Annotated in this window: 92 protein-coding genes, 1 tRNA gene, 2 pseudogenes and 1 other annotated feature; of the genes and pseudogenes, 83 read left to right on the top strand and 12 right to left on the bottom strand. The window is 37.1% G+C overall.

Translation table 11 applies throughout. The features are described 5' to 3' along the window. Positions 1 to 127 precede the first annotated feature (127 nt). From FYJ25_RS05890 to clpB, 4 genes and pseudogenes are all read left to right on the top strand, one after another. A pseudogene (locus FYJ25_RS05890) lies at positions 128 to 613 on the top strand (RNA-guided endonuclease TnpB family protein); the annotation flags it as partial. Between the two features lie 137 nt (positions 614 to 750). Beyond that, positions 751 to 1,392 (top strand): annotated as a pseudogene (locus FYJ25_RS05885) (ATP-binding protein); the annotation flags it as partial. A gap of 296 nt (positions 1,393 to 1,688) precedes the next feature. Beyond that, positions 1,689 to 2,738 (top strand): PDDEXK nuclease domain-containing protein, encoded by a 1,050-nt coding sequence (locus FYJ25_RS05880; RefSeq protein WP_096240336.1) that lies wholly within the window; start codon positions 1,689 to 1,691, stop codon positions 2,736 to 2,738. A 470-nt stretch (positions 2,739 to 3,208) separates the two neighbouring features. Beyond that, a complete protein-coding gene (clpB, locus tag FYJ25_RS05870; protein ID WP_096240334.1) occupies positions 3,209 to 5,806 on the top strand; it encodes an ATP-dependent chaperone ClpB in 2,598 nt (865 codons plus the stop codon). A gap of 191 nt (positions 5,807 to 5,997) precedes the next feature. Here the strand turns inward: clpB and FYJ25_RS05865 are convergent, their stop codons facing one another. Further along, the gene (locus FYJ25_RS05865; protein ID WP_021907457.1) at positions 5,998 to 6,483 is read right to left on the bottom strand and encodes a sporulation initiation factor Spo0A C-terminal domain-containing protein; all 486 of its coding nucleotides are present in this window, start codon (positions 6,481 to 6,483) and stop codon (positions 5,998 to 6,000) included. Between the two features lie 133 nt (positions 6,484 to 6,616). On the opposite strand from FYJ25_RS05865, the gene FYJ25_RS05860 reads away from it, so the two are divergent. Then, positions 6,617 to 7,318: a helix-turn-helix domain-containing protein gene (locus tag FYJ25_RS05860; protein WP_147608742.1), complete on the top strand. Its 702-nt coding sequence runs from the start codon at positions 6,617 to 6,619 to the stop codon at positions 7,316 to 7,318. 64 nt (positions 7,319 to 7,382) lie between these two features. Here the strand turns inward: FYJ25_RS05860 and FYJ25_RS05855 are convergent, their stop codons facing one another. After that, a complete protein-coding gene (locus FYJ25_RS05855; RefSeq protein WP_147608743.1) occupies positions 7,383 to 9,065 on the bottom strand; it encodes a 2-isopropylmalate synthase in 1,683 nt (560 codons plus the stop codon). A 106-nt stretch (positions 9,066 to 9,171) separates the two neighbouring features. Further along, positions 9,172 to 9,436, bottom strand: a binding site (T-box leader). A gap of 113 nt (positions 9,437 to 9,549) precedes the next feature. Here FYJ25_RS05855 and FYJ25_RS05850 point away from each other — a divergent pair. From FYJ25_RS05850 to rsfS, 17 genes are all read left to right on the top strand, one after another. Further along, complete coding sequence (locus FYJ25_RS05850; RefSeq protein WP_154580775.1) at positions 9,550 to 10,842, top strand: chloride channel protein; 1,293 nt, start codon at positions 9,550 to 9,552, stop codon at positions 10,840 to 10,842. Between the two features lie 41 nt (positions 10,843 to 10,883). Then, the gene (locus tag FYJ25_RS05845) at positions 10,884 to 12,656 is read left to right on the top strand and encodes an ASKHA domain-containing protein (protein ID WP_154580774.1); all 1,773 of its coding nucleotides are present in this window, start codon (positions 10,884 to 10,886) and stop codon (positions 12,654 to 12,656) included. Positions 12,657 to 12,791: 135 nt separating this feature from the next. Next, positions 12,792 to 14,183 (top strand): MATE family efflux transporter, encoded by a 1,392-nt coding sequence (locus FYJ25_RS05840; RefSeq protein ID WP_096240324.1) that lies wholly within the window; start codon positions 12,792 to 12,794, stop codon positions 14,181 to 14,183. A gap of 15 nt (positions 14,184 to 14,198) precedes the next feature. Continuing rightward, positions 14,199 to 15,191 carry a GTP 3',8-cyclase MoaA gene (gene moaA, locus FYJ25_RS05835; protein ID WP_154580773.1) on the top strand — a complete coding sequence of 331 codons (993 nt, stop codon included), beginning with the start codon at positions 14,199 to 14,201 and terminating at the stop codon, positions 15,189 to 15,191. 14 nt (positions 15,192 to 15,205) lie between these two features. Beyond that, complete coding sequence (locus FYJ25_RS05830; protein WP_096241599.1) at positions 15,206 to 16,141, top strand: MOSC domain-containing protein; 936 nt, start codon at positions 15,206 to 15,208, stop codon at positions 16,139 to 16,141. Between the two features lie 262 nt (positions 16,142 to 16,403). Next, the gene (locus FYJ25_RS05825) at positions 16,404 to 18,275 is read left to right on the top strand and encodes a TIGR03960 family B12-binding radical SAM protein (protein ID WP_154580772.1); all 1,872 of its coding nucleotides are present in this window, start codon (positions 16,404 to 16,406) and stop codon (positions 18,273 to 18,275) included. Then, entirely contained in the window at positions 18,250 to 18,999 is a 750-nt protein-coding gene (locus FYJ25_RS05820) for a TIGR03936 family radical SAM-associated protein (protein WP_021907469.1), read from the top strand. The genes FYJ25_RS05825 and FYJ25_RS05820 overlap by 26 nt, the downstream gene beginning before the upstream one ends. Positions 19,000 to 19,116: 117 nt before the next feature. Further along, positions 19,117 to 19,773: a 3D domain-containing protein gene (locus FYJ25_RS05815; RefSeq protein ID WP_096240320.1), complete on the top strand. Its 657-nt coding sequence runs from the start codon at positions 19,117 to 19,119 to the stop codon at positions 19,771 to 19,773. A 77-nt stretch (positions 19,774 to 19,850) separates the two neighbouring features. After that, positions 19,851 to 21,062 carry a ribonuclease E/G gene (locus FYJ25_RS05810; protein WP_154580771.1) on the top strand — a complete coding sequence of 404 codons (1,212 nt, stop codon included), beginning with the start codon at positions 19,851 to 19,853 and terminating at the stop codon, positions 21,060 to 21,062. A gap of 152 nt (positions 21,063 to 21,214) precedes the next feature. Then, positions 21,215 to 21,523 carry a 50S ribosomal protein L21 gene (rplU, locus tag FYJ25_RS05805; RefSeq protein ID WP_005343669.1) on the top strand — a complete coding sequence of 103 codons (309 nt, stop codon included), beginning with the start codon at positions 21,215 to 21,217 and terminating at the stop codon, positions 21,521 to 21,523. A gap of 59 nt (positions 21,524 to 21,582) precedes the next feature. Next, positions 21,583 to 21,909 (top strand): ribosomal-processing cysteine protease Prp, encoded by a 327-nt coding sequence (locus tag FYJ25_RS05800; RefSeq protein WP_021907472.1) that lies wholly within the window; start codon positions 21,583 to 21,585, stop codon positions 21,907 to 21,909. Between the two features lie 5 nt (positions 21,910 to 21,914). Beyond that, positions 21,915 to 22,196, top strand: coding sequence for a 50S ribosomal protein L27 (gene rpmA, locus FYJ25_RS05795; RefSeq protein ID WP_005343674.1), 282 nt, complete (start codon positions 21,915 to 21,917; stop codon positions 22,194 to 22,196). Positions 22,197 to 22,492: 296 nt separating this feature from the next. Continuing rightward, positions 22,493 to 23,782: a GTPase ObgE gene (obgE, locus tag FYJ25_RS05790; RefSeq protein ID WP_147608750.1), complete on the top strand. Its 1,290-nt coding sequence runs from the start codon at positions 22,493 to 22,495 to the stop codon at positions 23,780 to 23,782. A gap of 76 nt (positions 23,783 to 23,858) precedes the next feature. Continuing rightward, the gene (gene yhbY / locus FYJ25_RS05785) at positions 23,859 to 24,146 is read left to right on the top strand and encodes a ribosome assembly RNA-binding protein YhbY (RefSeq protein WP_154580770.1); all 288 of its coding nucleotides are present in this window, start codon (positions 23,859 to 23,861) and stop codon (positions 24,144 to 24,146) included. 18 nt (positions 24,147 to 24,164) lie between these two features. Beyond that, on the top strand, positions 24,165 to 24,806 hold the full coding sequence (gene nadD, locus FYJ25_RS05780; protein WP_021907475.1) for a nicotinate-nucleotide adenylyltransferase: 642 nt from the start codon (positions 24,165 to 24,167) through the stop codon (positions 24,804 to 24,806). Between the two features lie 4 nt (positions 24,807 to 24,810). After that, positions 24,811 to 25,380 (top strand): bis(5'-nucleosyl)-tetraphosphatase (symmetrical) YqeK, encoded by a 570-nt coding sequence (gene yqeK, locus FYJ25_RS05775; RefSeq protein ID WP_021907476.1) that lies wholly within the window; start codon positions 24,811 to 24,813, stop codon positions 25,378 to 25,380. Positions 25,381 to 25,382: 2 nt separating this feature from the next. Continuing rightward, a complete protein-coding gene (rsfS, locus tag FYJ25_RS05770) occupies positions 25,383 to 25,736 on the top strand; it encodes a ribosome silencing factor (RefSeq protein ID WP_096240312.1) in 354 nt (117 codons plus the stop codon). A 119-nt stretch (positions 25,737 to 25,855) separates the two neighbouring features. On the opposite strand, the gene lexA is transcribed toward rsfS, so the two are convergent. From lexA to FYJ25_RS05755, 3 genes are all read right to left on the bottom strand, one after another. Next, on the bottom strand, positions 25,856 to 26,482 hold the full coding sequence (gene lexA, locus FYJ25_RS05765; protein WP_021907478.1) for a transcriptional repressor LexA: 627 nt from the start codon (positions 26,480 to 26,482) through the stop codon (positions 25,856 to 25,858). Positions 26,483 to 26,580: 98 nt separating this feature from the next. After that, entirely contained in the window at positions 26,581 to 27,729 is a 1,149-nt protein-coding gene (locus FYJ25_RS05760) for a sensor histidine kinase (RefSeq protein WP_096240310.1), read from the bottom strand. Next, positions 27,726 to 28,409: a response regulator transcription factor gene (locus FYJ25_RS05755; RefSeq protein ID WP_096240308.1), complete on the bottom strand. Its 684-nt coding sequence runs from the start codon at positions 28,407 to 28,409 to the stop codon at positions 27,726 to 27,728. The genes FYJ25_RS05760 and FYJ25_RS05755 overlap by 4 nt, the downstream gene beginning before the upstream one ends. Before the next feature lie 110 nt (positions 28,410 to 28,519). Between FYJ25_RS05755 and FYJ25_RS05750 the strand changes: the two genes are divergently transcribed. The 16 genes from FYJ25_RS05750 (at position 28,520) to cysK (ending at position 44,260) form a co-directional block, all read left to right on the top strand. Continuing rightward, positions 28,520 to 28,663: a CD1871A family CXXC motif-containing protein gene (locus FYJ25_RS05750; protein WP_096240306.1), complete on the top strand. Its 144-nt coding sequence runs from the start codon at positions 28,520 to 28,522 to the stop codon at positions 28,661 to 28,663. Further along, positions 28,656 to 29,528: a 4Fe-4S binding protein gene (locus tag FYJ25_RS05745; protein WP_096240304.1), complete on the top strand. Its 873-nt coding sequence runs from the start codon at positions 28,656 to 28,658 to the stop codon at positions 29,526 to 29,528. The genes FYJ25_RS05750 and FYJ25_RS05745 overlap by 8 nt, the downstream gene beginning before the upstream one ends. Positions 29,529 to 29,545: 17 nt before the next feature. Next, the gene (locus FYJ25_RS05740) at positions 29,546 to 30,439 is read left to right on the top strand and encodes a TlpA disulfide reductase family protein (RefSeq protein WP_096240302.1); all 894 of its coding nucleotides are present in this window, start codon (positions 29,546 to 29,548) and stop codon (positions 30,437 to 30,439) included. Between the two features lie 145 nt (positions 30,440 to 30,584). Beyond that, the gene (locus FYJ25_RS05735; protein ID WP_021907483.1) at positions 30,585 to 30,809 is read left to right on the top strand and encodes a Lar family restriction alleviation protein; all 225 of its coding nucleotides are present in this window, start codon (positions 30,585 to 30,587) and stop codon (positions 30,807 to 30,809) included. Between the two features lie 293 nt (positions 30,810 to 31,102). Beyond that, the gene (locus tag FYJ25_RS05730; protein ID WP_096240298.1) at positions 31,103 to 33,559 is read left to right on the top strand and encodes an ATP-binding protein; all 2,457 of its coding nucleotides are present in this window, start codon (positions 31,103 to 31,105) and stop codon (positions 33,557 to 33,559) included. Further along, complete coding sequence (locus FYJ25_RS05725; protein WP_096240297.1) at positions 33,552 to 34,166, top strand: response regulator transcription factor; 615 nt, start codon at positions 33,552 to 33,554, stop codon at positions 34,164 to 34,166. The genes FYJ25_RS05730 and FYJ25_RS05725 overlap by 8 nt, the downstream gene beginning before the upstream one ends. Positions 34,167 to 34,249: 83 nt before the next feature. Further along, positions 34,250 to 35,041 (top strand): Cof-type HAD-IIB family hydrolase, encoded by a 792-nt coding sequence (locus FYJ25_RS05720; protein WP_096240295.1) that lies wholly within the window; start codon positions 34,250 to 34,252, stop codon positions 35,039 to 35,041. Between the two features lie 10 nt (positions 35,042 to 35,051). Further along, positions 35,052 to 35,834 (top strand): HAD family hydrolase, encoded by a 783-nt coding sequence (locus FYJ25_RS05715; RefSeq protein ID WP_096240293.1) that lies wholly within the window; start codon positions 35,052 to 35,054, stop codon positions 35,832 to 35,834. A 538-nt stretch (positions 35,835 to 36,372) separates the two neighbouring features. Beyond that, the gene (locus FYJ25_RS05710) at positions 36,373 to 37,071 is read left to right on the top strand and encodes an ABC transporter ATP-binding protein (RefSeq protein WP_096240291.1); all 699 of its coding nucleotides are present in this window, start codon (positions 36,373 to 36,375) and stop codon (positions 37,069 to 37,071) included. A gap of 10 nt (positions 37,072 to 37,081) precedes the next feature. After that, on the top strand, positions 37,082 to 37,777 hold the full coding sequence (locus FYJ25_RS05705) for a hypothetical protein (protein WP_330578275.1): 696 nt from the start codon (positions 37,082 to 37,084) through the stop codon (positions 37,775 to 37,777). Next, entirely contained in the window at positions 37,764 to 38,720 is a 957-nt protein-coding gene (locus FYJ25_RS05700) for a hypothetical protein (RefSeq protein ID WP_154580768.1), read from the top strand. Before FYJ25_RS05705 ends, FYJ25_RS05700 begins: the two co-directional genes overlap by 14 nt. Positions 38,721 to 38,733: 13 nt before the next feature. Further along, positions 38,734 to 39,288, top strand: coding sequence for an RNA polymerase sigma factor (locus tag FYJ25_RS05695; protein WP_154580767.1), 555 nt, complete (start codon positions 38,734 to 38,736; stop codon positions 39,286 to 39,288). Next, the gene (locus tag FYJ25_RS05690) at positions 39,288 to 40,640 is read left to right on the top strand and encodes a hypothetical protein (protein ID WP_154580766.1); all 1,353 of its coding nucleotides are present in this window, start codon (positions 39,288 to 39,290) and stop codon (positions 40,638 to 40,640) included. Before FYJ25_RS05695 ends, FYJ25_RS05690 begins: the two co-directional genes overlap by 1 nt. 87 nt (positions 40,641 to 40,727) lie before the next feature. Further along, positions 40,728 to 41,702 carry a YitT family protein gene (locus tag FYJ25_RS05685; RefSeq protein ID WP_243145689.1) on the top strand — a complete coding sequence of 325 codons (975 nt, stop codon included), beginning with the start codon at positions 40,728 to 40,730 and terminating at the stop codon, positions 41,700 to 41,702. Positions 41,703 to 42,004: 302 nt separating this feature from the next. Further along, the gene (locus FYJ25_RS05680; protein ID WP_021907012.1) at positions 42,005 to 43,315 is read left to right on the top strand and encodes an O-acetylhomoserine aminocarboxypropyltransferase/cysteine synthase family protein; all 1,311 of its coding nucleotides are present in this window, start codon (positions 42,005 to 42,007) and stop codon (positions 43,313 to 43,315) included. A 15-nt stretch (positions 43,316 to 43,330) separates the two neighbouring features. Continuing rightward, positions 43,331 to 44,260, top strand: a complete 930-nt coding sequence (cysK, locus tag FYJ25_RS05675; RefSeq protein WP_096240281.1) for a cysteine synthase A — start codon at positions 43,331 to 43,333, stop codon at positions 44,258 to 44,260. A gap of 651 nt (positions 44,261 to 44,911) precedes the next feature. Here the strand turns inward: cysK and FYJ25_RS05670 are convergent. From FYJ25_RS05670 to FYJ25_RS05660, 3 genes are all read right to left on the bottom strand, one after another. Continuing rightward, positions 44,912 to 45,703 (bottom strand): 4Fe-4S binding protein, encoded by a 792-nt coding sequence (locus FYJ25_RS05670; protein ID WP_154580765.1) that lies wholly within the window; start codon positions 45,701 to 45,703, stop codon positions 44,912 to 44,914. A gap of 578 nt (positions 45,704 to 46,281) precedes the next feature. Then, entirely contained in the window at positions 46,282 to 46,476 is a 195-nt protein-coding gene (locus FYJ25_RS05665) for a hypothetical protein (protein ID WP_021907530.1), read from the bottom strand. Between the two features lie 139 nt (positions 46,477 to 46,615). Beyond that, positions 46,616 to 47,095, bottom strand: coding sequence for an S-ribosylhomocysteine lyase (locus tag FYJ25_RS05660; RefSeq protein WP_154580764.1), 480 nt, complete (start codon positions 47,093 to 47,095; stop codon positions 46,616 to 46,618). Positions 47,096 to 47,237: 142 nt separating this feature from the next. Between FYJ25_RS05660 and FYJ25_RS05655 the strand changes: the two genes are divergently transcribed. The 14 genes from FYJ25_RS05655 (at position 47,238) to FYJ25_RS05590 (ending at position 65,418) form a co-directional block, all read left to right on the top strand. Continuing rightward, entirely contained in the window at positions 47,238 to 48,191 is a 954-nt protein-coding gene (locus FYJ25_RS05655) for a M14 family metallopeptidase (protein WP_096240273.1), read from the top strand. A 20-nt stretch (positions 48,192 to 48,211) separates the two neighbouring features. Next, positions 48,212 to 49,156: a M14 family metallopeptidase gene (locus tag FYJ25_RS05650; protein WP_021907533.1), complete on the top strand. Its 945-nt coding sequence runs from the start codon at positions 48,212 to 48,214 to the stop codon at positions 49,154 to 49,156. Positions 49,157 to 49,336: 180 nt separating this feature from the next. Further along, positions 49,337 to 53,095 (top strand): phosphoribosylformylglycinamidine synthase, encoded by a 3,759-nt coding sequence (locus FYJ25_RS05645; protein WP_154580763.1) that lies wholly within the window; start codon positions 49,337 to 49,339, stop codon positions 53,093 to 53,095. A gap of 541 nt (positions 53,096 to 53,636) precedes the next feature. Continuing rightward, a tRNA-Leu gene (locus FYJ25_RS05640) sits at positions 53,637 to 53,721 on the top strand. A 78-nt stretch (positions 53,722 to 53,799) separates the two neighbouring features. After that, the gene (locus FYJ25_RS05635; RefSeq protein WP_154580762.1) at positions 53,800 to 55,647 is read left to right on the top strand and encodes an ABC-F family ATP-binding cassette domain-containing protein; all 1,848 of its coding nucleotides are present in this window, start codon (positions 53,800 to 53,802) and stop codon (positions 55,645 to 55,647) included. Positions 55,648 to 55,661: 14 nt separating this feature from the next. Then, positions 55,662 to 56,927 carry a DUF1015 domain-containing protein gene (locus FYJ25_RS05630; protein ID WP_154580761.1) on the top strand — a complete coding sequence of 422 codons (1,266 nt, stop codon included), beginning with the start codon at positions 55,662 to 55,664 and terminating at the stop codon, positions 56,925 to 56,927. 16 nt (positions 56,928 to 56,943) lie between these two features. Further along, positions 56,944 to 57,744, top strand: coding sequence for a zinc dependent phospholipase C family protein (locus FYJ25_RS05625; protein WP_154580760.1), 801 nt, complete (start codon positions 56,944 to 56,946; stop codon positions 57,742 to 57,744). Between the two features lie 106 nt (positions 57,745 to 57,850). After that, positions 57,851 to 59,392, top strand: coding sequence for a D-alanyl-D-alanine carboxypeptidase family protein (locus FYJ25_RS05620; protein ID WP_154580759.1), 1,542 nt, complete (start codon positions 57,851 to 57,853; stop codon positions 59,390 to 59,392). Between the two features lie 49 nt (positions 59,393 to 59,441). Continuing rightward, a complete protein-coding gene (locus FYJ25_RS05615; protein WP_021907539.1) occupies positions 59,442 to 59,636 on the top strand; it encodes a PspC domain-containing protein in 195 nt (64 codons plus the stop codon). 16 nt (positions 59,637 to 59,652) lie between these two features. Further along, positions 59,653 to 60,690 (top strand): [FeFe] hydrogenase H-cluster radical SAM maturase HydE, encoded by a 1,038-nt coding sequence (hydE, locus tag FYJ25_RS05610; RefSeq protein ID WP_154580758.1) that lies wholly within the window; start codon positions 59,653 to 59,655, stop codon positions 60,688 to 60,690. A gap of 214 nt (positions 60,691 to 60,904) precedes the next feature. After that, on the top strand, positions 60,905 to 61,834 hold the full coding sequence (locus tag FYJ25_RS05605) for an ROK family glucokinase (RefSeq protein ID WP_096241597.1): 930 nt from the start codon (positions 60,905 to 60,907) through the stop codon (positions 61,832 to 61,834). A gap of 429 nt (positions 61,835 to 62,263) precedes the next feature. After that, complete coding sequence (gene garR, locus FYJ25_RS05600) at positions 62,264 to 63,154, top strand: 2-hydroxy-3-oxopropionate reductase (RefSeq protein ID WP_096240258.1); 891 nt, start codon at positions 62,264 to 62,266, stop codon at positions 63,152 to 63,154. Positions 63,155 to 63,220: 66 nt separating this feature from the next. After that, positions 63,221 to 64,648: a four-carbon acid sugar kinase family protein gene (locus FYJ25_RS05595; protein WP_096240257.1), complete on the top strand. Its 1,428-nt coding sequence runs from the start codon at positions 63,221 to 63,223 to the stop codon at positions 64,646 to 64,648. Positions 64,649 to 64,731: 83 nt separating this feature from the next. Next, positions 64,732 to 65,418: a cyclase family protein gene (locus tag FYJ25_RS05590; RefSeq protein WP_096240255.1), complete on the top strand. Its 687-nt coding sequence runs from the start codon at positions 64,732 to 64,734 to the stop codon at positions 65,416 to 65,418. Positions 65,419 to 65,648: 230 nt separating this feature from the next. On the opposite strand, the gene FYJ25_RS05585 is transcribed toward FYJ25_RS05590, so the two are convergent. Further along, positions 65,649 to 66,302 (bottom strand): GntR family transcriptional regulator, encoded by a 654-nt coding sequence (locus tag FYJ25_RS05585; RefSeq protein WP_096240253.1) that lies wholly within the window; start codon positions 66,300 to 66,302, stop codon positions 65,649 to 65,651. A gap of 429 nt (positions 66,303 to 66,731) precedes the next feature. Between FYJ25_RS05585 and FYJ25_RS05580 the strand changes: the two genes are divergently transcribed. The 20 genes from FYJ25_RS05580 to FYJ25_RS05485 all read left to right on the top strand — a co-directional run bounded on the left by FYJ25_RS05580 (position 66,732) and on the right by FYJ25_RS05485 (position 89,733). Next, complete coding sequence (locus FYJ25_RS05580) at positions 66,732 to 66,881, top strand: hypothetical protein (RefSeq protein ID WP_021906471.1); 150 nt, start codon at positions 66,732 to 66,734, stop codon at positions 66,879 to 66,881. Further along, the gene (locus FYJ25_RS05575; protein ID WP_055297745.1) at positions 66,860 to 67,084 is read left to right on the top strand and encodes a hypothetical protein; all 225 of its coding nucleotides are present in this window, start codon (positions 66,860 to 66,862) and stop codon (positions 67,082 to 67,084) included. The genes FYJ25_RS05580 and FYJ25_RS05575 overlap by 22 nt, the downstream gene beginning before the upstream one ends. 20 nt (positions 67,085 to 67,104) lie before the next feature. Then, a complete protein-coding gene (locus FYJ25_RS05570) occupies positions 67,105 to 67,299 on the top strand; it encodes a hypothetical protein (protein ID WP_096240251.1) in 195 nt (64 codons plus the stop codon). Between the two features lie 316 nt (positions 67,300 to 67,615). Continuing rightward, the gene (locus FYJ25_RS14835; RefSeq protein WP_330399957.1) at positions 67,616 to 67,921 is read left to right on the top strand and encodes a restriction endonuclease; all 306 of its coding nucleotides are present in this window, start codon (positions 67,616 to 67,618) and stop codon (positions 67,919 to 67,921) included. A gap of 583 nt (positions 67,922 to 68,504) precedes the next feature. Continuing rightward, entirely contained in the window at positions 68,505 to 70,595 is a 2,091-nt protein-coding gene (locus FYJ25_RS05560; protein WP_096240249.1) for a polyribonucleotide nucleotidyltransferase, read from the top strand. A 27-nt stretch (positions 70,596 to 70,622) separates the two neighbouring features. Continuing rightward, entirely contained in the window at positions 70,623 to 71,216 is a 594-nt protein-coding gene (locus FYJ25_RS05555) for a restriction endonuclease subunit S domain-containing protein (RefSeq protein WP_021907732.1), read from the top strand. A 13-nt stretch (positions 71,217 to 71,229) separates the two neighbouring features. Next, positions 71,230 to 72,603, top strand: a complete 1,374-nt coding sequence (locus FYJ25_RS05550; protein ID WP_096240247.1) for an N-6 DNA methylase — start codon at positions 71,230 to 71,232, stop codon at positions 72,601 to 72,603. Positions 72,604 to 72,682: 79 nt separating this feature from the next. Further along, a complete protein-coding gene (locus FYJ25_RS05545; RefSeq protein WP_154580757.1) occupies positions 72,683 to 73,360 on the top strand; it encodes a substrate-binding periplasmic protein in 678 nt (225 codons plus the stop codon). A 92-nt stretch (positions 73,361 to 73,452) separates the two neighbouring features. Further along, positions 73,453 to 74,133 carry a ClpP family protease gene (locus FYJ25_RS05540; protein WP_096240243.1) on the top strand — a complete coding sequence of 227 codons (681 nt, stop codon included), beginning with the start codon at positions 73,453 to 73,455 and terminating at the stop codon, positions 74,131 to 74,133. Positions 74,134 to 74,238: 105 nt separating this feature from the next. Continuing rightward, positions 74,239 to 77,355: an FtsK/SpoIIIE family DNA translocase gene (locus FYJ25_RS05535; protein WP_243145688.1), complete on the top strand. Its 3,117-nt coding sequence runs from the start codon at positions 74,239 to 74,241 to the stop codon at positions 77,353 to 77,355. Between the two features lie 145 nt (positions 77,356 to 77,500). After that, positions 77,501 to 78,352 (top strand): bifunctional methylenetetrahydrofolate dehydrogenase/methenyltetrahydrofolate cyclohydrolase FolD, encoded by an 852-nt coding sequence (folD, locus tag FYJ25_RS05530; RefSeq protein ID WP_154580756.1) that lies wholly within the window; start codon positions 77,501 to 77,503, stop codon positions 78,350 to 78,352. Continuing rightward, on the top strand, positions 78,349 to 79,749 hold the full coding sequence (rimO, locus tag FYJ25_RS05525) for a 30S ribosomal protein S12 methylthiotransferase RimO (protein WP_154580755.1): 1,401 nt from the start codon (positions 78,349 to 78,351) through the stop codon (positions 79,747 to 79,749). The genes folD and rimO overlap by 4 nt, the downstream gene beginning before the upstream one ends. After that, positions 79,733 to 80,299 (top strand): CDP-diacylglycerol--glycerol-3-phosphate 3-phosphatidyltransferase, encoded by a 567-nt coding sequence (pgsA, locus tag FYJ25_RS05520; RefSeq protein ID WP_096241595.1) that lies wholly within the window; start codon positions 79,733 to 79,735, stop codon positions 80,297 to 80,299. The genes rimO and pgsA overlap by 17 nt, the downstream gene beginning before the upstream one ends. Continuing rightward, positions 80,299 to 80,805: a CinA family protein gene (locus FYJ25_RS05515; protein ID WP_021907740.1), complete on the top strand. Its 507-nt coding sequence runs from the start codon at positions 80,299 to 80,301 to the stop codon at positions 80,803 to 80,805. Before pgsA ends, FYJ25_RS05515 begins: the two co-directional genes overlap by 1 nt. Positions 80,806 to 80,946: 141 nt before the next feature. Then, positions 80,947 to 81,336, top strand: a complete 390-nt coding sequence (locus FYJ25_RS05510) for a GntR family transcriptional regulator (RefSeq protein ID WP_021907741.1) — start codon at positions 80,947 to 80,949, stop codon at positions 81,334 to 81,336. A gap of 14 nt (positions 81,337 to 81,350) precedes the next feature. Continuing rightward, the gene (locus FYJ25_RS05505; RefSeq protein WP_096240237.1) at positions 81,351 to 83,819 is read left to right on the top strand and encodes an ATP-dependent Clp protease ATP-binding subunit; all 2,469 of its coding nucleotides are present in this window, start codon (positions 81,351 to 81,353) and stop codon (positions 83,817 to 83,819) included. Between the two features lie 97 nt (positions 83,820 to 83,916). Beyond that, a complete protein-coding gene (locus FYJ25_RS05500; RefSeq protein WP_021907743.1) occupies positions 83,917 to 84,330 on the top strand; it encodes a hypothetical protein in 414 nt (137 codons plus the stop codon). Between the two features lie 248 nt (positions 84,331 to 84,578). Then, positions 84,579 to 85,952, top strand: coding sequence for a DNA repair protein RadA (gene radA, locus FYJ25_RS05495; protein WP_096240235.1), 1,374 nt, complete (start codon positions 84,579 to 84,581; stop codon positions 85,950 to 85,952). 102 nt (positions 85,953 to 86,054) lie between these two features. After that, the gene (glyA, locus tag FYJ25_RS05490; protein ID WP_021907745.1) at positions 86,055 to 87,302 is read left to right on the top strand and encodes a serine hydroxymethyltransferase; all 1,248 of its coding nucleotides are present in this window, start codon (positions 86,055 to 86,057) and stop codon (positions 87,300 to 87,302) included. Between the two features lie 625 nt (positions 87,303 to 87,927). Then, positions 87,928 to 89,733 carry an ATP-binding protein gene (locus FYJ25_RS05485; protein WP_154580754.1) on the top strand — a complete coding sequence of 602 codons (1,806 nt, stop codon included), beginning with the start codon at positions 87,928 to 87,930 and terminating at the stop codon, positions 89,731 to 89,733. Here FYJ25_RS05485 and FYJ25_RS05480 read toward each other — a convergent pair. Continuing rightward, the gene (locus FYJ25_RS05480) at positions 89,730 to 90,371 is read right to left on the bottom strand and encodes a lactate utilization protein (protein ID WP_173854278.1); all 642 of its coding nucleotides are present in this window, start codon (positions 90,369 to 90,371) and stop codon (positions 89,730 to 89,732) included. The genes FYJ25_RS05485 and FYJ25_RS05480 overlap by 4 nt on opposite strands. Positions 90,372 to 90,539: 168 nt before the next feature. Between FYJ25_RS05480 and FYJ25_RS05475 the strand changes: the two genes are divergently transcribed. From FYJ25_RS05475 to FYJ25_RS05455, 5 genes are all read left to right on the top strand, one after another. Continuing rightward, positions 90,540 to 92,708 carry a type IA DNA topoisomerase gene (locus FYJ25_RS05475; RefSeq protein WP_154580753.1) on the top strand — a complete coding sequence of 723 codons (2,169 nt, stop codon included), beginning with the start codon at positions 90,540 to 90,542 and terminating at the stop codon, positions 92,706 to 92,708. Positions 92,709 to 92,842: 134 nt separating this feature from the next. Next, positions 92,843 to 93,517, top strand: a complete 675-nt coding sequence (locus FYJ25_RS05470) for an acyltransferase (RefSeq protein WP_154580752.1) — start codon at positions 92,843 to 92,845, stop codon at positions 93,515 to 93,517. A 5-nt stretch (positions 93,518 to 93,522) separates the two neighbouring features. Next, entirely contained in the window at positions 93,523 to 94,572 is a 1,050-nt protein-coding gene (locus FYJ25_RS05465; protein ID WP_096240226.1) for a hypothetical protein, read from the top strand. Between the two features lie 491 nt (positions 94,573 to 95,063). Beyond that, complete coding sequence (locus FYJ25_RS05460) at positions 95,064 to 95,768, top strand: iron-sulfur cluster assembly scaffold protein (RefSeq protein WP_021907751.1); 705 nt, start codon at positions 95,064 to 95,066, stop codon at positions 95,766 to 95,768. Between the two features lie 17 nt (positions 95,769 to 95,785). After that, complete coding sequence (locus tag FYJ25_RS05455; RefSeq protein ID WP_096240224.1) at positions 95,786 to 96,796, top strand: GGGtGRT protein; 1,011 nt, start codon at positions 95,786 to 95,788, stop codon at positions 96,794 to 96,796. A gap of 135 nt (positions 96,797 to 96,931) precedes the next feature. Here FYJ25_RS05455 and FYJ25_RS15135 read toward each other — a convergent pair whose 3' ends face one another. Beyond that, positions 96,932 to 97,147 carry an Arm DNA-binding domain-containing protein gene (locus FYJ25_RS15135; RefSeq protein ID WP_408608959.1) on the bottom strand — a complete coding sequence of 72 codons (216 nt, stop codon included), beginning with the start codon at positions 97,145 to 97,147 and terminating at the stop codon, positions 96,932 to 96,934. A 914-nt stretch (positions 97,148 to 98,061) separates the two neighbouring features. Continuing rightward, entirely contained in the window at positions 98,062 to 98,778 is a 717-nt protein-coding gene (locus FYJ25_RS05450) for a DUF3800 domain-containing protein (RefSeq protein WP_154580751.1), read from the bottom strand. Between the two features lie 381 nt (positions 98,779 to 99,159). Here FYJ25_RS05450 and FYJ25_RS05445 point away from each other — a divergent pair, with 381 nt between their 5' ends. From FYJ25_RS05445 to FYJ25_RS05425, 6 genes are read left to right on the top strand one after another with little or no spacing between them, the layout of a single operon-like run. Continuing rightward, positions 99,160 to 100,056, top strand: coding sequence for an AAA family ATPase (locus FYJ25_RS05445; RefSeq protein ID WP_167513777.1), 897 nt, complete (start codon positions 99,160 to 99,162; stop codon positions 100,054 to 100,056). A 42-nt stretch (positions 100,057 to 100,098) separates the two neighbouring features. Then, complete coding sequence (locus FYJ25_RS05440) at positions 100,099 to 101,712, top strand: VWA domain-containing protein (protein ID WP_096240216.1); 1,614 nt, start codon at positions 100,099 to 100,101, stop codon at positions 101,710 to 101,712. Positions 101,713 to 101,723: 11 nt separating this feature from the next. After that, a complete protein-coding gene (locus FYJ25_RS05435; RefSeq protein ID WP_096240214.1) occupies positions 101,724 to 103,568 on the top strand; it encodes a hypothetical protein in 1,845 nt (614 codons plus the stop codon). A gap of 37 nt (positions 103,569 to 103,605) precedes the next feature. After that, the gene (locus tag FYJ25_RS14745) at positions 103,606 to 103,737 is read left to right on the top strand and encodes a hypothetical protein (protein ID WP_278277451.1); all 132 of its coding nucleotides are present in this window, start codon (positions 103,606 to 103,608) and stop codon (positions 103,735 to 103,737) included. Positions 103,738 to 103,767: 30 nt separating this feature from the next. Further along, the gene (locus FYJ25_RS05430; protein WP_096240212.1) at positions 103,768 to 104,871 is read left to right on the top strand and encodes a CRISPR-associated endonuclease Cas3''; all 1,104 of its coding nucleotides are present in this window, start codon (positions 103,768 to 103,770) and stop codon (positions 104,869 to 104,871) included. A 3-nt stretch (positions 104,872 to 104,874) separates the two neighbouring features. Continuing rightward, positions 104,875 to 105,942 carry a CRISPR-associated helicase/endonuclease Cas3 gene (locus FYJ25_RS05425; protein WP_154580749.1) on the top strand — a complete coding sequence of 356 codons (1,068 nt, stop codon included), beginning with the start codon at positions 104,875 to 104,877 and terminating at the stop codon, positions 105,940 to 105,942. The last annotated feature ends 121 nt before the right edge of the window (positions 105,943 to 106,063 follow it).

The raw sequence follows: 106,063 nt of genomic DNA, 5'->3' as shown, positions 1-106,063 counted from the left end.
TTTTTGAGTATGAAGACCAAGTACAGGAAAAGGAACTGCAAAAGTTTTTAGGCTTAGATTTTTCCATGCATGAATTATATCGTGACAGCAACGGTAAGGAGCCTGCCTATCCAAGGTATTACAGGAATGCGGAGAAAAATTAGCGAGAGAACAACGTAAGCTTTCCAAAATGCAGAAAGGTTCAAACAATCGCAATAAGCAGAGGCTTAAGGTGGCAAAACTTCACGAAAAGGTTTCCAATCAACGAAAAGACTTTCTGCATAAGCGGTCAAGGCAGATAACCAATGCTTATGATGGCGTATGTATAGAAGATTTAGATATGAAAGCGATGTCGCGGTCGCTAAATTTGGGGAAATCTGTTTCGGATAACGGCTGGGGAATGTTCACAATATTTTTGAAATACAAACTGGAGGAGCAGGGTAAGAAGCTTATGAAGGTGGGTAGATTTTTTGTAAGCAGCCAGACCTGTTCTGTTTGTGGTTACAAGAATGTTAAAACGAAAAATCTTGCGTTAAGAGAGTGGGATTGTCCGCAGTGCGGGAACCATCACGACAGAGATGTAAATGCGGCGATAAATATCAGAAATGGAGGAATGCGGCTGGTAAATGCATGACCGCAACATAATAACCTAATACAAACCGTGGGACACACGGGGATAGCTCGCATATGCTTAGCACGGTAGTGCTATCGAACGAGAACCAAACTTGCCGAGGATGGGAAGCTCCCACCTCTACAGGTTGGGGAGGATGTCACGAGATTCCACCGGATGCCATTCGTGAGTTGATCATCAATGCCATGGTGCATCGTAGTTATCTGGATCATGGTACAATACAGGTTGCGGTATATGACAACCGTTTGGAAATCACTTCTCCCGGAAAGCTGCCAATGGGACAAACGATGGAGCGTATGAAAGAAGGTTATTCCAAAATTAGAAATGAAGCCCTTGCCCATGCGTTTGCCTATATGAACCTGATTGAGCATTGGGGAAGCGGCATTCCGAGAATTATTGATAAAGTAAAAGCTGTCGGATTGCGAGAGCCGGAGTTTATTGGTGGCGAAGTGGATTTACGTATCAATATTTATCGAGGTCAGGTTGATACCAATAACGCCATAATTAACGCCAATGGCACTAAAAATGACGCTAATGGCGTTAAATGTGGCGCCGATGATGGCACTAATGGCACTGAAGTGCCGCTTAATAAGGAACAGACGCAGATAGAAAAATTGTTGCAGATTATAGAGAAGAATCCGTCTGCAACACAGGCCTATTATGCAGAAAAAATGGGTATATCGAAAAGAACGATTTCTCGAATGTTCGCTTCTTTACAGGAAAAAGGTAGATTGGTACAGGGCGGAACAAAACGAAAAGCAAATTGGAAAATTATAAGGTAGGAGGACAGCATGGATACAGATAAAATAATACAAGATTTAAATCGCAGGTTTGCTGCACCTCTGCCTGAGTTTTATCAGCGTCGTATCATTTTTCTGGTACAATGAAGATAAGGAATTTGAGGATAAACTGGATGAAGTGGTTTTGGAAAATGCAAAGGTGATTGCGGTCTCATTATTATATGTGAACATGAAATAGCAGTAGGCATAATGAGAAAAATAGGGTAATATAACAGTAAGCAGTTGGGACAGTTTTGAAATGCCAATTTGGCATTTCAAGTTATAGAAGGGAATCGATAATGAAAAAAGAGATATTAATAGCAGATAATATTGATAATATTTATGATGAAATAAATGCGTTAATCAGGGAAAAGAAAACTAATGTAAAAAAAGTTGTGAATGATGCTATTATTTCTCTTAATTGGGGAATTGGAAAAAGACTTAGTGTGGAGTTAACTGGAAATAATAAGCCTGAGTATGGAAAAAAGGTTGTTGCAGAAGTCAGTAAACGGCTGGAACAGGAGTATGGTTCGGGATTTGATAAAACATCAATTTCAAGAATGATTAAGTTTTATCAGGAATTTCCTGACTTCGAAAAAGTTGCGACATTGTCGCAACAATTGACCTGGTCGCATTTTGTAGAGATTCTGCCAATACAAGATGAGTTAAAAAGAGATTTTTATGCTGCAATGTGTATGCAGGAAAGCTGGTCAATGCGAACACTGCGTGAAAGAAAAAAATCCATGCTTTATGAACGAACTGCAATATCGAAGAAACCAGAAGAAACGATTAAAAATGAAATTGCGGAATTACGAGATGATGGAAAAATGAGTCTGGATCTTTTTTACAGAGATCCATATATGCTTGATTTTCTCGGTTTACGTGATACTTATAGTGAAAAAGATTTAGAAAATGCTATTCTTGCAGAATTAGAAAAATTTATTCTGGAAATGGAATCGGATTTTGCATTTTTAGCAAGACAGAAACATTTTGTACTGGATGGCAAGGACTACTATATGGATTTATTATTCTATCATAGAGGCTTGAGAAGGTTGGTTCTTGTCGAACTAAAGCTTGGGGAATTTGAACCGCAGGATAAAGGACAAGTCGAGCTGTATTTGCGATGGCTGGAAAAGAATGAAAGAGTGGAAGGTGAAGAAAGTCCGGTTGCACTTATATTATGTGCAGAAAAATCACAGGAAACTATAGAATTAATGCAATTGGATCATGGAAATATTCATGTGGGACAGTATATGACCAAAATGCCTCCAAAAGAACTTTTAGAACAGAAGCTATCCCTTGCTATTGCAAATGCGAGAGAATTGTTAGAACAAAGGAAAGAAGAATAGAAATTTTCAATTTAATAATGAAGTGCAGAGAAAGGCGTGAGTCATAGAAATGTGGCTTGCGTCTTTTTCTGTCTGGAAAGGAAGTGAGATAGAATGGCACAGGTCTTTCGTGTAGAACGAAACAAGAATTTTACGGTAATGAGCAACCATCATTTCAAGAACAAAGATTTGTTGTAAAAATGTGGTAAAATCAAGAAAACTGAGTGCGAAAGAGAATATTACGCCATGCACAGCTCGGGAAAGAATTCCCTCGCTGTAGGGCTGTCGCCCTATATATTTCCATGAAAGAAACCTCCTTTTCATGCAAGCTTGAAGGAGTTTTTTTCATGGAAATATGCATGGCTTGTAGTGTTCACAAAATTTTCACAAATAATTAGCACTCGACCCTTGACGTGGCTAATAGAAGGTGCTATATATATGTTATACGAAGTGTAGAACAAATAAGCATCTTCGGGTTAGGAGGAACTTATATGAATATAAATAAATTTACGCAAAAGTCATTAGAGGCTGTGAACAGTTGTGAGAAACTGGCTTATCAGTATGGCAGTCCGGAGATTGATCAGGAGCATTTTTTATACAGCTTACTTACCATTGAGGATAGTCTGATTTTAAAGCTGATTGAGAAGATGGAAGTGAATAAAGAAGCATTTCTGTCACAGGTACAGCAGGCAGTTGAGAAGAAGCCAAAAGTTTCCGGTGGACAGACTTATATTAGTAAGTCTTTGAATCAGGTACTTGTGAGTGCGGAGGATGAAGCGAAGGCAATGGGAGATGAGTATGTTTCTGTAGAACATCTTTTCCTTTCTTTAATGAAGTATCCGAATACAGAGATTAAGAAACTGTTTCAGGCATATGGAATTACAAGAGAGCGCTTTCTTCAGGCATTATCTACGGTAAGAGGTAACCAGAAGGTTGTCAGTGATAACCCAGAAGCCACTTATGAGACACTTGAAAAATATGGTTATGATCTTGTAGAACGAGCAAAACAACAGAAGCTTGATCCGGTGATTGGTCGTGACAGCGAGATTCGTAACGTGGTTCGTATCCTTTCAAGAAAGACAAAGAATAATCCGGTATTGATTGGTGAACCTGGTGTTGGTAAAACAGCCGTTGTTGAAGGCCTTGCACAGCGAATCGTGAAAGGTGATGTGCCAGATTCTTTAAAGGATAAGAAGTTATTTGCCCTTGATATGGGTTCATTAGTTGCCGGAGCAAAGTATCGTGGTGAATTTGAGGAACGTTTAAAAGCGGTTCTTGAAGAAATCAAAGCGAGTGATGGACAGATTCTGTTGTTTATTGATGAGCTGCATACAATTGTTGGTGCCGGTAAGACAGACGGTGCGATGGATGCAGGTAACTTATTAAAGCCTATGCTTGCCAGAGGTGAACTTCACTGTATCGGTGCTACAACACTGAATGAGTACCGTCAGTATATTGAAAAAGATGCCGCATTAGAGCGTCGTTTCCAGCCGGTTATGGTTGATGAACCAACTGTGGAAGATACGATTTCTATCTTAAGAGGTTTAAAAGACCGTTATGAAGTATATCATGGTGTAAAGATTGCAGACAGTGCGTTAGTTAGTGCTGCTGTGTTATCCAACCGTTATATTACAGATCGTTTCCTTCCAGATAAGGCAATTGACCTTGTGGATGAAGCTTGTGCGATGATTAAGACCGAACTGGATTCGCTTCCAGCAGATCTTGATGAAGTACAGAGAAAGATTATGCAGTTAGAGATTGAGGAAGCAGCTTTGAAGAAAGAAACGGATCGGCTTAGTGTAGAACGTCTGGAGAATCTTCAGAAAGAATTAGCAGAGCTGCGTGAGGACTTTAAGTCAAGAAAGGCATCCTGGGATCAGGAGAAATCCGCAGTGGAGCGTGTTTCAAAGTTAAAAGAAGAAATTGAGAGTTTAAATAATGAGATTCAGATCGCACAGCGTAACTATGATTTAAATAAAGCAGCAGAACTTCAATATGGTAAACTTCCGGAACTTCAAAAACAATTAGAAGAAGCAGAAGAAAGTGCAAAGAAGAGAGAGTCTTCTATGGTACATGAATCTGTTACGGATGATGAAATAGCAACGATCATCAGCCGCTGGACAGGTATTCCAGTAGCAAAACTTACGGAAAGTGAAAGAAATAAAACATTAAATCTTGATAAAGAACTTCATAAGAGAGTAGTCGGTCAGGATGAGGGTGTGGAAAAGGTTACCGAAGCGATCATTCGTTCTAAAGCAGGAATTAAAGATCCAAATAAGCCAATCGGTTCCTTTATGTTCCTTGGACCTACTGGTGTAGGTAAGACGGAACTTGCAAAGGCACTTGCTGCAAGCCTGTTTGACAATGAACAGAACATGGTTCGTATTGATATGAGTGAGTATATGGAGAAATATTCCGTATCTCGTCTGATTGGAGCGCCTCCAGGATACGTAGGATATGAAGAGGGCGGTCAGCTTACCGAAGCCGTCAGAAGAAAACCATACTCGGTTGTTCTTTTTGATGAGATAGAAAAGGCACATCCTGATGTATTTAATGTGCTGTTACAGGTACTTGATGACGGACACATCACCGATTCCCAGGGCAGAACGGTAGACTTTAAGAACACGATATTAATTATGACCTCCAATATCGGTTCCCAGTATCTGCTCGAGGGAATTGATGAGGAAGGCAATATTAAGACCGATGCAGAAAACATGGTTATGAATGACCTTCGTGCACATTTCCGTCCGGAATTCCTGAACCGTCTGGATGAGATTATTATGTTTAAACCTCTTACGAAGAGTAATATTGGCGGAATTATTGAATTACTTCTTGCTGATGTTAATAAACGTCTTGAGGATAAAGAACTGGTAATCCGCTTGACAGATGCTGCAAAGAATTATGTAATTGATCATGGATATGAACCGGCATATGGTGCCCGTCCATTAAAGAGATACCTTACAAAACATGTTGATACGCTTGCGGCAAGGATGATTCTTTCAGGAGAAGTGTATCCACAAGATACGATTATCATTGACGAACAGGGAGGAACGCTTACTGCTTCTGTCAAACATAATTCCGTTCAGTAGTAATTCAAGCCGAGCTGTCACTCACCACCTGAAAGAGGTGGGAGTCTTCTCGACTGAGATAAAATAATAAATAAAAACCCGGAAGTATATTATGGGAATATCACTGGAAACAACAGAGATTAATTGTAAATGTTGTAAGTGATAAAAAGTTTCACATAATATACTTCCGGGTTTTGTTTTTTTGACTACATCTATAATTCATTATTCACCATATAATAATAGATCGCGGCTAAAAAGTTAGAATTAGTCGGTGCTCCTTTATCTGAGTAGTTAGAAGAGGTAAAGATCTTTTTAATCATCTCTAAATTCCCTTTTAAAAATCCAATTTCAATTGCATGCCGGATATTACGTTCTACACGAACGGGTGTACTTGAACACTTTTCGGAAACATCAGCATATAATCCTTTTGTAATATTGTTTAAATATTCGGGGTTAAGAGCAATCAATTCTAATGCGGTCACTATGTAAGAAAAACCTAGCAGGTTGGCAGGAATTCCAATCTGCATTAGAAGTTTTTGAATTCCGGAAGTTTCAATACGAAAAATACTTTTAATGTTGTTTTCACCATTAATTGTAAAAACAAGTACCTTTTGATGATCTTCCATTGTGTTAATAAATCGCCAAAGGTCATCTTTAACATGAAAAATTCCTGCATAAGTAATAGAAACGTCAGACATATAATAAATCTCCTCTCTGAATTATTTATGTTACATTTTAATATGGATATTGACATAATAAAATATTAGGAATAACATAATATTCATAAATGTTTAAAAAAATTCATGTCAGTAATGACCCGTAGGAGATAGTATGTTTAGTAAGAAGATTCGTGACTTAATGATAGAACAAGATATATCTTTGCAGAAATTAGCAGATACCTCCGGTGTTCCTTTTGAAACATTACGTAACATCTATTATCAAAAAGTAAAGGACCCAAAGGTGTCTACTGCCTTTCAGCTTGCACAGGCACTGGGTGTTACAGTTGAATATTTATTAGGTGAAAATAAATATTTAGAATGTGAACAGGAAGAGGAGGAACTAATTAAAAATTATAGAGAATGTGGAAATCATGGCCGGGCAGTTATTCGTATTGTGGCGCGTTTTGAAAGTAAAGCAGCACAGAATGAACGAATGAATATACATAAAATGAAACATAGAATACCATGTCTTGTTCCTGTTGGTAAGGTGTCAGATGGTATTTATTATAATAGCTGTAATGTGGAGAATGAATATACGATGATTAAAAAAGTATATCTGGCAATAGAAATCACAAGTAATAATTTTGCACCGGCATATTGTAAGGGGGATAGGATATTACTTGAAAATCGCTTTCCAGAACTAGGGGAGAGAGCTGTCTTTACAGATGGATTGAAAGCGTATTTTCGATACTTTAAGATGAAAGGAAACGATTATTGCTTAGAATGTCTGAATGGAAGGGGAAAAGATATTATTTTACATCGTATGGATGAAATGGATTGTATGGGAACATGTATCAGCGTAATAAGAAGATAAACATTATATGAGTAAAAGAGACGAAGCAAAAGTGATTGCTTCGTCTCTTTTGGCAAGTCAGGATTTAGTTTTCTTTTCCATCTTCACATTTTTCGTAGCGGTTTACAGCGCTGATTAACGCCTTTACGGATGCATTGATAATATCGTCATCAATTCCTACGCCCCAGTATGTATTTCCATCGTTTCCGTAGATGGCAACGTACGCACATGCCTGGGAGTTTGATCCCATTTTCAGGGCGTGTTCTTCGTAAGTGGAGATCGTGTAGTCTAAGTTAGAGTGGCGTTTTAATGCGTTACTTACAGCATCAAGACGACCATTTCCTTTTCCATGATATACTTTATGTACACCATATTTGTTCAGGATAATTTCTGTTGAAATTCCACCATGCTCCTGTTTGAAGTGTACTTCGAGTAATTCGATTGGATCACAAATATTAACATATTTTTCGTTGAATACTTTTAATACTTCTTTTGGCTGTAATTCTTTATGTGTGTGGTCGGAAACATCTTTTACAGAATAACCAACTTCTTCACGCATTTTAGTTGGAATACGAATACCATATGTTTTTTCCAGAAGGAATCCGATACCGCCTTTTCCAGACTGGCTATTGATACGGATAACATCTGCTTCGTATTCTCTTCCAAGATCTTTTGGATCAATTGGCAGATATGGTACAGTCCATTTATCGCAGTCATGTGTTTCACGCCACAGCATACCTTTTGCGATAGCATCCTGATGAGAACCGGAGAAGGCAGCAAATACAAGCTTTCCTGCATATGGCTGTCTTTCATATACATGCATTCTTGTTACTTTTTCATATACTTTTACGATATGTGGCAAGTCTGTAAAGTCTAAGTTTGGCTCTACACCATGCGCATACATATTTAAAGCTAATGTAATGATATCTACATTACCTGTACGTTCTCCATTACCAAATAATGTTCCTTCCACACGATCAGCTCCTGCAAGAACAGCTAATTCTGTATCGGCAACACCTGTTCCACGATCGTTATGAGGATGAACAGATAATACAACATTATCTCTGTATTTTAAGTTCTCGCTCATAAATTCAATCTGGCTTGCGTAAACATGAGGCAGAGAGTGGGAAACAGTAGCAGGAAGATTGATGATAGCAGGTAACTCTTTCTTTGGTTTCCATACATCTAATACAGCATTACAGATTTCTAATGCAAAATCCATCTCTGTTCCTGTAAAACTTTCAGGAGAGTATTCAAAACGATATTTTCCTCCATTTTCTTCCATCAGTTTCTGTAATAATTCAGCACCTTCTACAGCAATCTGAATAATATGTTCTTTATCTTTTTTAAATACCTGCTCACGCTGTGCAACAGAAGTAGAGTTGTACAGATGAACGATTACGTTTTTAGCACCCTCAATGGCTTCAAATGTCTTTTTAATGATATGTTCTCTTGCCTGAGTCAGAACCTGAATCGTTACATCATCCGGAATCAGATTTCGTTCGATCAATGTACGGCAGAATTCATATTCTGTCTCAGAAGCAGCTGGGAAACCAACCTCGATTTCTTTAAAACCAACATCAACTAACAATTTAAAGAATTCGATTTTTTCTTCTAAACTCATAGGGATGATCAGAGCCTGATTACCATCACGTAAGTCAACAGAACACCAGACAGGTGGCTGTTCGATATGGTCTTTCTCCATCCATTTATTATATCCGGCTGGAGCTGGAAAATACATTGGTTTATACTTATCTGCATACTTCATAATAGAAAATCCTCCTTAAGTTAAAAACAACATATTACAGGAAAATATATCCTGTAGAATAAAAAACTCCGTCTCTTTAATGGCAAATACCAAAAGGCAGATGCTGAAAAGAGACGGAGAAAATAATTCCGCGGTACCACTCTTATTCACACGATACTTAAAAAGTAAGGTATGCACTCATTATAGATACGGACTCAAAAGTCTTATATCCTCCTGTTATAACGGTCAGGTTTCCGGCGCTGCCTACTGCAATCATGCGGTTCAACAGGCTGCTCAGAGGCGAGTTCAAATCATGTCTACTACTGCTTCGCACCAACCAGCAGCTCTCTGGATGCTTTCATCATTCTACTATTCCTCTTCATCGCATTTACAGGATTTAATTTATCACGAAATAAAAAGGATGTCAATTCTTTTTTCGCCAGAACTTGACAATATAAATTCAAATAGAGTACACTTTCTTAAAAGAAAGAGGAAGGAATAAAATATGCGAGAAATAGGTGAGAGGTATTTAAGAAAGATTTATTATAATTTAAAGACCTGTGCATTATGGTTGTTTATGGCAGGTCTGACGGGAGTTGGTGTTGGGGCATTTAGCAGTGCATTTTCTTTTTGTCTGAAAAAAGTAACCATGCTTCGGGGAGAATATCCATTTTTATTATATTTTTTACCCGCTGGCGGAATTGTAATCGTATTGTTGTATCACCTTTGTGGAGTGAGACAGGATAAGGGAACGAATATTATTATGACAGCGGTACATGGGAAAGACCAGGATGTACCAGCCTACATGGCTCCCCTTATTTTTGCGGCTACGATTATCACACATTTATTTGGTGGGTCTGCCGGGCGTGAAGGGGCAGCCCTTCAGATGGGAGCAAGTATCGGTAACACGATTGGCAGACTTTTTAAATTTGAAGAGGGAGACAGAAAGCTTTTGGTGATGAGTGGAATGAGTGCAGCCTTTTCTGTTGTATTTGGAACACCTCTTGCGGCAGCGATTTTTCCTATGGAAATGATCAGTGTTGGGATTATGCATTATGCAGCATTAGTTCCATGTGTTTTTTCCTCAATCGTGGCCAATCGTTTTGCAGTAAATATGGGAATCAACCCAGAAGCATTCATGATTCATGGCATACCAGAACTTACTTTTTTAAACAGCGCTAAAATTGTATTACTGGGCATTTTTTGTGCAGGATTAAGTGTTGTATTTTGCCTGTTTTTAAAAGGAGCAGGATTATTTTACAGTAAGTTTTTTAAAAATGCATATATAAGAGCTATGGCAGGTGGATTCCTTGTCATTGGAATGACATTATTGATAGGTACATATGATTATAATGGAGCAGGAACAGAAATGATTGCCAAAGCGATTGAAGGAAGTGTTCCCGCCTATGCTTTTCTTTTAAAAATGTTATTAACTGCCCTGACCCTTGCAGCAGGATATAAAGGCGGCGAGATCGTACCAGCCTTTTTTACAGGAGCGACATTTGGATGCCTGTTTGGACATGTTTTTGGGATTTCTCCGTCTCTTTGTGCGGCAACAGGAATGCTTGCCCTGTTCTGTGGCGTAACAAACTGTCCAATCGCTTCTATGCTCATAGGATTTGAGCTATTTGGTTTTGAAGGAGTTCCTTATATTTTAATTGCAATATCCATAAGCTATATGCTTTCCGGATATCATGGACTTTATAAAGAGCAGATTATCGTCTATTCCAAGTATCATCCAAAGTTCATTAACCGCCAGTCAGGAGATGAAAGCTTCGATGGACAGGATTATGAGTAAAGAGTTTCTTATATAAAAATATAACGAAAGGCATTGTATAAATGAGTTATCAAATTTATTTTATAAATCAGAACAAAAAGATTGCTGTGGATGGAGGGAAATTATTTGCTGCTTGTGAATTAGCAGGTTTTCCACTAAATCTTGTCTGTGGGGGGAACGGCACATGTGGAAAATGCAGGGTGCGTATCAAAGGGAAAACGGATGAGAACTTTAAAGAAGTTCTTGCCTGCCAGACAGAGATTACAGAGGATATGGAGATTTGCTTAAAGGAGTCAGATTATAGGCAGGAGACAGTCGTATTAACAAAGGCAGCTCCTTTAAATATAGAATTGCATCCTTCTGTTTCTAAAAAATATGTGACCAAAGATGAAATTATCGAAAAGATGCGAGAAAAGAATACGTTTTTCTCGCAGACTGAAAAAGTACCTCTTTCTGTTATGCAAAAGTTTTCGATGATGAATGTTTCGCTTGATTTTACTGGCTGTACCTTTGTGTATTTTAATGATGAGATTACTGCAGTGGAAGAAGGAGATACTACTCCGTATTGTTATGGTGTGGCGGCAGATATCGGAACGACAACGGCTGCAGTATATATTTATAATCTGAATACAGGAGAATTAATTGCGACAAAGTCTGCTTTAAATAAACAGACAGCTTATGGAGCGGATGTGATTACGCGGAATTCCTGTGTAAGAGATAATCCCGAAATGCTGCAAAGATTAAGGGATTGTGTCATAGATACATTGAATGAACTGCTTGAAGAGGCAAGAAGTGAGTATCAAGATTTGAAAGAGAATATTTATCATGTCGTTCTTTGTGGAAACAGTACGATGCAGCACTTGTTTTATGGGATGAATCCATATTTCCTTGGAGTGAATCCTTTTGCCAATATTATAAAAGAAGAAGTAGTTGTAACAGGAAGAGAGACGGGATTATGCTGTAATCCAAATGCAGTAGTAGAGTTTTTACCGTTATTGGGTGGATTTGTTGGTGCAGATACAACATCCGTACTTCTTACGTTAACGAAGAAGGATAAAATATATTTAATGGTTGATCTTGGCACGAATGGGGAACTTGCGGTAGGGACATTTCCAAAGTTTCTGGCAGCATCTACGGCTTGTGGTCCGGCGTTAGAAGGTGGAAATATTGCCTGTGGCATGCGTGGAACAAATGGGGCAATCGAGAAAGTTTCCTTCAAAAATAATCAGCTTACTTACAAAGTGATCGGAGAAGGAACGCCACAGGGATTATGTGGTTCAGCAATTATTGATGCCGTAGCAGAACTTAGAAAAGCTGGTTTAATTGATGAAACGGGAACCTTGCTTGACCCGGATGAATGCAGAAGAATGAATCCATATAGTCCATGGATAAGATATTTGCATGAAGCAGAAGAATATAATATGGCATTTTATTTTACAGAAGGAGAGCATCCAGTTTATATTTCTCAAAAAGATATCCGTCAGATTCAGATGGCAAAAAGCTCGATTTGTTCCGGTTGTCTGGCTTTATTAGAAGAGGCAGGTCTCACACTGGAAAGTATAGATTATCTTGTATTAGCAGGAGCATTTGGCAATTATATTGATATAGATAATGCGTTATCGATTGGACTTTTGCCACCGGTATCCAGGGAGAAGATCATTTCAATAGGAAATGGAGCAGGTCAGGGGGTACAGTCCTTTTTGTTGGATCAATCTTATCGTGTCCGGGCTAAAAATATTGCAAATAATTGTATACATGTATCTTTGGCAGAAAATAAAAAGTTTATGGAAAGTTATATCAAAAATATGAATTTTTCAGTGGAGGAATCGCTGTGAGAGATTAAAAGAAATAATTTCTGAGAATCTAAATATTTGTTTGTTTATTTTGTAAAATTGATGCTATAATAAAAGTGGCTGTCTGTTTAGATAAGACAGCCGCATTTTATGCAGTACGAAAAGAGGAGAGGAAATATGAGTGAAGAACAAAAAGAGAATATACAGGCGGGAAACCCATTGGGGGAGGCTTCTGTCGCTTCTTTAATGGTTAAGTTTGCTGTTCCAAGTATTATTGCGATGATTGTCAGTGCTTTATATAATATTGTTGATCAGTTATTTATCGGACAGGCAGTCGGTACGCTTGGCAATGCGGCGACGAACGTTGCGTTTCCGTTAACAACATCTTGCATTGCGCTTGCCTTAATGTTTGGTATCGGTGGTGCGTCCTGTTTTAATTTAAATATGGGAAGGGGAAGCAGTGAAAGAGCAGTATATTTTGTTGGAAATGCTATTGTATGTCTGATCGGCAGCGGTGTAATCTTGTTTGGAATTGCAGAGATATTTTTAACGCCGCTTTTAAAAGGATTTGGTGCTCCGGGTGACGTACTTCCCTATGCACAGACGTATGTACGTATTACGGCAATCGGTTTTCCATTTATGATTTTAACAGCCGGAGGATGTCATCTGATTCGTGCGGATGGAAGTCCACAGATGGCGATGATTTGTAATCTGGTCGGTGCGATTGTTAATACAATATTAGATGCGGTATTTGTTATGGTCTTTCGATGGGGAATGGCTGGAGCAGCCTGGGCGACGATTATCGGACAGATTATTTCTGCGATTATTGTTATTCATTATCTGCTTCATTTTAAAACGATTCCGTTAAAAAAAGAGCATTTTTATCCACAGATAAAATATATTGGAAGAACTGCACAGATAGGTATGGCTTCTTTTTTTAATCAGATTGCTATGATGCTCGTGCAGATCGTAATGAATAATTCATTGACTTTTTATGGGGCATCTTCCATTTATGGAGAAGCGATTCCTCTGGCATGTGCGGGAATCGTAATTAAAGTAAATCAGATATTTTTCTCTATTGTAATCGGACTTTCTCAGGGAAGTCAGCCGGTGGAGAGTTTTAATTACGGCGCTAAAAAGTATGATCGTGTACGTAAAGCATATAGACTTGCAGCATTAACAGGAGTAATAATTTCTATTTTTTCTTTTGTACTGTTTCAGATTTTCCCGAGACAGATTCTTGGACTTTTTGGAACAGGAGAGCCAGAATATTTTACATTTGGAGTACGCTTCTTCCGTATCTTCTTATTCTTTATCTGGTTAGATGCCTTGCAGCCAATTACATCCACGTTCTTTACATCCATCGGAAAGCCGGCAAAGGGTATTTTCCTGTCTCTTACAAGACAGATTATTTTCTTCATACCATTGCTTTTGATTCTGCCACGATTTATGGGAATTGAAGGCTGTATTTATTGTGGACCGATTGCCGACTTTTTATCAGCAGTTGTCACTATTATCATGGCATTTCTTGAGTTTAAAAATATGCCAAAGCAAGATAAAAATAGATAAAAAGGTATTTTTATAATGATAAAAACAGGGATAAGAGATAGTTACGGCAGAGAGATAAATTATATGCGGATTTCTATTACTGACCGTTGTAATCTTCGCTGCTGCTACTGCATGCCGGACGGGGCTGACTGGATTCCAATGAAGGATATTCTTACGTATGAAGAGATTACGGCAGTCTGTCAGGAGGCAGTAAAGCTAGGGATTACCCGTTTTAAAATTACGGGAGGGGAACCGCTTGTAAGAAGAGAATGTTCTAAATTAATTCGTATGATAAAAGAGATTCCGGGGACAGAAGTTGTCACATTAACAACAAATGGTCTGTTGCTGGGAGAACAATTAGAAAGTTTGATGCAGGCAGGTCTTGATGCAGTAAATATCAGCTTAGATACATTAGACAAAGAAAAATATAAACAGGTTACAGGATTTGATAAATTATCAGTTGTTCTTGCATCCATTACAAAGGCGGTAGAGTCTGGTATTCCGGTAAAAATCAACGCTGTTTTACAAAAAGGAATGAATGAGGAAGAGTGGCTGCCACTTACCCAGCTTGCGAAAAATCTGCCATTAAGTGTACGTTTTATTGAAATGATGCCGATTGGTTATGGAAATATACCACAAAGTATTTCTAACGAAGAGCTAAAAGAGAAAATCATGAGGTATTACGGCAATTTAACAGAAGATTTTCGGATATATGGAAATGGACCGGCTGTTTATTATTCCATCGAAAGATTCAAGGGAAATATCGGTTTTATCAGTGCGATACATGGAAAGTTCTGTAATTTATGCAACCGTATCCGAATGACTTCGACAGGAGATATAAAGCCATGCCTCTGCTACGAGCAGCGGTGGGCATTAAAGCCTGCATTGCGGATGGAACATAAAGAAAAACGGCAGGAAAGTATTCAAAAAATATTAATAGAAAGCATAAAAAACAAACCACAGATGCACTGTTTTGAAGATGTAAAAAGCGTGTCGGAAAAACATTTTATGGGGCAGATTGGTGGATGAGAGGAGAAGATATTATGGGAAAAATCACTGGGATTTGTATCAGTGAGAAAAGAGGGGTACAAAAACATTTCATCGAAGAAGCAAATATTATAGCAGACTGGGGAATAGAAGGTGATGCCCATGGCGGCAAATGGCATCGTCAGATCAGTCTTCTTTCCCAAGAAAAAGTTGATGCATTTAAGGCAAAAGGAGCAGATATCCATCCAGGATCTTTTGGCGAAAACTTAATTGTTGAGGGCTTTGATTTTAGTGCGATGCCGGTCGGCACCCGTTTTGTTATCGGCGATGTTGTTTTAGAAATGACACAGATTGGAAAAGAATGTCATAATCATTGCGTAATCTATAAAAAAATGGGTGACTGCATTATGCCAAGAGAAGGCGTGTTTGCAGAAGTAGTAGAGGGAGGACACATTAAAGTCGGTCAGGAAGTTACCTGTATTTTACCTAAAGCAGACAGACCGTATACAGCAGCAGTGATTACTTTAAGTGATAAAGGAGCAGCAGGAGAAAGGGAGGATAAAAGCGGGCCAGCTATTGTAGAAATGCTAAAATCTGCAGGATATGATATAAAAGAAACGCTTCTTCTTGCTGATGAACAACTCCTTTTAGAAAAAGAACTCATGCGTTTAAGTGACCAGCGTCAGGTGAACGTTATTTTTACAACGGGTGGAACAGGTTTTTCTGAACGCGACAGAACACCGGAAGCAACGATTGCCGTTTGCAATCGTATGGCAAATGGAATTGCTGAAGCAATTCGTAATTATTCTATGACGATTACCCCTCGTGCCATGTTTAGTCGTGCTGTATCAGGAATCCGCAAAAGAACATTGATTATTAACCTTCCGGGCAGTCCGAAAGCAGTGAAGGAATCTTTAGAGTTTCTGCTTCCAAATCTAGAACATGGACTGGGAATCCTGCGGGGAAGTGAAGGAGAATGTGCTCGGAAGTAAGGCAGGGTAGTTTGATCAGATATCTTTGGAGCAAAAGAAAAAAGAGAAAATAAAAAATAACTATTCTTGTTCGTTTATCCAGTTGATCTTTTTAGTCCACATACTTTTAAAGAGTCTGGAATTTGCAAAAAGTGAATTTTTTTGATATTATAGAAAAACTGATGCATAAATTTGTTTGAATTCACATTAAAAATCACTTAAATATTAAAATTTAAGCAAATATATGTTTTGTGAAAAATAAACAACAATGAAAGGGAATTTTATGAATAATTTAGCATTAACCGATGAAATATTGCTAAAAATAGAGAAACCAGTACGCTATATTGGGAATGAAGTAAACATGGTAAGGAAAGACCCGGAAGGGAAAATAAGGTTTGCGATGTGCTTCCCGGATGTGTACGAGATCGGGATGTCTCATTTAGGGATGAAGATCATATATGATCAGATGAACCGCAGGGATGATATCTACTGTGAACGTGTATTTTCTCCTTGGGTAGATCTTGATAAAGTGATGCGTGAGGAAAATATTCCGCTCTTTGCATTAGAAAGTCAGGACCCTGTATTTATGTTCGATTTTCTGGCAATCACGATTCAGTATGAAATGTGCTATACAAATATTTTGCAGGTTCTTGATCTGAGTCAGATTGGTATTTATGCGAAGGATAGAAGGGAAGATGCTCCATTTGTTATTGGTGGAGGACCTTGTACTTATAATCCGGAGCCACTTGCAGACTTTTTTGATATGTTTTATATCGGGGAAAGTGAAACAGTATATTATGATCTGATGGATTTATATAAAGAACATAAGCAAAATGGAGGAAGCCGTAAAGAATTTCTTCGGAAAGCTTCTCATATTCCGGGTATTTATGTTCCTTCTCTTTATGAGACAACTTATAATGAAGACGGAACGATTGCTTCTTTTGAACCTCTTTACGAGGATGTCCCAAGAACAATCTTAAAACAGGTACAGATGGATTTATCCAATACTTTTTATCCGGAAAAGCAGATTGTTCCCTATATTAAAGTAACGCAGGATCGTTGTGTGCTTGAGATTCAACGTGGATGTACAAGGGGCTGCCGTTTTTGTCAGGCGGGTATGATTTATCGTCCGTTAAGAGAACGTTCTCTTCCAATGCTTGAAAAACTTGCTTCAACCGGGATTAAAGGAACTGGAAATGACGAGATTTCTCTGAGTTCCCTAAGTTCAAGTGATTACAGTCATTTACCGGAATTATGTAATTATTTAATTGATAATTATCGTGCAAAAAATATTAATATCGCATTGCCATCTCTTAGAATCGATGCATTTTCTTTGGATGTTATGAGCAAAGTGCAGGATGTACGAAAGAGCAGCCTTACTTTTGCTCCGGAAGCCGGAACACAGAGAATGCGTGATGTCATTAATAAAGGGCTTACAGAAGAAGTGATTCTTCATGGGGCAATGGAAGCATTTAAAGGAGGATGGAGTAAAGTAAAACTTTATTTCATGATGGGACTCCCAACAGAAACAGAGGAAGATATTAAAGGAATCGCTCATCTTGCTGAAAAGATCGCCATGAATTACTATAGTATGGATGCGGAATATCGTCATGGCCGTATTTCTGTTGGTGCAAGTGCTTCGTTCTTTGTTCCAAAACCATTTACCCCATTCCAGTGGGCATCGATGTGTGAGGAGGATGAATATAAGCAGAAAGCACATATCGTCAATGATGAATTTAAGATTCAGCATAATCATCGTAGCCTGTCTTTTAAGTGGCATGATGCTAAGACTACAGTTTTAGAAGGAATTCTTGCTCGTGGTGACCGCCGTATTTGTAAAGTGATTTATGATGTTTATAAAAAAGGCTGTATCTATGATGCATGGACAGAGTTTTTTAATTATGATATCTGGATGGAAACGATGGAGGAAAATGCTCTTGATTATCATTTCTATACAACAAGAAAGAGAGAGCTTGATGAAGTCTTCCCATGGGATTTCATTGATATCGGTGTAACAAAAGAATTTTTAAAACGTGAATGGAATAACGCGATGGCAGAAAAGGTGACCCCAAACTGTCGTGAGAAATGTTCCGGCTGTGGAGCGGCAAGATTTGGAGGAGGTGTCTGCTATGAAAGTAAGAGTAAAATGGACTAAAACAGGAGTTCTGAAATTTATAGGACATCTGGATGTACAAAGATATTTTCAAAAGGCATTGATGCGTGCAGAGCTTCCTGTTTCTTTTTCAAAAGGAATGAGTCCTCATCAGATTATGAGTTTTGCTGCACCGCTTGGTCTTGGGATGACCAGTGAAGGAGAATATGCGGATATTTCTTTTGACTGGTCTTATAGCAGTGAGGAAATGCTGAAACGCATCAATGCGGTAATGAATGAGGGGATTTCTGTCCTTGAATTTAAAGAAATTGATGAAAAAGAGAAAAACTGTATGGCAGTAACAGAGGCAGCAGATTATCTTGTAACATTTCGCGAAGGCTATTATTATAAAGATGCATTTTTAAAACGTACCCAGCCTTTTTATCTTCAGGAGAAGATTCCGGTTATAAAGAAAACGAAGCGTTCGGAAAAAGAAGTAGATATTGCACCGTTGATTCTTGATATTCGTGAATATGAATCTGAACCGCTTATTCCGGGGCTTCCATTAAAACAGGAAGGAATCTTTATGAAGCTGGTTACCGGTAGTGCAGAGAATTTAAAACCACAGCTTGTTATGGAAGCTTTTTGTAAATATCTTGGATATGATTATGATCCAATGGGATTTCAGTATCACCGTCTGGAAACCTATTTAAAAAAAGATGGAGAGCTTCAGCCATTAGGTTCTGTCGGCTGGGATATTGCTGAAGAAAAGCATCCGGAAGAGTAAATATTACAAAAATATTAATTAGATTACTCTTTTTGTTAAAAAAGGGTTAACAAAATGTGATGAATATGTTATAATACATTTCGTAATAGAAATTGAAAGACGAAAAGGAGGTCTATTATGAAGTGTAAACAGTATAACATCATCGCAGCATTCATTTTTATGTTAAGCTTTCTCTGCCTTTTCCCGCAGAAGGTTTCTGCACAACAGATTAATTCGAACAATACACAGTTAAGTGTTCAGCCACAGGCGTCGATACGATTGAATAAAGTGGGTTCCGTTGTAGAGCGGGGCGATAAGATTAAGTTAAGAGTGAACATATCTAACAGCCGCTCAAAGAAGATAATCTGGACTTCCAGTAAGAAAAGAGTTGCAACGGTAAAGCGTAACGGACAGGTTACCGCAAAAGATAAAGGTACTGCAGTTATTACAGCAAGGATTGCCGGAACAAACATTTGTGCACAAAGTGTTGTTACTGTTAAGAATTACATAACAATGCGTGTCCGCACAACCGGTTACTGTAACTGTAGAAGTTGTGCAGGAAAGTGGGCAGGCTGTATGACTGCCAGTGGGAAAAGACCAAGAGCAAAGCATACGATTGCAGTAGATAAGCGATTAATTCCTTTAGGAACGAAGGTTAAGATTGGTAAGATTATCTATACAGCAGAAGATACTGGAGGAGCAATCAAAGGAAAAAGGATTGATGTCTATTATTCCAGTCATCGTCAGGCATCTGCACATGGTGTGAAGTATCGAAAGATTAAAGTATATATTTAATATAATTATATAAAAAGGCCGGTGAAGAAGTTCATCGGTCTTTTTTCAGCCAGAAGATTAAATTGAGGTTATCATATATGGAAATTAAAAAAAATAAGTTAGTCATATCAGAAAAAGAAGGAGTCATCTGTTATGGATATTTTCAGGATGGTATTCCGGAAGAACTTTATTGTGAGCCAAAGGAACAGGAAAGTCTTCTTGGAAATATTTATGCAGCCAGAGTAGAACGTATTGCGGAAGGAATTCAGGGAGCTTTTTTAGAAATAGGCGAGGGACAGAAATGTTATTATTCCTTATCTGGAGAACAGCCGATAAAGTTATCTCCTGGACATGAAAATAAGCTTTACGGCGGAGATATTATTTTAGTGCAGATTACGAAAGATGCTGTTAAGACAAAACTGCCGGTATGCACAGGAAACGTTAGTCTGGATGGCAAATATTTTGTTTTTACTCTTACAGAAAAACGTATCGGTATTTCAAAAAAAATTCGAAAGAAAGAGGAAAGAGAGAGATTAGATTCCCTTGCAAAAAAATATACAGATGAAGACTACGGCATCATTGTACGTACGAATGCAGCAGGGATTGCAGAAGAAATACTGACAGAAGAGTTAAAAGTATTACAGCAACGCTATCAGGAGCTGATGAGAAAAGCGAAGATTGCTGTGGGAAAGACTCTTTTATACAAAGAACCGCCGTATTATATTACTCTTGGGAAAGAACTGCCGGCAAAAGCCTTAGATGAGATTTTGACAGACAGTAAGGAAATATATGAAGAATTGCAGGAGTATTATAAAAAGGATACTTCTTTTGATGAAATATCTGTTACTTTTTATGAAGATACCTATTCCCTTTATAACCTGTATCGTTTTGCTCATTATTATGAAGAAGCTTATGGCAAATATATATGGCTAAAATCCGGAGCAAGTCTTGTAATTGAACATACAGAGGCAATGACTGTAATTGATGTAAATACCGGAAGTGTGTTAAAGAAAAAGCGTCAGGAAGATACTTTATTTTATCAAATAAATCGTGAAGCCGCGAAAGAAATCGCAAGACAGATCCGCCTGAGGAATATTTCCGGTATCATTATGATTGATTTTATCAATATGAAAGACGAAAAACAGAAAGAAAAATTACTACTTTTATTAGAGAATGAATGTAGAAAAGACAGGATACACTGTAATGTTGTAGATATGACTGCATTAAATCTTGTAGAGATGACCCGGAGTAAAGTCAGAAGGCCTCTTTTGGAACAAATAACTGTTTGCAGGAAAATGCAAAAAAACTAAAAAATTTTCAAAGAGTTTTTTAAAGAGTTTTTATAAAAAACACTTGACATTATATCGAATGGCTGTTATTATAATAGCCGTATGCCGCACAGTTCGGTATAAGTTTCATAACAGAACACCAAAACTGGCGAGTAATTATTAGGAGGTGCCATATGTACGCTATTATTGCAACAGGTGGTAAACAGTATAAAGTAAGCGAAGGCGACGTAATCAAAGTTGAAAAGCTTGGTGTTGAAGCTGGATCTGCTTATACATTTGACCAGGTTTTAGTTGTAGGCGGAGAAGAGACTAAGGTGGGAGATCCTGTTGTTGCAGGTGCAACAGTAGAAGCTTCTGTAGTTGAAGACGGTAAAGATAAAAAAGTTATCGTTTACAAGTACAAGAGAAAAACAGGCTACCACAAAAAACAGGGTCACAGACAGCCTTATACTAAAGTTAAGATTGAAAAAATTAATGCTTAATTAAGGTTAAGTGAGCAGAAACAGACGAGACAGTTTGTTAAACAAAAACTGGTAGAGATATGATTCAGATTACTATCTACAAAAAGCCTGAGAATCAGTATAAAGGATTTCAGGTAATTGGTCATGCTGACAGTGTAGAAGAGGGAGCAGATTTAGTCTGCTGTTCTGTATCTGTACTGACAATTAATCTGGTAAACAGTCTTGATATGTTTACTGATGATGAGTTTGAGGTGACAGAACAGGAAGAACTTGGACTTGTTCAGGTTACTTTTAAGAATCCTCTCAGCGACAAAGCATTGTTGTTGATGAATTCCTTTGATCTTGGAGTTCATTCTATTGAAGAACAGTATGATATCTGGTTAAAAGTTATAACAAGGGAGGTGTAACGACTATGATGAAAATGAACCTTCAATTCTTCGCACATAAGAAAGGTGTTGGTTCCACAAAGAACGGACGTGATTCTGAGTCCAAGAGACTTGGTGCGAAAAGAGCAGACGGACAATTTGTAAAAGCTGGTAATATTCTTTACAGACAGCGTGGTACAAAGATTCATCCAGGCGTTAATGTAGGACGCGGTGGAGATGATACATTATTTGCATTAGTAGATGGTGTAGTACGTTTCGAAAGAAAAGGCAGAGATAAAAAACAGTGCTCTGTACATCCAGTGGCATAGTTAAATCTTGTTTATCAGCGGCTTCAAAGCGTTTTGATTTGAAGCCGCTTTTCTTCTATACTCTTAAATTATATCCGTAGCTATTTGTGATTTTTCGACGGCTTAAATTTATTTGGGCATGCATGTAGAATGTTGGAAGTATTGCATATTTAGCTGCATTATTTCACTATAAATTAAATTTCAATTAGCAGAACTATGTATTTATAATCTGGTTCTGACCAATATTTCAAAATACAACAACAGAAAATATATAGACAACAATATAGATAAAAATATATAGAAAGGATGTGTATGTAATGTTTGCAGATCGTGCGCGCATCTTTATCCGCTCCGGAAAAGGCGGAGATGGACATGTCAGCTTCCGAAGAGAACTTTATGTACCAGACGGCGGTCCGGACGGCGGAGACGGCGGAAAAGGCGGAGATTTAATATTTGTAGTTGACCCTGGATTAAATACACTGGTTGACTACAGACATAAAAGAAAATATTGTGCCGGTGATGGAAAAGAAGGCTCGAAAAAGAAATGTACCGGAGCAAGCGGAGAAGATATGATTTTAAAAGTGCCGGCAGGAACGGTTGTAAAAGATGCAGAAACCGGCAAAGTCATTCTTGATATGGCAAATCGTACGGAACCGGTAGTGCTTTTAAAAGGTGGTCGTGGTGGAAAGGGTAATCAGCATTATGCTACAGCAACAATGCAGGCACCAAAGTACGCACAGCCAGGACAAAGAGCAAAAGAACTGTGGGTTGATTTAGAACTTAAAGTAATTGCAGACGTTGGATTGATTGGATTTCCGAATGTTGGAAAGTCTACGTTTCTTTCTCGTGTAACAAACGCCAAGCCAAAGATTGCCAATTATCATTTTACTACACTTAATCCAAATCTTGGTGTAGTAGACTTAGCAGAAGGAAACGGTTTTGTTATCGCGGATATTCCGGGTATCATTGAAGGTGCTTCAGAAGGTGTTGGTCTTGGATATCAGTTCTTACGTCATATTGAACGTACGAAAGTAATGATTCATCTTGTAGATGCGGCCTCTGTTGAAGGCAGAGATCCGATTGAAGATATCATAGCGATCAATAAAGAATTAGAGGCGTATAATCCGGAACTTGCCAAGCGCCCACAGGTAATCGCAGCCAATAAAATGGATGCGATGCCAGAAGAGGACAGAGAAGTGATCATTGAAATGCTTGAAGAAGCTTTCGCAGACAAAGATATGAAGATTTTCCCGATTTCCGCAGTAAGTGGACAGGGTGTAAAAGAACTTCTTTGGTATGTTAATGATCTTTTAAAAGAATTACCGGAAGAACCGATTGAGTTCGATCAGGAATACTTCTTTGAACTTCAGGAAGATGATGATCAGGAATCTATCGTTGTTAAGATGGAAGAACCGGGCGTATACAGTGTAGAAGGTCCTAAAGTAGAGCGTATGCTTGGATATACGAACTTAGAATCCGAAAAAGGATTTGAATTCTTCCAGAAGTTTATGAAAGAAAACGGTATTTTAGATCGTTTAGAGGAACTGGGAATCGAAGAAGGGGATACCGTACAGTTATATAACCTTGCCTTTGATTATTATAAATAAATACCAATTAAAAAAAGAAAAAATGAAGTAGAAATATAGAAATAGAAAAATAGAAATAGAATAGAAAGGAAATATTATGACAAGCAAACAAAGAGCTTATTTAAAAAGCCTGGCGATGACAATGGACCCTATTTTCCAGATTGGAAAAGCATCTCTTACTCCAGAAGTAATTGAGGGAATCCGCGAAGCAATTGATAAAAGAGAATTAGTAAAAGTATCTGTTTTAAAGAACTGTTTTGATGACACAAGAGAAATTGCAGAAGTTCTTGCAGAAAGAACTCGTTCTGAGGTAGTACAGGTTATCGGTAAAAAGATTGTATTATATAAACCAGCGAAGGAAAACAGTAAAATCGTATTACCATAAAGATACAGGTATGAAGTCATGGCAGATCATAAAAAAATAGGTATTATGGGAGGAACATTTAATCCCATTCATTTTGGACATTTATTGTTGGCAGAAACAGCATTTCATCAATTTCAGCTGGATGAGATTTTGATTATGCCAACGAAAAATCCTTACTATAAAAAGATTTCCAATTCTGTTACGGAAGAGGACAGAGTAGCAATGGCAGAACTTGCGATAGAAGATAACGGGCATTTCCGGCTTTCTAAAGAAGAACTTAACAGAGAGGGTAACACGTATACGGTTGAGACCCTCTCTCACCTTACCGAACGCCATCCGGATTATGAATACTTTTTTATTATGGGGGCAGATTCTCTTTATCATATTGAATCGTGGAAAGAACCGGAACAAATCTTAAAAATGGCTACAATCGTAGTAGCAGGGAGAGCCGGAACAGGGAGTTCTTTAAATAGTCAGATTGAATACATTGAGAATAAATATGATTCAGAAATACACCGTTTAAACTCTCCTGTATTAGAAATCTCATCGAATGATATCCGTAGACGGGTGAGAGATGGTGAGAGTATTCGATATCTTCTTCCTGATAAAGTAGAGCATTATATTTATGAACATGGTCTTTATCAGCCAGACGGTCAGGACGCAGAAAAAAAGGAGCAATAAAGCTATGATGCCAATACAGAAAATAAAAGAAAATTTAAAAAAGAAACTATCTTCAAAGAGATATGAACATACCATTGGTGTGGAATATACCAGTACCTGTCTTGCCATGCGGTATGGTGTAGATATTGAGAAGGCAAGAATTGCAGGTTTACTTCATGATTGTGCCAAATATCTTTCTTCTGAAGATAAGATTTCCAAGTGTGAAAGCTATGGAATTCCTGTTTCAGACTACGAACGAAAGAATCCGGAACTACTTCATGCAAAGCTTGGAGCATGTTTTGCAAATGAAATATATGGTGTGACTGATTCAGAAATACTTTCTGCAATCATTTGGCATACAACAGGCTGTCCGGATATGTCTTTGCTCGATAAGATTGTTTTTATTGCGGATTATATAGAGGCTAATAGAGATAAAGCAGAAGATCTGCCTAAAGTAAGAGAACTGGCATTTAAAGATATTGATGCCTGCCTGCTTCTTATTTTAGAAGATACGATTGCCTACCTTGCCAGAAAGAAAAGCGTGACTGATCCTATGACACAGAAAACATATGATTACTATAAAGAAAGGAATTAATCATGAACGAATCTAAAAAAATGGCTCTTCTTGCTGTAGAAGCATTAGAAGATAAAAAAGCAGAAGATATTACAATTATAGATATCAGCGAAGTATCTGTTCTTGCTGATTATTTTATCATTGCAGATGGTTTAAACCGTAATCAAGTACAGGCTATGGCTGACAGTGCAGAAGAAGCACTTGGCAGAGCAGGATATGATGCAAAGCAGATTGAAGGATACCAGAGTGCAAACTGGATTCTTATGGATTACAAGGATATCATTGTTCATGTATTCAGTAAAGAAGATCGTGCTTTCTATGATTTGGAAAGAATCTGGAGAGATGGAAAACAGATTAGTAAAGAAGATTTACAGTAGAATTAAAAAGAGTTCCCAGGACAGATACTTCTGCAGAGTGGATGTCCTGGGAACTCTTTTTACTTCTTCCTCTATATAATATAAGTGATTATGAGGAAGAAGTAATGAAATTCATAGTATTACTTAAATACACGATATAATCCGATAACCTTACCTACAATAGAGATTGGGGCACCTTGTGGAATAATGATGGGATCCATCGTATCGTTCTCAGGCTGGAGGCGGATGTGATCTTCTTCTTTATAAAATCTCTTTACAGTAACAGAGTCTTCTAATAATGCCACAATAATATCATTATCTGAGGCAGTTGGTGTTTCTTCTACTAAAATAAAATCTCCGTCAAAAATACCTGCATTAATCATGCTTTCGCCCTTTACCTTAAGCATAAATGTCTGCTTGTTGTTTACAAACTCCGGCATGATTGGGAAGTATCCCTGGATATTCTCGATTGCAAGGATTGGTTCGCCTGCTGTGACCGTTCCGACAATAGGTACATTCACAAGTTCTCTTCTTGTCAGGTTAAAATTATCATCTATGATCTCAATTGCTCTTGGTTTCGATGGATCACGTCTGATATATCCATTCTTCTCTAAAGTCTCTAAGTGAGAATGTACAGAAGAAGTAGACTTTAAATGAACTGCTTCACAGATTTCACGAACTGCCGGTGGGTAACCATGGCTTAAAATGGATTGCTTTATATATTCCAGTATCTCTTTCTGCTTTGCACTTATCTTTCCATAGCTCATCAAAATACACTCTCCTTTATAAACATATGTTTTTATAATAATTGTATCATGAGATACTATATAAAACAAGTGTTTTCGAAACTTTATTCGAAAAGGATTTATGAAAAAATCACCTCAAAAGTTGTGCCGGAGTTCGCATTGTCTTTAACGAAAATGCTACCGTCATGTACCCTTACAATTTCATGGACGAGTGCAAGACCAAGACCTACACCGCCAAGTGCCCGGCTTCTGGATTTATCCAGACGGAAAAAGGGTTCAAAGATTCGTTCTTTAAGTTCTTCGGGAATTCCGTTTCCAGTGTCCTCAACAGCGAGATAAATATGTTTGTCTCGCTGTGTTGCTGTTACTGTGACCGTACCACCGGAAATATTATATTTTATAGCATTTTCTACAAGATTATAGACCAGCCGGTAGATAAGTATATCGCTTCCTATTAAAATCACTTTGTCACATTTTCCAGTGAGTCTTATGTCTTTTTCCTGAGCAAGAGGTTCTAAATCGGCAAGGACTTCTTCAATCAGTGCATCTATTTCGATTTCTTCATCTCGTGCTATTGTTTGTAGTTCACTCATATCAAGAAGTGTCCTGACCATTTTGCTGAGCCGCTCTGTCTGTTCGGTAATCATTTTTATAGTCTGTTGTGCAGACGAATCATTGTCCGGATGCTGTGTGGAATTATAAAGATCAATCTGAAGTTGCATAACAGCAAGTGGTGTACGAAGCTCATGCGCAGCATTGGCGGTAAATTGCCGTTGCATTTCAAATGCCTCCGACAAACGTTCAAGCATCTTATTATATGAAGTACTGAGCTGATTCAGTTCTGGAATTTTACTTTCTTCTATTCGAGAATCCGACAGGTTTTGTGCCTGTACTTCTTCAATTTTCTTGGAAAAATCACATAGTGGTTTCAATGCATGACCGCTAATGAAAAAGGTAAGAACACCCCCAAGAAGGGAGAGCAATGTTGAAAATATAAGGCTATTTCTTTTGTAGTCTGCTTTGTTGTTATACACCTGGATTGAAAAATTCTTTGCGAAATTATTCCAGTCTTCATCCGGAATACGGATATAGATTTTATCTGAATTATTTCTACTGTTATTTTCACTTTTGGCATCTACAGTATTTTGCAGGGAGTCGATATAGTAGACTCCATTTTTGTAGATAAATATAGTAAGGCATCCACATATTATTGCAATCAGTAACGTTGTTATAATAGTGAGTCTCCACTGAAGTGATATTTTTTTCATGATACAGCCTCCACGAGCTTATAACCTTCCCCTATTTTGTTTACGATGGGGTCATAACCAAGCACAACTTTAAACTTTTTTCTAAGAGAAGACATATGTACCCGGATAGATCCACTAAAACTGTCTACAGATGCATCCCAGACATGTTCAATAAGTTCTTCCTGGCTGACAGGTCTGCCTTGATTAAGAAGTAAATATTCTAAAATCCCATTTTCTTTTCTGGTTAAAGATACAAGCGTCTCTTTCGCATATGCTTCCCGTTTTTTCGTATCAAACTTGATCTCTCCACAATGCAGACAAATGTCTTTTTGTATAAATTTACGTCTTGTCAGACTTCGGATACGGGCTTCTAATTCCTGCAAATGAAAAGGTTTTTCCATATAATCATTAGCCCCGGCATCTAAGCCTTCAACCTTATCCACAATCTGGCTTCTTGCAGATAAAATGAGAACCTTTGTTTCTTCGTTTTCCTTTCGGAGTTCTTTTAGAATATCCATACCATCTGTGCCGGGCAGATTAAGATCAAGCACGATTAGATCATAGTTCTCTGCCAAAATATAATCAAGTGCCTCATCACCATCATAGCAGGTATCTACTTCATAACCTGCCTGGTACAGAGTTTTTGCGATGGTATCACATAATTTCTTTTCATCCTCAACAATTAATAATCTCAAAATAATCTCTCCATTCGCTTAACAGAAATTTTACATCATCTATTGTATAATACAAAAGTCAGCAGGTCAACAAAGACAAATAGAATACTACATAGCATAAGAAAGGAGTAATACTAATCTTGAAATACAGGAAAATATCACAGTTTATTTTACTTATCGCTGGTGTGAGCATGATGGGCTACGGCGCTGTTAGAGGCGAAGCTACGGTTGTGCTTAGTAAAGCAATAAAATTATGTCTGGAGTGTGTAGGAATTGGATAAAAAAACAAATGTAATATCAAAAAAAATAGCCAGGTTACGTGGCTGGATACAGGCAGCTGCCACATTACTTACCAATATACATATCCCTAATCTATTTAAGGGAAGAATATATCAGGGAAATGCAAAAACAGTATGTGTGCCAGGATTGAATTGTTATTCCTGTCCTGCGGCAGCAGGTGCCTGTCCAATCGGAGCTTTTCAGGCAGTCGTAGGTTCATCAAAGTTTAAATTTACGTACTATATAACAGGATTTTTCATTTTACTTGGTGTAGTCTTCGGGAGATTTATATGTGGGTTCTTGTGTCCATTTGGGTGGTTTCAGGATTTACTTCATAAAATTCCGGGGAAAAAGTTTTCTACAGAAAAGCTCAAGCCTCTAAGGTATCTTAAATATATAATTCTTTTAGTTTTTGTTATACTTCTTCCGGTAGTTGTAACAAATTCTATTGGAATGGGAGATCCGTTCTTCTGTAAATATATTTGTCCTCAGGGAGTTTTAGAAGGAGCGATACCTCTGTCGCTTGGAAATGCTGCCATTCGCTCAGCGCTTGGAAAACTGTTTTCTTTTAAATTGATTATTTTAATCACAGTAATCATGCTTAGCATTCTGTTTTACAGACCATTTTGTAAATGGATCTGTCCGCTTGGCGCAATTTATTCTTTATTCAATAAGATATCTTTTCTTAGCATTAAGATTGAGGATGAGAAATGTGTCGGATGCCATCAATGTACAAAAGCATGCAAAATGGATGTTAACGTCATAAAGACTCCAAATCATCCGGAATGTATACGATGCGGAGCCTGCATGAAAGCTTGTCCTAAAGATGCGATTCACTATCAGTTTATAAAATTTAATGACAAATAAAAAGGAGGTTTTTTACCATGAAAACAAGAAAAACTATCATTATGATCCTTACACTTTGTGTAGCATTATCATTTACTGCATGTACAGGAAAGGGGGATTCGGGAAAAGCAGATTCTGCATCTGTGTCAGAAGGGACAGATAAGACAGAAGACCTGCAGGCAAAACTGGATGATTTATATCAACAGGAAAACCAGATTTTTGAAAAACACAAAGATGTCTGGGAAAAAGTATTTAGCAAGATGTCCAAAACAGATGCCGGTTCAGGTGACTATGCCGATTATCTTGCTTCTACGGTGGAAGCAAACAAAAAGTCTTTTACGGATGATGAATTGAAAACATTAAAAGAAGATATAGAGACAATCCGGGGAATAGAAGAACAGATAACGGAAGTCGAAAACAAACTGGATGCATCAGGTGCTTCCGAATCCGAAGATGATGATATAATCGCATTCAATAATATTTCAGGAAAAGATTTTGATGGAAATGATGTTGATGAAAGTCTTTTTTCTAAAAATGCAGTAACGGTTATGAATTTCTGGTTTACAGGATGTAAGCCTTGTGTAGCAGAATTGTCAAAGCTTAATGAATTAAATGATGCGATCAAGTCAATGGGAGGGGAAGTTGTAGGAGTGAATACCGATACTTTTGACGGAAAGGAATCTACAATAAAAGAAGCGAAGAAAATTCTTGAAAGCCAAGGTGCAAAATATCGTAATTTCGCACTGGATGCTAATTCAGATGCAGGCAAATATGCCTCTGAGATTATGGCATTTCCGACAACAATTCTTGTAGACAGAAAAGGGAATGTTGTAGGTGAGCCAATGGTTGGAGGAATTGATAATCAGGATAACTATGATGCACTTATGAAACAGATTCAGTCTGTAGTAGATGCAGATAGTGCAAATAAATAAGACAAACGCATAACGTAAAGTTAATACCTCATCTACATACTGTTTGTTTTAAAAAAAATTCATTATGCGAATCACATGACAACTGAAAAAAACAGTGTTATAATGTGTTTGAAAAAATAAAAAGAACAACAGAAAGAGGCTAATTATGGATATTGAAGAAATGTTAGAGATTCATGACTGTCCATTATGTGATGGTGGATCATTGTTAGAAGAAGAAAGTGGCTGTGGATATTATGTAATGTGTCTGGATTGTGGATGCCATTCTGTGACCATTGACTTCCACTCGGAAGAAGAACGACTAGAAGCCGCTAAAAAGACAGTAATGTTATGGAATGCCGGAAAGGTAATTTCAAGTCATCCAGGAGAATAGAATATAAAGAAAGGAAATTCTTATAAGTTTGATTTTGCTGCTTATAAGAATTTCTTTTTTTGTAGAAATACCAAGACTGTCCATAATCTTATCAGTGCAAACACATTTTTTATGGTAAAATATGATTGATATCAGGGTTAAAAGATCAAAGCTCCGTTCGTGCGTGAACGATAAGGTGTTTGACGTTGGAATCCGCGAAATATGAGAAAGCAGAGATTTACGTAGTAATTCGTGACATCATATAATTATAAGGATAGATATAGAACTATAAAAATATAAAAAAGGAATAGACTATGGATAGAAAAAGATTATTTGAAATTGGAAAAGTACTTTATCAGTCGAATCTGCCCTTTCGAGTGAGGTTATTTAATGTCTTGGCATCGCTTGGGTGTATCATCAGCCTTTGTAATGGAGTTTTTTCGTATTTAAACAATGGAGATAAGCGGATACTTATTATAAATGCAGGAATTGCAGTTCTTTCGCTCATGCTTCTTTTTTACGCATATTACAGGAAGAAATATCAAAGATGTTATTTTATAACGATAGTTGTAATTTTTATGATTTTATTTCCGTTTATGTTTTTTAAGAGTGGGGGATATAAAGGAGGAATGCCGTCCTTTTATATTTTCGGAGTTTTATTTACTGTTTTTATGTTAGAAGGCTGGCTGATGTTTTTCAGTGTTTTACTGGAGCTGGTTATTTATATTGCTACGATGGGAATCGCCTATTATTACCCTGTCTGTGTTAGCTGGTTTCATTCAGAAAAAGAAATTGTAGCTGATGTATTGACCGGTGTTGTTGTAGCGAGTGTATCTTTAGGCGCTGCAATGTATTTTCATTTTCGTATTTATAGAAAACAGCAGATTTTTCTTACGCAGGCAAGGGAAGAAGCGATGGAAGCAAACCAGGCGAAAAGTATCTTTCTTGCAAATATGAGTCATGAGATCCGAACACCAATCAATGTAATGCTTGGGATGAATGAAATGATTTTAAGGGAATCTGCCTCAAAAGAAATTGTTCAGTATGCAGAAAGTGTGGAGAAGGCAGGCCGATATTTATTATCACTTATCAATAACATATTGGATATTACCAGAATTGAATCAGGAAAGCTGGATATTACAGAAGAAAAGTTTGAGTTAAGACAGCTTATACAGGAAATATGGATGATTGGAACGAAGCAGGCAGAGGCAAAAAAAATAGATTTTGTTATTGAAGCGGAAGAAGAACTGCCGAAGTATTTGACAGGAGATGTGTTACATACGAAGCAGGTTATCTTAAATTTAATAAGCAATGCTGTAAAATATACGGAAGAAGGACGGGTTACATTAGAAATTAATGCAAGCGGAGACCAAATCATTTTTTCAGTAAAAGATACAGGAATCGGGATTCGAAAAGAGGATATGGACACACTATTTGATATGTTTACACGTGTGGATATGAAGCGGCACAGAAATATTGAGGGAAGCGGTTTAGGACTTACGATAGCAAAAGAACTTTGTGAACAGATGGGAGGACAGATTTATGCAGAGAGTATCTACGGGAAAGGAAGCCGATTTACAGTATGTCTGCCGCTAAAAAGTACAGGAGAAGAGAAAATCGGGAAGTGGAATTTCGAAGAAAGTAAAAAGGTATCGGAAGACCGAAAACGATTTTTTGCACCGAAAGCGAAGGTTTTGATCGTGGATGACAGCCAGCAGAATCTTCAGGTGCTTGCATCTCTTTTGCAAAGAACGAGTATGCAGTTAGATAAAGCAGGTAGTGGATTAGAATGTATCGAAAAAGTTAGAAGCAAAAAATATCACTTGATTTTTCTTGATTATATGATGCCAGAGATGGATGGAATGGAAACATTTCACAAGTTGAGAGAGGAGGAAAATGGACAGGAAGTGCCGATAATCGCTATTACTGCTGATGTTTCTACAGGTATTCGACAGAAATTTCTTTCAGAAGGTTTTGCGGATTATCTTTCAAAACCGGTTATGTGGGATAGACTAGAGGAGATATTGCTGCAATTCATTCCTGCAAATTTGATTTCAAGAGAAAAGGATGCAAGGGAAGAATGGAAAATAGAGGAAAAACAGATTTTAGAATTGAAACAGAAGATGAAACAATGGGATATTGAACTTTCAGAGGGATTACGTTTGCTAAGTGGGAGTATTTCGCAATATAGAAGGTTAGCAGAACTGTTTGTGGAATACTATGTGCCCAATAAAGAACAGTTAATTCAGAGTTTCGAGAGATTGCAGCAGACGCAAAATGAAATAAAAAATATGACAGGATTGCTTCATACTTTAAAAAGTAATGCCAGGGCTATAGGTGCAATAGAACTTTATGAATTATCTTTTACAATGGAGAAAAAAGGAAAGCTCCAAGATGTGAACTACATAAATAAAGCAATCCCCCTTTTATTTTTTGAGTGGGAGCGGGTGGTACAGGGCATATGCTTTTTTATCAAATATACAGAACCGTTTCTTTTAAAAAATAGCGCAAAGGATAGTCCAAAGCAGGCTGAAGGAGATGGTTGCAATGAAGGTTTTGAGAAAAAATATAAAGAAGCAAAGAAAAAGCTTCTTTGTGCGATTGGAAGATATCAGGGAAAATACGCAGAAGAACAGATAGAAATATTATTATCTTTAGAAAAGGATGCAGACCAAAGAAAACAATTGGAAAAGATACAGAAATCCGTTCGGAATTTAGAGTTTGATGAAGCGGAACAGCTTATGGAAGAATGGGAGAAAGGCTATGATTAAAAAAAGCATATTGATTATAGACGATGATATTATTTTATTAAAAACTGCCGAAGAAATACTTTCTGATTTATACAGTGTCAGTGTGGCAAAAGGAGGAAAGCAGGGAATTACGTTATTAAAAAAGGGGATTATTCCCAATTTGATATTGCTTGATATTGCTATGCCGGAAATGGATGGATATATGACGTTAGAAAAGATAAAAGGAATTCCAGGATGTGAAGAAGTACCGGTTATTTTTCTTACAGGATTTTCAGAATCGGATTATGAAGTAAAAGGGTTAAAAGCAGGGGCAACAGACTATATTGTGAAGCCTTTTGCCAAAGAGGTTCTTCTTGCGAGAGTAGAGATGCATCTTGCAAGAAGTGCGCAAAATTCACGAAAGACTGTTATAGATACGCAAATTCAGGAAAACAGAAAGAGAATACAGGAAAAACTAACACCAGTTGAATGGAAAGTTGCCCTGGCTGTTGCACAGGGAATGGAAAATAAGGAGATTGCCGAGCAGATGAATTATTCCTATGGATATATCAAAAATGTGATTACACGCATTTTTTTAAAACTGGACATAGAGAAGAGGAGAGAGTTGCGGAAATTACTCATAGGATAATTTCTACTTGACAGGAAAACAAAAAGCTGTAAAATAATAGGAGTGTTGTGTAAAAAATCAGAAGAATATACCAGGAGAAATATATGAAAAAAGATGCTGCAAAAGATATAAAAATAGCCTTTTTTGATGTGGATGGAACTTTAGTTGACATGGAGAAGAAGATAATTTCTCCTAAGATGATCGAGACATTAAAGCGATTGAAAAAGAATGGAATTATTTTATGTATTGCGACAGGACGAGGTCCATATATGGTTCCGACTTTTCCGGGAATTGATTTTGATGTCTTTTTAGCTTTTAACGCATCTTATTGTTATACAAAAGATGAAGTTATTTTTGAAAATCCAATATTAATTGAAGATGTGAGGAAAATTGTTGCAAATGCTGCCGCAATTAATCGTCCGATTTCTGTTGCAAACGTAGAAGGATGTGCTGCGAACGGCTGTGATAAAGACTTGGCGGATTACTTTGCTATCGGAAAGCAAAAGGTAAAGGTAGCGGATGATTTTGAAAAAATCATGAATGGGAAGGTATATCAGCTCATGGTTGGCTGTGGTAAGGAAGAGTATGAAGCACTGTTAAAAGATGTAGATGGTGCAAGAATTACTGCCTGGTGGCCACGAGCAGCAGATATTACACCGGCAAAAGGAAATAAAGGCGTTGGCGTAGAAAAAGTTTTAGAATATTATCACTTGAAAAAAGAGAATGCGATTGCATTTGGTGATGGTTCAAACGATATCGAAATGCTGCAGGCAGCAGGGATTGGTGTTGCGATGGGCAATGCGACAGAAGATGTGAAGGCAGCGGCAGATGTCATTTGCGGGGATGTTACGGAAGAGGGAATTTATTATTATTGTATAGAACATGGTTTGATTTAAGGAGAACAGAATGAACATAAAATTAGTTGCACTGGACATGGATGGAACATTACTTAACAGTAAAAAGGAAAAACCGGCAGAATTTATTCCATGGGTAGAAAAGCATCCGGAAATAAAAGTAGTGATTGCTAGTGGAAGACAGTATTATACTTTAGAAAAAGACTTTATGGAAATCAGAGACAAGCTTACTTTCATTGCAGAAAATGGTGGTCTTGTATTTGAAAAAGGTGAGGTCATTTTTAAAGATGAAATGGATAAGCAGGATGTATTAAACTGTATTGACCTGATTGAAAAAGTTCCTTATGCAACAGCAGTTGTCTGTGGGGCGAAGTCAGCATATGTCACAGAACCAGACGAGGAGATCCGTTATAACGTAGAAATGTATTATGAGCGTAAAACAATCGTGAAGGACTTAAGGGAAGCTGTGAAAAATGATGCAATCGTAAAAGTAGCTGTTTATTTTAAGAAAGAAAAAGCAGAAGAATCCATGAAATATTTTGAAAATGTCGGTAAAAATCTGAGTACGGTTTTATCCGGTGCAAGCTGGATAGACATTGCAAACAAGACAGAAGGAAAAGGAAATGCAGTAAAAGCAATCTGTGAAAAATATAGTATCGCACGTGAAGAGGCAATGGCATTTGGTGATTATTTAAACGATATGTCTTTGTTAGAAAGCTGTGGTGAAAGTTACTGTATGAAGAATGGACATCCGACTTTGAAATCATTGGCAAAGTATGTAACAGAAAAGACAAACGATGAAAATGGAGTAATGGAAGTATTGAAGAATCTTTGATTTTTGTTTGCTTAACAAATAAAGAAAGGGATTTTCTCTTGTAGATTGAAAAACAGATAAATAATAGAAAACCTGAAAATTATAATATATAAAACTGTATTACAGAGCTTTATGAAGAATGTTTTATTACATTCATCGGCTCCGCACTATAGTTTTGTATATTATAATTTTCAGGTTTTTTGTTTTTTTAAGAGATAAAAAGTTGTTTGAATAAAGGGAGAAGTTTTGAAAAAGCTATTGACATTTTGGTAAGTTAAAACTAACATAAAATAGTATAAAGATAGTAATATTAGTCTAAACGTATAAAAGATAATTTATACTAACTTATATTCAAGTCGAGCAGCCGCGAGACTTGGCGCGTGATTTTGGTCAGCGTAAGCTGACATATTCTTTACAGAATCACTGCGCATCCTCGCGGAGCGTTTATCTCAGTCGGAGATTGGACTCCCACTGAGACAAATTTGCTGTCACTCACCACCTGAAAGAGGTGGGAGTCTTCTCGACTGAGATAAAAATAGAAAGAAAGGTGTTAGTGCTTATGTTTTTAGAAATAAAACAGATTAAAAAGTCTTTTGGTATAGGTGACAGCCAGGTTAATGTATTAAAAGGTATTGATCTGGGAATTGAAAAAGGAGAATTTTGTGTTTTGCTTGGACCTTCTGGTTCAGGAAAGTCTACATTGTTAAATATCATTGGTGGTATTGATGGAGCAGATTCCGGAAGTATAACGATTGAAGGAGAGCAGATTGAGGATATGACAGAGAAGAAACTGTCCTTGTATCGGAGAATACACCTTGGTTATATTTTTCAGATGTATAATTTAATTCCGAATCTTACGGTAAGGGAAAATATTGAAGTTGGAGCGTATTTAAGTGATAAACCACTTGATGTTGATGAGCTTTTACATACATTAGGACTTGATGAACATCAGCGTAAGCTTCCAAATCAGCTTTCTGGCGGACAGCAGCAAAGAACAGCAATTGGAAGAGCAATCGTAAAGAATCCAGATATTCTGCTTTGTGATGAGCCGACAGGGGCACTTGATTATAATACGTCAAAGGATATTTTAAGATTGATAGAAACGGTAAATCAAAAATATGGAAATACAGTTGTGATGGTAACGCATAATGATGCAATCAAAGATATGGCAGATCGTGTTATAAAATTAAGAGATGGAATGATTCGGAAAAATTATACGAATGAACAGAAGATTCCGGCAATGGAACTGGAATGGTAGGTGATTGGGCATGAAGAATCCTTTAAGAAAAAGATTTTTTCGGGAACTTCGAGAAGAAATCGGGAAGTATTTGGTTGTATTCATCCTTATGGCTGCAACAATCGGTTTTGTGTCCGGATTTTTAGTGGCCGATGGAAGTATGTTAACAGCATATAACAACAGCTTTCAAAAATATAATATTGAAGATGGAAAGTTTGAAACAGAAGAAAAAATATATAAAAATCAACAGGAAGATATCGAAAAAAAAGGGGTAACACTTTATGAGAATTTTTATGTAGAAAAAGCATTGCTTAACGGGACAACACTTCGTATTTTTAAAAACAGGACGAAGGTGGATAAAGTCTGTCTGATGAAAGGGAAGCTGCCAGAAAAAACTGGAGAAATTGCAATTGACAGAATGTATGCGGATAATAATAAATTATCTGTGGGAGACAGTTTGCAAAGTGGAAAAAGAAAATGGAAAATAACAGGACTGGTTGCTCTCTCAGATTACAGTGCCTTGTTTCAAAATAATAATGATACAATGTTTGATGCAGTAAAATTTGGAGCTGCAGTTGTGACGGAAGAAGAATTTTCTTCTTTTAATCAAAGTCAGCTTGTATATAATTATGCATGGACATATACCCATAAGCCAAAAACAGAGGCACAGGAAAAGAAAAAGTCCGAAGATTTTATGGAAGAACTTAGTAAAGATGTTACGCTATGAAACAAGTTATGATGGAATAGAAGAAAAAATGGAGAAGGTATTTTCGATTGAGGGAAAAAAACAAAAGGAACTTTTGAAGAAGAAATTTGAGGGACATTATAAGCATTTAGAAATTTCTTTTGAATATTCAACGATTGATAACGAGATTTTTGCCTACAACATACATGGAGCGGTAGAAAAAGTTTTTCCAGTAATGCAGAAGAATACCATTTATGCAGTTCTTGAGACTTCTGCAAAAGAATATAGGCAAAATTCTAGTCAAAATGGGAAACGTCTTGTTGCAATTAATTTAAAAACTGGTGAAATACAAAGTGAGCTGGCTTCAAAAACAGTGATTGACTTTGTGATGGCACCGAATGGCAGATATGCGTTGGTGCAATATAATCTCATCCAGTCGGATGGAAGTGTAAAGAGAAAGTGGACTTCTTTTGATTTACAGACAAAGGAAGAAAAGAACCTGGAAAAGCTAGAGAATAAAAATTTGGAAATTGATACATTGAACTTTATAGATACTACGCACATTGCAGTAGGTGGCAAGGTAAATAATGAAGGAGATTATGAAACTTTATATTACACAGATATTTCTACAGGAAAAACGAAAGAATATACCGAATGTGGAAATGTGACTCCAGAATGGAATTGCGATTATAGTGTAAAAAAGAAAACAGCATTATTTCAGAATATAGTTACAGGTAAAGAATTTTTGATGAAAAATATAGAGACAAATCCATCTTATTCCATATCCATTTATAAAGATTATTTTCTCATATGGAATGAGGAAGATTTGCCCTCTTATCTTTGCAACATAAAAGAGAAAACAGCAGTGAAATTAAATCCGCCGGAAGAGTTACGGTATATGTTACAAGTGTATTTTTCACAAAAAGAAAATGCGTTGTTATTTACAAATGAAAAAGAAGTCTATTTGGTGAATCTTGAGAAATAAAGGAGTGAACAATATGACAGATAAAGAAATTATTGCTTTATATTTTAAGCGTTCTGAAAATGCGATTGAGCAGACTGATGTAAAGTATGGAAAGCTGTGTCATTCGATTTCCATCAATATTTTAAATGATACAAGGGACAGTGAGGAGTGTGTGAACGATACATATCTTACACTCTGGAATAAGATTCCTCCGAAAGAACCAAACCCATTTAAGGCGTACATATGCCGGATTATAAAAAATCTTTCTCTGAAAAAATATGAATTTAATCATGTAAAAAAGCGAAACAGTGAGTATGAAGCTTCGCTTGATGAGCTGGAAGAATGTGTGAGTGATGGAACAGAAGCATCTGAAGCTGTAGAATTTAAAGAGTTACAAATGGCAATTAATATGTTTCTTTCTGAACTTCCAGAGAAAAAAAGAATTCTATTTTTACGTCGCTACTGGTTTTTGCAGCCGGTAAAAGACATCGCAAAAGACTATGGAATCACAGAAAAAACAGCCTCTATGCGACTTGCCAGACTTCGTGAAAAGTTGCAGCAATATTTGCAGGAAAAGGAGTTGATCTGATGGATAAAAAGGAACTGTTTCGTGCGATTGATGCCTGTGAGGATCGCTTTATTAGGGAAGCGGCAGAAGATATTCAAAAAAGAAAACCATCAATGATTCGAAGATTTTTCTTTGTAAATTCTTCAGAAAACACAGAAAAAGATATGAGAAAGCTGTCTGGTGTAAGAGTTGCTGTAGCAATTGTAATCTGTGTTATAGTGCTGAGCATTGGAGTACAGACAGCGGCTAGAGTTTCTACTGTTTTTCGTGATTGGATTGAGCAGACATTTCAGATAAAAAGTTCTTCTGATAATCAGAAAGGAAAAAATGGCAGAAGTAATGAGGAAGAAACAGGAAGAGTTCGCCGAAGAAATAACAAAGCAGATGAAGGGCAAGACTCCGTTTCACAAATTGAAAAAGTACCAATGAAAGATAGTCTTCAGATTGTGGGAACGAATGAAAGTTTTATTTATGAGAGTAAAACAGAAGGAGATTCCGATGAAATTATAGAGAAAGTTTATAGCATTAAAGATGGCAAGCTTAGCAAATTGCCAATGCAATCCTTTTCGGGCAGTTATAAGAGAAATACATTCTTTTTCCAATATTCCATCATCGGTCAGGAGATTTTCGGCTATAATTACAGCGAAAATCTAGTGCAGGTATTTGATCAGATAAATAAGCAGGGAGAAGTTTACCTTTCCGTAGAAAATGCCAAAGGAAATGAACAAATTCTTTGCGTAAATCTAAAAAGTGGAGAATGTAGACAGGTCGCAAAACCTGGGGACGGAATGAATATGAGCATGTCTCCAGATGGAAAATATATCTTAATCAATCACAGCAAATCATATTGGACTGTCTTTAACACAGAAAACGAAACGGAAAGAAAAGTAGAAGGACTTTCAGGCTATGCACTTTCTAATGAATATGATTTCATTAATGATGACCATATTGCCGCTGTTGGAGATGCATTTACCAAAAACAATACCGAATTCTATCGACTAAATTATATTGATCTTGAAACTGGAAAAGTGAAAGTATATCCTGAATATGGTGATATTAAAGGCTGCTGGACTTATCAGTGTGATATGAAGAAAAAGCAGCTAGAAATAGAGAATCTTATAACAAAACAAAAGAAGGTAATTCCTTTAAAACAGGCAGAAGATGTTCATATAATGCAGATTAATGGAGATTATGTTTTATTAGGAACAGATTCCGATGATGTGTATTATCTTTATAATTTGCAGGAGGATGCTTATAGAGAATTGGACATACCGGAAGAAATTCGGGGGACATTAGAGATGTATGTTGCAAAAAAGGAAAGAAAATTATTGCTTACGAATGAGAAAGAAGCGTATTTGGTGAACTTAAAATAAAAATTATATATAGAGGTATCAAAGATATAGATTCTGTATTATAATGAGATTCGATAAATGGAATATACATTTGATTGGAGGATTTATATGAAGAAAGTACCAATAAAAGAATTGAGAGAAGATTTAAAAAAAGAACTCAAAGAGGAACTGGTTCCTGATTCAGAGATTCTTGATAAACAGAAGATGGGAGAGGAATTATATCATAAGCTGGAAATTCGAAGGGACATAAAAGATTCGCTGATTGTTATTGTGGCTTCGATTTTATATGCGGTGAATGTAAATGTTTTTGTAAATGCGGGAAATCTGCTGCCGGGAGGTGCGACAGGAATCTCCTTGCTTCTGCAGCATATTTGCAGAACATTTTTGCATATCAGTGTGCCATATTCATTATTCAGTATACTTCTTAATGCAGTTCCGGCAACGATATGTTACCGGGTAGTTGGTAAAAAGTATACACTTCGTTCGGTTCTCTGCATTTTTGTGACCAGTATCGCAGTCGATGCGATTCCTTCTCATTTTGTTACGGATGATTTATTGTTGATTTCTATTTTTGGTGGGATTATTAATGGAACATTAATTGCTCTTATTTTAAATAGTCATGCGACAAGTGGTGGAACGGATTTTATCAGTATGATAATCTCCAAGAAAAAGGGAATCAGTGTCTGGAACTATATTTTTATGGGAAATGTTGCAGTTCTTCTTATTGCAGGATGTATTTATGGTATGAATGTGGCATTGTACTCTATTATTTTCCAGTATGCATCTACACAGATGATTAATATGATGTATAAACGATATGATAAAGATACTTTGTTTATTATTACGAAGAAGCCGGATGAAGTTTATAATATTATCTTGAAAAAGACGAATCATGATGCAACTTTATTTAAGGGTATTGGATGTTATAAAAATGAAGAAAAAGCAATGCTTTACAGTGTGGTGAATTCGGATGCGACGAGGGTGTTAGTTATGGATATTAAAAAGGAAGATCCGGAAGCATTCATTAATTACTTTGGTTCAAAAGGTATCCGCGGAAATTTTTATTACCAGGAAGAAGATTAGAAGAATATTACAAGCTGCTCATGATGACTTTTGTATTTTACAGGAAAATCATGGGATAAAAAAGAAAAAAATAAAAATCATATATTTCCTATTGACATAGTAGGATACTTCTGGTATGATAAGCCCATGAAACAAAGAAACACAAAACAAAGAGAGGTGGCAGACATGAATTTAGTAAATTCAAAGAGAAAATTCATACATAAGGATGATCGAATGTGTATGTGCTGCTGTTGTAGAGAGAATATTTAATTAGAAATTTAAAGATTAAAATATAAAGAGTACATAATATGGAGGATAAGAAAATGGCAAAGAAAACATATAAGGATAGAGATTTTAAATTTGAAACATTACAGTTACACGTTGGACAGGAAAGTGCAGATCCTGTAACAGATGCAAGAGCAGTACCTATTTACCAGACATCTTCTTTCGTATTCCATAATTCACAGCATGCAGCAGATCGTTTTGGTTTAAAAGATGCAGGTAATATTTACGGAAGATTAACAAATCCTACAGTAGATATTTTCGAGCAGAGGGTTGCAGCCCTTGAAGGTGGTGTTGCAGCATTAGCAACAGCTTCCGGAGCAGCAGCAGTAACATATGCTATTCAGAATGTAGCTTTAGCAGGTGACCACATTGTAGCAGCTAAAAATATTTATGGCGGTACATATAATTTACTTGCTCACACATTAGTAGACTACGGCGTAGAGACAACTTTCGTTGATCCTTTAAAACCAGAAGAATTTGAAGCAGCAATTAAAGAAAATACAAAGGCGTTATATATAGAAGCACTTGGAAATCCAAACTCTGAGGTAACAGATATTGAAGCAGTAGCAGAGATTGCTCACAAACATAACATTCCGTTATTAATTGATAATACATTCGGAACACCTTATCTTTTAAGACCATTAGAACATGGAGCAGACATCGTTATTCATTCCGCAACTAAGTTTATTGGCGGACATGGAACAAGTATTGGTGGTGTTATCGTAGATGGTGGTAAGTTTGATTGGAAAGCATCTGGTAAGTTTCCACAGCTTACTGAACCAAACCCAAGCTATCATGGAATCAGCTTCGTAGATGCAGCAGGACCTGCCGCATTTGTTACAAGAATTCGTGCGATTCTTTTAAGAGATACCGGAGCAACACTTTCTCCAATTCATGCATTTGTTTTCTTACAGGGCTTAGAAACACTTTCTTTACGTGTAGAACGTCATGTAGAGAATGCTCTTAAAGTTGTAGAGTACTTAAAGAATCAGCCATTAGTGGAGAAGATTAATCATCCTTCTGTATCTGAAGATCCTGAACAGCAGAGATTATATAAGAAATACTTCCCGAATGGCGCTGGATCTATTTTCACATTTGAAATTAAAGGTGATGATGTGACAGCAAGAAAGTTCATTGATAATCTGGAATTATTCTCTTTACTTGCTAACGTAGCTGATGTAAAATCTTTGGTAATCCATCCGGCATCTACAACACATGCAGAACTTAATGAGCAGGAGCAGGCAGATCAGGGAATTAAACCAAATACAATCCGTTTATCTATCGGAACAGAACATATTGATGATATCATTGAAGACTTAGATGAAGCTTTCAAAGCTGTAGCAGAATAATAGGGGGCGCTTATCATGGCAAAGGTTTATAAAGGAATTCAGGAATTAATTGGAAATACACCTTTAGTTGAGGCAGTAAATTTAGAGAAAAAGTTAGGATTAAAAGCAACATTATTATTAAAACTTGAATATTTTAATCCAGCAGGAAGTGTAAAAGACCGTATTGCAAACGGAATGATTGAAGATGCAGAAAAGAAGGGGCTCTTAAAAGAAGGTGCCACAATTATTGAACCTACTTCTGGTAACACAGGAATTGGTTTAGCAGCAATCGCAGCGGCAAAAGGTTACAAAGCTATCTTTACTATGCCGGAAACTATGAGTGTAGAAAGAAGAAATATTTTAAAAGCCTACGGTGCAGAGATTGTTCTGACTCCAGGCGAAAAGGGAATGTCAGGAGCAATCGCAAAAGCAGAGGAGCTTTCCAAAGAGATTCCTGGAAGCTTTATTCCTGGACAGTTTGTAAATCCGGCGAATCCTGCGACACATAAGGCAACCACTGGACCAGAAATCTGGAATGACACAGAGGGTAAGGTAGACATCTTCTTAGCTGGTGTTGGTACTGGCGGAACAGTAACTGGTATCGGAGAATACTTAAAAGAACAGAATCCAGATGTGAAAGTCATCGCAATCGAGCCAGCAACATCTCCTGTATTATCACAGGGACATGGCGGCGCACATAAGATTCAGGGAATCGGTGCAGGATTCGTTCCAGATGTATTAAATACAAAGATTTATGATGAAGTTTTCCCTGTAGAGAATGAAAAAGCATTTGAATACGGGAAAGAACTTGCCAAAGCAGAAGGTATTATTACAGGTATTTCCTCAGGAGCGGCGTTATATGCAGCCGTAGAAGTTGCAAAACGTCCGGAGAATGAAGGAAAGACTATCGTAGTACTCCTTCCAGATAACGGCGATAGATATTACTCAACACCATTATTCCAATAGATACTGATTTGTAGATTTGGTAATAGACGAAAAAAGAAAAAATAATACATCCCATCTGCTCTGTAGTCGCTGTGTTTAAGATACTCATCCGCATCTTAAACACGCTCCGAAGCCGCATCTGGGATGTATTATTTTTTCTTTTTTCTGGCTATTCTAAATCTACAGTTGGCAACGTGGTATGTACCAGAAGGATATGACTTTCCGGGAAATTAAATTCTGAAGAATTGACGCATTTCTTCTGGAGATTTTATCTGAATAAAAATCGTAGATTTCTGGACAAACTCCTCTCTCTTATTTTTTTAAATGATTTGTAGAATGAGGTTAGACAGCCGCTGTAATAGAACTTTTTGCTGAATTGTAAGGAAAGTATAGCAAAGAAAAGAAGATTAAATACAATTCAGTCACATACAACAATTTGAATGTCAATCCTTTAGACTTTAATTCCCCGATAATCCATAATCTTCTGGAGAATTCCCATTCTCACCAACTGTGGACTTGGAATAGTCAGAAAAAAGAAAGAATACCATATCCCAGATGCGGTTTCGGAGTGTATTTAAGATGCCGACGAGCATCTTAAATACAGCGACTACAGAGCAGATGGGATATGGTATTCTTTCTTTTTTCGTCTATACGAAATCTACAAATCAGGATTTATACTATGGTATACCAGTTTTCTTTTCTTATTCCACAAAGTGGTGCTAATTTCTGCTGTAACGCTTTAAATGGCTCTTCTGTAAAGGACTTTGCCTGTGTTGGGCAGATTCTAAGGCAAGAGCCACAGCGGAGACATTTGCTGTTATCAATGTCTTTTGGATTGCTGTCACTGATTGCTTTTACCGGGCATACATCGGCACAAAGCATACAGTAGATACAGTAGTCGTTTGTTTCAACTTTGAATGGAAATTCACCCATAGGTGGCTTTGTGTATGGAAAAGAGCCAGGAACTTCTAAGTTAGAGGTATCATATGTAACGAGAAGACGAAGGCGTTCTTTTAATTTATCACCAAATTCTTTGGCCATTTTTAAATCTTCTTCATCTGGTCTGCCTTCGGCACATTCCTTTAAGAAGGTATGCTGGCATACAAAAGAAGCTGCACCAACTGGGATAAATCCTTTATCTGTTACATTTTTCTTTAATTCCATCAACGTATCATCAATGTCACGATTTCCATATGTTGCAACAAGGACGACAGGTGTATTTAAACCGGAAAAGCGGCTTAATGCATCGACAACTGGAACGGGAACTCTGCCACCGTAGGCAGGTACACCGATGATAAGAAGTTCATTTTCTTTAAAATGATGTTCTTGCTGGCGTTCATCATAACTTGTAAGATTGATAGATTCCACTGGATAGTTTTCAAAAGATGACGCAATTCGGGAAAGAACTTTTTCTGTAGTATTTCCCGGACTAAAATACGCATAATAAACTTTAAGTAACTGCATAATAAAAACCCCCTGTATATTGAAAAAAATTACCACTAAGGGTATTATACAACATTGGATTCTGATTTGGCAAGCCAGATCAATCTTGAGTTGCGTAGCAAAACAAACAGCAGATCCCCTATATTTGTGACGCTGCTCTAAGGTCACAAATATAGGGGATCTGCTCTCTTTAAGAGCTGTTCAGTTATACCTGCAAATTCAGAATTTAATCTTGGAGATTTTCTAGAAAGTTGTGGATTTTCCAAAAATAAAATATTAAAAACCGATACGAAATTTATTGTTACATATTACAGTATTTTTATAACTTTGGTTTCATTGATACCCTGTCTCTTGTGTCTCCTTTCCAAAATCAGGTGAAAAGATTTGGGGATGATGACATGAGAAAGTGGTAGAATCCTGAGCCTGATCTAGCCAAAGAACAGCGCCCAAAGAGAGAAGCACCGCTATATTTGTGGCCTTAGAGCGAGGATTGAATGCGAGCGGATAAGCGAACATTCAACCCGCAGTGATAGAGTCACAAATATAGCGGTGCTTCTCTCTTTGGGCGCGTCTCTCCCTTTGCCTGCGGCAACCCAGAATTATTTAATTTTTTCTACAATCTGATCATATAAGTCTAAATCGCAGTGCTCCTGCTTCGTGAAATGTGTACAGTTTAAGCAGCTTGGAGTACTACATTCGCAGGAAGAATTTTTAAATGCGGATTCCTCAGATACCGGTTCATATTTGCTGCATGCTTCTGCGACTTCCTGATAGGTTTTCTTTGAACTTTTCATGATAAATCCTCCTTTTTTCAAGAATGTACTCTCGGAGTCTTTCTTGCACTTACTTTTGTAATTAAATTCTGTCAGTACCAAAATAATTTCGAGAGTACATTTATCAGGTACGGAGGTAGTATGTGAAAAAGTTAAAATATTATTCAGGATAAATCAGATTTTTTTCAGAAGGATTGTTTAACGCTTCTTTTAAATATTTTTTTGCAAGATAATTGGCCATTGGAAGATTCTGATCAAGATAATTTCCGCAGTCTTTTGCAGCAGCTCCAGGAATTTCACCTTCGTAATCAGCGATAAAAGCAAAAGTATCGCGTACAAGACTAACAACGTCTTTAGATTCATAGTCACCTGCAAGGATAAGATAACATCCAGTACGGCAGCCCATTGGTCCAAAGTAAATGACTTTTTCTTTCCATTCGTCATTATTTCTTAAATACGTTGCGGCAAGATGTTCAATTGTGTGAAGTTCTGCTGTGTTCATAACGGGTTCTCTGTTTGGAGCGGTCATACGAAGGTCAAAGGTGGTGAGAACTTCTTTTCCTACATAATCCTTTCTTGAAACGTATACTCCCGGGATTAAATCTAAATGATTTACGGTAAAACTTGCTATTTTATCCATGATATGGTTCCTCCTTATATAAAATTTGCAAAACATAATTTTATAGTATATTCTATACGAAGCTAATGATAGCTTACAAAATTAAAAAGGTCAATATAAGAAACAACAGAAATTTTTTTGATTGACAGAGGGGAGACTATATATGATAGAGACAGTAATGACGGCACAGATGCCGGTAGGACTTCCGATAAAAATAAAGAAGAACAGGTTAGAGCCGGATACGATACAGGAAAATATGCCGAGATTAAGTATTGTTGCAGGTGTTCATGGTGATGAACTGCAAGGACAGTATATTTGTTATGAACTGATTCGGCGGATTAAAGAGGAAAGAGAGAATCTGAAAGGAATTGTAGATGTATATCCATGTGTGGCTCCTATGGCACTGGAAATCAGAAAGCGTAATGCTCCAGGAGCTCTTGATATGAATGCGATGTTTCCGGGAAGTCATCATGGACATACGATAGAATATATGGCAGCAGAAGTAATTGAGGATTTAAAAGGTTCAGATTTTTGTATTGATATCCATTCAAGTGATATTTTTATTCGGGAACTTCCCCAGATACGAGTGCCGGAGAATGCAGGGAAAAAAGTGACAGAGCTTGCGCAAAAGTCAGGGATTCCAGTTTTATGGATGAACAGTAATTCTTCTTCTGTTTGGGAAGGAAGTCTTGCGTACAGCCTTCGGAGAAAAGGTATCCCGAACCTGGTGATTGAGTCGGGGATTGCACTTAAAATTGATTATGAGTACTGTAAAAAGGTAATAGATGGTATTTTTCGGATGATGAAGGAACTGGAAGTTTTTGAAGGAGAAGTTTCTCCTACGAAAAAAACAGTGACAGTAAAGAAAAACGATGTGGAAGTTATTCACTGTAATACGAGTGGAATTTTTATTCCTAAAATACAGATTGGAAGTTTTGTAAGAGAAAATCAGGTACTTGGCTGTATCGTGCGGCCGATTCTTGGGGCAGAGCTTGAGGAGGTAAAGTCTTCCTGTGACGGAATGATTTTTAGTTTGAGAGAATATCCGGCGGTTTGTGAGGGAGAACTTCTGGCAAGAATCTGCAAGGCAGAAAGACCTGCCGGAAAATATGAATAGCAAAAGGAGGACTGGGCATAATGGAAGAAAAAATATTGTATTCGATGGAATCTCCTTTTCAGCAGGAAATTAATGTAAAAGGATATTATTTCGGAAAAAATGAAGGGAAAGAACGCTCTGCTTGCATTGTGGGAGCTTTGAGGGGAAATGAATATCAGCAATTATATATTTGTTCAAAACTGATCGATGTATTAAAAAAGATAGAAAAGCATGGAGATATGGTAGGAGAGAATGGTATTTTAGTAATTCCTTCCGTAAACAATATGTCGATGGATTTTGGTAAACGTTTCTGGATTTCTGATGATACGGACTTAAACAGGTTGTTTCCGGGGAATCCGTCAGGTGAATCAGGAAGTCGTGTGGCATATGCAATTATGGAAACAACAAGAGGGTACCGGTATGGAATTCATTTACCTTCTTTTTATCTTGGAGGAACTTTTATGCCACATATCCGTCTTCTTGACCCGGAACATGGAAGCACCAGTCTTGCCAATCTGTTCGGACTTCCCTATGTTATTGAAGCAAAAAGCAGACCGTTTGACAGAACGACATTACATAACAACTGGCAAAGAAATGGAACAGAAGCATTTTCTTTATACACAGGAATGACAGGGAAAATTGATGATGAGCTTGCAACACAGGCAGTTTCTTCTATTCTGCGTTTTCTTACAAGAATGGGTATTATCCGTTATTATTCTCATAGTGGATATATCGCAAGTGTTTTAAAGGAAAGTGATCTGGAGCCAATTATGACAGAGGCGGCAGGTATCTTTATAAGAAAAGCAGAGTGTGGTCAGGAAGTAAGCCGGGGGGATGTTTTGGCGCAGATCATGAAGGCAGATAGCGGAGAAATTATTTCGGAAGTTACAGCACCAACAGACGGTATCATTTTTTACGCAGAGACAAGGCCTGTTGTCTATTCAAATCTTTTGGTATTTCAGATAATCAAGAGAATTCATCTGTAAAAAATCTAAAAATTTTTTGAAATTTTGTCGTCGATTTTTGTAAGAATTCATGGTTTTATAGAAACTGATATAAAACCATAGGAAATAGAATAAAAAAGTGATATGATAATTTAAACAGAAAATATGGGGCTGATTAATAAATTGTCCCCACAATTTAATTAAACATACTTGGAGGATGTAATGAGTCAGGTAAAGAGATTATATGTGGAAAAGAAATCGTCATATGCGGTAAAAGCAAAAGAACTTGCAGAAGAATTAAAGGCATATCTTTCCATAGAGGATGTCAGTGATGTTAGAGAGTTAATTCGCTATGATGTGCAGAATGTCTCAGCAGAAACTATGAAAAAAGCGGCAGTTACCGTATTCTCAGAACCGCCTGTAGATGATTTATATGAGGAAGATTTCCCTAAGAAAGATGGAGATAAAGTATTTAGCGTAGAATTTCTTCCTGGACAGTTTGATCAGAGAGCAGATTCAGCAGTACAGTGTCTTCAGCTTCTTGATGAGAAGGAAGAACCAATCATTCGTTCTGCAACAACCTACGTTTTCTCTGGCAATATCAGTGATGAAGAATTGGAGAAGATTAAAGAATACTGTATCAATCCAGTAGATTCCAGAGAAGCAGACGAGAAGAAACCGGAAACATTAGTTATGGATTATGAAGATCCGGCTGATGTTGCGATTTTTGATGGATTTAAAGATATGCCGGAAGAAGAATTGAAGAAGCTTTATGATTCTTTAGGTCTTGCAATGACATTTGAAGATTTCCGTTATATCCAGAATTATTATCAGGGAGAAGAAAGCAGAAATCCTTCTATGACAGAGATTCGTGTATTAGACACTTACTGGTCTGATCACTGTCGTCATACAACATTTTCAACAGAATTAAAAGATGTTGCTTTTGGTGATGGATATTACAAGCCTCTCTTTGAAAAAACATATAATGAATATCTTGCTGACCGTACGGAAGTATATGGAGACAGAAAAGATAAGTTTATCTGTCTGATGGATCTTGCACTTATGGGAATGAAGAAGTTAAAACAGGATGGACTTCTTGATAACATGGAAGAAAGTGAAGAGATTAATGCCTGCAGCATTGTTGTTCCTGTAGAATTTGAAGATAAGACAGAAGAATGGCTTATCAGTTTTAAGAATGAGACTCATAACCATCCAACAGAAATTGAACCATTTGGTGGTGCTGCTACCTGTCTTGGAGGAGCAATCCGTGATCCATTATCAGGACGTTCCTATGTATATCAGGCAATGCGTGTCACAGGTTGTGCAGACCCTACTGTTCCGATGGCAGACACCATGAAGGGCAAGCTGCCACAGAGAAAGCTGACTACAGGTGCAGCGAAAGGATATAGTTCCTATGGTAACCAGATCGGTCTTGCCACAGGATTGGTAGACGAAGTATATCATCCAGGTTATGTTGCAAAGCGTATGGAGATTGGTGCAGTTATTGGTGCAGCTCCAAGAAAGAATGTTATCAGAGAAACTTCTGATCCGGGAGATATCATTGTGCTTTTAGGTGGACGTACCGGTCGTGATGGTTGTGGTGGAGCAACAGGTTCTTCTAAGGCACATACAACAAAGTCTATTGATACCTGCGGTGCAGAAGTACAGAAAGGTAATGCCCCTACAGAACGTAAGATTCAGAGATTATTCCGTCGTGGAGAGGTAAGTTCTCTTATTAAGAAGTGTAATGACTTTGGTGCCGGTGGTGTATCTGTAGCAATCGGTGAGCTTGCAGACGGACTTCGCATTGATCTTGATAAAGTGCCGAAAAAGTATGCAGGTCTTGATGGAACAGAGCTTGCGATTTCAGAATCTCAGGAACGTATGGCAGTTGTACTTGATAAAAAAGATGTAGAGCAGTTCCTTTCCTATGCAGCAGAAGAGAACCTTGAAGCAACAGTTGTTGCAGAAGTAACAGAAGAGAAACGTCTTGTAATGTCCTGGAGAGGCAAAGAAATCGTAAATCTTTCACGTGCTTTCTTAGATACGAATGGTGCACATCAGGAGACTACGGTTGAAGTAGAGATGCCTGACGAGAAAGAATGCTACTATAAAAAGCAGACTGAACTTAAAAATGTAAAAGAAATGTGGGAAGAAACTCTTTCTGATCTTAATATATGTTCCAAGAAAGGTCTTGTAGAAATGTTTGACAGTTCTATCGGAGCTGGAACAGTTACGATGCCATTTGGTGGAAAGACACAGCTTACTCCAATTCAGACAATGACAGCAAAACTGCCTGTTTTAGAAGGCAAAACAGAGTTTACAACAATGATGTCTTATGGATTTGACCCATATCTGTCAAGCTGGAGTCCATATCATGGAGCAGTATATGCTGTTCTTGAATCTGTTGCGAAGATTGTAGCAGCCGGAGGAGACTTCCGTAAGATTCGTCTTACATTCCAGGAATATTTTGAGAAACTTGGCACAGATCCAAAGAGATGGGGTAAACCATTTGCTGCATTACTTGGTTCTTATAATGCACAGAAAGGATTTGGAATTCCTTCGATCGGAGGAAAAGACAGTATGTCAGGTTCCTTTGAAGATATTGATGTACCACCAACATTAGTATCCTTTGCAGTTGATTACACAAAGGCTTCTCATGTTGTAACTCCTGAATTGAAGAAAGCAGGCAATAATCTGTTACGTATCGATATTCCTTTTGATGAATATGGTATTCCTGATTATAAAAAAGCAGGAGAGATTTATGATACAATTCATAAATTAATGCGTAGAGATGTTATCGCATCAGCATATGCACTTGGTTCAGGCGGATTGATTGAAGCAATAAGCAAGATGAGCTTTGGAAATATGTATGGTGTGAAGTTTATGAAAGACTTTAAACTTGAAGACCTTACAAAGAAATATTATGGTTCTATTCTTGTAGAGATTCCTACGGACTGGATGGATGAAATGTCCGCTCTTCCAAATGCATTCGTAGGACGAGTTACAGATGATCCATTCTTCCAGGTTGGTGAAGAAGAAATTTCATTAAAAGAGATGTGTGATACATGGCAGGCACCGTTAGAATCTGTATTCCCTACAAAAACAAATGAAGGCAAACATAATGTATCACAGCCATTATATCGCACAAATGATATTTATGTATGCAAGAATAAAGTTGCTGTACCAAAAGTATTTATTCCAGTATTTCCTGGAACAAACTGCGAATATGACTCTGCAAAAGCCTTCCGTCGTGCAGGAGCAGAAGTAGAGACACTCGTATTTAAGAATCAGTCAGAATCTGATATCCTTGATTCTGTAGATGCATTTGAAAAAGCAATCAGCCAGGCTCAGATCATTATGTTCCCAGGTGGATTTAGTGCAGGTGATGAACCAGAAGGTTCAGCGAAGTTCTTTGCTACTGTATTCAGAAATGAAAAGATTAAAGAAGCTGTTATGAAACTTCTTAATGAAAGAGATGGCCTTGCACTTGGTATTTGTAATGGTTTCCAGGCATTGATCAAACTGGGACTTGTTCCTTATGGAGAAATCGTAAACCAGACAGCAGATTCACCAACGCTTACAATGAATGAGATTGGCCGTCATGTGTCTACTATGGTATATACAAAAGTAGTAACAAATAAGTCCCCATGGCTTCGCAAAGCAGTACTTGATCAGGTTTATGCAATCCCTGCATCTCATGGTGAAGGTCGTTTTGTTGCCAGTCAGGAATGGATTGAGAAATTATTTAAGAATGGTCAGGTTGCAACACAGTATGTTAACTTAAATGGCGAACCTACAATGGATGACCGTTTCAATCCAAATGGTTCTTATTATGCTATTGAGGGTATTACCAGTCCAGATGGTCGTGTCCTTGGTAAGATGGCACATTCCGAACGTATCGGAGACAATATCGCAAAGAATATCTACGCAAAACAGGATCAGAAGATATTCGAAAGTGGAGTAGAATATTTTAAATAAATACTGAGTTGTAGATTTCGTATAGACGAAAAAAAGAAAACATACCCTATCCCATCTGCTCTGTAGTCGCTGTGTTTAAAATGCTTGTTCGCATCTTAAACCCGCTCCGAAGCCGCATCTGGGATAGGGTATGTTTTCTTTTTTCTGACTATACAAATCTACAGTTTAACAACATGGAATGTGCCAGAAGGATATGACCTTCCGGAGATTTTCATTCTGACGAAAATCATAGAATTCTGAGCAACCCCCTTATTTCTCTCTCAGATTAAAATACTAATTTGTTATTTGTTATCAAAACCAGACAGCCGCTGAAACAAAATTTTATACTGAATTGTAAGAAAATTATGATAAAGAAAAAAAATCAAACTTATCACAATTCTTTATTTCTTTAGAAGACTTACTACAATTCAGCTCAATATCTTCTACCAAAGCGGCGTCTGTGTCCCCAGCAAATTAGTATTTTAATAAAAAAATACTTGCATTCTAAAATACATTATGTTATAATAGTTTTCGTTGGTGAGTGAAAGATATTCGCTGATAAGCAGTTGTGGCGGAATTGGCATACGCGCTAGACTAAGGATCTAGTCCGGGCTAACTGGGTATGGGTTCAAGTCCCATCAACTGCATTGTTGGAAGAAGCTGAAGACCTTTGCGGTTTTCAGCTTTTTTTGTTATTATAAAGTTTTAGAAAATGGGAGTTTGTCATGAGTGTAATAAATGTAGAACATATTTCAAAGCTATATGGAGATAAGCTGGTTCTTGAAGATCTTTCCTGTAGTGTAGATGAGGGAGATAAAATTGGGATTATTGGAATTAATGGTACTGGAAAGTCTACGCTTCTTCGGATTATCGCAGGAGAGGAAGAAGCTGATGAAGGGAAAATCATATTTTCTAATGGTCTGACTATTGGTTGGCTGGGGCAGAATCCGGAATTCGATGAAGACAGCAGTATTTTAAAATATGTTTGTGAAGGAAAAAAGATCGAAGAAGATTATGGATATGAGAGTGATGCTAAGGCAATGCTTACAGTATTAGAGCTTGAGCAGTTTGATGAAAAGATAAAGAATCTTTCAGGTGGACAAAAGAAAAGAGCTGCACTTTGTAAAGTATTGCTGCAGAAACCGGATATTTTGATTCTGGATGAGCCAACGAACCATTTAGATAATAAGATGTCTGATTGGCTTGAAAATTATTTGAGAAGTTTTCGAGGTGTTCTTTTAATGGTAACACACGACCGGTATTTTCTTGATAAAGTAACGAATCATATATGGGAAGTTGATGGTGGAAAAGTTTATTATTATGATGAGAATTATTCCGGGTATCTGGAAAGAAAAGCAGAGCGGGAAGAGAGGCAGTTAGCTTCTGAAAGAAAGCGGCAAAGTATTCTTCGTAACGAAGTAAAGTGGGTAATGCGAGGCGCCAGAGCGAGATCTACAAAACAAAAAGCACGTCTTGAACGTTTTGAGCAGTTAAAAGCAATGGATTCTCCTAAAACGGCAAAACAGGTGGAAATGGGTTCGGTAGGAACCAGACTTGGAAAGAAGACAATAGAGGTTTACGATATTTCAAAGGCATATGGAGATAAAGTGCTTTTTGAACATTTTTCTTATATATTTAAACGCTTTGAAAGAATTGGATTTGTTGGTCATAACGGATGTGGTAAGTCTACTTTAATGAAGATTTTATCAAATTTAGAATCTGCGGATTCCGGAAGTATCGAATGGGGTGAAACGATAAGAATCGGTTATTTTGCGCAGGAATGCGAAATAATGGATGAAAGACAACGGGTGATTGATTATATTAAAGATGCAGCAGAGTATGTACGTACATCAGAAGGGTTAGTCAGTGCATCAAAAATGCTGGAAAGGTTTTTATTTAGTTCAGATATGCAATATACACCAATTGCGAAAATTTCTGGTGGGGAAAGACGAAGATTATATTTGTTGAAAGTCTTGATGCAGTCTCCTAATGTTTTAATTCTTGATGAGCCTACCAATGATCTTGATATTGCTACTTTACGAGTTCTTGAAGAGTTCCTTGACGAATTTGCGGGAATTGTGATAACAGTATCACATGACCGTTATTTCCTTGATCGTACGGTAGATCGGATTGCTGCTTTCGAAGAGGAAAGAATAGTGATTTATGAAGGGGATTATACAGAATATCAGGAGAAATCAGGGAAGATAGAAACGGATGCAATTGAAAGTGTTGATTCTGGTGCGGGTCTTCATATTAAAAAGAATAATGAGAAGAAAAAAGAAGGAAGAGAAAAATGGCTTGCATCTAAAAACAAAGAAAAGCTATTAAAATTTACCTATAAAGAACAAAAAGAATTTGAAACGATAGATGAAGATATTGAAAAGTTAGAGGAAAAAATTGCTGAACTTGATGGGCAGATTAGTAAATGTGCAACAGATTTCATAAAATTGAATGAATTTATGCAGGAAAAAGAGAAGACGGAAGCCAAACTTTCTGATAAAATGGAACGGTGGGTATATTTAAATGATCTTGCTGAAAGAATTGAAGAGCAAAAGAAAGAAAAGAGAGAATAAGGAGAACAAGGGTAATGGATACGGTATTTCAAGCGGCAGATATTTTACTGCCAGAAAAAACAATAGATATGGAAAAGTGGTCCGTAATTGCCTGTGACCAGTTTACAAGCGAACCGGAATATTGGGAGAAAGTAAAGGCAAATGTAGCAGAACATCCGTCTACTTTAGATATGATTTTGCCGGAAGTATATTTAGGGCATGATGATCACGAAAAACAGCTTAAAACAATTGAATCTTCCATGAATAAATATTTGCATGAACAGGTTTTTGCAGAATACAAAGATGCTATGATTTATGTGGAACGAACAGACAGCAGTGGAAAGGTGCGTTCTGGAATTGTAGGAAAGATTGATTTAGAGCAATATGATTATCGCAAAAAAAGTACTTCTTTTATAAGAGCAACGGAAGCAACGGTAGCAGAAAGAATTCCGGCAAGAGTGGAAATTCGTAAAAATGCAGTAGTAGAACTTCCGCATGTTATGCTTTTAGTAGACGATGCTGGAAAACACGTAATAGAACCTTGTGCAGTTGAAAAGGAAAGCCTCCCTCTTCTGTATGATTTTGATCTTATGTTAGGAGGCGGTCATCTTAGAGGATATCTTCTTGGAGAAAAAGAACAGGAAAGAATCCAGAAAGCTCTTTCTTTTCTTGCGGATGCGAAATGTTTTGGAGATAAATATCATGTGAAAAACCGCCCGGTATTATTATTTGCGGTAGGAGACGGAAATCATTCTCTTGCTGCTGCAAAAGAGTATTACGAGCAGTTAAAAGCAGCATATCCAGATGAGGATTTTTCTGATCATCCTGCAAGATATGCGCTTGTAGAGATTGTGAATCTTCACAGCCCGGCATTGCAGTTTGAGGCAATTCACCGTATCGTTACGGACGTTGATGTAGAAGATTTATTAAGTAAAATGAGTGTCGCTTTGCATATTAAAAAAGAAGGAAAAGGACAGACTTTTTATACGATCTATAAAGGAAAGAAAAAGAAATGTGTGATAGATCGCCCGACATCAAAATTGACCGTAGGAAGCCTTCAGAGATTTCTTGATAGTTATCTGGCACAAAATGGTGGAAAGATTGATTACATTCATGGAGAGGATGTGGTAGAAGGCCTTGCTAAAGAAAAAAACAGTATCGGATTTATTTTGCCGGATATGGGAAAAGAAGAACTTTTTCCTACAGTGATTCATGACGGAGCACTTCCAAGAAAGACATTTTCTATGGGACATGCACAGGATAAACGTTATTATACGGAGTGCCGTAAAATAAGGAAATAAGAAAGGAAGAGATAGTATGCCGACAACATATACACATTATGCATATGGGCAGGATGTTTTTAATAAACTTCCGGAACAGATACAAAAAAGTATAGAACCTTATATGGATTATTATAATATAGGAGTACATGGTCCGGATATATTATTTTATTATCATTCTTATCATAAAAACAGTGTAAATCAATATGGAATAAAAGTGCATCATGAACCCGCAAGAGAGTTCTTTAAAAGAGCTTTTAAAGTATTTCAGGTTCAGAAAAATAAAAGGGCTGCCTGCGCATATCTTGCTGGCTTTATGACACATTTTATTTTGGATAGTACCTGTCATCCTTATGTAAGAAAGCGGATAAAAGAAACCGGAATCAGTCATACAGAAATCGAAACAGATTGGGATTTTCAGGTTTTACAAAAAGCCGGAGAGGATTTAGATCATTATAAAAGAGCCTGTCATGTAAAAAACAGGAAGGAGATCGCAATGGTGATTGCACCGTATTTTAAAAAATCTGCGAAACAAATACGGGTAAGCCTTTTTCATATGAAGCTGGTAATTAATCACATATTTCGTTCTGGATTTGGAGTCAAAAGAGCAATCGCAATGATAATTGGTGGATATGTATGTCCGGAATTAGAGATACATCATCATTTTATTCCAAGGGAGATTCATCCAGGTGATAAGGAAACCTGCCAGCATTTATGGGAACTTTATTATGGAAGTCAGGATCTATGTGTGGAGATGATAACAAAGCTTTATAATGCTTTACATAGTATGGATACTTCTTTTTGCAAGGAAAAGAGATTGTCTAGAGACTTTTCATAGAAAAATATGTTATGCACTGCATGACGGACATCTCACAGCAAGAATGTCAGGACATTCATGAAAATGAAATGAGATAGGAAATAAACATAAGATAAAGGGGAATGATATGAAAAAGAAATTAACAGGAATCGTATTGCTTTTATTGTTTTTTGCAATGCCGTTACAGGGACAGGCAAAAGTAAAAGTACCGAAAAAACAGTGCCATGCATATGCAGTGATGGATGCAGGTTCAGGAGAAGTTCTTTTTGGACAAAAAGCTAACAAAAAGATTTATCCGGCAAGTACTGCTAAGCTTATGACAGCAATTGTTTGTGTAGAGAAGGGAAATGTAAATTCTGTTATTAAAACAAAGTCCGATGTAGTATATCGCACAACACCAGGTACATACAGTCTGGGAATCGGAGCCGGTGTAAAATACACTTTCAAAGATTTATTACATATGAGTCTTATGTCTTCTGCTGCAGATGCGACAGATTCTTTGGCGGTTGGTGTATTTGGTTCAAAAAAAGCCTGCGTAGAGGCAATGAATGAGAAATGTAAAGAACTTGGGTTAAAGAAAACACATTTTGATAATCCGGTTGGTTCTGATATTGGGGCAGGATTTAACGAAACGTATGCCAGTGCAAAAGAAATGGCGGAAATTTGCCGTTATGCAATGGCAATGCCATTAATTCGAAGCACTGTAGCTAAGGCGCATTATCATACGCAAAAAGGCGGTATGGATATTAATACAACGAACTGGTTTTTAAAAGGAATGGCATATTATGACCATGATGCTTATAAAGTTATCGGTTCAAAATCCGGTACAACCAATGCTGCCGGTCATGTATTTATCGCAACAGCAACAGATGATGAAGGACATGAACTAATCTGTGCATATTTTGGAAATGTGAGCAAGGAAAGCACATTTGCCTCGATCAGAAGTTTATTTGATTATGCATTTAAGAGTTATAAAAAGGGGAAAATTACTTTAACACCAAGTAATTATGATGTGAGAAGTTCTAAAAAATATGGAGATGTTTACAGTGAATATTCTTCATTGCATTGCTACCCGGTACAAAATAACGGACTTTTTGACCCAAATAAAGCGATTACAAGAAGTCAGCTTGGTACGATGTTAGGTGCGATAGACTCTCTTAAGGATAATCCAGCATTAACCGCTTTTATTACAGAAAATGCAAATGGAACGGTCAGCACAGTGCGATTTGCACAGTTAATTCAGGAATTGTATCCGGTGACGGTTGCAGATGATAAGATAGAAGAGGCATTGTCAGCTTGTACCGGAATAGAGAATATAAGTGAAGAAACAAGAGAAGCGTATGCTTCTTTCGTATCAGGAACATTAGCGGTGGATGATTCCTGTAAAGCTGGTAAGCAGCTTATCACAAGAGGACAAGCACTTTTGATTGCCGATAAACTTGCCGATTATCAGATGAATTATCTTGCAGAACATACACAGATACAGAAGGCAGAAGTTCGTCAGATTTCCGGAGAGGATGGAACAATTACCCTGCCAGCAATGTCTTATACTACATTTAATAAAAAATGGGCGGATTCTCTTGCAGAACAAAAAGAAATACAGGAAGAACTGTCACAGACAACTACTCAGAATCAGAAAAAGAACGATTCAGACAAAAATGAAAATTAGTATTTAACAGAGTAGACAAGAATAGGTAAGAAAAAGAAAGGAGTATTTTATGGAAAACAAACTTTATAAATCATCATTAGACAAAAAAATTTGTGGCGTATGCGGAGGTTTTGCAGAATTTTTCGGAATTGATGCAACATTAATTCGTCTGCTTGTTGTTCTTTTTACATTAGCCGGAGGATCTGGTATATTATTTTATATCGTAGCCGCTTTAATTATGCCAGATGAACCGAACTATTATTAATTACTAGAGGGGAAAAATGGATATTTCAAAAAAACTTGTAGAAACACACTCTCTGAGTAAAGAAGAATGTTTAGAACTGTTTTCTTTGTTTGATGTTCCGGAAAGCATGGAATATATAAAGGAAGAAGCAGTAAAGATTCGTAAAAAATACTATGGAACGAAGGTATTTACAAGGGGACTAATCGAATTTACAAATTATTGCAAAAATAATTGTTATTATTGTGGAATCAGACGAGATAATCGGAATATAGAACGATATCGTCTCACTGAAAAAGAAATTCTTGACTGCTGTGCCAATGGAGAGAAACTTGGATTTCGTACATTTGTGCTACAAGGTGGAGAAGACCCATGGTATACAGAAGAACGAATTGCAGATATTGTTAGAAAGATAAAAAAAGCACATCCAGATTGTGCAATTACATTATCTGTGGGGGAAAAGTCTAAAGAAACATATCAGACATGGAAGGAAGCCGGAGCAGATCGTTACCTGCTTCGTCATGAAACGGCGAATGAAGAACATTATCATATGCTGCATCCGGATAGTATGCATCTTTCTAATCGAAAAAAATGTTTATATGAATTAAAAGAGCTTGGCTATCAGGTAGGAGCCGGTTTTATGGTCGGTTCACCAGGACAGACATGGGAGCATCTGGCGGAAGATTTAGTTTTTTTACAGGAATTACAGCCACAGATGGTCGGAATCGGTCCGTTTATTCCGCATCATGATACCAGGTTTGCGAATGAAAAAGCAGGAAGTGTAGAATTGACATTAAAGTTATTGTCTGTCATTCGTCTGCTGCTTCCTAAGGTACTGCTTCCAGCAACAACGGCACTCGGAACGCTAGATCCCCTTGGCCGGGAAAAAGGACTGTGTGCAGGGGCAAATGTAGTGATGCCGAACCTGTCTCCTGTGGAGAATCGAAAACAGTATGAACTTTATGATAATAAAATATGTACTGGGGATGAAGCAGCAAAATGCAAAAACTGTTTATCTGCCCGAGTGCGTTCTGCCGGGTACGAACTGGTTGAGAACAGAGGCGATTATATCGGTTAGATCATCCAGCTACTTGATGATTAATATTGGTTACTAATGTTAATATGATAAAAGCTATATTGGTAAAGAACATTTGAAAAATGATAGAAATGTATCAGTAATTAATATTATAATGAAAGCAAACAGGGCAAATTCGTGATATTATATAAAGAGAGAATTTTGTTTACAATTATAAATTTATAATTGCAATAAATGGAAGAAGAAAGGGGACATCATGAAATATTGTTTTGGCGTAGATGTAGGAGGAACAACTGTAAAACTTGGTCTTTTCACAGTGGAAGGAGAACTTCTTGATAAATGGGAGATTAAGACTTACACAGAAAACGAAGGAGAACGTATTCTGCCAGATGTTACAAAAGCAATTAAGGAAAAGATTGCAGAAAAAAAACTCGCAGCAGACGAAATTTGTGGAATCGGTGTGGGTGTTCCGGCACCTGTTGATAAAAATGGAGCAATTGAACGTGCAGCAAATGTAGGCTGGAAGGCAAAAGAAATAAAGAAAGAATTAGAAGAACTTACCGGTTATCCATGCGTTATCGGAAACGATGCGAATGTAGCTGCACTTGGTGAAATGTGGAAGGGCGCCGGAGAAGGAGAAAAAGATCTGATTATGGTTACGCTTGGAACAGGAGTTGGCGGCGGAATTATTATTGATGGTCATCCAGTAGTCGGTGCTCATGGAGCCGGAGGAGAAATCGGACATATCACAGTAAGAAATGATGAGACAGAAACATGCGGATGTGGAAGAAAAGGATGCCTTGAACAGTACGCTTCTGCGACAGGCCTCGTTCGACTTACAAAAAGATATTTCGAGAAAAATGCAAAAAACAGTATCTTAAATAAAAAAGAAATTACAGCAAAAGAAGTATTTGATGCGGCGAAAGCAGGGGATGAAGCAGCATTAGAAATTACGGAAGAATTTGGTGCTTATCTTGGGCAGGCATTAGTAAATTTAGCTGCAACAGTTGACCCGGCAGTATTTGTTATCGGTGGCGGTGTATCAAAAGCAGGGGATATTCTTTTAGATATCGTAAGAAAGTATTTCTACGACCATGCATTTTATGGAAATCAGAAAACTAAAATTTTACTTGCAACACTTGGAAACGATGCTGGAATTTACGGAGCAGCAAAACAGGTGCTTTAAATTCTGATTACTGTAGGCAAAAGAGACGCCATCTAAAAATAAAAGAATCTATATTTGTGACTTTAGTCGTTGCGTGTTGAATGCTCGCTTTACTGCTCGTATCCAACACTTGCTTCGAGGCCACAAATATAGATTTTTTTATTTTCAGATAGCTGTGCTTTGGCTGGCTATTTTTTGACTAACCACAACCGTCTAAAACCTTTCTCAAATCTCTCTAAAAACAAATTCTGAAATTTCTTCAATTGCCAAAGACAGCCTTCAGCAAGTCAAAATTATTTTATACAAATTGCTGAATTCTTGGCAAAAGATTTATGAAAAGTGTAAAAAATAAATAATACCCTTGACTGATATACCGGTATATCATATAATATATGCAAACCGATATATCAGTGTATCGAAAGCGGATAAAAAGAAAGGAGAGGTTCCTATATGAGTAGAGTTGGTTTTATTGGTCTTGGTATTATGGGTAAGCCAATGGCTAAGAATTTGTTAAAAGCAGGAATTGATTTAATGGTCTGTGATCTTAATGAGCAGGCGGTGAAAGAAGTCGTAGAATGTGGTGCACAGGCATCATCCTATCGTGAGATTGGTGAGAAGTGCGATATTGTTTTTCTTATTTTACCAAATGGTGATATTTCAAAAAGTGTACTATTTGATGAAGGCGGTGTGGCACAGACTTTAACAGCAGGTAAAGTTATCTGTGATATGAGTTCAGTAACTCCAGTAGAATCAAAAGAATGTTTTGCAGGTCTTGAGAAGATTGGAGTTGGATTTGTAGATTCTCCTGTATCTGGTGGAGAACCGGGAGCAGTAAATGGAACACTTGCATTTATGGCAGGGGGAAGACAGGAAGATTTTGATAAACTGATGCCATATTATAATATTATGGGAAGTTCTGCGGTACTAATTGGAGATAGCGGAAGTGGTTCTGTTACTAAGCTGGCAAACCAGATTATTGTAAATAATACGATTGCCATAGTGTCGGAAGCATTCGTAATGGCAACGAAGGCAGGGGCTGATCCAGTAAAGGTATATGAAGCAATTCGTGGTGGTCTTGCAGGAAGTGCAGTACTTGATGCAAAGATTCCTATGATTGTAGAGCGTAACTTTGTACCAGGAGGAAAGATTTCTATTAATCATAAAGATATTAAAAATGTTGTGAACACAGCACATGCGATTGATGTGCCGATTCCATATTCTGCGCAGCTTTATGAGATTTTACAGACATTGAAGATTCATGGACATATGAATGATGATCATGGCGGAATTGTACAGTATTTTGAAGCACTTGCAGATATTCAGGTTAAAAAGAAAGATTAAAAATGCTTAAGATATGTTTGAAAAAATCAAAAATATTTTTAAATACACTTGAGAAAGGAGAAGAAGATGGCGTTATCAATTGATGTATTAAGTTCCTATCCGCCAGTGCAGGAAGCGGAAGTAGATAAGGTGTTGGCAGAAGAGATTCGTGATAACGAGAAGAAAATCGTTGTATTGGATGATGACCCTACAGGTGTACAGACCGTTCATGATATTTCTGTTTATACGAATTGGGAGAAGGCAAGCATTGAACAGGGATTTGCTGAGGAGAATAAACTTTTTTACATATTAACGAATTCCAGAGGATTTACAGCTGCACAGACAGAAAAAGCACATAAGGAGATTGCAGAAGTAGTAGATCAGGTAGCAAAAGAAACGGGAAAGGAATACCTTTTTATCAGTAGAAGTGATTCTACATTAAGAGGACATTATCCGTTAGAAACAACTATTTTAAAAGATGAATATGAAAAGAACACTGGTAAAAAGATAGATGGTGAAGTGTTATGTCCATTTTTTAAAGAGGGGGGACGTTTTACGATTGATGACGTGCATTATGTACAGTATGATGACACGCTTGTACCAGCAGCTGAGACAGAATTTGCAAAAGATAAAACTTTTGGATATACCGTCTCTAATCTAAAGGAATATGTTGAGGAGAAGACGCAGGGAGCATATAAAAAGGAGAATGTTACAGCGATTTCTTTGGAGAATATTCGTGAACTGAATTATGATAAGATAGAAGAACAGCTTTTAGCGGTAGAAGATTTTAATAAAGTTATCGTGAATGCGATTGATTATGTCGATGTAAAGATTTTCTGCGTAGCACTTTTTAGAGCTATGAAAAAGGGAAAGAACTTTATGTTCCGTACTGCTGCTGCAATTGTAAAGGTAATGGGTGGTGTCAGTAATCAGCCGTTATTGACAAGAGAGCAGATGGTTGTAAAAGAGACGGATAACGGTGGAATTATCGTAGTAGGTTCTCATACCGACAAAACAACCAGACAGATGGAAAAACTAAGAGAGAATAAAGACATTGCTTTTGTTGAACTTAATGCAACACTTGTAAATAATGAAGCAGCATTTGCTGAAGAAGTAGAAAGATGTCTTGCATTAGAAGAAGAATATATTTCATCTGGTAAGTCAGTTTGTGTTTATACTACAAGAGTGTTAATCACAGCAGATACCGGAGATAAGGAAGATGATTTGAGACTTTCTGTACGAATTTCTGATGCAGTACAGTCCTTAGTTGGCAGACTTACAGTAACACCAAGTTTTGTTATTGCAAAGGGGGGAATTACTTCATCCGATGTAGGAACAAAGGCACTTGCTGTTACAAGAGCGAATGTTTTAGGTCAGATTCGACCGGGTATTCCAGTGTGGCAGACAGGTACAGAAAGTAAGTTTCCATTAACACCATATGTTATTTTCCCTGGTAATGTAGGTGGAGATACTACTTTAAAAGAAGCTGTAGAGATTTTAATGAAAACAAAGTAGACTGGTTAAAAAAGTAATAGGAAATAAAAAGTAGTTGAGAAAGTAAAATTTAAAAATAATATATGTATGAGGAGGAGTTATATATGTTTATGTTTTTATCACACCCATTAGATCCAGAAGGTTATGCATGGCCAGGAGAACCTGTTGTAAAGACAACACAGTGTACAGATGTTTCCGATGACTGTCCATTCTGCAGTTTTGTATCTGAACTGCCAAACCATTGTGGAACACATATGGATGCACCAAGACATTTTGTAAAAGACGGACTTAGTATCAATGATCTTTCTATTGATTATTTCTGCCATACAGAAGTTGCACTTTTGGAGATTCCAAAAGGACCGGCAGAAGGTATTTATAAAGAAGATTTAGAACCATTTGCAGATATTTTATCTAAAGTTTCTTTTGCATTAATCCGTACAGGAATGGAAAAATATAGAGAGACAGATCAGAATACATATCAGAATGAAGGTTCCTACATTGCTCCAAGTGCAGGAGATTACTTGACAGAGAATTTCCCTAATTTAAAAGGTGTTGGAATGGACTTCTTAGCAATTGGTTCTGCTTCATCCAAATGTCCAGAAGGAGAATTACCACCAGATTGTCATAGACATATGCTTGGATATTATACAGGTAAGTTCGTTACAGGTGTAGAAGACATGCATTTGGCAGACATACCAAAGGGAGCAAAAATTAAGAGATTTTTCAATGCTCCATTACTTATCAAAGGATTAGACTCCAGTCAGGTAGTATGTATTGCGGAGATTGAATAAGTAATTTAGGAAGGAACAGACGCCCCTAAGAAATAATCAAACCCCTATATGTAACTTTAGTCGCGGTGTGTTGAATACTCGCTTTAAGCTTGTATTCAACACTTGCTCCGAGACCACATATAGGGGTTTGATTATTTCTTAGAGGCTGTCTTTGGCGATAGTTGAATTTATTATTCAAAAATGTAACATCTATTGAGCAAATGGGATATAAAGCCCCCCTTTGGTTGTTATTAAATTAAACTTAATGTAATTTTTTGAGGCACATCAAGGTGATGCATGATGAGTTTTTCAAGTGCGGTTAAGTCCTGTGCCTGTATCATATTTAATAAGGAAATGTGTTCATTGATTGTCTCATCCATTCGGCCTTTTTGAGAAAAGGAAGTAACTGTCAGCCAGAATATACGGTACATAAAACGGCGATAGATTTCTAACATGGATTCATTATCTACATATTGCACAATACTTCGATGAAACTCATAATCTTTCCGACCGAAGTCTTCTTCAGAATGTGTTGTGTTTCGTATCTCTTTTTGAAGTTCTATTTTAGTAGAAAGCTTATTAAAATATTCCTGTCCGCGAGGAGTATCTAAGTGGAGAGCAAGTTGTTTAGAACAGTATATTTCAATAGCATTCCTCATCTGATATGTTTCAATAATATCTTCTTTGGACATTTTATGGAGAGTAAAGCCTCGGCTTGGAAGAATGTCGATATAACGTTCCTGTTCAAGACGCAATACAGCATCACGAAATGGAGTTTTTGAAAATCCTGCCTCTCTAGCAAGCTGATTTAAAGAATAAATTTTATCTGTTTCTAATTCACCCTTTTTGATTAGATTAATTAAATAATCATAAGCTTTTGTCTGTAGTAATTGTGGTTCCTTCATCTGAAAATACCTCTATATTAAAATGGTCATTTGTTATAAAATTAACTATAGTAATCCTAGCGTGACATTCTCACTCACCTGTAGAGATAAGCGTTTTCCTAATTTTGGTAAGTTTTGTTCTCTTGGTTTTGTTTTTCATTATTTAACTGAATATATTATACTATGATTAGGATACACTATCAAGTGGGGAATGGATACAATTCATCTCCACAAATTGTAACGTACATCTTACAGAAAGCATTTTTTAAACATGCTCTAGAGGTGGGAGTATTCTTGTTGGAAAAGGATAAATATTATAAAAAATCACAGTTACTTCCAGATAATGCGACGTATGTGTGCATTAATCCAACTTGATAATGTGGATTATATCACATATAATAAAGACAAAGAATTAATGAAAAACAAAAATAAAAGGTGGGAATAAGTTCTATGAGTGATTTCAGAAAATATCTTAACAAACAGCTTGATAATAAAGAATTTAAAAAAGAATGGGATAACTCTAAGAATGAATATGATTTAGCCAAAAGTCAAGTAGCAGCAAGAAAGGAAGATGTCACATGGAAATCAAAAGCATATTAATAAAGGACACAACAAAAGAAGAACGAATCCGTATCGTACAGGAAGGACTCAGCCAGTGTGGTGGAGCCTGTGACTTCTGCAATGGCTGTGACAATCTAGGCGGTGGTCTGGTAGATGCTTTTTATGAACCATATATCAACGGTGAAAAAGAACTCCGTCAATTAAACGAAGAATACCGAAGTCATACTGGACTAGTAAGATAGCAAGGCAGGTGAAGATAATTATGCGACCACCAGAAATAGAATCTTCCACAGAAGAAGAAAGACGACAATACATCAAAAAAACATTTTCCTGCATTGCCGATTGCGATATGTGTGGACTTTGTACGGTATTCAAGGGCAAAGACCCGGAAATAGCATATGAGGATTATATTCGTGGGAAGCGGAGTTATATAGAGGTGTCAGGGGATTATAGATAAAAATATCCATGAAGGGGATTACAAAATGTAGGTCAGGGGGGTCCAGAATAGATGTAAAAAGACTCTAAGGAAGTTCTAAAATAGATAGCTAAGAATCTCTTAGAGGTCTCTATAAAAAATATAACACGCAATCTTAGATAAAGATTATCTGAGACTGCGTGTTTTTATGATGAAATTAGAGAAAATATGTTATAATTTTCCTTAAATATATCAAAAAAGAACGTGAAAGATTACCAATAAGAAAACAAATGAGAAAAGTATTCGGGAGGAAAAATCATGTTATATTATATAAAAATTGCAAAGTGCTATTGCAAAAATGTCTCCAGCTAAATTCGAACAGTTCTCAAGAGCATTACTTACTAAAATGGGAGTACAGTTCACGAGTAAAAGCATCCAAATCTCAAATGACGGAGGGATTGAAGCAATGAATAAATATCAGGCAGATTATGGTGTTTTCATAACTAATAGCCGATTTACAAATCAGGCGAGAGAAGCTGCGAGAGCAGGGACACCGATTACTTTAATTGATGGGAATGATTTGATAAGGTTGGTTATACGGTATGAATTGTTTATTACGCCGGTGACGACGTATGTGTTGGATGAGTTTTATTTAGATGAGTAAATACTTTGGGGTTTGTATAGTTTAGTAATTGAAAAAATATCTCGTGATTTGTAAACATTATTATGGACATGTATAAGCGATTTAAAAATCCGGAAGGGACTTTTAAAGAACGGTATCCAAAGATTACTTGCTTACGAAATTTCAACAACCTGCTGCCATGGAAGAAATCTTCCGAGCAAGCAGGAACCTTTCTGTCCTCTTCCCCATCTCTCTCTCCAAAGACTATTGCATTCATTCCTTCTGGAGCCAAAACACAGAAAAAAGAAATACTATCATATCCCAGATGCGGCTTTGGAGCGTGTTTAAGATGCGGATAAGCATCTTAAACACAGCGACTACAGAGCAGATGGGATATGGTAGTATTTCTTTTTTCGTCTGTTTTCTCTTAATGAATTAAATAGTAACCTCAACTATTGCAGTTTTTTTTATCCTGTGATAGAATGGTAAAGATTAGGTCATAATTTATGACTATGGGAAGGATGTGCCCGAGACTTCTGAAAAGGACATTGCATGCCCAGTGTCTTTTTCAGTTGTTTCGGAAACCTTCCCTGTATTTAATATATATTTTTAGGAGGTTTAAATGATGGTAAAACAGTTTTCTATGGAACTGGCCGGAAGAACATTAACAGTTGAGATTGGAAAAGTGGCAGCGCAGGCGAATGGTGCTGCTCTTATGCGTTATGGTGATACAGTGGTTTTATCTACAGCAACAGCTTCAGAAAAGCCAAGAGAAGGAATTGACTTCTTCCCTCTGAGTGTGGAGTTTGAGGAGAAGATGTATGCGGTAGGTAAGATTCCGGGAGGATTTAATAAGAGAGAAGGAAAGGCATCCGAACATGCAGTTCTTACTTCTCGTGTAATTGACCGTCCAATGCGTCCGTTATTCCCTAAAGATTATAGAAATGATGTAACATTGAATAATCTGGTTATGGCAGTGGATCCTAATTGTTCACCAGAAGTAACAGCAATGCTTGGCGCTTCTGTTGCAACATCTATTTCAGATATTCCATTTGATGGTCCGATCGCCGGAACAAGAATTGGTCTTATTGACGGTGAGTTTATCGTGAACCCTACAGCGGATCAGCAGTTAGTTTCTGATCTTGCACTTACAGTTGCTTCTACAGCCGAGAAGGTTATTATGATCGAAGCTGGTGCGAATGAGGTTCCGGAAGATAAGATGATTGAAGCTATCTTCAAGGCACATGAAGTAAATAAAGAAGTTATTAAGTTTATTGACCGTATTGTAGAAGAATGTGGTAAAGAAAAGCATGAATACGAACATGTAGATACACCGGAAGATTTATGGGATGATATGGTATCCTTTATTACACCGGAAGCGATGGAAGAAGCAGTATTTACCGATGTAAAACAGGTTCGTGAAGAGAATATCCGACAGATTAAAGAAAAACTGGAAGAGCGTTATGCAGAGGAACACGAAGACTGGCTTCCATTAATTGATGATGCCGTTTATAAGTTCCAGAAGAAGACCGTTCGAAAGATGATCTTAAAGGATCATAAGCGTCCAGATGGTCGTGCAATCAATGAAATCCGTCCACTTGCTGCTGAGATTGATCTTTTACCTAGAGTACATGGTTCAGGTATGTTTACCCGCGGACAGACACAGATTATGACAATTACAACATTAGCACCATTATCTGAAGCACAGAAGATTGACGGTCTTGATGCAAATGTAACATCGAAGAGATATATGCATCATTATAATTTCCCTAGCTACTCTGTAGGTGAAACAAAGCCTAGTCGTGGTCCGGGACGTCGTGAAATCGGACATGGTGCGTTAGCAGAAAGGGCATTAGTTCCAGTACTTCCTAGTGAAGATGAATTCCCATATGCTATTCGTACTGTTTCTGAGACATTAGAATCTAATGGTTCTACTTCTCAGGCAAGTATCTGTGCTTCTACTTTATCTTTGATGGCAGCCGGTGTTCCGATCAAGAAACCAGTTGCAGGTATTTCTACAGGTCTTGTAACAGGAGACAGTGATGATGATTACATTGTACTGACAGATATTCAGGGATTAGAAGACTTCTTCGGAGATATGGACTTTAAGGTTGCAGGTACACATGATGGTATTACAGCAATCCAGATGGATATTAAGATTCATGGATTGACACCGGACATTATCCGCGAAGCAATTTCACGTACAAAAGAAGCTCGTGAACATATCCTTACTAATGTTATGGAACCAGTGATTTCTACACCAAGAGATCATGTTGGAGAATATGCTCCAAAGATCATGCAGATGCATGTAGATCCAGATAAGATCAGTGAGATTATTGGAAAACAGGGTAAAACAATCAATGCAATTATTGATGAAACTGGTGTAAAGATTGATATTAATGATGAAGGAAGAGTAGACATCTGTGGAGTAGATCAGGCTATGATCGACAGAGCGATGGAAATTATTCGTCTTATTGTAGAACCAGTAGAAGCAGGTAAAATTTATGAAGGAGAAGTAGTCCGTATTATGAACTTTGGTGCATTTGTGCAGTTGGCTCCTAATAAAGATGGTCTGATTCATATCTCCAAGCTTTCTAAAGAAAGAGTAGAGAAGGTAGAAGACGTTGTTAATATTGGTGATAAAGTAAAAGTAAAAGTTCTTGAAATTGATAAGATGGGAAGAATTAATCTTGCACTTCGTGAGATCATCAAATAAATTATTGTTACGGGGAGGCAGTGAAGGTTGGAACTCCTTTTAGAGCAGATCAGTCAGATTACACATGGTGTGGTATTAAACAGAATAAAGCCAAAGATATTAAGTGAGGGAGAGGAATATCCCATTCTTACGATCAGTCAGCTGATAGATGAGGAAAATGGAGTATGGGACTATGAAGTACCAACTGCTTTGGTTGATAGAAAAAAGACTAAGAATCTGAATCTGGCAAAAGAACACAGTATTGTAATAGGGCTGACCTCCTTCCACCGCGCTGCTGTATTAGAAAAGCAGCATGAAGGGAAAATTATTCCATCAAATTTTGTCTCTATAGAGTTTCAGAATGGAATTATGGATCCTTATTATTTTGCGTGGTATTTTAATGAGCATCCTGAAATAAAAAGACAGAGAATGATTGCTATTCAGGGGAATTCTTCTGTCAAAGTATTGTCAGTTCATATGATTCGTCAGCTGATGATCGAGTGCCCGAATTTGTCAACGCAGATGTCCATTGGTAAGCTGTATTATTATCAGAAGAGAAAAGAAGTATTGCTCATGGAAAAAATGCGTTTAGAAGAAGCAATTTTGACAGAAGAAATGATGCACTATTTAGAAAAAATATAAAAAGGGGAATCGGATGGACAGAGAACAGATACATAATGAATTTTTGTCGATTTTAAGTGAAAGTCATCCGGGTCTGACATTTGAGGAATACAGAGATAGTTGTGTGTTCCTCTTATTTTATCAGTATCTTTGTTTAAAACATGATGACTTATTAGAAGATGTATACAAACCAGGTGAATTAGTAAAAATGGCAATACGAGGGAAGCTTCAGGTAGCTTCTTTTTTAAAATTTATGGAATCAGCCTCTTCCTTTCTTCACATGCTTAATAAAGAATTTCAATTGACAGACTTTTCTTTTTATAAAAAACTTGAAAAAGTACATTCTTTGGAAAAACAAAAAAGTTATGCCAGATTTTTTCGTAAGTTTTTAAAAAAAATCAATGGTTGGAATCCAAAAGAAGAATTGTTGAGTCAGTATCCCAATTTATTTATTCTTTTAGTTACGGAATTTGCAAGATTAAAGAAGGATACGTATATATCAGAAGAACTGTGCGAATTATATAATATTTTTTTTAATAACAATGTGCAGAGTGTGTCAGAAAAAAAGAAGTTTCTTTTGCCTGAATTTCAGTATGGAATTTTGGCTTCCTATATTACAAATGCTGGAGAAGAGGCAGATATTTACGGATATGCAAAGGAAGAAGAATATATTGATATTTTCACTATTCTTTGTTATATGAAAGGAATTCCCTTAAATGATTTACATTTCTTCATGAAGAGAGATTGGAAGGCAAGACAGGAACTTCCGGAAGGTGCTGACCATATTTTAATTTTTATGCCAGAAGGCGTAGAGGCAGGTGAATATGTATCGCCACCAAAAATTTCGGTTGGCAAAGAGCAGTTTTATTCTGGAACAAAGGGAGAATTTCCATTTTTGTTAACAGCATTGTCCTGCCTGAAAAAAGATGGTTCTCTAGCTGCCATCTTTCCGGGAGCAATGTTATATCGTGAAGGAAGAGAAGCACAGATCCGCAAGTATCTTGTAGATGAATTAAATTGTCTTGATACGGTGATGTTACTTCCAGATACTATATTTCATTCAAATGGGCAGGCAGAAGTCTTTTTGTTTTTAAAGTTGAATCGAAGTGAAGATGATGTGATGTTTTTTGATTGTTCTGAAGTGGAAGAATTTAATAGAGAACAGGTAAAAAACTTACAGACACTCTGGATGGAGCGAAAAACGATTCCCGGATTATGCTCGTGTGTATCTAAAGCAATGATTCAGGAAAATGATTATAATTTAAATCTGCCCCGTTATATTACAAAAATTATGCAGGATACAGCAATTGATGTAGAACAGGGAAAGGCACGTATTCAGGAAATCAATAAGGAATTAGATGAAATAGAAAAAAGAATACAGATTTACAGACATGAGCTGGGACTATAAATATACTCTCATAATCTTCTCACAAAAGCAAGTGTAGTGGAGGCTTTGAGAGTACATTAAAATTAACAGGAGGGTCCGAATGCAAAAAAGAAAGCAATTTACACTGGGAATCATAACGTTGTTACTTTTATGTATTCTTGCAGGATGTCAATTTGGCAATCAAAAAAAGAAAACGGAGAAGAAAGTAGATTATTATATTGGTGTAGTTGATAACAATGCGCCATATTATTATAAAGACGTTGATGGCACAGAAAAAGGTTTGTATGTGACATTTTTAGATAAGCTTTCAAAAGAACAGTCGTTTACTTATATGTTTGTTCCGATGGATATTTCTGCTTCAGAACAAAGTCTTTCAGAACAATCTGTTGATGGCTTTATTGGCAGTACAGTCGTAAAAACCGGAGAAAAGGAAGTTCTTTCTGGAAGTGAATTTTACACATCAGATATTTGTGTATTGGTTCCGAAAGAAAGCAGATTACTTGATATGCGAAGTCTCAAAAATAAAATAATTGCAGCACCGGCTGGAGCCGGTGAAGAAAGATTTGCAAAATATCTTGAAAATAAATACAAAGGACGGGCAATCACGTTTTCGCATGTAGAGGAAGCGATAGGAGATATAGAGAAGGGATATTCCCAGGCATTGATTTTAGATAAAGAATATTATGATGCACATATGGACGCTTTTAAAAACTGGAATTGTTTGAAGGTGAGTAGTCAGTTTCAGAATAATCATAAGTTTTATAAAGTTTCTAAATAAAAAGAAAACACTGGAGAGTGAAATGTAATGGAGTTCTCTGGTGTTTTTTTGCTTGAAATGGGTATGCTAGAAAAAAATACAGGAGGCAGCTCATGAATCAGCAGTTAAATAATTTATTAGAAGTTGGAGAAATCGTACTGGAAGATGGGATATCAGGACATCATATTTTGTTTTTGTCAATTATTGGTGAAATCGAAGGACATAATCTGTCATCAGAGCGAATAAAGACGACAAAGTATGAACATTTACTTCCTATTTTGGCAAAAGCACAGGATAGTGAAGAAATAGAGGGAATTTTCTTCCTTATAAATACCGTAGGAGGGGATTGCTCTTGTGGGCTAGCCGTAGCAGAGATGATTGCATCTATAAAGAAACCAACCGTTTCTCTAATTATTGGTGACAGTCATTCTATTGGTGTACCATTATCTGTAGCGGCAGATCGAACATTCATTGCACCAACGGCGACAATGGTCCTTCATCCAGTACGTTTAAATGGAACGATAATTGGTGCACCCCAGACTTTTGAATATTTCAAATTAATTCAGGACAGGATTCTTAAATTTGTGGAAGCACATACCGGAGTTACAAAAAGCAGGATAGAAAGAATGATGCTGCGACAGGGGATGATGGTAAAAGATCTGGGAACAATTCTTGTAGGAGAAATGGCAGTAAAAGAGGGATTGATTCACGAGGTTGGCGGTATCTCCGAGGCACTTTTCTGGCTGCATCAGGAGATAGAAAGAAGAAGGAAAAGAAGAAATTATAAAAATTAATAAGATAAAAACAGTGTTATTTATTTTAAGAACGCATCTTTTTTTCTTCGGGTATTTGTGATATGATGATAGAAATATCAAACTTAGAATATAAAGGTGTTATATATGGCAAATAGTAAAACAAACGAGAATAAAACAAAACGAAAAACGACAAAGAAAACAGCACCGGGCAGTAATGTGACAAGGAAAAGTACCGCAAAGGGCAGCACAACAAGAAGAAAAAAAGGAACGGCACAAAAAAACAGTGCACAAAAAAACAGTGCACAAAGAAACTATACGCAAAGAGATGAGGGTATTCCTATGAGCAATGAGATAACGCTTGTTGTTTCATTCGGATTAGTTGTTCTGATGATGTTTAGTAATTTTGGTCATTGTGGGATGATCGGAAAGTGGCTTGCAAGTTTCTTTTTTGGTATTTTTGGTTGTGCGCAGTTTGTTATGCCGGTATTCTTTTTCCTTGGCGTAACCATTTTAATTGCAAATGATTATAGTACACTGGCGATGAAAAAGTGTGGCGCAGGTTTTATCATTTTGATGGAAGTGTCTGCACTTTCTCAGTTGTTGTATAAAGGTGCTTCCATAACAGTACATGATTTATTTTCACTGGCAATCAATAATCATGTGACAGGAGGAATTATCGGTGGTGGAATCGCCCTATTGTTAAAAGAAGGCTTTGGGACGGCAGGAGCTATGGTAATTCTCTTTTGCATTTTCCTGTTATCCTGTATTTTGCTCACACAGCGTTCTTTTGTGTCTTTTTTCAAAAAGATTGTAAAAGACATGAAAACATCAAGAGAAGAATGGAAAAAAGCTGCTCAGCAAAAACAACTGGAGAGGGAAGTTGCTGCTACAGAAGATATTTTGATTAATCTTGATGAAGAAGAAACTCCAGATAGAACAAAGTCATTTTTAAAGATGAAAAATGGTAAAAAGAAAACAACGGAGAAGCGCAGAACGGAACAATGCGAGGAAAAAGTAAAGGAATTAGAAGAACGTAGATCGCAGAAAGAAAGTGCCCGGGAAAAAACAGATAAGACAGAATCAGTAAAGAACTTACAGGATTTAAAAGTAAATGTTCCATTATTTACGTCCTCTGATGAAGTGAAACGAAAAGATTGTGTAAAAGAACTTCATCCAAGAATCTATCCTTTTACAGAAGAAGATGGGAAGACAGAACCGTTTCAGGGTAAGCTGGATTTCAGTGCATTTACATTCCCTGACGAAATAAAAGAATCTGCATCCTCCTTTGAAGAAGAAACGAATCAAAAAGAAAAAGAAGAGGACGTATATGAAGCACCTCATAAAGCAAAGGGAGGATTTCATACCTCTTTGCCGGAAGAAATCAAGATAAGTGGATTAAAAACTTCTGTCAAAGAATCTGTTGAGAATATTGTATCAGAAGCAGATGCGATTTTAGAAGAAGATATTTCAGTAAATCTCCCTGATTTCTCGCAATCAACGATAGAGGCTGAAAGAATCAATGATGAGGAAAAAGATAAAGAAAAAGATAAGGAGACAACGGAATGTAAGCTTATAGATAGTGAGACAGCCAATGTAGCAGCTATGACCAATGAAGTTGTAGATATAAATAATGAAGCGGCAGATAATGAAGAAAATGCCAGTGAAATTTCAAATATTTCAGATAATGAAGTGATAGAAAGTGAAGCTAAGGATAACGAGATTATATCTAATGAAACAGTAGTTAAAGAAATTAAAGCAAAAGAAGCTGCTGTCCCTGATAGAAAAAAGGCAGAAGGAAAGGATTACATTTTTCCACCGGTTACTCTTCTTATAAAAGAACAACAGACACAATCTTCCGGATATGAACAGTATTTAAAAGAAACTGCATTGAAGCTTCAGCAGACTTTGGAAAGCTTTGGGGTTAATGTAACGATTACAGACATTAGCTGTGGCCCGTCTGTAACAAGGTATGAGATGTTTCCTGAGCAGGGAACGAAGGTAAGCAAGATTCTTTCACTTACGGATGATATTAAGCTGAACCTGGCTGCTTCAGATATTCGAATTGAAGCACCAATTCCCGGAAAAGCAGCGATAGGAATTGAAATCCCAAACAAGCACAATCAGACAGTACATTTTCGTGATCTGATAGAAAGCAGTACTTTTAAAAATTTTAAGTCCAGACTTGCATTTGCTGTAGGAAAAGATATCGGTGGAAAAACCGTTGTTACAGATCTTGCAAAGATGCCGCATTTATTGATTGCCGGAGCAACCGGTTCCGGTAAGTCGGTCTGTATTAATACTTTGATCATGAGTATTTTGTACAAGGCTTCTCCAGAAGAGGTAAAACTTATTATGGTTGATCCTAAGATGGTGGAACTTAGTATTTATAATGGTATTCCGCATCTTTTGATTCCAGTCGTGACAGATCCGAAAAAAGCATCTGGTGCGCTGAACTGGGCGGTAGCAGAGATGACGAACCGTTATAAAAAGTTTACAGAAACCGGTGTTAGAAATATTGAAGGATATAATAAAAAGGTAAAAGAACTTCAGAAATCAGGGGAGATTGATCCAGAAACAATTAAGAAAATGCCACAGATCGTTATTATTATTGATGAGCTTGCTGACCTTATGATGGTTGCGCCTGGCGAGGTGGAAGATGCGATTGTACGTTTATCACAGCTTGCAAGGGCAGCAGGAATTCATCTGGTGATTGCAACGCAAAGACCATCTGTTAATGTTATTACTGGTCTGATCAAGGCAAATGTACCGTCAAGAATCGCCTTTTCTGTTTCATCTGGTGTAGACAGCCGTACCATCATTGATATGAACGGTGCAGAGAAGCTTCTTGGAAAAGGAGACATGTTATTTTATCCGGCTGGATATTCTAAACCAGTACGTGTACAGGGGGCATTTATTTCAGATAGTGAAATTAGTGATGTAGTAGAGTTCTTAAAAGAGAACGAAGATGTTGCAGTGTATGATACAGAAGTTACTGAAAAAATCGAAAGTAAATTAAACAGTGCAGCTATTTCACAGGAAAAAGATGAATATTTTGAGGCAGCAGCCCGTTTTGTTATTGAAAAAGATAAAGCTTCTATTGGTATGATTCAGAGGATGTTTAAGGTGGGATTTAACAGGGCAGCAAGGATTGTTGATCAGCTTGCAGATGCTGGAATCGTAGGACCGGAAGAAGGAACAAAGCCACGTAAAGTTCTGATGTCTTCAGAACAATTAGAGGCATATTTTGAGGAATATTTATAAAGATATATAAAGACTTATCGGTCAGGACTTTACGAAATGGAAAAAGTGTTGTATTATAAAATATCTTATGGCTGTTTAAAGCAGGAATGCTGATGCGTTCTGAAATACACATATTAAAAATATTGAATAAGAAAGAGGAAATACCATGTCTTTAAGAATTGATGGAAAAAAGATATCTTCTGATATTAAAGAGGAATTAAAAGAACAGGTAAAGCAGTTAAAAGAGGAAGGCGTTTCTGTATGTTTAGCTGTAATTCAAGTAGGAAATGATCCGGCTTCAAGCGTATATGTGAATAATAAAAAGAAAGCATGCGCTTATATTGGAATTGAATCACAGGCATATGAACTTCCAGAAGAAACAACACAAGAAGAACTGCTTGCCTTAATTGACAGACTGAATAAGGATGATCATGTCAATGGTATTCTTGTCCAGCTGCCTGTCCCAGCTCATATGGATGAAAAAGAAATTATCCAGTCAATCTCTCCTGCAAAGGATGTTGATGGATTTCATCCACAGAGTGTAGGAGCTTTATCAACAGGAGAACCGGGCTTTGTATCTTGTACTCCTGCCGGAATTATTCAGTTATTAAAGCGTTCCGGAATTTCTATTGACGGAAAAGACTGTGTAGTTGTTGGACGAAGCAACATTGTTGGAAAACCGATGGCGATGCTCCTTTTAAGAGAAAATGGAACTGTAACGATCTGTCATTCTCATACAAAGGATTTAAAAGAAGTATGTCAGAGAGCAGATATTTTAGTAGCAGCTATTGGAAAACCAAAGTTTTTTGATGAGAGCTATGTAAAAGATGGAGCAGTTGTTATTGATGTGGGAATCCACAGAAATGCAGAAAATAAACTTTGTGGTGATGTTGATTATGATAAAGTGGCAGATAAAGTTTCTGCAATCACACCAGTTCCAGGTGGGGTAGGACCAATGACGATCGCCATGTTAATGAATAACTGTGTAGAAGCAGCATTAAGGATGAATAACCGATGAAAAATGTATTATTTGTATCATTAGGATGTGACAAAAATCTTGTAGACAGTGAAAAAATGCTTGGACTTTTGAATGAAGCGGGATATCGCGTTGCTCAGGAAGAATCGGAGGCAGATGCGATTGTAGTGAATACCTGCTGTTTTATTCATGATGCAAAGGAAGAGAGTATAGAAACAATCCTTGAGATGGCTGAATGGAAAAAGAAGGGTGACCTCAGGGCTTTAATCGTTACTGGTTGTATGGCGCAGCGTTATCAGGATGAGATTCAACAGGAGATTCCTGAAGTTGATGCGGTGATCGGAACCACTGGCTATACAGAAATTGTTTCTATTTTAGATGAAATTCTTGATAGAACAGAAAGTTTACAGGAGGTATCTTCGGAAGAAGCAGTAACACAAGAAAAATCTTTCATAAATTGCTGCCCTTCTATTGACCTGCTCCCTGATTCCCTTGCAGATAAGAGAGTAGTAACAACCGGAGGTTATACAGCATATTTAAAGATTGCAGAAGGGTGTAATAAACGCTGTACTTATTGTATTATTCCATACATTCGAGGACAGTATCGTAGTTTCCCTATGGAAGACTTATTACAGGAAGCAAAGAATCTTGCGTCAAGCGGTGTCAAAGAGCTGATTCTCATCGCACAGGAAACAACAGTATACGGCATGGACTGCTATGGAAAAAAGGCGTTGCCGGAACTGCTTACAAAGCTTTGCGAGATTGAAGGTATTGAATGGATTCGTATTTTATACTGTTATCCGGAAGAAATTACAGACGAGCTTATCGCTGTCATGAAAAAAGAAAAAAAAGTTTGTCATTATCTGGATATCCCAATTCAGCATAGTGAAGATACAATATTAAAGCGTATGGGCAGAAGAACGAATCGAGCAGAATTAATTTCTCTTGTGGAGAAGTTAAGAAAAGAAATTCCGGACATTGTTCTCCGTACTACATTAATTACCGGTTTCCCTGGTGAAACAGAGGAAGAATTTAATAATATGGTAGATTTTGTAGACAAGATGGAATTTGACCGTCTGGGTGTATTCCCTTATTCCGCAGAAGAAGGAACAAAGGCTGCCGAGATGGATGGGCAGATTCCGGAAGATATAAAAGAAAGCCGAAGAGATGAGATTATGGCATTGCAGCAGGAGATTTCTGCTGAAAAAGAAGAACGTCGAATCGGTCAGGAGATGTCCGTTTTAATAGAAGGCTACTTATATGAGGATGACATTTATATTGGAAGAACCTATATGGATGCGCCAAAGGTAGACGGAAATGTATTTGTTCGTGCAGAGGAAGAATTAATTTCCGGTGACATAGTTCCTGTTCGGATTACAGGAGCTAATGAATATGATTTGATGGGAGATGTTATTTATGCCGATGAATTTACCGAATAAGCTTACAATTGTGAGAATCATTATGATTCCATTCTTTGTATTCTTTTTATTAACAGATTTTGTAGCTGGTTCAAAGTGGATTGCAACCGTTCTTTTTTGCGCAGCAAGTCTTACAGACTTTTTAGATGGACATATTGCAAGAAAGTATAATCTTGTAACGAATTTTGGAAAGTTCATGGATCCATTAGCAGATAAAATGCTTGTTTCTTCTGCATTTATCTGTTTAGTTGCACAAAATAAGATTGCCGCATGGATCGTTATCGTAATTATTGCTAGAGAGTTTGTCATTAGTGGTTTCCGTTTAGTAGCAAGTGACAACGGTGTTGTTATTGCTGCAAGTTATTGGGGAAAGTTTAAGACAAATTTCCAGATGTTTGCTATCATTTTGCTCATGCTGAATCTTGGTGAGAATTTCCCAGCCTATGCTGGTGGTATACATATTGTTGAACAGATTCTTGTATACATTGCATTAATTCTTACGATTGTTTCTCTCGTAGATTATCTGGCAAAGAATATCGATGTACTGAAAGAGGGAGGCAATGAAAAATAATGAGTTCCAATCGGATTATGGCAGAAGAACCAATTGAAAAAAAGATTACACGTATTTTGCTTCACAAGAAGATGACAGTAACAGCTGCTGAATCTTGTACGGGTGGTCTCGTGGCAGGTACCCTTGTAAATGCCGATGGAATTTCAGAAGTTTTTAAGGAGAGCTACATTACGTATTCTAATGAAGCCAAACATAAATTGCTTGGTGTAAAAGAAGAAACACTCAAAATGTATGGTGCAGTATCAAGGCAGACGGCATTAGAAATGGCAGAAGGCGCTGCGAAAGCGGCAAATGCAGATGCCGCTATTGTTACAACGGGGATTGCCGGACCCGGAGGGGGAACAGAAGAAAAACCGGTAGGATTGGTTTATATCGGTTGTTATGTAAAGGGATGTACGATTGTAAAGCGTTGTTTTTATGGAGGAGATCGTCAGGGTGTCCGTTACAGTGCAGTAAAAGAAGCACTGGATATTCTGTATTGCCAGCTTCTTGCTGATGAGCATTAATAAAAGAAACGTATAAAGTGTGTTTACCGTAAGATAAGAATACATTTTATACGTTTTTTTCTTTATAGACTTGATTTTTTGAGCCACATGATATAGTCTATATAACACAGAAGATATCTTTAAAAGAATGGGATGATAAATATGAGAATAGAACTTGATTTTAACAGCCCTGAAGCAATCTACATACAGCTTCGCAACCAAATCGTTATGCAAATTGCACAGGAACAGTTAAGGGATGGAGATTCCCTTCCTTCTGTACGTTGTCTGGCAGGAGAACTTGGTGTGAATATGCATACGGTGAATAAGGCATATGCTATGCTTCGGCAGGAAGGCTATCTGAAGCTTGACAGAAGACGCGGAGCAGTCATTTCTGTACAGATTAGTAATAAAGCAGAAGAAATGACAAAGGTGAATGAATATATGCAGATGATCGTAGCACAGGCAATCTGTAAGGAGATTACAAAGGATGAGATGAAACAGTTAATTGAAGAAATGTATGATACATTTCTTGTAATAGAAGAGGAAGAATAGAAAGCGAGGATAGAATGAGAACAGAATATAATAACTATGCTTCCCGGGTATTAGAAAGAGCGGCACAGGATGCTGCTTCATGCCATCAAAAATATATAGGGACCGAGCATCTTGTTTTAGGACTTTTATCAGAGCCGGAATCTCTTTCCGGGCGAGTACTTTATGAGAATGGCCTTACATATGAAAACTTTTTAGAAGCAGTTCTTGGTGAGTCGGCAGCACTTGGAGATAATACTAGTCAGACATTTCTTGGATATAGTCCTAAGGCAGAGCATGTTTTATCTACCAGTGAGGAGGAGTCACTTCGCCTTCATGCAAAGCAGATAGGAACCGAACATATTTTACTGGCGTTAATTAAAGAAAGAGATTGTATTGCTCTTCGTCTGATGAAGGGAATGAATATCAATGTTAAGAAGATTTATATTGATGTATTAACAGCAACTGGAATAGATATGACAAGGGCACAGAAAGAATACCAATCTCTGACAGCTCCTAAGAAGAATAAGCGTAAGAACTCGATGATTTCTTCATACTGTGTAGATTTAACGCAGAAAGTGAAAGATGGAAGATTAGACCCTATCGTGGGAAGAAGACAGGAAATCGAGCGAATCATACAGATTTTAAGCAGACGGACAAAGAACAGCCCCTGTCTTGTTGGTGAGCCAGGCGTTGGTAAAACGGCAATTGTAGAGGGACTCGCACAGTGGATCATCCGGGGAGAAGTGCCGGAAATGCTCTGGGAAAAGAAAGTAATGACTTTAGATCTTCCGGGTATGATCGCGGGATCAAAATATCGAGGTGAATTTGAAGAGAGAATTAAAAAACTTCTTCAAGAAGTAATCTCCAGAGGAGACATCTTACTTTTTGTAGATGAGATTCATACAATGATTGGAGCGGGTGGAGCAGAAGGTGCGATTGATGCTTCCAATATTATGAAACCATTTCTTGCCAGAGGAGAGATTCAGTTAATTGGTGCAACTACTCGTGAAGAATACCGCAAATATATTGAAAAAGATGCTGCCTTTGAGCGGCGCTTTCAGCCGGTTACGGTGGAAGAACCATCTGAGGAAGAAGCAATTGCTATCTTAAATGGTTTAAAAGACAGATATGAACAGCATCATCAGGTACATTATACAGCAGGAGCAATTCAAGCAGCAGTAGAATTATCCGAGCGATATATCAGTGACCGTTTTCTTCCAGATAAAGCAATCGATGTTATGGATGAAGCTGCTTCAAAGAAGAAAGTTGGTCTCTATACAATGTCTGATGAGATGAGGATATTAGAAGAACAATTTGATAAATATGGTAAGAGAAAGGAGGAGGCACTCGCAGAGGGAAATCTGCGTAAAGCAAAGACGAATAATACAAAGCAGAAAACTATTGAAACAAAACTGGCAAAAGAACGAGAATTATGGGAAGAAAAGAAGTCCGTAAGCCGTATCACTGTTACAGAGAATGATGTGGCAGCAGTTGTTTCTTCCTGGACAAAGATTCCGGTGACGCGGATTAGCCAGAGTGAATCCCAGCGCCTTTTAGGGTTGGAAGATACTTTGAAAAAAAGAGTCATTGGGCAGGATGAGGCTGTAACAATGCTTGCAAAGGCAATTAAGCGAGGTCGTGTCGGTTTAAAGGATCCAAAGAGACCGATCGGTTCCTTTATGTTCTTAGGACCTACTGGAGTAGGTAAAACAGAATTGTCTAAGGCACTTGCAGAAGCACTCTTTGGTGATGAAAATGCAATGATTCGTGTAGATATGTCTGAGTATATGGAGAAACACAGTGTATCTAAATTAATTGGTTCTCCTCCAGGATATGTAGGATACGAAGAAGGTGGACAGCTTTCCGAACAGGTACGACGCCATCCGTACAGCGTTCTTTTGTTTGATGAGATTGAAAAAGCACATGGAGATGTATTTAATATCCTTCTGCAGGTACTTGATGATGGACAGATTACCGATTCAAACGGCAGAAAAGTAGACTTCAAAAATACAGTGATCATTATGACCTCTAATGCAGGTGCACAACGAATCATGGCACCGAAAAATCTTGGATTTATTACAGAAAGAAGTGCTAAGGAAGATCACGAGCGAATGAAGTCTCAGGTGATGGAAGAAGTAAAACAGTTATTTAAACCAGAATTTATTAATCGTGTGGATGGTATTATGGTCTTCCATACATTGGAAAAACCACAGCAAAAAGAAATTGTAAAGTTACTTTTAAAAGAACTTTCCGACAGACTTTCAAAGAATCCTGGTTTTGTATTGAATTTTTCTGATAAAGTTGCAGATTATGTTCTTGAAAAAGGCTATGATCCACAATATGGTGCAAGACCATTACGACGAGCAATTCAGAATGAATTAGAAGATTTCCTTGCAGATGAATACCTCGAAGGACATATCAAAAATAATGATAAAATCCTTCTTGATATTGAAAAAGATAAGCCAGTTATTCAGAAAGAGCGAAAGAAGAAAAAGACAGAATAAAAAAGTTTTTAATAATTATGTGTTTTTGGTAGAAAAATTACCTACTTTCTTGTATAATAATGGTAGCTTTATAGATACAAATACGGAGGATATAATAATGGCTAATGTAAAAGAACTATTAAAAGCAGAGGAGAATGGAAGCTTAAGCTTTGGAGATTACAGTCTTACACAGAAGACAAAGCTTGACGAATTTTCATTCGAAGGCGATGTATATAAAGTAAAAACATTTCAGGAAATCACTCGTTTAGAAAAGAATGGTGGTGTTGTGTACGAATCTGTACCAGGTTCTGCAGTGCATGGATATAAAGAAACAGAACGTCAGATTGCATTTGAGACAGAAGCAGCAGATGATCTTCAGATTACACTTGAAGTAGAACCAGAAAAGGAATATAAGGTATTTGTTAATGACACAAATATTGGTAAGCTGAAATCAAGTCTTGGTGGAAAGATTAGTTTTAGTATTGAACTGGATGCAGGAGAAACTGCAAAAGTTCAGGTAGTGAAGTTATAATACATATTGAAAAAGTATAAAAGTTCGAAAAAGTATAATCATAATATAAAGCATCTTCGTGTTGTGCGAAGATGCTTTATATAATAATATTGTTTTTTCGAGCTTATTTTATTTATCTCAGTCGAGAAGACTCCCACCTCTTTCAGGTGGTGAGTGATGGCTGCTCGACTTGAATTTTATCGAGAAGATATCTGATGAATAAAGACATTTAAAAATTTTTGATCTTGTAGTACAGAAAGGGATTACTTATGGCAAAAGCAAAGGCAAAGACCGTATTTTTTTGCAAGGAATGTGGTTATGAAACGCCGAAATGGATGGGACAGTGTCCCGGCTGTCATCAGTGGAATACAATGACGGAGGAGAAGATTAATCCTGTATCAAGGGGAGTTGGAAAAAGAGGAAATAATCTGCCACATCAGCAGCTTACCGGTTTATTTGAAGTTTCCATGGAAGAAGAAGACAGGTCAAGCTCTGGTATTCCGGAACTTGACAGGGTTCTTGGTGGTGGAATTGTAAAAGGTTCCCTTACATTAGTTGGAGGAGATCCCGGTATTGGAAAGTCAACATTACTATTACAAATTTGTCGTTATCAGGCGAACAGTGGAAAAAAAGTTGTTTATGTATCCGGCGAAGAATCTTTAAAACAGATTAAAATGAGGGCACAGCGTCTTGGTGGCTTTAAAGAGAATGTTTTTCTACTTTGCGAAACAGATATCAATGCAGCCGCAGAAGCTGTAAGAGAGGCAAAACCAGATATGGTTGTAGTGGACTCTGTTCAGACAATGTACAGCGAGGAGATTACTTCCGCAGCGGGCAGTGTCAGTCAGGTAAGAGAGGTTACCTCTGTATTAATGCAGCTTGCAAAAGTAGAAGGGATTGCTGTATTTTTAGTAGGTCACGTGACAAAAGAAGGCGTAGTAGCAGGACCAAAAACATTAGAGCATATGGTAGATACGGTATTGTATTTTGAGGGAGATCAGACTGCAATTTACCGAATTCTTCGAGGAGTGAAGAATCGATTTGGCTCAACAAATGAAATTGGTGTATTTGAAATGAAGGAACAGGGGCTTGTGGAAGTAGAGAATCCATCAAAAGTAATGCTTGACGGAAGACCAACGGATGCTTCCGGATCCGTTGTTGTATGTTCGATGGAAGGGACAAGACCATTACTTATTGAAATTCAGGCGTTAGTTTCCCCTACAAGTTTTAATATGCCAAGACGTACCACCGTAGGAATTGACTTTAATAGAGTGAATCTTTTATTGGCTGTTCTTGAAAAGAAGGCTGGTATGCAGCTTGGTGGCTGTGATGCCTACGTAAACCTTGCTGGAGGAATGAAGCTTGGTGAACCGGCAATCGATCTTGGAATTATCTGTGCAGTTGTATCGAGTTATCGTAATCTCCCAGTTCATGAAGGAACATTAATTTTTGGGGAAGTAGGGCTTACCGGAGAAGTACGCGGTGTCAGTCATGTTGAACAAAGACTGGCTGAAGCCGTCAAAATGGGATTTACAAGATGCATCATGCCAAAGACAAATGCAGAAGTACTCAGTAATAATATTTGTAAGAAGATACAGGTAATTGGTGTATCAAATGTACGGGAAGTCATTCAAGTGCTGTAATATTACAGTATTTAATGATTGCTTGTATTTTATCAGTATGCTATAATCTCGATATGCAAATCTATTTTAGAAAATTCAGTATAGAATACGGAGGAAGAAAATATGTTTAGTTTTGACTATGTGAAGGATTTTGATCCGGAAGTTGCAAAAGCGATGGAAGATGAACTCGGAAGACAGAGAAATAATTTGGAGTTGATCGCTTCAGAGAACTTAGTATCCGAAGCAGTTATGGCAGCAATGGGAAGTCATCTTACAAATAAATATGCAGAAGGATATCCTGGAAAACGTTATTATGGTGGATGTCAGTATGTTGATGTTGTAGAGAATCTGGCAATCGAGAGAGCAAAAGAATTGTTTGGATGTGAGTATGTTAATATCCAGCCTCATTCCGGCGCACAGGCCAACATGGCAGTATTCTTTGCAGTAATGAATCTGGGAGATACTTACATGGGAATGAACCTTGATCATGGCGGACATTTAACACATGGAAGCCCTGTAAATATGTCTGGTAAGAACTATCATTGTGTACCTTATGGTGTGAATGATGAAGGAGTGATCGATTACGATAAAGTAAGAGAAATCGCTTTAGAGTGTCATCCAAAGATGATCATTGCTGGTGCAAGCGCCTATGCAAGAAAGATTGATTTTAAGAGAATGCGTGAAATTGCAGATGAAGTTGGAGCAGTATTAATGGTAGATATGGCTCATATCGCAGGTTTAGTAGCTGCAGGTCTTCATGAGAGCCCAATCCCATACGCACACGTTACAACAACAACAACTCATAAGACACTTCGTGGGCCAAGAGGTGGTATGATTTTATCAAGCGATGAGGTAAATAAAAAATACAACTTCAATAAAGCTATCTTCCCAGGAATCCAGGGTGGTCCTTTAATGCATGTAATCGCAGCTAAAGCTGTATGCTTAAAAGAAGCATTAACACCAGAATTTAAAGAATATCAGAAACAAATCGTAAAGAATGCTTCTGTATTGGCAGATGCATTAATTGAAAGAGGATTTGATATTGTATCTGGCGGAACAGATAACCATCTGATGCTTGTAGACCTTCGTAAGATGGGCCTTACAGGAAAAGACATGGAAAAATTATTAGATTCTGTACACATTACATGTAATAAAAATACAGTACCGAATGATCCACAGTCTCCATTTGTAACAAGTGGTCTTCGTCTTGGAACCCCTGCTGTTACATCTAGAGGATTAAAAGAAGAAGATATGGTACAGATAGCAGAAGCAATCAAGCTTACTATTATTGACCGTAAACTTGAGGAAGCAGAAGCAATCGTTAAGTCTCTTACAGAGAAATACCCAATTTATGAGAGTATAAAATACTAATTTGATGGACTAAAGAAACGAAAACCAGAAATAGAATATAGAAGAAAATGTGAAGATAGTCGCGGCGCAGAAAATGCCTGTTCGGCATTTTTACTTGCTCCGACATCATATTTTCTTCTATATTCTATTTCTGGTTTTCTGTTCTTTGGCTCCAGATGGAAATTAGTATTTTAATTTTGAATGGAGAGGGGATTGCCCAGAAGTCTATGGTTTTTAATCAGAGAACGGTTTCGCCATAAGAAAATAGTAAGGGATACCGACAGAAAAAATAAAACTCCTTATATAAATGTCAGTTTCTTGGAATTTGATTTCCTGGAAAGCCATATCTTTCTGGAGAATCCCCCATTCTCGCCAACTGTAGATTTAGATAGTCAGAAAAAAGAAACAATACCATATCCCAGATGCGGCTTCGGAGTGTGTTTAAGATGCGAACGAGTATTTTAAACACAACGACTACAGAGCAGATGGGATATGGTATTGTTTCTTTTTTCGTCTATACGAAATCTATAAATTAGTATTTAAATAAATTATAAGAGAAAGTAAAAAAATATTTTATATAGAAATTTGTATTATTATATGTTATTATAAATTGTAAAAAAGTGTTTTTCAAAATGAGGTAATCGAAATGGAAGTATTTAAAATAAACTATATATACACAGTTTTTTTAATGATGCTGATCAATAATATTCTGGTATATGTGCTTAGCAGAACACCAGGGTTTGGAAAGGCCGAGAGGTGGATTTTTCGTTTACTGCTTGCTGTTTGTGTCTGTGATCTTTCAGATGCTTTTGGGATGTTGTTAAAATATATTGCCGGACCGGCGATTTTGTATGTGTTAGATGCGGTTTTTCTTATTTCAATAGCCTTTATTTCCTTTTTTCTTTTTTATTACAGTGAGAATATGTATGGTTCGGATGTGTTTAAAAATCGGTGTTCTCTGTTTTTGCTATATATACCGATTGATTTGCTGGTGATACTTTTAATTATATCTTATTGGAAAAGAGAGATATATAGCTTTTCTGTGATTTTAATACTGGCGAATGTCTATAATGTAGTTTCTATCATATTAAGTGGATGGAGACTTTGCACTGAAAAGGATTTAGAAAAAAGAAAGATTTTATGGGAATCTATTTACTATATTGTTCCATTTTTTATCGGAAGTATCCTGCAATGTTTTTTTGATAATCTACCATGGGCTAATGCGGCATTAACGATCACAATTTTACTTATGTTCATCCATAATCAGGAACGTCTTCTTAGGAAAAAGACAGAGGATGCGGAAATGGCAGTTCGGGCAAAGTCAGAGTTTTTATCAAGGATGTCTCATGATATTCGAACACCTATTAATGGAATGATGGGTATGTTAGATATTGCACAGTCACATCTTGAAGATCCGGAAAAGATTGATTTATGTTTTTCTAAAATGAGAGGAGCAGCGGATCAGCTTTTATCGATTACGAATGATATATTAGATATGTCCAAGCTTGAAACCGGTGATATTCAGCTTATAGAAGAGCCATTTGATATTGCAAGCTTAGTAGATAGTACATTGGCTGTTCAGCGAATTATTGCTTCTGAAAAGGGCGTAAAATTAGAACAGCATGTAGATAATGAGATTATTCACCCTTATGTATGCGGAAGTCCAAATTATGTGCGTTCCATTTTAGTTAATATTATAAGTAATGCAATAAAATATACAGATGCAGGGGGAATCATTACTTTTTCCGTAAAAGAAGTATCCTGTGATGAAGAAGATGTGCATTTTGAATTTATTATTTCAGATACCGGAATCGGTATGAGTAAAGAGTTTGCAGAGCATATTTTTGAACCATTTGCGCAGGAAGATGCTGAAAATCGTTCCAGCTATCGAGGGACAGGGCTTGGTATGTCCATTGTTAAAAATCTTATAAGTAAGATGAAAGGAAGTATTACTCTTCATACAGTAAAGGGAGAGGGAACGACCTTTATTATTACTCTTCCTGTGAAGTTAGATACCGTTTGTATAGAAAAAGAAGATACAGAAGAAGTTACGATCGAAGGAATGAGAATTCTTCTGGTAGAAGATAACAAGCTGAATCTTGAGGTGGCACAGTATATTTTAGAGGATGCAGGTGGAAAAGTTTCTGTTGCAAAAAATGGTTTAGAAGCGTTGGAATGCTTTAAACAGTCTTCGGAAAATTATTTTGATGCGGTATTAATGGATGTGATGATGTCGGTTATGGATGGGCTTACGGCAACGCAGGAGATTCGAAAATTAAAAAGAAAAGATGCAAAAACCGTCCCGATCATTGCGATAACGGCAAATGTATTTAATGAGGATGTGATTGCAGCCAAAAAAGCCGGAATGAATGAATATATTGCAAAACCGCTTGATTTTGATAAACTGATTCACACCCTCGCAAAAAACTTTTCAAAGAAAAAAGAATTTTAATAACCTAATTCTTCTCCAACCATAATGATATGGATTCTGTCAGGATAGCGTGACATTCTTGTAGTGACAAATAAGTCACAGATAGAAGAAGCAGACATACAGTCGCCACAAACACCAGTTTTGCTGCATGGAGTTGGAAGTCCAAGACGTACACAGTTTGGAGGACAGGCATCCTGACGGATTCGTTTATATGCATCTTCTACAGATGGTGTCAGTTTGTTCATACCAGTAATAATTACTACATGTTTTGGTCCATAGCAAAGTGCGCTGACGCGATTGCCGTTTCCATCAATATTGACAAGCTGTCCATCCATGGTGAATGCATTTGTACTCATAAGATAATAATCAGACAGAATTGCTTTTGCGTGAATCTGTCTTTTTTCTTCCTCATTTTTTGCAATACTGCGGTCAATAAAAGTATATTCTTCTGAATGGGTTTTTATGTAATTAAGCAGTCCTACTTCTTCTATTGTAGCGGAACCGCCGCTGGCAATTACAGACCCTTTTTCAATGATGGAGAGTGCCTTTGATAAAGCCTCTTCCTTTGTAGAACAATAGTAAGCATTAAAGTGTCTACGTTCCATCTGTTTTATCACATGTTCTGCCTGTATTGCCCAAGCTTTCTGTTTTGGTGTCATAGTCATTCCTCCTAATTTAATGTACTTGATCATAGGGTAAGATCATTAATAATAGTATAGCATTTTTTAAAAAAGGAGAAAAGGGGATAATTCTCTAAGGTTCACAGAATAAAAAAATTATGATATAGTAGTTTCCGTTGTATTTTTAATCCAGAAAGAGGGAATCAGATGAAAAAGTTAATAATAGCGGAGAAACCGTCTGTGGCAAAAAATATTGCAGATGCCACCGCTTCTTCCCGGAAAAATGGATATTTTGAAGGTGAATATTATGTAATTACCTGGGCATTTGGTCATCTTTTACAGCTTTATGATGCCAGAGATTATGACCCGGAAATGCGCAGTTGGAAGATTGAAAAGTTTCCATATATTCCGGAGAAGTTTTTATATAAAATAAAATCAGACGGAAAGAATAAAGAAAAACCGGACAGCGGTGTTGTTCAGCAGATGAATACAATAAAAAATCTTATGGAACGGAAAGATGTAGAGGGAATTATTTCTGCGACGGATGATGACAGGGAAGGACAGATTATTGCAGATGAAATTATCAATTACATTTCTCCACAAAAACCAGTAGAACGAATTTTATTAAATGAATGGACGGCGGAAGAGGTAAACAGAGGACTGAATAATCTAAAATCGAATGAGGAAATGAAGTCCTTGCAGGATGCAGGATTTGGCAGGCAGATTGCGGATTGGCTTATTGGAATTAATCTGACATCCGTTGCCACTTTGAAATATCGAAACAAACAAAATATCCGTCTTCTAAATGTTGGAAGAGTCTTAATGCCGACCTTGAAGATTATTTATGATAGAGATAAAGAAATTGCCGATTTTAAAGTCACAAAGTACTACAAATTAAAAGGAATCTTTCAGACAGAAGAAAAGAAAGATTTTGATAGCATTTATTATGTAAAAGGAAATGAGAAGTTTGATAATCCAGAAGAATTAAAGGAAATTCAGGAAAAAATTCATGGCAGAAATGGAGAAGTTGTCTCTAAAAAGATAACAAAGAAAAATGAATATCCTCCCTATCTTTTTAATCTATCCGGATTACAGGGATATGTGACATCAAAATATAAAGGATGGACTTCGGATAAGGTCTTAAAAACAGCACAACAGCTATATGAGAAAAAGTTTATTACTTATCCAAGAACAGCCAGTGTTGTTCTTGATGAGAGTTTAAAAGAAAAAACAGCAAAAGTATTAAATATCCATAAGAAAAATTGTCCGTATGAAGAAATGATACAGTTTAAAAGTACAAAGCGTATTTTTGACAGCAAGAAAGTAGAGAGCCATTCTGCTATTATTCCTACATATATGCAGCCAGGAAAGCTAACTGAATCAGAAAGAATTGTATATGAAGCAGTAAAAAATCGATTTTTAGCGCAGTTTATGCCAATTGCGGTAGCAGAAGACACTGTTTTGCATATTAAGATGCAGGAGACCGATATACCCGGAGAATTCGTTGCAAAAGGCAAAGTACAATTAGAACTCGGATGGAAATTAATTGAAGGAATTGATGCGAAAGAAACAATTCTGCCACCAGTTCAAAAAGGAAACATTTTACCGTTAATAAAGTCTGAAATTAATGAAGTCGAAAGAAAACCACCGAAGCCACATACGGAAAAAACATTGCTTAAAGTCATGGAAACCTGTGGAAAAAAATATGAAGAAAAAGAAGAAGAACAGATGATGATGGCAATTTTAAGTGGATTCAGTATTGGAACCCCAGCAACACGTGCGGAGACAATTAAAAAGTTGAAAGATGCCGGCTATATTAAGGCAAAAGGAAAGAGTCTGACTTGTACAGATTTAGGAAAAATGTTAGTAGAAACTTTTCCGGCAAGAGAACTTTTTGATTTAGAATACACAGGACGACTGGAAAAAACATTGTCAGATATCGAAAAAAAGAAGTTCACAAAAGACGACTTCCTTTCGATGATAAAGCAGTTCGTTATAGAATCTGTCGATAAAATAAAAAATGATACTGTCTTTGGAGGTCCTGTTATACTCGAACCTCTCCATACAGAACCAGTTGGTATTTGTCCTGAGTGTGGTGCGCCGGTAGTAGAAACGGCCAGAGCCTTTGGATGTTCTGCTTGGAAAAAAGGTTGTAAATTTGCCATTTGGAAAGATGATCGCTTTGTCACGTCTCTTGGTAAAAAAGTATCCTATGAAATGGTAAAAATTTTATTAGAACATGGAAAAGTAGGATTTCGTGGCTGTGTAAGTAAAAGAGGGAATAAATTTTCCGCTTATTTTTATTATGAAAAGGATGAAAAAACGAAAAGATATAACTGGAAATTAGAATTTATAGATACAAACCCTCCATCATAAATTTATAAAAGTAAATTTCATGTGGGATTGATTTGATTTACTGCATTTGTTATTATGTAGTTGTTTAGATTTATTTATTTTATATGGAGAGGATTAATTTAGAAAGGAGAAGGCTGATACAGCCAGGAAAAGAAATGAAACGATTAGAGAATAAGGTATTATTTCAGGATTTTAACAGAACAATTGCAACAGTATTATTTGAGGAGAACACATATCCTTGGGAAATACTTCCGAAGATTCATGATTTTATCATGGAAGTGGGGATGATTCTTCCAAAAGACGAGTATGACGAGATCAAGGAGCATGTCTGGGTAGCAAAAACAGCAACCGTTGTGCCAACTGCATACATTAACGGCCCTGCAATTATTGGACCGGAAGCAGAAGTTCGTCATTGTGCTTTCATCAGAGGCAATGCTATCGTAGGAGAAGGGGCAGTTGTCGGTAATTCTACAGAGCTTAAAAATGTTATTTTATTTGATAAAGTACAGGTTCCTCATTATAATTATGTTGGTGATTCTATTCTTGGTTATAAATCACATATGGGAGCTGGTTCTATCACTTCTAATGTGAAGTCTGATAAAAAGTTAGTAGAAATTCATTTAGACGATACAAAGATTGAAACACATATGAAAAAAATTGGAGCAATCCTTGGAGATTATGTAGAGGTTGGATGTGGTTCCATTTTAAATCCAGGAACAATTGTAGGACGACGCAGTAACATTTATCCGTTATCCAGTGTAAGAGGATATGTTGCAGATCATTCCATTTATAAAAATAAAAACGAAATAGTGAAGAAAGAAGAATACTAAAAGATATGATGAAAGCAGAGAGAAGAAAAATATATGCAGTTCTTATTTTAAGTATTGTGTTAGTACTCTCTCTTACTGGCTGTAAGGCTTCTAAGAAAAAGGTACTTTCTTCAAGTTATTATAAGGAACTGAAAAAGGAAAACAAAAAGTTAAAAAAAGAAAATAAATCCTTAAAATCAAAGGTAGATGCTGAAAATGATATGACTGAGGATGAACAAAGGGCAAGCGATTATCTGGAAAAAATATCAAGAGATCATCTCGTAAAACTTGAAGTAGGCTATGCTGACAATATGAATGGAAGTGAGTTTGTAGAAGACGAAGCTGTCTTTTCTCTTGCAACATCAATCGCATTAAGAGCAGACAAAACAACAAAATATACACCGGAAGAAGTGAAAGAAAAATATGGTCCGGGATATGAATATATTTTATATGATGAAGATAATGCTGTTTATGAAATAATGATATTTGGCGGGAACTATATCGTATTTACCGATTTGCCTAATAATGTATATTATGCATATAATGCATCCGCGATCGGAGATGCATTTTTGCACTTTAAGAATGGATATCCAAACTCAAAGCTGTTCCACCGAATGGCAGATACCCCTTTAATCACAAATACTGATGGAAAATGTTATGAAAATGAAGTTGCATTCTCTGTTGCAAACTATATTGACCAGATGAATAAAAAGAAGTCGAATGAAGCTAGAGCAAAGAAAAAATGGGGCAAACAGGCAGCAAAGAAAATGGGTAACGGAAAGGAATATACATTTTATCATCATGGCAATACGATGAAACTTGTCATCTATGATGAATATTTTACAATAACAAATATGAATGGTAAAACTGTCTGGTATCATGCAGAAAAAGAAGCGGTCATCAAAATGAAAAATATATTTAAAGAAGCGAACGCAAAACAAAAAGCTGAGAAAATCGAACAGAAAAAAAATGAAAATTCTACAGATCCCTCTACAGAACAAACAACAGGTTCTTCTGAAACAGATGTCTCATCTGCTCATCGTGATGAGATAGAAAGTGAAGGAACAGACCAATAATTTTATCTCAGTCGAGAAGACTCCCACCTCTTTCAGGTGGTGAGTGACAGCAAATTTGTCTCAGTGGGAGGGAGTCCAATCTCCGACTGAGATAAACGCTCCGCGAGGATGCGCAGTGATTCTGTAAAGAATATGTCAGCTTACGCTGACCAGAATCACGCGCCAAGTCTCGCGGCTGCTCGACTTGAATTTCATATATATTTTTTCCTGTAAAGCTTCGTATGATTCTTATTTAAAGTAAAATTTATATAATACCTGCCTGTTTTTGAATAGTTCTAATGCATAAAAAAGTAGTTTATTCGAGAAAACGCAAAGAATTGTGAAAGAAATATCAAAAAAAATGTCGAAAATTAAAAAAAGGTATGGACGAAAAGCAATTTTTGTGAGAAAATAATAAACTGTGAAGACAAGCAATCGTCTTGACTTAGGGATTACTTACGGAATGTAAGTTATTTTAGAAAAACTCAATTTATACCGAAAGGAGTACTAACATGATTATCTCACAAGAAGTACAGAACATGTGCCCAGTGGCTCAGGGCGTACATCACGGAGCAGCTCCAATTCCAGAAGAGGCAAAGTGGGTCAAAGCAAAAGAGGTAAAAGATATCTCTGGTTTTACACACGGTATTGGATGGTGTGCTCCACAGCAGGGTGCCTGCAAATTAACTTTAAATGTTAAAGAAGGTATCATTCAGGAAGCATTAGTTGAGACAATCGGATGTTCCGGTATGACACATTCAGCAGCTATGGCTTCTGAAATTTTACCAGGACTGACAGTTATGGAAGCATTAAATACTGACCTTGTATGTGATGCTATTAATACAGCTATGCGTGAACTTTTCTTACAGATCGTTTACGGACGTTCCCAGTCTGCATTCTCTGAAGACGGACTTCAGGTTGGAGCAGGACTTGAGGACCTTGGTAAAGGACTTCGTTCACAGGTAGGTACAATGTACGGAACTCTCCAGAAAGGACCTCGTTACCTTGAAATGGCAGAAGGCTATGTAACAGGAATCGCTCTGGACGAAGACGACTTAATTATCGGTTACCAGTTTGTAAATCTTGGAAAAATGACAGACTTCATCAAAAAAGGTGATGATCCTAACACAGCATGGGCAAAATCTGTAGGTCAGTACGGACGTGTTGATGATGCCGCTAAGATTATCGACCCTAGAACAGACAAGGTAATTGACTAATTAAGGAGGTAAGAAGAATGGCTTTATTTGAATCATATGAAAGAAGAATTGATAAAATTAATTCCGTATTAAGCAGCTATGGAATCGCTTCCTTAGAAGAAGCAGAGAAAATCACAAAAGATGCAGGACTTGATGTATACGGCATGGTAAAAGGCATTCAGCCTATCTGCTTTGAAAACGCTTGCTGGGCATATACAGTAGGTGCAGCAATCGCAATTAAAAAAGGTGCAAAAAAAGCTTCTGAAGCAGCAGCAGCAATCGGCGAAGGACTTCAGGCTTTCTGTATCCCTGGTTCTGTAGCAGAGAACAGAAAAGTAGGTCTTGGACATGGTAACCTTGGAAAAATGCTCCTTGAAGAAGATACAGAATGTTTTGCTTTCTTAGCAGGACATGAATCTTTCGCAGCAGCAGAAGGTGCTATCGGTATCGCAGAAAAGGCTAATAAAGTTCGTCAGAAACCTTTACGTGTTATCTTAAACGGTCTTGGAAAAGACGCTGCACAGATCATTTCCCGTATCAACGGATTCACATTTGTTGAGACAGAATACGATCCATACACAAACACAGTTAAAGAAGTATTCCGTAAATCTTACTCTGATGGATTACGTGCAAAAGTTAACTGTTATGGTGCAAACGATGTTTGCGAAGGTGTTGCAATCATGTGGAAAGAGAACGTTGACGTTTCTATCACAGGTAACTCCACAAACCCAACTCGTTTCCAGCATCCAGTAGCAGGAACATATAAGAAAGAAAGATTAGAAGCAGGTAAGAAATACTTCTCCGTAGCTTCTGGTGGTGGTACAGGACGTACACTTCACCCAGATAACATGGCAGCAGGTCCAGCTTCCTATGGTATGACAGATACAATGGGACGTATGCACTCTGATGCACAGTTTGCAGGATCTTCTTCTGTACCAGCTCATGTAGAGATGATGGGTCTTATCGGAATGGGTAACAACCCTATGGTTGGAGCTACAGTAGCTGTAGCTGTAAGCGTAGAAGAAGCTGCTAAGGCAGGTAGATTCTAAGAAAAACTCTTTATTTATGCGGGTTTTAGGACTTCCATTTTATGTGGAAGTCCTTTTTTGTTTTCTTGTGAACTTCCTAAAAAACCCTATGTACACATCACGTACACATAAAATAAAAATGTGTACTTGGAACACCTACCTCATAAAGAATTGTTGCATGAGTATGTCGTAAACTGTGAAAGTCCCATTCTTCACTGATAAGAGTACAGTTTTTTGCTTTGTCGCTGCCTGAGCCTCTGCCTTTGTTCGGTATCCGCTACCGGTTTTCCATTTTCTTGTCCCATCCACACTGACCAGTTGAAAATAATACTGCGAGGTCTTCCCGCGTTTTCGTGTGCCAACTTTTCCCATGAAAATCATCCTTTCGAAAAAAGGGTATAAAAAATACACCCTATGCAAAATGCAGGATGCGTGGTATAATCCATTCATCTAATTAGGATGCTCTATCAAGTAGGTATAGACGCAATTCATCTCCCACCTTAGAGGTCGGAGTCTTCTTGCTGTAAAAGGATAAAATTCTCCTTTCTTACTTCCGCAAATTATCATCATTCATAATATCTAAATCACTCTGTATCCCTTCCAGAGTCACTTCTATATCAGTACGCTGGTGGGCAGCAAGGAGTTCAGATTCCATTCGTGGAAGTCTAGTACTATTGCACCAAGTAGAAACAGAAGATTTATTAAATCCTAAATCGTTGATTATTATCAGCCATCTTGGTTGATAGGTAACTTGAAATCCGGTATTGTCAGTACCGGATTTTTTCATTTATAGGGTCATTATACTCTGTGCAGAACATATGTGCAAGAGAAAAAGGAAAGAGGCACTTTTTTACAAATTATTTCTCTAATGTGTCAGAATCTGATACATCTATAATATCCTCTATGCTACAATTAAGTGCTTTTGCTAATTTATATTCAGGGTTCATTATATGGGACAGGATTATACTTTATCTTTAATTATTATTTTTATATACTAATATATGTTAATAGATAAAACGAAAGGAAGGATTAATATGAGCGACTTAATTGTAAGACCAAGAATGTTAAATTTGAAAGGACTTATGCCTGTAAGGGTGTGGGTTCTTTTTTGGTAAAATAAAAAGACCAATCAAGAGATTGGTCTAATTATACTAAGTTACCAATAGCCTAGCAGCGATGCCAACACATGACACTTACCTCGATAATGGCACTGATATAGGACTTACTGTTGGTAGCTTTATCTTATCATATGCAAGAAAAACTGTCAATATTCCAAGAAAAAATCATTATTGTTTAGGAAAAGTAAAAACAAATTTTAGGATACCTGCTTCTTCTAATTTTTTTAATTCATTTTTATAACCACCTGTTTGCAAATGAGAGTAATATAGATTTGCAAAGACATCAGCAATTTGAATAAGATTATTATCAGATGAATCATAATATGTAACATCAAATTTCTTGTCAGTGGTTCCATTCATGGATAGTTCAGTATTAAGATAATTTTCGAGAAAAAATCTTGATTCAGTTTTTTCATTTCGCTCATCAAGTTGAAGTGAACAATCTTCTTTTGGGATATATCCCCTATGTATAAAGTATTCCATAGCTAACTTTATGGTGTAATTAAACACTCTCGCAGTATTTTGGCAAAATTGATCAGTTAATTCTGAATTTTTTATTTTAATGATATACAATTCAAATGATGGTTTACGAGAAAAGAAATCGACAAAACTTTTTTTCATTTCTTTGTCAAACTGGGAACCTTTAAGTTCTTTAAAAGTTTCATTAGAAAACATTTTGCCCCCTTCTTTTATGAGTTTTCCCGTTTTGGGGTGATACTTATCTTTATCTAATTCAAGAAGTCTATCATAATTAGAAGAAACAAATCGTTTGTAAGATCTTTTTAAAGATTTTTTATTAAGAACTCTGACTAAAGCAATTACAAAATGCTTATTATGAGAGAGATGATTATTAATAGATCCGGATTCATCAATATAAAATATCAAAGTTTATACTCCTTCGTTTAAAATATATGTAGATGATTATAGCAGGCAGTATGTGAAAGAGCAAATGAATTATAAGAGTTTTGTATATAAAAATTTTTGTGTATTTTTGTTGATAAAATATTTTAATGCAAGTTGCGGAGATTGAAATAACATATTGTGACTATAAAGTATATATGTTACAATTTAAATGTGGGTGTTACCATGCATTAAATCATCTGGATTAGCATCTCGCAGCAAGAATGCAGGGCATTCTTGAAAGTTATTATAAAAATTCTTATCTCTCTGCTATATGCTAAGATTTATACAAATTGATTAAAAAATTACACAGGCTGAGATGCCCTATGGTAAAATGAGACAAGGATGAAGAAAAAGGGGGAAAATATGCGTTTATCAGATATCAGAAAACAGCTTACAAAAAATGGATACCTGCCAAATGATGAGATTGTCATGGCAGCTTATGGGGCACTACATGGTGTCCCATTATTGGTCGAGTCTGACCCGGGGCAGGGAAAAACAAGTCTTGCTTTAGCAATGGGACAAGCCTTTGGGCTTTCTGTGTTGCGTGTTCAGTTTTATGAGGGATTGACTGCGGACAAGATACTGTACGATTACAACTACCAAAGACAGCTACTTTCCATCCAGGCAATACAGAGTACTTTAGCGAAAAATTTAGATGGGAAGACGATTAACGAAGCGATGGATGTAGCAAAAACGATTGATTTTTATGGAAAGGATTTTCTAATCCGTCGCCCGGTACTGGAGTCTATCTGGGGAGAGCAACGGTATGTCCTGCTCTTTGATGAGGTAGACAAAGCATCAGAAGAATTAGAATACACGCTATTGGAGTTTTTAGATGATTTCTCCTTGAGCATTCCCCAATATGGCACCGTAAAGGCAAAAAAAGGGATGGAGCCCGTTGTCGTACTAACATCGAACAACTACAGGGACTTATCCGATGCACTAAAGCGAAGATGTAATTATCTGTATCTTCCAAGAAAAACAAAAGAAGAGATTATGGAGATTTTGAAAATGAAAGCAGAAGCATCTCCAACAATCATCGAAGGGGTGGCATCCTGTCTTTACCAGTTGCAGAGCCTGTGCCTGAAACAGATTCCGTCTATTTCAGAAGGCATCACATGGGCTAGCTATCTGCAGAAACTGATGGATGATAAAGATTTTAATATTGCAGATTCCCTGTGCATGTTGTGCAAGAACAAAGAAGACCAGATGAGGGTACGGGATGCAGGTATTCTGCCGAATATCAAAGATTTGCATTAATAGTGTCTTGCAGAATCGAATTCTTTTTAGAGGTGGTAAAAAATGATTTTTGACTATATAACAGAATTTGCTGGATACTTAAATGACAGGGGATATGCTGTCACACAGAATAAGATCAGCCGCTTTTTATCTTTAAAAAATGAAGAGACAGATTTTACAAGAGAAGCGGAGATCATTCCATTAATGAAACTGTGTTTCTGTCGGAACAAGGAAGAAGCCGATTCTTTTTCCGACTATTTTTACCAATATATAAAAGATTACAAAGGATCCTATGCAAGAGAAAAACAACGGATTCGGAAAGAACACCAAGAACAGATAGAATACAGTAAGTCCCAAAAAGAAAAGATACAAAAAGAGATTACCGGTGTCAGACAGGAAATCGAAGAGAAAAGGAAAGCAGTCTTAGAAGAAAAGGAAATGCTTCATATCCCCAAAACACAGAAAAATTACCTAAAAAAACAGGAAGTTAAATTCAAACAGTATTTTACAAAACAGGAGAAGAATCTGCTACTTTCCCTGTCCAAAGACCAAACAGAACTTTCTGAGGACTCCAAGAAAACTTTTCAGTCCCTTCGAAAAAAACTGCCGGAAAAAGCAGAAAAAGCGTTATTATCCGGAAAAATGGATGCTTTTGAAATCTACCAGAATATATTTAAGATACTGGAAAAAGCAAAGATACAGGTCATATACTATGAAAAATATATCGAAGATAAGATTGCACGGGAAACAAAAGAATTGAAAAATCAGCAGATAGAACTGGAAAATAAACTTCAAAGACTGGAACGGGAAGAGAAACGGATTCAAGTAGAACTAGATAGCCGGCTCTTTGCACTGACAAGGCAATTTACCGAAAAATCGGTCTCCAAAATACACCGGAAGAATTTTATCGGCGGGGGAGCTGTACAGCTTTTAGAGGAAACTCTGCCGGAATTTATGGAGAAACCGTTTAAAAAACTGGACAAGAAAGAAAAAGAATATATCTACCAATACATCCGCCAGAATATCGTTTCCTTTAAGACAAGGCTCGGAAGATATTTAAACACACAGGAAAGACGGAAGATTGATATGGGAAAGACGATACAGGCTGCCTGCAAGACCGGCGGTATCCCGTTTGAGGTCTGTTTTGCGAAGTCAAAACGCAACAGGTCAAATCTCATTCTTATTCTTGACATTTCTGGTTCATGTAAAGAAGCTTCAGAAATGATGCTGGGGTTCATGTACCTATTAAAAGATGTGTTTGCCGGAGGCTGTCGGGTATATGTATTTGTTAACTCCCTCTATGATGTAACGGAAATCATGGAGACGGATAGTATTGATAAAGCTGTTCAGAGTGTCCTGCAGGCTGTCCCGGCAAAAGGGGTGTATTCCGATTACAACCGTCCGTTAGAGATGCTATGGAAAAAGAATCGGAAGTATCTGAAAAAGGACAGTTTTATCCTGTTTCTTGGCGATTACCGTAACAATAAGAACCCATCGGGAACAGAATGGATGAAAAACATCCACGCAAGGGCAAAGAAAATGTTTTTTCTGAACACAGAACAGGCTGCCAAATGGAATCAGGGGGATTCGATCGCATCGGTATACGCAGCGTTCGCACCAATGTACGAGATACAGACTCCGGCTGACCTAATCCGTTTTATCAGCCAAATACGATAGGAGGGGATGTTATGTGGTATCTTGATGTGCATACAGAAGAAAATATCATTAAAAACATGAATAGGTTTGGTTACCTGCCCAAGATAGCGGAATATATTGGAGAATCTAAATCTGGTAATTATAAGTTTTCCTATAACATGAAACAATTAGTATTTTCAAAACAGGGAGAACTCCTTTCAGACGATGTCCTTCCCAGAAAAACAAAAAGATTAAGAAAATCAGAAAAAAGGGAAAAACGGAAAACAGAAAGAGAAACATTTCAAGAAGATTACAACAGGGCAAAACCGCATATAGAGATGCTGCTAAAAGAAGATAATCCATTGTTTATGAAACTATCCTTATCAAACCAGAAACCGTCCCAGACAGAGATTAATCTGATTTATGCAAAGAACAGAGACAGTTTGAAAAAAAGCCTAGCTGTATACCAGATTCCGCTTTCTTTTTACACAGATGGCTATGAAAAGAAAGACAACGCTACGTTTACCTCCTATGTTCTTAGGCATATAAAGAAAAATCTCCGGAATATAGAGAAAGCCTATGAAAAAGCAGTCAAAAAGAACATGCATGCCTTATATATCCAGGAAGGGAATACCCACTCTTATACAGCACATCCTACGCAGGGCTTTTACATCTGCCTTAAAAAAGCGGAGGCAAAGATTCCCTGCCAGGCAGACAGCAGCAAATGTTTTTCCGTAGAATATGCCGGAAACGGCTTGATACGTACTCCCTACATCAAACCGGCTGCACTAGCCATCATAAAAGAAGAAATGCGTAAGACCATATGCCGGAAGGATGTCTGTTTGTCATCCAGGATGTATACCGAAGTGAAAAAGTATGTAAACAGATACCAGCAGTGGTTAGATAAACGGCTTGATGCTGTTAACTACCCATCCGGCTTCACCAGTACTTATAACACGACACCGAAATGCCAGATAAAAGGGGATGACTTTTCCACGGTCTTTGTCGGCTCTGGGATTCTAATCAAAAACGGGCAGATTCGTTTTGCTGATGGGATAGAGAAAGAATTTGAGAAAAAACGCTTCCAAACAGCATTTCATGATGCAAAAGAACTGCTGGGTAGCTATCATTATGTTTCCGGGAAAGGTGTGTTACAGGGAGATACCAAAGTCTTTGCAGCAAGATCCGGGATTACATCCATCGGTGTCATCCACGTTCCGTGTTACAAAAACTCCCTTACCGTCTGGCGGAAACAGCTAAAAAAAGAAATAAAGCGGCTCGATAAAGAAATGGAAGTCCGGATTCGGGAGCAGGAAAAAGCACTAATAGAAAAATACGAGAAACTGTTGTCTGACTTTTTAACTCAGGACATCTTAAAGACAGTTGCGTTGAACGAGGATTATATCACAGAAAATGTGGTCTGTGCCATGCTTCGTGGTACCAAAGTCAATTTACAGAACCCCCGATATATTGAAAATGCTGGACGGTACAACAGTTTTTCAAAAGAGGAGATAACGACAGTCATTGTTCGATTATTAAAAGAGAATCTCCTGACGAGAAAACGGATTGATGGTTATTATGGAGTATATTACCTTTTAAAGATGACACTGGACGGGGAAAGATGTCTTTCCTCTATCCCTTTGATAAAAAAAGGCGGGAGTATAGATAGTGAAAAGCATTTTCAGAGATACCAGAAAAAAGAAACAGGCATTAAGCAATATCTGGAACTTCTTGACCTTATTTTTGAGGACAGATCCTTCTTCTGTGTATATCAGGATGAGATCTTTCGTTTCCTAAAAAAAGCACCAAAGGAGTTCAAGGTATTAGTAAAAATGCGGAAATCGACAGAAACGGATAAATTCCGGTTAAAGGTTTACCGGGAAATATTGAAAAGATAATAAAGAATAGAAAAATGAGGAGAAGAGGATTCATAAGATGAACGATTATATAGCTAGATTTCGTGTAAATGATTTCGAAAAACAGGAGTTAAAAGAACATATCAGAGAAGTGCAGAAATTAGCAGCAGCTATGGGAAAAAGAGTTGACTTGAGGAGACCTGTTAGCTAAAAAGAGCTACATTCTGATAAAAAAGCTACTTTGGAAAATACGCTTTCTCTTGCAGGCTTACTTCATGATTTTGGAAAATACAGCATTAAGTTTCAGAGGTTTATTCACGAAGAATGGAGACGGGCAAAAGAGGGGATAGAAAGTAAAAGACAATCTGGTATTGATCATGGTGTTTACGGAGCAAAATATATTTATGATTTATCAGGAAAGTACGGACCGAATGGAAGGATAGTGGGTGAACTACTCGCAAATGTTATTTGCTATCATCATGGAGGACTCCCAGATGCAGAAGATTTTAATGGAGACAGCCCATTGTTGATGAGACTTCAGGGTGAAAACAGACTTGCTGATTATGAACAGGTAAAAGTAACTTTTTTTAAGGATTTACAGATTACGGAGCAGGAGATAGAACAGCTTTTTAAGGAATCTATTGAAGAGATAAAACTGCTTATTCTGAAATCTTCTACAGGAAGTGAAGAAAAAAATAAGAGAAAAAATGATGCCAACTTTATGCCCAATCTCTTTATAAAGCTAATTTACAGTATGTTGATAGATGCCGACCGATTAAGTAGTATGTGCTATGAGACTGGTGAGGATTTTACTTCTTATGAAAAGGCACAAGACGAAATTCAAATGACCTGGAAAGCATATAAGCAAAAGTTTGAAGAGTACCTTTCTGGATTGCAAAAGAAGTCAGAGGCTTTAGAAGATACAGGTAAAAAAAGAGTGAATGCAATCCGTCAGAGAATATCGGATGAATGTTTTGAAGCAGGCAGGAAGGAGAGTGGCATTTATACATTAACTGTTCCGACAGGTGGAGGAAAGACCTTATCGAGTATGCGATATGCGTTAGAGCATAGTGAGAGAACAAATAAGGAAAGAATTATTTTTGTTCTTCCTTATACAACGATTATTGAACAAAATGCAAAGGTTATAAGAGAGGTTTTAGGAGGAAACTGTGATTTGCTTGAACATCACTCTAATGTAACAGAAGATGATAAAAGAATGTTGGACAGTTTGGGAGAGGAACGGGACTGCAGACTGCTTACAGAACGATGGGAAAACCGCATTGTATTTACAACAATGGTGCAGTTTTTAAATACCTTTTATGGAAAAGGAACGAGAGATATGTGAAGAATGCATCATCTGTTGAATGCGGTTATTATATTTGATGAGATTCAGACGGTTCCTGTCAAATGTATGGCTTTATTTAACGGGGCGATTAATTTTTTGAATCGGGTGGGGAATACCACAACGATTTTATGTACAGCAACACAGCCGGATTTCAGTAATATTTCTAAAGATATAAGTCTGGAAAATGTAAAAGGGGAACTGATAAATGCGGTAGAGGGAAATTTCACGCAGTTAAAAAGAGTTGAAATAAAGAATTGCTGTGCCATGGAACCATATACAATTAAAAATGCAGCGACTTTTATATGGGAAAGAAAAGCACAGGTAAACAGTCTTTTAGTTGTTGTAAATAAAATAAAGACAGCGAAAGATTTATTCCGATATTTACAGAAGAATGAGGAGGATGTTGAAACTCAAAATATAGAAAGTACAAAAGGTGTTTTAGCCCAGGATACCCGATTATTCCTTTTAACAGGAGATCAGTGTCCGGAACACAAAAAAGATGTTTTAGACGAATTATTGAAAGCTTTAAAGAAAGAAGAGCAGGTGCTCTGTATCAGTACTTCTTTAATTGAGGCAGGGGTAGATATCAGTTTTCAAGCGGCAATCAGAAATATGACCAAATTAGATTCTATTGTACAGACCGCAGGACGTGTCAATCGAAATGGTGAAAGAGGCCTGGGCTATTGTTATGTCATTAATTTAGAAGAGGGCAGCTACGAACATATGTCGGAAATTCGTCTTGGTCAAAAGTGGAGTAATGTTATTTTTTATAAGGCAGAACAGGAGAAAAAGAACATTTTATTACCAGAACTTATGAAAGAATATTTCGATGATTATTATAATGATAGCGAATGTAGTGGGAATTTTAAATATCCAATAGATGGAGGCAGAAGAAGTATCTATGAGTTGTTGACTCTTAAAAGAAATCAAACAGGTCCGAAACTGAACTGGAAGATTCAATTTAAAAGGGCGGCAGAAAACTTTAAAGTCATTGATGAGGATATGACAATAGTTCTTGTTCCATATCTCGAAGAAGGACAGGAGTTAATGAGGCAGATAGAAGATGTATAATGGTCTCATAAATTAAGACACTTTTTCGGACAGTTTTTAATGAATCTGATATACTTAAACCAGTATGAAAGAAAGGATCCATTATCATGTCCAGACAAAGAAGAAATTTTAATGCCAAATT

The organism is Anaerobutyricum soehngenii (assembly GCF_009697165.1).
GTDB lineage: Bacteria > Bacillota > Clostridia > Lachnospirales > Lachnospiraceae > Anaerobutyricum > Anaerobutyricum soehngenii.
This window is presented reverse-complemented; position numbering and strand designations above follow the sequence as displayed.

Excerpts from the sequence above, each read along its gene's own strand:
- FYJ25_RS05880 (WP_096240336.1), top strand. The coding sequence starts at position 1,689 with ATGAAAAAAGAGATATTAATAGCAGATAATATTGATAATATTTATGAT.
- clpB (WP_096240334.1), top strand. The coding sequence starts at position 3,209 with ATGAATATAAATAAATTTACGCAAAAGTCATTAGAGGCTGTGAACAGT.
- FYJ25_RS05865 (WP_021907457.1), bottom strand. The coding sequence starts at position 6,483 with ATGTCTGACGTTTCTATTACTTATGCAGGAATTTTTCATGTTAAAGAT.
- FYJ25_RS05860 (WP_147608742.1), top strand. The coding sequence starts at position 6,617 with ATGTTTAGTAAGAAGATTCGTGACTTAATGATAGAACAAGATATATCT.
- FYJ25_RS05855 (WP_147608743.1), bottom strand. The coding sequence starts at position 9,065 with ATGAAGTATGCAGATAAGTATAAACCAATGTATTTTCCAGCTCCAGCC.
- FYJ25_RS05850 (WP_154580775.1), top strand. The coding sequence starts at position 9,550 with ATGCGAGAAATAGGTGAGAGGTATTTAAGAAAGATTTATTATAATTTA.
- FYJ25_RS05845 (WP_154580774.1), top strand. The coding sequence starts at position 10,884 with ATGAGTTATCAAATTTATTTTATAAATCAGAACAAAAAGATTGCTGTG.
- FYJ25_RS05840 (WP_096240324.1), top strand. The coding sequence starts at position 12,792 with ATGAGTGAAGAACAAAAAGAGAATATACAGGCGGGAAACCCATTGGGG.
- moaA (WP_154580773.1), top strand. The coding sequence starts at position 14,199 with ATGATAAAAACAGGGATAAGAGATAGTTACGGCAGAGAGATAAATTAT.
- FYJ25_RS05830 (WP_096241599.1), top strand. The coding sequence starts at position 15,206 with ATGGGAAAAATCACTGGGATTTGTATCAGTGAGAAAAGAGGGGTACAA.
- FYJ25_RS05825 (WP_154580772.1), top strand. The coding sequence starts at position 16,404 with ATGAATAATTTAGCATTAACCGATGAAATATTGCTAAAAATAGAGAAA.
- FYJ25_RS05820 (WP_021907469.1), top strand. The coding sequence starts at position 18,250 with ATGAAAGTAAGAGTAAAATGGACTAAAACAGGAGTTCTGAAATTTATA.
- FYJ25_RS05815 (WP_096240320.1), top strand. The coding sequence starts at position 19,117 with ATGAAGTGTAAACAGTATAACATCATCGCAGCATTCATTTTTATGTTA.
- FYJ25_RS05810 (WP_154580771.1), top strand. The coding sequence starts at position 19,851 with ATGGAAATTAAAAAAAATAAGTTAGTCATATCAGAAAAAGAAGGAGTC.
- rplU (WP_005343669.1), top strand. The coding sequence starts at position 21,215 with ATGTACGCTATTATTGCAACAGGTGGTAAACAGTATAAAGTAAGCGAA.
- FYJ25_RS05800 (WP_021907472.1), top strand. The coding sequence starts at position 21,583 with ATGATTCAGATTACTATCTACAAAAAGCCTGAGAATCAGTATAAAGGA.
- rpmA (WP_005343674.1), top strand. The coding sequence starts at position 21,915 with ATGATGAAAATGAACCTTCAATTCTTCGCACATAAGAAAGGTGTTGGT.
- obgE (WP_147608750.1), top strand. The coding sequence starts at position 22,493 with ATGTTTGCAGATCGTGCGCGCATCTTTATCCGCTCCGGAAAAGGCGGA.
- yhbY (WP_154580770.1), top strand. The coding sequence starts at position 23,859 with ATGACAAGCAAACAAAGAGCTTATTTAAAAAGCCTGGCGATGACAATG.
- nadD (WP_021907475.1), top strand. The coding sequence starts at position 24,165 with ATGGCAGATCATAAAAAAATAGGTATTATGGGAGGAACATTTAATCCC.
- yqeK (WP_021907476.1), top strand. The coding sequence starts at position 24,811 with ATGATGCCAATACAGAAAATAAAAGAAAATTTAAAAAAGAAACTATCT.
- rsfS (WP_096240312.1), top strand. The coding sequence starts at position 25,383 with ATGAACGAATCTAAAAAAATGGCTCTTCTTGCTGTAGAAGCATTAGAA.
- lexA (WP_021907478.1), bottom strand. The coding sequence starts at position 26,482 with ATGAGCTATGGAAAGATAAGTGCAAAGCAGAAAGAGATACTGGAATAT.
- FYJ25_RS05760 (WP_096240310.1), bottom strand. The coding sequence starts at position 27,729 with ATGAAAAAAATATCACTTCAGTGGAGACTCACTATTATAACAACGTTA.
- FYJ25_RS05740 (WP_096240302.1), top strand. The coding sequence starts at position 29,546 with ATGAAAACAAGAAAAACTATCATTATGATCCTTACACTTTGTGTAGCA.
- FYJ25_RS05735 (WP_021907483.1), top strand. The coding sequence starts at position 30,585 with ATGGATATTGAAGAAATGTTAGAGATTCATGACTGTCCATTATGTGAT.
- FYJ25_RS05730 (WP_096240298.1), top strand. The coding sequence starts at position 31,103 with ATGGATAGAAAAAGATTATTTGAAATTGGAAAAGTACTTTATCAGTCG.
- FYJ25_RS05725 (WP_096240297.1), top strand. The coding sequence starts at position 33,552 with ATGATTAAAAAAAGCATATTGATTATAGACGATGATATTATTTTATTA.
- FYJ25_RS05720 (WP_096240295.1), top strand. The coding sequence starts at position 34,250 with ATGAAAAAAGATGCTGCAAAAGATATAAAAATAGCCTTTTTTGATGTG.
- FYJ25_RS05715 (WP_096240293.1), top strand. The coding sequence starts at position 35,052 with ATGAACATAAAATTAGTTGCACTGGACATGGATGGAACATTACTTAAC.
- FYJ25_RS05710 (WP_096240291.1), top strand. The coding sequence starts at position 36,373 with ATGTTTTTAGAAATAAAACAGATTAAAAAGTCTTTTGGTATAGGTGAC.
- FYJ25_RS05705 (WP_330578275.1), top strand. The coding sequence starts at position 37,082 with ATGAAGAATCCTTTAAGAAAAAGATTTTTTCGGGAACTTCGAGAAGAA.
- FYJ25_RS05700 (WP_154580768.1), top strand. The coding sequence starts at position 37,764 with ATGTTACGCTATGAAACAAGTTATGATGGAATAGAAGAAAAAATGGAG.
- FYJ25_RS05695 (WP_154580767.1), top strand. The coding sequence starts at position 38,734 with ATGACAGATAAAGAAATTATTGCTTTATATTTTAAGCGTTCTGAAAAT.
- FYJ25_RS05690 (WP_154580766.1), top strand. The coding sequence starts at position 39,288 with ATGGATAAAAAGGAACTGTTTCGTGCGATTGATGCCTGTGAGGATCGC.
- FYJ25_RS05685 (WP_243145689.1), top strand. The coding sequence starts at position 40,728 with ATGAAGAAAGTACCAATAAAAGAATTGAGAGAAGATTTAAAAAAAGAA.
- FYJ25_RS05680 (WP_021907012.1), top strand. The coding sequence starts at position 42,005 with ATGGCAAAGAAAACATATAAGGATAGAGATTTTAAATTTGAAACATTA.
- cysK (WP_096240281.1), top strand. The coding sequence starts at position 43,331 with ATGGCAAAGGTTTATAAAGGAATTCAGGAATTAATTGGAAATACACCT.
- FYJ25_RS05670 (WP_154580765.1), bottom strand. The coding sequence starts at position 45,703 with ATGCAGTTACTTAAAGTTTATTATGCGTATTTTAGTCCGGGAAATACT.
- FYJ25_RS05665 (WP_021907530.1), bottom strand. The coding sequence starts at position 46,476 with ATGAAAAGTTCAAAGAAAACCTATCAGGAAGTCGCAGAAGCATGCAGC.
- FYJ25_RS05660 (WP_154580764.1), bottom strand. The coding sequence starts at position 47,095 with ATGGATAAAATAGCAAGTTTTACCGTAAATCATTTAGATTTAATCCCG.
- FYJ25_RS05655 (WP_096240273.1), top strand. The coding sequence starts at position 47,238 with ATGATAGAGACAGTAATGACGGCACAGATGCCGGTAGGACTTCCGATA.
- FYJ25_RS05650 (WP_021907533.1), top strand. The coding sequence starts at position 48,212 with ATGGAAGAAAAAATATTGTATTCGATGGAATCTCCTTTTCAGCAGGAA.
- FYJ25_RS05645 (WP_154580763.1), top strand. The coding sequence starts at position 49,337 with ATGAGTCAGGTAAAGAGATTATATGTGGAAAAGAAATCGTCATATGCG.
- FYJ25_RS05635 (WP_154580762.1), top strand. The coding sequence starts at position 53,800 with ATGAGTGTAATAAATGTAGAACATATTTCAAAGCTATATGGAGATAAG.
- FYJ25_RS05630 (WP_154580761.1), top strand. The coding sequence starts at position 55,662 with ATGGATACGGTATTTCAAGCGGCAGATATTTTACTGCCAGAAAAAACA.
- FYJ25_RS05625 (WP_154580760.1), top strand. The coding sequence starts at position 56,944 with ATGCCGACAACATATACACATTATGCATATGGGCAGGATGTTTTTAAT.
- FYJ25_RS05620 (WP_154580759.1), top strand. The coding sequence starts at position 57,851 with ATGAAAAAGAAATTAACAGGAATCGTATTGCTTTTATTGTTTTTTGCA.
- FYJ25_RS05615 (WP_021907539.1), top strand. The coding sequence starts at position 59,442 with ATGGAAAACAAACTTTATAAATCATCATTAGACAAAAAAATTTGTGGC.
- hydE (WP_154580758.1), top strand. The coding sequence starts at position 59,653 with ATGGATATTTCAAAAAAACTTGTAGAAACACACTCTCTGAGTAAAGAA.
- FYJ25_RS05605 (WP_096241597.1), top strand. The coding sequence starts at position 60,905 with ATGAAATATTGTTTTGGCGTAGATGTAGGAGGAACAACTGTAAAACTT.
- garR (WP_096240258.1), top strand. The coding sequence starts at position 62,264 with ATGAGTAGAGTTGGTTTTATTGGTCTTGGTATTATGGGTAAGCCAATG.
- FYJ25_RS05595 (WP_096240257.1), top strand. The coding sequence starts at position 63,221 with ATGGCGTTATCAATTGATGTATTAAGTTCCTATCCGCCAGTGCAGGAA.
- FYJ25_RS05590 (WP_096240255.1), top strand. The coding sequence starts at position 64,732 with ATGTTTATGTTTTTATCACACCCATTAGATCCAGAAGGTTATGCATGG.
- FYJ25_RS05585 (WP_096240253.1), bottom strand. The coding sequence starts at position 66,302 with ATGAAGGAACCACAATTACTACAGACAAAAGCTTATGATTATTTAATT.
- FYJ25_RS05580 (WP_021906471.1), top strand. The coding sequence starts at position 66,732 with ATGAGTGATTTCAGAAAATATCTTAACAAACAGCTTGATAATAAAGAA.
- FYJ25_RS05575 (WP_055297745.1), top strand. The coding sequence starts at position 66,860 with ATGGAAATCAAAAGCATATTAATAAAGGACACAACAAAAGAAGAACGA.
- FYJ25_RS05570 (WP_096240251.1), top strand. The coding sequence starts at position 67,105 with ATGCGACCACCAGAAATAGAATCTTCCACAGAAGAAGAAAGACGACAA.
- FYJ25_RS14835 (WP_330399957.1), top strand. The coding sequence starts at position 67,616 with ATGTCTCCAGCTAAATTCGAACAGTTCTCAAGAGCATTACTTACTAAA.
- FYJ25_RS05560 (WP_096240249.1), top strand. The coding sequence starts at position 68,505 with ATGGTAAAACAGTTTTCTATGGAACTGGCCGGAAGAACATTAACAGTT.
- FYJ25_RS05550 (WP_096240247.1), top strand. The coding sequence starts at position 71,230 with ATGGACAGAGAACAGATACATAATGAATTTTTGTCGATTTTAAGTGAA.
- FYJ25_RS05545 (WP_154580757.1), top strand. The coding sequence starts at position 72,683 with ATGCAAAAAAGAAAGCAATTTACACTGGGAATCATAACGTTGTTACTT.
- FYJ25_RS05540 (WP_096240243.1), top strand. The coding sequence starts at position 73,453 with ATGAATCAGCAGTTAAATAATTTATTAGAAGTTGGAGAAATCGTACTG.
- FYJ25_RS05535 (WP_243145688.1), top strand. The coding sequence starts at position 74,239 with ATGGCAAATAGTAAAACAAACGAGAATAAAACAAAACGAAAAACGACA.
- folD (WP_154580756.1), top strand. The coding sequence starts at position 77,501 with ATGTCTTTAAGAATTGATGGAAAAAAGATATCTTCTGATATTAAAGAG.
- rimO (WP_154580755.1), top strand. The coding sequence starts at position 78,349 with ATGAAAAATGTATTATTTGTATCATTAGGATGTGACAAAAATCTTGTA.
- pgsA (WP_096241595.1), top strand. The coding sequence starts at position 79,733 with ATGAATTTACCGAATAAGCTTACAATTGTGAGAATCATTATGATTCCA.
- FYJ25_RS05515 (WP_021907740.1), top strand. The coding sequence starts at position 80,299 with ATGAGTTCCAATCGGATTATGGCAGAAGAACCAATTGAAAAAAAGATT.
- FYJ25_RS05510 (WP_021907741.1), top strand. The coding sequence starts at position 80,947 with ATGAGAATAGAACTTGATTTTAACAGCCCTGAAGCAATCTACATACAG.
- FYJ25_RS05505 (WP_096240237.1), top strand. The coding sequence starts at position 81,351 with ATGAGAACAGAATATAATAACTATGCTTCCCGGGTATTAGAAAGAGCG.
- FYJ25_RS05500 (WP_021907743.1), top strand. The coding sequence starts at position 83,917 with ATGGCTAATGTAAAAGAACTATTAAAAGCAGAGGAGAATGGAAGCTTA.
- radA (WP_096240235.1), top strand. The coding sequence starts at position 84,579 with ATGGCAAAAGCAAAGGCAAAGACCGTATTTTTTTGCAAGGAATGTGGT.
- glyA (WP_021907745.1), top strand. The coding sequence starts at position 86,055 with ATGTTTAGTTTTGACTATGTGAAGGATTTTGATCCGGAAGTTGCAAAA.
- FYJ25_RS05485 (WP_154580754.1), top strand. The coding sequence starts at position 87,928 with ATGGAAGTATTTAAAATAAACTATATATACACAGTTTTTTTAATGATG.
- FYJ25_RS05480 (WP_173854278.1), bottom strand. The coding sequence starts at position 90,371 with ATGACACCAAAACAGAAAGCTTGGGCAATACAGGCAGAACATGTGATA.
- FYJ25_RS05475 (WP_154580753.1), top strand. The coding sequence starts at position 90,540 with ATGAAAAAGTTAATAATAGCGGAGAAACCGTCTGTGGCAAAAAATATT.
- FYJ25_RS05470 (WP_154580752.1), top strand. The coding sequence starts at position 92,843 with ATGAAACGATTAGAGAATAAGGTATTATTTCAGGATTTTAACAGAACA.
- FYJ25_RS05465 (WP_096240226.1), top strand. The coding sequence starts at position 93,523 with ATGATGAAAGCAGAGAGAAGAAAAATATATGCAGTTCTTATTTTAAGT.
- FYJ25_RS05460 (WP_021907751.1), top strand. The coding sequence starts at position 95,064 with ATGATTATCTCACAAGAAGTACAGAACATGTGCCCAGTGGCTCAGGGC.
- FYJ25_RS05455 (WP_096240224.1), top strand. The coding sequence starts at position 95,786 with ATGGCTTTATTTGAATCATATGAAAGAAGAATTGATAAAATTAATTCC.
- FYJ25_RS15135 (WP_408608959.1), bottom strand. The coding sequence starts at position 97,147 with ATGGGAAAAGTTGGCACACGAAAACGCGGGAAGACCTCGCAGTATTAT.
- FYJ25_RS05445 (WP_167513777.1), top strand. The coding sequence starts at position 99,160 with ATGCGTTTATCAGATATCAGAAAACAGCTTACAAAAAATGGATACCTG.
- FYJ25_RS05440 (WP_096240216.1), top strand. The coding sequence starts at position 100,099 with ATGATTTTTGACTATATAACAGAATTTGCTGGATACTTAAATGACAGG.
- FYJ25_RS05435 (WP_096240214.1), top strand. The coding sequence starts at position 101,724 with ATGTGGTATCTTGATGTGCATACAGAAGAAAATATCATTAAAAACATG.
- FYJ25_RS14745 (WP_278277451.1), top strand. The coding sequence starts at position 103,606 with ATGAACGATTATATAGCTAGATTTCGTGTAAATGATTTCGAAAAACAG.
- FYJ25_RS05425 (WP_154580749.1), top strand. The coding sequence starts at position 104,875 with ATGCATCATCTGTTGAATGCGGTTATTATATTTGATGAGATTCAGACG.